Origin of the sequence: Polynucleobacter sp. MG-27-Goln-C1 (assembly GCF_018881905.1) — a bacterium.
Lineage (GTDB): Bacteria > Pseudomonadota > Gammaproteobacteria > Burkholderiales > Burkholderiaceae > Polynucleobacter.
Genome location: NZ_JACVPM010000001.1, coordinates 509,753 through 625,095 on the forward strand (window position 1 = coordinate 509,753; position 115,343 = coordinate 625,095).

Consider the following 115,343-nt stretch of genomic DNA (forward strand, 5'->3'; position numbering starts at 1 on the left):
CGCTTGGGCAAACATAATCAATTCAACATCACTAGGATTACGCTCCAAGCGAATGAAATTCTCAACGAGATAAAGCACCTCATCTTCTGACAAAGCGAGACCGAGCTCTTGATTTGCTTTATCTAGAGCAGCCCTACCCTCAGTTAATACTGGGATACGAACAAATGGGCGATCAGGCAGAGATTGATACAAAGCACTAGCTTCATTGATATCTGAGATAACAGCCTCGGTCATGCGATCATGCAAAGCTGCCAATACCAGCTGCTCTTGTTCTGTGCTGAGTGCTTTTTTGCTCTGCCACGCATACTGAACACCACGCTCAATACGTAAAACTTGAAGTCCACATTGACGCGCAATATCTGTTGCTTTACTAGCCCATGGGGAAACTGTGCCAAATCGGGGAATAGCAATCGCAGACTGTTTATCAACGCCTTTGCTAAACAAGGAGGCACCACCCTTTATTTGCGACACAAAAGGTTGGCCATAAGTCAGAAGACTCTCGAGCACCTCTTTGTCTTTGGCGTTGAGTTCTGACTCAGACCAAACAAAATGAAGGTATTGAGCCTCTATGGACTCAAGTTGAATTCCTTGGGCTGCGAGCGAAGCTAAAAGTCGCTGTTGGCGGAAGGCTGAAAGGGCATTTGCCCCGGGCAAGCAACAGAATGATGACATGCCAAGATTATAAGGTTTTGCTTAAGCCAGGCGCCCACCTTGAAGGCTCAATTGGCGTCCGCACCGAGCAGCTAAGGCTGGATCGTGGGTCACCAGAACCAGGGTAGAGGAATTCTCCCGATTTAGCTCAAAAAGGAGCTCAATCACCCTATTTCCGCTAGCTTCGTCTAGGCTCCCGGTGGGTTCATCGGCAAACAGAATGGCGGGCTTATTAATAAATGCTCGAGCTAGAGCAACTCGTTGCTGCTCGCCACCAGAAAGCGTTTTCGGAAAATGATTTGCCCTGAGACTTAGCCCAACCTTTTCGAGCCATAAATGAGCTGCCAACTTAGCTTCAGTCTGGCCTTCGCCCGCCATCTCTAGTGGAAGCATGACATTTTCTAGGGCCGTTAGGTGTGGCAATAACTGAAATGATTGAAATACAAAGCCAACAAACTGACCGCGTAAGCGTGCCCTGCCATCTTCATCTAACAGATTGAGGCTTTGCCCCATTAAATCAATTTGACCTGTGCTTGGCAGATCCAAGCCAGCCAAGAGGCTTAACAAGGTACTTTTTCCTGAGCCGGAAGCGCCAATAATCGCCACACTTTCACCCTGCTCAATTTGAAAACTCAAGTCGTGCAAAATAGCCAGGTCACCATCAGCCGTATTTACCAGCTTGCCAACATGTTCGGCAACAATGGAATTAGACTGTTTGTTCATGTGAAAATTTTCTAGAGTGGAAGAATGCGGATTCAGCTTATAACTGTGAATAAATACATTACAGGGCTATTTTGCCTCGTATTGAGCATTTCTTCCTGGGCTCAAGTAAAGCCAGTGATCCTAATACTGGGTGATAGCCTTTCCGCTGAATACGGCCTGCCGCGTGGCACGGGCTGGGCCACCCTTCTCCAAGAGCGATTAGCCAAAGATCAGAGTCCTTGGAGCGTATTTAACGCTAGCATTAGCGGAGAAACTAGCTCGGGCGGTATAAGTCGCCTGCCGAATCTCTTGGATCAAAAAAAACCAGGAATAGTACTTATCGAGCTGGGTGCAAATGATGCCTTACGCGGCTTGCCAGTAAATCAAACTGAAGCCAATCTACGCAAGATGATCCAGATGAGTAAAAAATCAGGCGCAAGGGTTTTGCTGTGCGGGATACAGATTCCTTCGAACTATGGCCAATCCTACACCCTGCAATTTAAAAATCTCTATCCATTGCTTGCAACTCAAGAACACGTCGAATTACTGCCATTTTTCTTGGAAGGCGTTGCCACCAAACCAGAATTGTTCCAGGCGGATCGCCTACATCCCAATGTGGCGGCACAAAGCATTATCTTTAAAAACGTATGGGGCTCAATGGCCCCATACAGTAGCTTACTTAAAAAACTACCTTAGCTTTAACTGCCCGCACTACCTGCGCTTGCTTGCTTAAGCGGGTTAATGACTTTAACGCCAGCACTATTACGCCAGTAGCCCATAAAGCCAGCAAATTCGGATTGCGCAGCTAGTGCTTGAATCTGTTGGGCCTGAGCCTTATGCACCTTGGCATCGACCGCTGGCGGCTGACGAACTTGATCAATACGATAAATCGTAGTGCCAACACCTGGATTAGCAACTGAAACTACAGCTGGTAAGTTATTTGCATTGACGGACATAACTTCATCCATAGATGGGCCAACCAAGCTACCGGGCTTATTGCGTGAGATCCAGCTAGGACTTGCGAAACCAGTCGCATTCTTTGGATCTTTTTCAAGGGCAGCTAATTTCTCGCTTGCGGCAGCAATAGCTAATTTCTCTGCGGCACGTTGACTAACTTGACGCTTCACTTCTGAGGCAACCTCGCTATACGGCAAAATCTGTGCTGGGTGCAAAGTCACTACTCGAGCAGATACAAATACGCCCGGAGCTGTTTGAACAGCTTCGGTATTACGCTTGTTCTTGAGGGCCTCATCACCATAAAGAGACTGAATCACCTTAGGGTTGGCTAGGGGATGATCTTTGGATACACCTGGTGCTCCACCGCGAGTGACACCCTTCTGGGATTGAATGCTGAGTTTTAATTTATCAGCAGCAGGCTTCAAGCTATCAGACTGGTCGTAAGTCATATTCGCAAACTGATCTGCCTTTTCATTAAAGGCTTTGGAATCTTCTTTTGGTTCCGCCTTGAGAACAATGTACTCAACATCAATGTATTCAGGGCGCTCAAATAATTTGGCATTAGCTTGATAAAAAGCCTGCAGCTCTTCTGCACTTGGATTTACTTTAGATAAATAATCTTTAGCGTTGAACTGCAAAGTCTGAACTTGTCTTTCGGTCTCATACAAAGATGAAACGATTTCAGATAACTTAGGGCTAGCCAGTTCTGTACGGGCTACCGAGTTCACTAACTGTTGAATTTTTAAGTCAAAGCTTTGGCCAGAATAGAACTGCTCTTCATTCATGCCGTTGCTTGCTAATAACTGCTTAAAGCGAACATCATCAAAGGTGCCATCTTGACGATATAGGGCACGAATCTGAGGAATCTTTTGCAGACTATTCACAAGCTCTTGCTTGCCGACTTGCAAACGCAGATCACTCACTGCAAATCCTAAAATACGTTGTTGTAATAGCTCATTCAAAATGGCCTGACGAAACGGCAGACTTTGAGCAATTTGCATATTTCCCCCGACACGCTCAGCCTGACGCTTAGCAGCCGCGTCCACTTCTTGCGCAGTAATTGGTTTGCCATTTACCTTAACGATGTCTGTTTCTTTATCCATGAAGCTGGAATAGCTAGAAATACCAAACATAGCAAATGAAGGAACGATGAATAGCATCAGCACAAGCTGAAGAATCTTTTGGTGCTTACGTACGGTATCAAACATGAATTAATCGCTAGGAAGTGAAGTCAATAATGCGAGTGTACTAGGCAGAAGGTCTAGAGGAACTAGAAAGCCTATTAGGGGAAAAGCAAATGCGATTTGGGAAACTGGTGGGCGCTGACGGGATCGAACCGCCGACATTCTGCGTGTAAGGCAGACGCTCTACCATCTGAGCTAAGCGCCCCAAATTAATACAGACGAGATTGTAACCTAGTGCGGGAATAAAAGAGAGATTCTTCATCAAAGTGGGCATAAATAAACTGTTCAATATGACTCAAAATCCCTCAAATATCCCCTGGACATCAATGCTTTAAGGCTTCTCCAGAAGAAATCTTTTCATTGGCTTTGCTCGCTTCAGCAGCCTTTTTAGCAAGCTCTTCTGGAGTTGGATCAGGCAAGGCAACTGGTTTTCTCTCTAAAGCCAATTCCAGAACTTTATCAATCCAGCGGACTGGAACGATTTCAATTGCATTCTTGACGTTATCCGGAATATCAATCAAATCCTTGACGTTTTCTTCTGGAATTAAGGCCAACTTGATACCGCCGCGGTGAGCTGCCAACAGCTTCTCTTTTAGGCCGCCAATTGGCAATACTTCGCCACGCAATGTGATCTCACCAGTCATTGCTACATCAGAGCGAATCGGAATACCCGTAAATACAGATACCAGAGCTGTCGTAATAGCAATACCAGCCGATGGGCCATCTTTTGGTGTCGCGCCATCTGGGAAGTGAATATGAATATCCTTCTTCTCAAAAGCTTCATCTGCAATACCTAAAGCTCTCGCTCTGGAACGGACCACAGTCTTAGCTGCCTCTACAGATTCCTTCATCACATCACCAATAGAACCAGTGCGAGTGATAACGCCCTTACCTGGCATCACTGCCGCTTCGATAGTCAAGAGATCACCGCCAACTTCGGTCCAAGCCAAACCAGTTACCTGGCCGACTTGATTCTCTTTTGCGGCAAGACCAAAGTCATACATCTTTACAGACAGGAACTTCTCTAGATTGTCAGCATTAACAGTGACTGGTGCAGCCTCTTTCTTAAGGAGTAACAACTTCACTACCTTACGGCAGATCTTGCTGATTTCACGCTCTAAAGAACGAACACCAGCTTCACGTGTGTAGTAGCGAATCATGCTGCGAACAGCGGATTCCTCAATCTTCAACTCATCCTTTTTAAGGCCATTATTTTTAATCTGTTTAGGGATTAAATAATTCATGGCAATGCTGGTCTTCTCATCTTCCGTGTAACCGGCGAGACGAATGATTTCCAAACGATCCAATAAAGGGCCGGGGATATTCAAAGAGTTAGATGTGGCAACAAACATCACATCGGAGAGATCGAAGTCAACCTCAACATAGTGATCTTGGAATGTGTGATTTTGCTCTGGATCTAAAACCTCAAGCAAAGCACTTGCAGGATCGCCACGGAAATCCATACCCATCTTGTCTACCTCGTCCAAGAGGAATAAAGGATTGCGTACACCTACCTTGGTCAAGCTAGATAGAATCTTACCTGGCATAGACCCAATGTAGGTACGACGATGACCACGAATTTCAGACTCATCACGCACACCACCCAATGCCATACGAACAAACTTACGATTTGTTGCACGTGCAATGGATTGACCAAGGGAAGTTTTGCCAACACCAGGAGGACCAACTAAACAAAGGATCGGAGCCTTGACTCGCTCAACACGTTGTTGAACTGCGAGATACTCCAAGATACGTTCTTTCACCTTATCGAGACCGTAATGATCTTCGTCCAATACTTTTTCAGCATTAGTTAAATCATTATTGATCTTGGTTTTTTTCTTCCAAGGAAGAGTCACCAAGGTGTCGATAAAATTACGAATCACGGTTGCTTCGGCAGACATTGGCGACATGAGTTTGAGTTTCTTCAACTCAGACTCAGCCTTCTTCAAAGCTTCCTTAGGCATGCGAGCAGCTTTAATTTTCTTCTCAAGTTCCTCGAGATCAGCGCCCTCTTCACCCTCACCTAATTCTTTTTGAATGGCTTTAACTTGTTCGTTTAAGTAGTACTCGCGCTGACTCTTTTCCATCTGACGTTTTACACGTCCACGAATACGCTTCTCAACTTGCAAAATATCTATTTCACTTTCGAGATCAGCTAAGAGACTTTCTAAACGTTGAACTACGTCAGTCATCTCCAACAAACGTTGCTTCTGCTCGAGCTTGACAGGGAGATGTGCACAAATCGTATCCGCCAAACGGCTTGGATCATCGATGCCGCCCAGTGAAGACAGAATCTCTTGAGGAACTTTTTTGTTCAGCTTTACGTATTGATCAAACTGGGCCATGATGGCGCGACGTAATGCTTCGGTTTCATGAGCATCTAATGCCGACATTGAGGTTGGCGTAGCTTCACAGCAGAAATAGCCTTGGCTATCTTCAACTTGGCTCACTTCTGCACGTTGCACGCCCTCAACCAACACTTTTACGGTACCGTCTGGCAACTTGAGCATTTGCAGAATGTTGGCGATACAACCGACTTCATAGAGATCCTCTACGCCAGGCTCGTCCTTTGCGGCAGTCTTTTGAGCCACTAAAAGCACATTTTTGCCAGTTTCCATGGCCGCTTCTAGCGCTTTGATTGATTTTGGACGACCCACAAACAAGGGGATGACCATGTGTGGAAACACCACGACGTCTCTCAACGGGAGAAGTGGCAGTTGAATAGGTTCAGAGGGTAGTAATAAGTGGCCAGGCATGGGGCAATTCCTCCAAAATAGTCATTCCGTAAAATTCTCTAAAAATGCCGTACCACTAGATACGGTCATTATTTAGGAATAGGATACTACCTATATGGGTGCCACCAAGTGAAAAACAAGGGGTAAATATGCAAAAAGTGAGCAAAAACCCTGTGAAAACAGCAAAAAAGACTAGAAATTAGGCTTTTTTGCTCATTTCTGTAGATTCGTCACCCTGCTTGTAGACCAAAATGGGCTTTCCACCCTCAGCGATGGTATTTTCATCGATGACCACCTTTTGAACATTCTTCAAAGATGGCAGGTCATACATTACGTCCATGAGGGATCCCTCAAGAATAGAGCGCAGGCCACGTGCACCGGTTTTGCGTGCAATAGCCTTCTTGGCGATAGCTGAGAGTGCCGCTGGGCGAACTTCAAGCTCAGAGCCTTCCATCGTTAATAACGCCTGATACTGCTTAACCAAGGCATTCTTAGGTTCAGTCAAGATCTGAATTAAGGCAGTTTCATCCAACTGCGCCAAAGTGGCTACAACCGGCAAGCGGCCAATCAACTCGGGAATAAGGCCAAACTTAATTAAATCTTCTGGCTCCACTTCGATTAAGAGGTCGCTAACACCGCGATCATCTTTACCTGGAACCGTGGCATTAAATCCAATGCCAGTCTTCGCAGTGCGCTGTTGAATGACCTTCTCAAGACCATCAAATGCGCCGCCGCAAATAAATAGAATGTTAGTCGTATCAACTTGCAAGAAATCTTGGTTCGGATGCTTGCGTCCACCTTGAGGAGGCACAGAAGCCATTGTGCCCTCAACCAGCTTTAACAAGGCTTGCTGAACGCCCTCGCCTGATACGTCACGAGTAATGGAAGGGTTATCTGACTTACGGGAAATCTTATCGATCTCATCGATGTACACAATACCGCGTTGTGCTTTTTCTACGTTGTAGTCACAAGCTTGCAATAACTTTTGAATGATATTTTCTACGTCTTCACCAACATAACCCGCTTCAGTCAATGTCGTTGCATCAGCCATGACAAAAGGTACATCGAGCATGCGCGCTAAGGTTTGAGCCAGCAAAGTTTTACCTGAGCCAGTTGGGCCGATCAGCAAAATGTTGCTCTTTGCTAATTCAACACCATCAACCATTGCTTTCGCGGGAATCTTGGATTCCTTTTTATCAGTTGCTTCGACAGGCTTGCCGTCTTTATCAAGCTTCTCTTTTTTTGGTTTCGGCAAATACTGTAAACGCTTGTAGTGGTTGTAAACCGCTACAGCCAAAGTCTTCTTCGCATGATCTTGACCAATTACATACTGGTCTAAATTCTCACGGATCTGGTGTGGCGTTGGTAATGCATCATCGCCCTCAGCTTTGGGAAGCTTAGCGAGTTCTTCTTGAATAACATCGGTACACAAGTCAATGCACTCATCGCAAATAAATACAGAAGGTCCGGCAATCAGTTTCTTTACTTCATGCTGACTCTTGCCGCAGAAAGAGCAATACAGAACTTTATCTGCGCTATTGGTAGTGTTTTTATCGCTCAAGGTAGATATCTAAAATGAATACGTATTAAGGGCGCTTATCGATCACTTTATCGATCAAGCCATACTCTTGAGCCTGATCAGCAGACATGAAGTTATCGCGATCAGTATCTTTAGCAATCGTTTCAATTGATTGACCAGTGCGATCAGCCAAAATCTTGTTCAAGCGTTCACGCAAATAGAGAATCTCACGGGCTTGGATTTCAATATCAGAGGCTTGGCCACGTGCGCCACCTAATGGCTGATGAATCATCACGCGGGAGTTAGGTAATGCATAACGCTTACCTTTTTCGCCAGCGCATAACAGGAATGCACCCATACTCGCAGCCATACCCATGCACAAAGTGCTGACGTGTGGCTTGATGAATTGCATGGTGTCGTAGATTGCTAAACCAGCAGAAACGGAACCGCCAGGAGAGTTGATGTACAGAGAAATTTCTTTATCTGGATTTTCACTCTCGAGGAATAGCAACTGGGCAATCACTAAGTTTGCAGTTTGATCATTTACTTCGCCAACCAAGAAAACTACACGTTCTCTGAGTAAGCGAGAGTAAATGTCATAGGCTCTCTCACCTCGACCAGAGGTTTCAATCACCATTGGAACTAAACCCAAACCTTTGGGTTCTAAATTCTCAGACTGGAAATGATTCTGGTTCATGTGATCAGGCCTTTATTAATGAATACTTAGTTGAGCTTGCTGAGTTCTTCGAAGGTAACTGCTTTATCGATCACTTTAGCTTGCGAAGTGAAATACTTAATCACGTTGTCCTCTAGCACCAAGTTCTCGATATCTTTGAGGCGGCTTGGATTGCTGTAGAACCAACGCACTACTTCTTTAGGATCTTCGTAAGTAGCTGCTTGCTCATCAATCTCAGCTTTAATTTGCTCTGCAGTTGCGGCCAAGTTTTGCTGCTTAACCAAGTCGCTCAGAATCAAACCAAGGCGAACACGCTTGAGCGCTTGCTCGGCAAACATTTCAGCAGGGATCGGTGCATCTTTAGCATTAGGAATACCACGCTGCATCAAGTCTTGGCGTGCAGACTCAACTAAACGCTCTTGTTCTTGGGCAACCAAAGATTTTGGTGCATCAAGTTCACAAAGGCTGTTGAGCTTATCCATTACTTCGCCTTTTAACAGGGCAGTAATGCGACGTTTTGTTTCACGATCCAAATTTTCTTTTACTTCTTCCCGCATCTTCGCAACGCCACCTTCAGTGACGCCCAAAGACAATGCAAAAGCATCATCAACTGCTGGCAGGTGCGCCCAATTAACTGACTTAACAGTGATGGTGAAATCAGCAGTCTTACCAGCAACATCTTTACCGTGGTAGTCCGCTGGGAAGCTTAATGGGAAAGTCTTGCTATCACCTGCTTTGAGGCCCAATGTTGCAGCTTCAAATTCTGGGAGCATACGACCTTCACCAAGAACGTATTCAAAGTTCTCGGCTTTACCACCAGCAAATTCAACACCATCGATCTTGCCAACGAAGTCGATTACAACCTGGTCGCCAGCTTGAGCGGCTGTGTTTGCACCGCCATCACCATGAGCACCAGCTACGCCGCGTGGATGGTAATGAACTTGCTGCTTGCGCAGTACATCTAATGCGCGATCAATTTCTGCATCAGAAATGTCAGTTGTGTACTTAGTCACTTCTGCTTTGCTGAAGTCGCCAATCTTTACTTCTGGCAATACTTCAAAGTAAGCATCAAACACAATTTTGTCTGCGTCTAATTCAGATTTTGGGTCAAGGCGTGGTTGACCGGCTAATAGAATTTTTTCTTTTTGCGCTAAGTCATAGAACAGCTCAGAAGCTTTATCGAACTGGAGCTCGAAATCCACTTGCATGCCGTATTGCTTTTCAACCATGCTCTTAGGCACTTTGCCTGGACGGAAGCCTGGGACTTTCATGGTCTTACCCAATTTAACCAAACGGTCTTCTCTTGCCTTAGCCAAATCGGCACGAGCGAACTCTAAGGTCACTTTGCGGTCTAACTGACCTAAATTTTCTATCTGCACAGCCATTCTCGTCTCTTAATTGAAAATCGGATATGTGAAGCCCAAGCCAAGTAGCTATCTTGTGGTGCGAGGAGGGGGACTCGAACCCCCACACCATTGCTGGCGTCAGGACCTAAACCTGGTGCGTCTACCAATTTCGCCATCCTCGCGCGAATTCCGCAAACACTACCGAGCTGAAGCTTCACTCTAAAGACCGTAATTCTACAATGCTTAGCGGTTTTGGAGGATATTTAGGCCTTATAGAGCAAAGCCACCGCGTGGACTGCAATGCCCTCACCTCTCCCCAAGTGCCCAAGGGATTCATTGGTTTTAGCCTTCAGGTTGACATGGCTTGGCGTGACAGCCAAATCTGCAGCGATATTGCGGACCATATCAGGCAAAAAGGTAGCTAATTTGGGCTTTTGGCAAATAATCGTCGCATCGACGTTACCCACGTGAAAGCCAGCAGCCTGAACCTTTTGAAGAGCGGCTCTGAGCAAAATTCGGCTATCCATATCCTTAAACCGGGGATCAGTGTCTGGAAATAGCTGGCCAATGTCATTTAAACCAGCAGCGCCTAGCAATGCATCGGTTAATGCATGCAGTAAAGCATCCGCATCGGAATGTCCTAATAGACCTTTGTCGCTGGGGACATGAACGCCGCCTAATATCAACTTACGATCCGCAACTAGGGCGTGAACGTCGTAACCTTGACCAATACGAAACTGGGGAATTTGAGGAGCGCTTGAAGTCATTGAGTTGTCGTTATCTGTTCTGATGGCTTATTTACTAGTGGCCTGCAAGATAGTTTGCATCAAATCCCAATCTGCTGGATGGGTTACTTTGAAGTTGCGAGTAGCACCCTCTATTAATAATGGGCTAGAGCCTGCAAGCTCCATTGCACTTGCTTCATCGGTAATATCGGCCTCTAGTCGAATGCCCTCTTCAATTGCATCATGCAGGCGCTTTAGACCAAACATCTGGGGTGTTTGGGCTTGCCAAAGATAATCACGAGAAATCGTCTTCATCACTCTATTAGGATTGCCAGCAATTGCCGAGTTGGCATCAGACATTTTTAAGGTATCCGCTAAGGGCATGGCCAAGAGACCGCCCTCACCTGCTTGAGTGACAACACGAATCAATTTTTGAATCAGCTCGGAAGAAATTCCAGGTCGAGCAGCGTCATGAACTAGAACCCAATCAGTCTCCGGAATACCTGCCTTGAGCATGGCTGCTAGGGTATTTCTGACGGTTTCTTGACGAGTTGGGCCGCCGCTTGGAAGAAATTGAATCGAGACAGACTTGCTGGAAAGTGAACTCAAGATCGGGTTGTCAATAAATCCAGGACTAACACCAACCCAAACTGAAGCAATCTCTGGGGTCTGGGCAAAGGCCTCTAATGCATAGGCCAGCATTGGTTTGCCGGCCAATTCCTGAAACTGCTTTGGTAAACCGCCGCCAAGTCTAGATCCCGTTCCAGCCGTAGGTAACAAGGCGTGACATTGAGGTGAAGATTGATTTGCTGGGTGCATACCTGATTCTATAATGAGCGGAGATGTCTGATGCATTAAAACTAGCACCCCCCATACCCGCACCCCGGGCTGGGCAGCGCTTTACCTTTTCAGGGCTAGTTGGCTCATCAGATGCCGCATTAATAGCCCAATCCGCATTGCGGTACCGATCTGAATTCTCAGTCATGGTTATTTTCTGCGCTCAGGCGCAGGAAGCCCAGCGTCTTCTTGAAGAGATTCCGGCTTTTGCCCCACAGCTCAAAACACGCCTACTGCCCGATTGGGAAATTCTGCCGTATGACCATTTCTCACCTCATCAGGATTTGGTCTCGGAACGCTTGGCGACGCTCTATGAATTACTCAACGGCAGTTGTGACATTGTCTTGGTTCCTATCACCACGGCTCTACAACGACTCGGTCCACCAAACTTTTTGTCTGGTCACACCTTCTTTTTTAGACAAGGTGACAAACTCAATGAGGCTGCGCTAAAACTTCAGCTGCAACAAGCTGGTTACGATCCCGTCAGCGCAGTAATGCGTCCAGGTGAATACAGTATTCGTGGTGGACTAATTGATTTATTTCCAATGGGCTCCAGCCTGCCATATCGCTTGGACCTCTTTGGTGATGAAATTGAGCAAATTCGCGCTTTTGATCCTGATACCCAGCGCAGTCTCTATCCAGTTAAAGAAGTTCGCCTATTACCGGGCCATGAGTTTCCATTTGACGATGCTTCACGTACCGCCTTTCGCGGCAGATGGCGCGAAGTATTTGAAGGGGATCCAACGCGTTGCTCAATTTATAAAGATGCCAACCTCGGGATTCCGAGTGCGGGTATTGAATCCTATCTACCCCTCTTCTTTGAAGAGTCATCGACAGTCTTTGATTACTTCCCTCGCTCAGGTGATCCAGTATGGATAGTCAGTATCGGTGATGTTGAAGAATCTATTAAGGGCTTTTGGAAAGATACGCTTTCTAGATATGAATTCTTAAAGCATGATCTTGATCGCCCTATTCTTCCGCCGGCAGAGTTATTCCTAGATGTCGATCAATTCTTTACAGCAGCTAAACCTAATGCGCGTTTGGCAATGGATAAAGAGGCAGATAAAGAATCAAAAGCCGCTCCACAATTTTTAGCTGTTCCTGATTTAGCGGTGCATCGTCGCGATGCCGATCCGATGAATCGTTTGCGCGCTTTGATTTCTCAAGAAAAGGTGCGCGTACTCATTTGTAGTGATAGCAATGGGCGTAAAGAATCCATTCGCCAACTCTTTGAAGAGAGTAATTCAGTTGCCGGACAGAATGGCAAACCTCTCTATCCCTTAAAGCCAGAAGGCTTTGAAGGTATTGCTGACTTTATTAAGAGTGATGCCCTATTTGGCTTGGTCACAGCGCAACTCTTTAATGGATTTACTTGGCCCGCTGAAAACCTCATCGTTGTTACCGAGGCTGAGCTCTTCACTACCACCGCACGTCAACGACGCAAGGGTAAAGAAACTGAGAGCGCCGATCCAGATATGCTCTTTAAGGATTTATCTGAGCTCAAGATCGGCGATCCCGTTGTTCACTCAGATCATGGCATTGGTCGCTATCAAGGTTTGGTGCTACTCAATTTGGCACCACCCAAAGAAGAGCCCATTTTCGAAGAGTTCCTGCACTTGGTTTATGCCAAGGATGCAACTCTTTACGTACCAGTGCAACAACTTCAAATGGTGACCCGCTATGCAGGATCGGATCCTGACTCAGCACCGCTGCATCAATTAGGTTCTGGCCAGTGGGATAAAGCAAGACGTAAAGCTGCACAACAAATTCGGGATACCGCTGCTGAACTGCTCAGTCTATATGCAGCCAGAGCCATTCGCAAAGGCCATGCTTTTGAATTCTCGGCACATGATTACGCAGCCTTTGCCGAAAGCTTTGGCTTTGAAGAAACACCTGATCAAGCAAATGCGATTGCCGCAGTTATTGGTGATATGACCAGCGGTACACCGATGGATCGACTGGTATGTGGTGATGTGGGCTTCGGTAAGACCGAGGTGGCACTCCGCGCCAGCTTTGTTGCGGTGATGGGTGGCAAACAAGTTGCTATCTTGGCGCCAACTACCCTACTCGCAGAACAGCATGTCGCAACCTGGAAAGATCGTTTTGCCGATTGGCCTGTGCGCATTGTTGAGCTCTCGCGCTTTAAAACTACCAAAGAAATTAATGCGGCACTAGAGGCAATCGCTAAAGGTGAAGCTGACATCATCATTGGCACACATAAGCTTCTTTCAAAAGAAACTCAGTTTGCTAATTTAGGCTTGGTTATCGTCGATGAGGAGCATCGCTTTGGTGTTCGCCAAAAAGATGCGCTCAAAGCATTGCGTGCTGAAGTAGATATTCTGACCCTGACTGCTACACCAATTCCAAGAACTCTTGGTATGGCAATGGAAGGCTTGCGTGAGTTCTCGATTATTGCAACAGCACCTCAGAAGCGTTTGGCTATCAAAACATTTGTGAGGCGTGAAGGTGATGGCGTTATTCGTGAGGCCGTGCTTCGGGAGATTAAGCGTGGCGGACAGGTTTACTTCCTGCATAACGAAGTTGAAACTATTCAAAACCGTAAGCATGCCTTGCAAGAGCTTATTCCAGAGGCCCGCATCAGCGTTGCGCACGGTCAAATGCATGAACGTGAACTTGAATCAGTCATGCGTGAATTTGTGACTCAACGCACCAACATTTTGTTATGCACCACTATTATTGAAACAGGTATTGACGTTCCAACTGCTAACACCATCATCATGCATCGCGCAGACAAGTTTGGATTAGCGCAGTTGCATCAATTGCGCGGTCGTGTTGGGCGCTCTCATCACCAAGCCTATGCCTATTTGCTAGTGCCGGACCCTGAGGCGCTCAGTAAGCAAGCGCAACTGCGTTTAAATGCGATTCAAGCTATGGAGGAACTAGGATCTGGTTTCTATTTAGCAATGCATGATTTAGAAATCCGCGGCGCGGGTGAGGTTCTGGGTGATAAACAATCCGGTGAAATTCATGAAATTGGATTTCAGCTGTATACCGAGATGCTCAATCGCGCAGTGAAATCATTACGTAGCGGTAAAGAGCCGGATCTACTATCACCCCTGCAGGCGACTACCGATGTCAATCTTGGTGTACCCGCCCTCTTCCCAAATGACTATTGCCCCGATGTTCATGAACGACTCTCCATGTACAAACGCTTCGCTGGTACAAATGATTTCTCTGAACTCATGGGATTACGAGAAGAATTGGTAGATCGCTATGGCGATTTGCCCGACCAAGCTAAATCACTCTATGAGACCCATCGATTACGCTTAGAAATGGCTGGCTTTGGAATCAAGAAGATTGATGCTAGCCCAGCATCCATTCAAATTCAGTTCATACCCAATCCTCCGATTGACCCGATGAAGATCATTCAATTGATTCAGTCATCTAAATACATACAACTCAATGGGCAAGATAAGTTAAAAATTCTCCCCCAAAAAGAGAAAGATTTTGAGAAACTAGAGCAACGTCTAGACCATATCCGGAAAATTCTCAGAAGTCTCAATGAATCTGCCATGCTCAACACTGTTCAAGCAAAATAATTACCGATCGTTAATCGCCCATGTCTAATCACCTTACTCTTGTAGCGCTTGCTAACTCCCCAATCACTTCGCAATTAAATGCTGCATTGATTGCACATGCGAAAGTCTTGGGTATTGAGATTACAAACAGCAGCAAAGAACAAGATCATTTGAAATATTTCACTACCCACTGGACTTGCTCCCAAGCCCTGCTGCCGGAAGCAAGGGTTGCCATGCGTGATATTGCTGCTGCACACGATGCAGATTTAGCTTTTCTTTCACCAGGGTTTAATCCAAGCGATGTGAAGGTCCTGGCAATGGATATGGACTCGACCCTGATCAATATCGAGTGCATTGATGAGATTGCAGACTTCACAGGCAAGAAAGCTGCCGTTTCAGAAATCACTGAGGCCACTATGCGTGGTGAAATTAAAGACTTTAAAGAAAGCTTGCGCAGACGTGTAGCCCTCCTAGAAGGTGTATCTGCTGATGTATTGGATTCGGTCTACCGTGAACGTTTGCGACCTAACCCTGGTGCCGCTGAATTACTAGCCGGGGCAAACGCTAAGGGCTTGTTCACCCTGCTAGTTTCTGGGGGCTTTACTTTCTTTACCCATAAGCTCCAGCAAGAGCTCGGCTTCAAGCAAACCCAAGCCAATACTTTAGAAATCATTGACGGCAAGCTAACCGGAAAAGTCATTGGCGATATCGTTGATGGCGCAGCGAAGAATGCATATCTAGAGCAAGCCTGCGCATTAATGAATTGCAAAAAAGGCAACTCCATCACCATGGGTGATGGATCAAACGACCTGCCAATGATGCATGGCTCCGGAATCAGTATTGCCTATAAAGCAAAACCGATCGTCAAAGAAAAAGCCGACGCGGCTTTTGACCGAGTCGGCTTGGATGCTGCTTTACTGCTCATTGCCTAACGTACTTAGATTAGGCTATAGCAGCAAATGAGCGCTGATTACAGGCGCTCAAAAATAGTTGCGATACCTTGACCACCACCAATACACATTGTTACCAAAGCATATTTGCCTTGAACACGGTGCAGTTCATGAATAGCCTTAGTAGCAATCGCGGCACCAGAGCAGCCGATTGGATGACCCAATGCAATCGCGCCACCATTGACGTTTGTCTTGGCTGGATCTAAACCCAAACCTTTAGTCACCGCCAAAGCTTGTGCAGCAAACGCTTCATTGGATTCAATCACATCAATTTGATCTAATTTCAGGCCAGCACGCTCCAGAGCAATCTTAGTTGCCGGGATTGGGCCTTCACCCATGATGTGGTTAGGTACACCAGCAACAGCGTAAGAAACCAAGCGAGCGATTGGCTTATGACCGGCCTTCTTGGCCGCTTCAGCTTCAGCCAATACAAAGAATGCTGCGCCATCATTAATACCCGATGCATTACCAGCAGTAACGCTACCGCCCTCTTTTTTGAAGACTGCTTTCATCTTCGCCAAAGTTTCCATAGTGGTTTCTGGCTTGCAATGTTCGTCAGTATCAAACACAACATCACCCTTACGAGTTTTGATAGTGATTGGAACGATTTGAGATTTAAAGCGACCCTCTTTGATTGCATGCGCTGCACGACGATGTGATTCCACTGCGAGAGCATCTTGCTCTTCACGTGTCAGCTTCCATTTTTCAACGAGGTTCTCTGCAGTAACCCCCATATGACCAACACCAAATGGATCCGTCAATACAGAAACCATCAAGTCGATCATTTTGGTATCACCCATACGTGCACCGCTGCGCATTGCTGGTGAACCGTACATACCGCGTGACATCACTTCTACACCACCACCGATGCCGTAATCGCAGTCACCCAACATAATTTGCTGGGCAGTAGTGACAATCGCTTGCAAGCCTGAGCTGCATAAACGGTTTAAAGCCATCGCAACCGATTCCATTGGCAGACCAGCTTGGATAGAAGCTACACGAGCCACATAGGCGTAACGGTTATCTGTAGGAATAGTATTTCCAACAGTAATGTAATTAATTAATGCTGGATCTACGCCAGAGCGAGCAACCGCTTCTTTCATCACAATGCCGCCGAGCTCAGATGGCTCTAGGCTACTGAGTGATCCATTGAAAGTACCAATTGCTGAACGTACAGCACTTAAAACGACGACATCACGACTCATAACAATCCCCTTTACGGTACCTAATTAGGCAAAAGAATGACCACAACAACAGGCCAAAACACTATTTTTATTCCAATAGTCAAGTTTCGGCTATTAGGTCATGCCCTTGGGAGCTAATCACCGTTACTTTGATGATTTCGCCAGCACGATAGCGCTTAGAAGGCTTGCTGGGAGGCAAAACCCTCACCAAACCATCAATTTCAGGGGCATCACCGATAGTTCGGCCAATTCCACCCGATTCGTCCACACGGTCAATAATGACCTGAAGACGTTTACCGATTTTCTTAGCAAGCCGTTTAGTCGAAATTTCTTCAGCCTTGGCCATAAAGCGGGCTCGGCGATCTTCACGTAAGGCTTCCGGAACTGGGTTATCCAAGGCATTGGCAGTTGCACCATCAACCGGTGAATAAGCAAAACAGCCAGCGCGATCTATTTGAGCCTCATCAAGGAAGTTCAAAAGATACTCAAACTCTTCTTCGGTTTCGCCTGGAAAGCCTGCAATAAAAGTACTGCGGATTACTAAGTCCGGACAAGCAGCACGCCATGCTTGAATTCGCTCGATATTCTTTTCTCCACTCGCAGGACGTTTCATGCGCTTGAGCACATCCGGATGTGCGTGTTGCAAAGGAATATCTAGATAAGGAAGTACGCCATAGCCATGATCAGAAAACTCAGCCATTAAGGGCAGAACATCATCAACATGTGGATAGGGATAAACGTAATGCAGGCGAACCCATGCTTGGTGCTCTCTCGCGATTTGATTTAAAGCATTTACCAAATCAAACATGCGCGTCTTGACCGGTTTGCCATCCCAAAAGCCGGTGCGATATTGAATATCAACACCGTAGGCACTCGTGTCCTGAGAAACAACCAATAATTCTTTTACGCCGGACTCAAATAATTTTTTTGCCTCTAGCAGCACTTCGCCAATGGGGCGTGAAACAAGGTCGCCACGCATGCTTGGAATAATGCAGAAGGTACAACGGTGATTACAGCCTTCAGAGATCTTGAGATAAGCGTAATGCTTTGGCGTGAGCTTGACGCCAATCGGCGGCAGTAAATCGGTAAAGGGATCATGCGGTTTTGGCAGATGCAGATGAATCGCCTGCATCACCTCTTGAGTGGCATGTGGGCCTGTTACCGCAAGGACTTTAGGGTGGATACTCTGAATGAGATCACTACCATCAGCATTTTTACGGGCACCGAGACAGCCCGTAACAATCACCTTGCCATTCTGGGACAAGGCTTCACCAATTGCGGCAAGACTCTCCTCTACAGCAGAGTCAATGAAGCCACAGGTATTCACAACTACGAGATCGGCACCAGAATAATCCTTGGCAGTCTCATATCCCTCAGCGCTTAATTGGGTGAGGATGAGTTCAGAATCCACCAGAGCCTTGGGGCAGCCCAAGGAAACAAAACCAACTTTACCTGCCACAACTATTCTTTTTCTGTTGGGTTAGGTTGACCTGGAAATGGGAAGCTACTAAATATCGTTGGGGAATTTTGCATTTGCTCTTGCATCTTCACAAATAGATCTTTGCTTTGCTCCATGTAGTTACCCATCAAACCCTGCATCATTGGGTTTTGCAGATTCATCATCTTAGCCCATGCTTCAGGAGTGCTGCCTGCACCCAAGCCCTGTGTTTGATCACCCAACTTATTGTGGATATCCACAAAAGATTGCATGGTCTTTTCAAGATAGCTACCCATCAAACCTTGCATGGAGTTTCCATAGAAGCGAATGATTTGAGAGAGCATTTGAGTGGAAAATACCGGCGCTCCGCCAGCCTCTTCTTCCAAAATAATTTGTAGCAAGATATTGCGTGTTAAGTCATCTTCAGTTTTTGCATCCACAACGCTAAAAGCATCGCCAGCCATCACTAAATTTTTGATATCAGCCAGCGTGACATAAGTGCTGGTTTGGGTGTCGTATAAACGACGATTGGGATACTTCTTAATCAAGCGGCTATCGCCTGCTTTTTTGGAACGTGTGGCCATGTAATTTTTTCCTAACTCTCGGCACTGCAATGCAACATCGGCATAGTTTATCCCTAGTTTGACCTGAAGGTAAATATGCCGATGAGCAGACCACTAAAACTGCATTTTTAAGGTGTTTAGCCTGTATGCAGACCGCCATTCAAGGAGAAATCAGCGCCAGTGGCATAGCCACCATCATCAGAGGCAATCCAGCAGCAAATGGAAGCAATCTCTTCAGGGGTACCCAAACGCTTGACTGGAACACCAGCAACAATCTTCTCCAGTACATCTTCGCGAATAGCCTTCACCATATCTGTACCGATATACCCAGGAGAGACGGTATTTACAGTCACACCCTTAGATGCCAGCTCTTGCGATAAGGCCATCGTAAATCCGTGCAACCCTGCTTTAGCTGTGGAGTAGTTGGATTGACCAAACTGGCCCTTCTGGCCGTTTACAGAGGAAATGTTGATGATGCGACCCCAGCCGTTATCAGCCATGCCATCAACCACTTGCTTGGTCACATTAAATAAAGAGTTGAGGTTGGTATCGATCACAGCCTTCCACTGATCAGGAGTCATTTTGCGGAAGACGCTATCTTTAGTAATACCGGCGTTATTCACCAAAACATCGACACGCCCTACTTCCGCTTTAACTTTATCGAATGCAGCAACAGTACTATCCCAGTCGGAAACGTTACCTTCAGAAGCGATGAAGTCATAACCTAAAGCTTTTTGTTCGCCAATCCAGCGATCCTTACGCGGGGAGTTTGGGCCGCAACCAGCAATAACCTTAAAGCCATCTTTGGCGAGGCGTTGACAAATAGCAGTACCAATGCCACCCATACCACCAGTTACATATGCAATCTTTTGAGACATGTAATTCCCCTTATGAAAAATATTATTGAGCAGCTGTTGATACTTTTTCTTTCACGTACTTACCAGGTGCCGCTTCTAGTTTTTTATACCGTGCATTACCAAACGTTTTGCTAGCTTTAATTTTCTTGCCGCCAAACTGTTCCAACCATTGAGCATAGTTAGGCCACCAACTACCCTTGATATCTTTTGCTGCAGCCAACCACTCATCCGCAGTCTTCGCCAATTTATTATTTTCAAAATAATGACGCTTATTTTTTGCCGGTGGATTGATCACTCCAGCAATATGTCCTGATGCACCTAAAACAAATCGATTCTTACCCTTCAAAATATGCGTAGATTCATAAGCGGATTTCCAAGGCACGATGTGATCATCATGTGATGCATAAATATAGGCTGGCACGGTAATCTTGCCTAGGTCAACCTTTTCACCACAAACAGTAAGCTTGCCTGGTTTAATCAGTTCGTTTTGTAGGTAGGTATGGCGTAGATACCAGCAGTACATTGGGCCAGGCAGATTAGTGGAGTCGCCGTTCCAATAGAGCAAATCAAATGGCGGCGGCGAATTGCCTTTTAAGTAATTCTCAACAACATAGTTCCACACCAGATCGTTTGGACGTAAGAATGAGAATGTATTGCCTAGATCTAGACCTGACATCATCCCGAAATGACCACCCTCACCGCCAATGGTGCTCTCCCGCAACTTCACCATGCCTTCATCAATAAAGACATCCAGAATTCCAGTATCGGTAAAGTCTAATAGCGTGGTGAGTAAGGTTAAGCTAGCAACATAATCTTTTTTGCGCGCCGCTAATACAGCTAAAGCCGTAGAAGTTAAAGTTCCCCCAACACAGAAGCCGAGCACATTAATCTGATCTGTCGCTCCAATTTCCCTGGTCACCTCAATTGCTTTAATGACACCTTCGCCAACGTAATCATCCCAAGTTACTTTAGACATTGAGACGTCAGGATTCTTCCAGGAGACTAGGAAAACTGTGTGGCCCTGCTCAACCATGTAACGCACTACAGAATTGTCCGGCTGTAAATCCAAAATGTAGTACTTGTTAATACAAGGAGGCACCATCAAATACGGCCGCTCATAGACGGTATCAGTCAGTGGTTTGTACTGAATTAACTCAAAGAGCTCATTACGGAATACTACTTGACCTTCAGTAGTTGCAATATTTTTACCAACTTCAAAAGCACTTTCATCAGTCAGTGAAACTTTGCCTTTTTTCAAATCTCCCAGCAAGTTCACTATTCCATTTTGAATAGACTGGCCTTGTGAGCTGATAATATTTTCAAGAACCTCGGGATTAGTGGCAATAAAGTTAGATGGGGATAAAGCATCAATCATTTGCTCAGTGGTGAACAAAATTTTGACTTTAGTTTTTTCATCTGCATCAACCGCTTTCGCAAGGGCAAGCAAATGCTTGGAGTTCAACAAGTAAGTTGCGGCAATCATCTTGCTCCAAGATGAATGCCAAGCTTTGCCGGAGAAACGACGATCCTTTACTTCAATAGATTCTGGATTGGTTGCAAGATGCGCGAATTCAGCGAAGTATTCTTTTTGAATTTCTGCTAAACGCTCTGGTGGAATTAACGCCATGTGGTGTGGAGCCAATGATGGCGCAACACCTGTATTCATACCTGCAAACATAATGATCTCGTAAAGTTATTGAGACCATTCTCCATCTATCAGGCTGGAAGGGTTATACGCACTAACCCTAGCCCTAGGGCTAAGCTAGTAATAACCCCGAGTTTATGTTTCGGCAGATATCCAAATGAAAGAAGCAAAACGTCCAGTTTCTTTGTCTCTACGGTAAGAAAAGAATCTCTCCGAATCATTGAAGGTGCAAAAGTCACCGCCATCAATTTGCTCAATACCCAATGACCGCAAGCGATCTTGAGCCAAGAGATACAAGTTTGCCAAATACTTTCCAGAACTCTCAGCAATTGGCTTGAGAGCCTTCGACAAAATAGTTGAGCCTTGTCCAGCAAAAGCCTGCAGCACATCCTCGCCCACCTCAAATGCTGTTGGACCAATAGCGGGCCCCATCCACACAACAATATCTTTTGGACTGAGCCCTGGTGATAAGGCAAGCATTTCTTGAAGAGTATTTTCAAGAACGCCACCACTCAGACCACGCCAGCCAGCATGTGCCGCCCCAATAACATCTCCACCCTTGCTTGCAAACAATACTGGCATGCAATCCGCAGTCAGAATAGCTAGTACCTCATTTGCAATATTGGTAACCGCAGCATCTGCTTCAAATGGTTTGCTGGATGGGGCTTTCCTGGAGGCTGGTGTGCTTACTGTCACACCATGAATCTGTTTAAGCCAAAGTGGCTCAGTAGGCAAATGTGATCTCACGATGCTGCGGTTGTGCAGAACATCTACCGAATCATCGCCTGCATTCAGTCCAAGGTTGAGAGTATTAAATGGAGACTTGCTGACTCCGCCATGCCGAGTGGTGGAAAGAGACTTGATTTGCTGTGGCGCAGCCCAGCTTGGTTCAATCCAGTTAATTGCGTTGGTCATTTTTGATGGACGCCATTAATGCCTCTTCTTTGGGTAAATCTGCTTCACTCATCCCCACCAGTGGCAATAGCTCAATTAAATCTTGCGGAGGCAACCTAAACCAGGTCATGACTTCATGCGTTGCTGGGTGCTGAAGGCTAAGAGCGTAAGCATGTAAAGCTTGGCGACTAAAAGGCAATGATTTGGCAGCGCCAGGGGTACGTTTGCGATAAACGGGATCCCCTAAAAGTGGAAAACCCAAAGATTCCAGGTGAACCCGAATTTGATGGGTACGGCCCGTCTCTAGACGGCACTCCAGTAAGGCGGCAGGACTTTCAGCAAAAGACCCCTTAGCCAGACGTCGAAAGAGCGTTGCTGCAGGCTTACCCTGGGGTGAGCCAGCTGCCATTTTGAGGCGGTCACGCTGATCACGACCAACGCTTGCCAATACCTTGCCCTGAGATGGGGCATCCCCCCAAACCCAAGCAAGGTAGCGCCGCCCTACCGTTCTCTCCTGTAACTGCCTTACTAGAGAGGTTTGGGCTATATCCGTGCGGGCCACCACCATTAATCCAGAGGTATCTTTATCCAAGCGGTGAACAATTCCGGCCCTAGGTAGCTGCTTGAGCTCAGGAAAGCGATGTAACAGTCCATTTAACAAGGTACCCGTCCAATTTCCGGCCGCAGGATGAACCACAAGCCCAGCCGGCTTATTAATGACGATGACCGTGTCATCCTCATAAACGACATCCAGGGGGATATCTTCGGGTGCAAAGGCAAATTGTTCCGGCATTTCTTGTGGAAAGACCTTAATACTCTCGCTCCCACGCAGTAAATGACGGACTTTGGTGACTTTGCCGTCAACCGTAACCGCCCCAGCCTCAACCCAGGCCTTCAGCCGATTGCGGGAATAATCTGGCAAAGCGCCACCAAGGAACTTATCCAAACGCTCTCCGTTAACCTCAGGAGGAACTTCTAGGGCAATGAAATCCTCATCATCGATATAATCAATGGGATTCGAATCGGGAGTATGCGGCAATGCCACGCTTAAAGAGCCTTTTAGTTATGTCGGACGTTATTACAGACGCCAGTTTAAGGCTTGCTGCCACTGTTGGGTCATCTTCCAGAAAATCCCTTATTTCTTTATTTATTGGAGCTAGCGCAGCCTGCCTAGTTCTCAGTGGGTGTGCAGGTAGTGACGGCTCAAAGGATGATTCAGATCTTTGGTCTGAAACTAAGCTTTACTCTGAAGCTACCGACAAATTAAATGATGCTGACTACGCTAAGTGCGGAAAGTATTTTGAGAAGCTTGAAGGTCGATTCCCATTTGGCCCTTATTCACAACAAGCCCAAATTAATGCGGCGTATTGTTACTGGAAAGGTCAGGAACAAGCCCAAGCTTTAGTTGCTATTGATCGCTTCATCAAACTTCATCAAGGAAGTCCAAATTTAGATTACGGCTACTACCTCAAGGGCTTGATTAGTTTTAATGATGACTTGGGTTGGCTCGGCAAATTTACCGGACAAGATTTAAGTGAGCGAGATCCAAAAGCGGCTAAAGAAGCTTTTGAGTCTTTCAAAGTAGTCGTTGAGCGTTTCCCTGATAGTAAATATGCGCCCGACTCTTTGGATCGTATGCGTTACATCGTGAACTCTTTAGCAGAGGCCGACGTTATCGTCGCTCGCTTTTACTTTCAACGTGGCGCCTATCTAGCTTCAGCAAATAGAGCTCAACTAGTTATTCGTGATTACGACCGCGCACCTGCTGTTGAAGAGGCGCTCTACCTTCTTACGAAATCTTATGAGAAGCTAGGTATGACCGACTTAAGTAATGATTCGCTGCGCGTTTTCAAACTCAATTTCCCTGATAGCCAAATGATGATTACCGGCCAACGCGTTCAAAAAGAGCGTCGTTGGTGGCAGATCTGGAATAAGTAATAATTAAATAAGGTGGATGCAATCAAGTAGCGCAGAGCGTTACTTGATTACTACGGGCACCCTTTGTGCCAAGGCGCAAATCAGCTCATAGCCAATAGTTCCGCTCATCTGAGCCACATCATCGACCGGCACTTCCTGACCCCATAACTCAACAACACTGCCGATCTTGGCATTAGGTGCTTCACGCAAATCAATTGTCAGCATATCCATTGACACTCGCCCAACAATCGGACAAATCACGCCGTCACCTTGGGCATCAGCAGCATCAACCCAAACTGGCGTGCCATCTTCCGCATGACGGGGATAGCCATCAGCATAGCCGCAAGCAATCACACCGATACGCATATCTTCTGGCGCTTGGTAGCGACCACCATAGCCAACGTGATCGCCCTTCTTTAATTCCTGAATATCGATGATTTCACTACGCAACTGCATCACTGCTTGAAGTTCAGAGCGAACAATATCAGCATGCACTCCAGTAGGCGAAACGCCATACAACATAATTCCCGGGCGAACCCAATCACCTAGTGCATTGCGATGCCAGAGTATTGCCGCTGAATTCGCCAGAGAAGTTGGAGACTCTAGGCCCTCAGTCGCCTGCGTAAAACATTCCATTTGCTCACCTACCGAAGGTGCTTGATCGACTTGGTCGGCATTAGCAAAATGGGTCATGTGATGAAGGTGATAACCAGCAGCATGTAGACGATGAAAAGCTGTCCGGTACTGCTCCGGTCTAAAACCGAGGCGATTCATACCGGAATTGAGTTTCAAAAAGAGGTTGATTGGGTGACTTGAATGATTGACGAAGGACTCCAGCCATGCGACTTGCTTCTCGCTGTGGACTACCAAATCACATTTGAGCCTGCTTGCTACTTCTAGCTCTTGTTGACTAAAAAGACCCTCTAAAAGCAGGATACGGCCTTCCCATCCATGATCCCTGAGCCATTGTGCATCCGCAATATCCAGGAGGGCAAACCCATCGGTAGACTCAAGCCCTTTAAACGCAGCCTCAAGGCTATGCCCATAGGCTTTGGCCTTTACAACTGACCAAATTTTGGATTCCGGGGCGAGTTCACGAATCCGGCCTAAATTATGACGAAAGGCATCAGTGTGTATAGTTGCCAGGATTGGCCTATTTATCAAGCGATTAGCCGACGAGCTCATATCCACCCCTCCTTTCATGTTTTAATTACATTAATGACTAGATTGTACGAATGAACCGTAGTTTTTACATCATTATGGCGGCGCAATTTTTTTCGTCGCTTGCTGATAACGCATTGCTGATCGCAGCAATCGCCCTCTTGGTCCAGCTTAACGCTCCGGCCTGGATGACTCCTTTACTCAAATTATTCTTCGTTCTCTCTTATGTATTGCTGGCAGCCTTTGTGGGGGCCTTTGCTGACTCCCGCCCTAAGGGCAATGTCATGTTCATTACCAATACGATTAAGTTTGTTGGTTGCGTGGTGATGCTCTTTGGCAGCCACCCTTTACTAGCTTATGCCATTGTTGGTCTTGGGGCTGCTGCCTACTCACCAGCTAAATACGGCATTCTGACTGAGTTACTTCCCCCAGAGAAGCTAGTGGCAGCCAATGGATGGATTGAGGGCCTCACTGTTGGCTCGATCATTATGGGTACGGTGCTTGGGGGTGTCCTTATTAGCAAGTCTGTTTCCCAAACCCTTTTGGGGTTTGACATGCCTATTCTTGAGACCAGCATCGATACTGCAGCAGAATCAGCCATCATGATCATCATGGTGATTTACGTGTTGGCTGCCCTGATCAATTTACGCATTCCGGACACTGGGGCGCGCTACGAGTCTCAGAAAACCAATCCAATCGAGTTGGTAAAGGATTTTGCTGTTTGCTTTAAAACACTCTGGGATGATCGTCTTGGACAGATCTCCCTGGCAGTGACAACTCTATTTTGGGGTGCCGGCGCTACCCTCCAATTTATTGTGATTAAGTGGGCTCAAGTTGCACTGCATATGAGCTTGTCACAGGGAGCTATTCTCCAGGCAATCTCGGCATTTGGTGTCGCAGGTGGGGCTGTGTGGGCAGCTTGGCGCGTTCCACTTCGTAGCTCCCTCAAAGTTCTTCCTTACGGCATTGCCATGGGTCTTGTGGTCTGCGTCATGGCAATCTACAACTCAGATATGTTGCCCAACACAACACTCTGGACTATCGGCAAGTTTGAAATCTCCTTGAACCTATTACCAGCCTATTTCTTATTAATATTGGTTGGATGGCTTGCTGGTTACTTTGTAGTGCCAATGAACGCACTACTTCAACATCGCGGACATGTACTGATGTCTGCTGGTCACTCTATTGCCGTACAAAACTTTAATGAAAATATTTCAGTATTGATGATGCTCTTAATCTACTCTGGATTAATTTGGCTAGATGCGCCGATTCAGGCGGTAATTATTGGCTTTGGTGTCGCTGTAAGCGCAATCATGTGGCTAGTCATTAGACGTCATGCTGCCAATCAAGCTGAATACGACTCAATGCATTTGATTGGTGAGCATAAGCACTAAGCGCAATGCTTAGATATTTTGCAATACCGATTTAGCAAGCAAGAGATCCTGCCAAAATAGCGCCTTATCCTTTGGCCTAGCGATCAATTGATTTAACTCAAAAGTAGCAATCAGTGGCAGATCCTCTGCACCATCAGCATTAATAGCTAAAACGGTTTCGCGAAGTTCTGGTAGTGCGTCACGCTCACCCGATAATTTTTGAGCCGCTGGACCACCAAAAGCTAAGGCAACTATGGGTGTTCCATCTTGCGGCAACAATTCCGGATTGAGCTTGTCGGCTGGATTTTTCCAAGACCATTCTTGTGGGGTTAAGCCAAGAACGCGAATGATGTTCTGAAAAAGTACTTCGGCATCACCCTGAGGCTTATTGCCAAAAAACCACCATATTCCAGAAGAAATTCGTTCACGTGTTTCCGGGGCAACGGGAGCTGCGGTTGCGATTGGATCAGCCTGCTGGGTAGTCACTTCTGCAGCCACCATCACATGGGCTTGTTCTGGAGCCGCGTCTCGTGAAGTCCACTCAGTAATACCCATTTCTTTTAGAAAGGCAGAATTTGTACTCATATTCATGCCTCAAGCTTAATCGATTTAGCCAAAACCAGAGCATCTTCACGCAATCCGCTTGCTGCATCAACCGGGTAATAGTTTTTGCGCAAACCAATTTGCTTATATCCTAGGCTTTGATAGAGCTTTAAAGCCGCCTCATTGCTTGGGCGAACCTCAAGAATAATCCGGGGCATTTTTTGCTGCGCAGCTACACCCTCGATTGCATTCATCATTTTTATGCCAATACCTAAACGACGCAACTTTGGAGAGACGGTGATATTCAAAAGGTGCAACTCATCTACGGCTGGAAATAAAATGCAATAGGCCCAGAGAACTTCCGGATCTAAGTAGCTGCCCTTTACCGCATCTTCCAATTGGGGTCTGACACAGTAAGCCCAATGCCCAGCGGCAAGTGAATCTGAGAAATTGCCTTTTGTCCAAGGATGAATATGCGAAACAGATTCAATCGCCAGTACAGAATCTAAATCTGCCACGGTCATCGGTAGAAATGAGAGCTCCGATATACCTTCGGCACTAGAGTGCAAAGAATGAGTGTTATCAACCATGTTGTTGACTGCGTTCCGCAGAGGTTAATGCCACCTTGTTACGGATATAGAGAGGCTCTAGTAGATGCACGTCTTGTTGAAGACCTTTACCCCACATTTCCTGAGCACAAGCCAAAACGCCTAGAGCATTCACCCCAATGGCTGAATCAAGCTGGCTAGTGGCAAAGGGTTTTGAAGCATTCGCAAAAACACGATCCCCAAACTCAGTAAGTGCGCTACCAGCAATGAACTCGATATTCACAAGCTCTATTCCCTCTGGTGGCGTCAGGTGTATTTCTCCCTGACGCTGGGGCAATTGATTGGCCATAATCTTGTAGCTAGCCCAATAAACCTCTTCCATGCGGGCATCAACTGCAATGACAAATGATTGAGCCCCTGAAGAAATAAACGCAGGCGTCTGAATGAGTTGAATAGCAATTGCATCTAGACTCGCTACAGGTAAAACTGGCAGCCTTGCCGCTATGGCTAGACCCTGAACAGCAGCTACACCTAAGCGCACTCCAGTGAAGGCTCCGGGACCATTACCAATCGCAATCGCGTCTAGAGAAGAAAGTTCAATCGAAGCTTCGGATAACAACTCTTCAACCCAAGGCAATAAGAGTTGGCTAGCGCCAGCCGACACTTTTTGGTGGCGAACTAAAGGCGCGGCATCAGGTAAAGATAAAGCCACCGAACACCAAGCTGAGGAGGTGTCGATGGCCAATATACGGGTCAATTTGGACTCTCTAGATTCTATGAACTCAGACCCGCAATGATATCTGGTGGAGCCTGAACTAGCTCAATCAATACGCCTTCGCCACAAAACGGAAACTCTTCACTGCCTTTAGGGTGAACAAAGGTAATGTCATACCCCGCAGCACCCTTACGAATGCCGCCTGGAGCAAAGCGCAGGCCCTGCGCTGACAACCATTCAACAGCCTTTGGTAGGTCGTCAACCCATAAGCCAATATGATTTAAAGGTGTTTGGTGAACAGCAGGCTTCTTTTCAATATCGAAAGGTTGCATGAGATCAACTTCAATCTCATGGGCCCCTTTGCCGATGGCACAAATATCTTCATCAACGTTTTCACGCTCAGAGACAAAAGTACTCTTGTATTCAAAGCCCAATAACTCAACCCAAAGCTTACGGAGGCGGTCTTTATTCTCGCCACCGATAGCAATTTGCTGAATTCCCAAAATCTTGAATGGTTTAGTCATAGCTAGCCTTATTCGAAGCGAATGATCAATTGATCGACCGCTAAGCTTTCGCCAACATTGGCGCAGATTTCAGCAACGACGCCATCTTGTGCAGCAACGAGTGTGTTTTCCATTTTCATTGCTTCAATGGCGGCCAATTTCTGACCAGCAGTAACTGCTTCACCAACCTTGACGGAAATATTGGTCAACAGACCAGGCATTGGAGACATTACTAGCTTAGAAGTATCTGGCGGAACCTTAACCAACATACGACGTTGAAGTTCAGCACCTAGGGGGCTTAAGACCATACATTCGTAATGCGCACCATCTAAGACGAGTGCGTATTTAACGCCCTTACGCTCAACTTGAGCAGTGATCTTATGTGTGCCATTAATGGTTGCACGCAAGCAAAGCTCGCCTGGACGCCAATTGCTAACGATGTTGTAACGGCTAACATCACCCTGCTCTTCAATATAGACAGAGTAGACACCATCTTTCAGATCAACGCGAACAGGAATCTCTTTAATCTCTTCGCTTGAACCTACTCTTGAGCCAGTAACCACTACAAACTTCTTCGCAATGGTCATTTCATGGCCAGCCAATTGACCATCAATCATCTTGATGTGCTCGAGGTAGCGATAGCGCATAAATGCCGCTAAAGCTGCTAAACGCTTAGGATCAGCCGGCTGAACAGAATCCTTTTTGAAACCATCTGGATACTCTTCAGCAATAAAGCCGGTCGTGAAGTCTCCTGAGACAAATCGTGGATGCTGCAAAAGCGCAGCCTGGAAAGGAATATTCGAATGAATGCCACGAATGACAAAATCATTCAGTGCAGAGCGCATCTTCTCAATTGCTTCAGTGCGATCCTTGCCATGAACGATCAGCTTCGCAATCATCGAGTCGTAGTACATCGGGATCTCGCCGCCCTCGTACACTCCAGTGTCTACCCGCACACCATCCAACTCTTCTGGTGGACGATATTTCACCAATCGGCCAGTAGATGGCAAGAAGTTACGGAATGGGTCATCCGCATTAATACGGCACTCCATTGACCAACCATCAAGCTTAATATCTTCTTGTTTAAATGCCAGCTTTTCACCAGCAGCTACACGAATCATCTGCTCAACTAAATCTAAGCCGGTAATACCTTCGGTTACTGGATGCTCAACTTGTAAGCGGGTATTCATTTCGAGGAAGTAGAAAGACTTGTCTTTACCAACCACAAACTCGACTGTACCGGCGGATTGATAGTTCACAGCCTTTGCCAACGCAACGGCCTGCTCACCCATTGCCTTACGGGTTGCCGGATCAATAAATGGTGATGGAGCTTCCTCAATCACCTTTTGATGGCGACGCTGAATCGAGCAATCACGCTCGCCCAAATACACCACATTGCCATGTGCATCGCCCAGAACCTGAATCTCAATATGGCGTGGGCCTTCGACAAACTTTTCAATGAAGATACGGTCATCGCCGAAGCTATTCATTGCCTCTGTTTTACAGGCAGCAAAGCCTTCGGCAGCCTCTTTATCATTAAATGCAACACGCAAGCCCTTACCACCACCGCCTGCTGATGCCTTGATCATCACCGGGTAACCAATTCCTTGGGCAATCTTGACTGCTTCTTCAGTTGTATCAATCGCTTCGTTGTAGCCAGGGATGGTATTAACCTTAGCCTCAAGAGCCAGCTTTTTCGAGGCGATCTTGTCGCCCATCGCTGCAATCGACTGATGCTTGGGTCCAATAAATACAATACCTTCTTCTTCGCAGCGCTTAGCAAACTGTTCGTTTTCAGAAAGAAAGCCGTAACCTGGATGAACTGCTTCAGCACCAGTATCTTTACAAGCCTGAATGATGCGATCCATTACCAAGTAGGATTCGCGTGATGGAGCTGGTCCAATGCAAACCGCTTCATCAGCCATCTGTACATGACGCGCTTCTTTATCGGCTTCAGAGTAGACGGCAACCGTCTTAATGCCCATCTTTTTAGCGGTTTTCATTACACGGCAAGCAATCTCACCGCGGTTTGCAATCAAAATTTTCTTAAACATTTTCGTAGTCATGATTTATCGGCGCCTTAGAGGGGAATGTTGCCGTGTTTACGTGGTGGGTTTGTGAGCTCTTTATCTTTCAGCATTGCCAAAGAACGTGAGATACGCTTACGTGTCTCATGCGGCAAGATCACATCATCAATATAGCCACGTCGACCTGCTACAAAAGGATTTGCAAACTTGGCTTTGTACTCAGCTTCACGTGCGGCAATTTTTGCTGGATCCGATTTTTCTTCACGGAAGATAATTTCCACAGCACCTTTAGGGCCCATCACTGCAATCTCAGCTGATGGCCAGGCAAAGTTAACGTCGCCACGTAAATGCTTAGAGGCCATCACGTCATACGCACCACCGTAGGCTTTGCGAGTAATAAGGGTTACCTTAGGAACGGTGCAATCCGCATAAGCGTAAAGCAGTTTCGCACCATGCTTAATGATGCCGCCATACTCTTGTGATGTACCCGGCATAAATCCAGGCACATCAACTAAGGTCACAACGGGAATATTGAAGGCATCGCAGAAGCGTACAAAACGAGCGGCTTTAATAGATGCCTTGATATCTAAACATCCTGCCAAAACTAAAGGCTGGTTTGCAACGATACCAATCGAGCGACCTTCCATGCGCGCAAAACCGATCAAGATGTTCTTCGCGTAATCAGGCTGGAGTTCAAAAAACTCGCCATCATCAACAATCTTCTCAATCAACTCTTTCATATCGTAAGGCTGGTTTGGATTGCTAGGCACCAATGTATCGAGCGAGAAATCAGGCTCTTCAGTACGCTGCGCCCCATTGATCATGGGTGGCTTTTCACGATTGGATAAAGGCAGATAATTGAAGAAACGACGGAGCATCATGATGGCATCAACGTCATTGTCAAAAGCCAAATCACAAACACCTGAGATGGTGGAGTGAGTTACCGCACCACCCAACTCCTCTGCAGTAACATCCTCATGCGTTACGGTCTTTACTACTTCCGGACCAGTCACGAACATATAAGAACTATCCTTCACCATGAAGATGAAGTCAGTAAGGGCTGGTGAATATACAGCGCCACCAGCTGATGGACCCATGATTAAAGAGATTTGCGGAATAACGCCCGAGGCAGTCACATTGCGCTGGAAAATCTCAGCATAGCCGCCCAATGAAGCAACACCCTCTTGAATACGTGCGCCACCAGAGTCATTTAAGCCAATCACCGGAGCGCCTACTTTGAGGGCCTGATCCATGATCTTGCAAATCTTCTCCGCATGCGCTTCTGAAAGAGAGCCGCCTAAGACGGTAAAGTCCTGTGAGAATACGAATACCAAGCGGCCATTAATCATGCCGTAACCAGTTACAACACCATCACCCGGAACAGTCTGATCAGCCATGCCGAAATCATGACAGCGATGCTCAACGAACATATCCCACTCTTCAAAGGTTCCAGCATCAAGCAAGAGCTCGATACGCTCTCGTGCAGTAAGTTTGCCTTTGGAATGTTGAGCAGCAATACGCTTTTGTCCGCCACCTAATCTGGCAAGTTCACGCTTTGCTTCAAGCTGTTGAATGATGTCCTTCATAACTACTCCTTAGAAAAATTCGTGTCCCATTGCTTCGAGCAAACGTCTCGCAGCAACAGAAGCGGCCATGGTTCCTTGATTTACCTCAGCACTCAGACCCGGTAAAAGTGTTTGTACTGCTGGATGATTCTGAAAGGCATTTTTAAGGCCCGCATCGATGCGATCCCACATCCATGCTCCAGACTGCTGTTTGCGGCGGGATTGCAATTTGCCGTTAGCGTTTTGTAGTTTCTGAAAATGCAGAATTTTTTCCCACAACTCAGGTACGCCATTACCCTCTAGAGCGCTCAGCGTCATGACGGTAGGATGCCAATACTCCTGATCGTGTGAAGCATGATCGGGGTTGCCCTGGAAACCCAAAAGGCGCAGAGAGCTAGTAATAAATAATTGCGCGCGCATGGCAGCGTCTGGATCGATATCAACCTTATTGATCATAATCAGATCGGCAATCTCCATGACACCTTTTTTAATCGCCTGCAGGTCGTCGCCAGCATTGGGTAATTGCAATAGCAAAAACATGTCTGTCATACCGGCAACTGCAATTTCACTTTGGCCTACGCCTACAGTTTCAACAATCACAACGTCAAATCCCGCTGCTTCAGCAACCAACATTGCTTCACGCGTTTTCTCAGCTACGCCGCCTAATGTGCAAGATGATGGGCTCGGACGAATAAAGGCCTTATCTAATACCGATAACCTCTCCATGCGGGTCTTATCGCCCAATATGGAACCGCCAGATAAGCTAGAAGAAGGGTCAATGGCCAGAACGGCAACGCGATGCCCCTTCTCAATCAGATACAAACCGAGAGTCTCTATCAAAGTGGATTTGCCAACTCCAGGTACACCAGAGATTCCCAGACGAAATGACTTGCCGGTCTTTGGCAATAAGGTATTAAGCACCTCATCTGCACGCTTGCGATGATCCATGCGAGTAGATTCAAGCAAGGTGATGATCTTGGCCAAGGCCCGACGCTGCGCCGATGAAGGCGCACCGGTGAGATCATTCACCAAAGCTTGGTCAACTGCGTTTAGCATGCTGATGTCTTCGATCTGTAAATTACTCTGGCTTTGCAGACTTACGAATCTGCTCAAGCACATCCTTAGCTGACGCTGGAATTGGAGTGCCTGGGCCATAAATGCCCTTCACGCCAGCCTCATATAGGAAGTCGTAATCTTGTCTTGGGATCACGCCACCAACGAAAACAATAATGTCGTCAGCGCCCTGCTTTTTCAACTCAGCAATAATAGCCGGGACCAAAGTCTTATGTCCTGCAGCCAAAGTAGAAATTCCTAAAGCGTGCACGTCATTTTCAATTGCTTGACGAGCACACTCTTCCGGAGTTTGGAACAGCGGTCCAATATCCACATCAAAGCCCAAGTCTGCGAAGGCAGTTGCAACTACTTTTGCACCGCGATCATGACCGTCTTGGCCAAGCTTCGCAATCATCACACGTGGGCGACGGCCAAAGTCTTTTGCGAAATCAGCAATCTCTACCTTCAATTTTTCCCAGCCTTCTGCTGAGTCGTAAGCAGCTGCATACACACCGGTCACCTTTTGAGTATCGGCGCGATGGCGCCCGTAAACTTTTTCTAATGCATCAGAAACTTCACCAACCGTAGCGCGCAAACGAATGGCTTGAACAGCCAGCTCTAATAGGTTGCCTGTATTTTCTTCTGCAGCTTTAGTTAATACCTCCAAAGCAGCCTCAACTTTTTTGGAGTCGCGCTTCGCCTTGATATCTTTTAATCGTGCAACTTGGCTCTCACGAACCTTATCGTTATCAATCATCAAGACATCAACTAAGTCTTCTTTGCCGAGCTTGTATTTATTAACGCCGACGATGACATCAGAGCCAGAGTCAATCTTGGCTTGTTTCTCAGCGGCTGCAGCTTCAATCTTCAGCTTAGCCCAACCGCTTTCCACAGCTTTGGTCATTCCACCCATGGCATCAACTTCTTGAATAATTTCCCAAGCCTTATCCGCCATCTCTTGGGTGAGGTTCTCCATCATGTAAGAACCGGCCCATGGATCAATCACGCTAGTGATATGTGTTTCTTCTTGAAGAATTAACTGGGTGTTACGGGCGATACGGCTAGAGAATTCGGATGGCAAAGCAATCGCTTCATCAAATGAATTCGTATGCAAGGATTGTGTGCCGCCAAATACTGCAGCCATGGCTTCAACCGTTGTACGAACAACGTTGTTGTACGGATCTTGTTCAGTTAAAGACCAGCCAGATGTTTGGCAATGTGTACGTAACATCAGTGACTTTGGATTCTTTGGCTCAAAGGATTTCATGATGCGCCACCACAAGAGGCGTGCAGCACGCAACTTGGCAACTTCTAAATAGAAGTTCATACCAATAGCGAAGAAAAATGAAAGGCGGCCAGCAAAGCCATCAACATCCAAGCCTTTGGCCAAGGCAGTTTTTACATACTCTTTACCGTCAGCTAATGTGAATGCTAATTCGAGAACTTGATTCGCGCCAGCCTCTTGCATGTGATAACCCGAAATCGAGATCGAGTTAAATTTCGGCATGTGCTTAGCGGTGTATTCAATAATGTCACCGATGATGCGCATGGAAGGCTCTGGTGGGTAGATGTAAGTGTTACGCACCATGAACTCTTTCAGAATGTCATTCTGAATCGTGCCTGATAGCAACTCTTGCTTAACGCCTTGCTCTTCACCGGCAACAATGTAACCAGCCAGTACCGGCAATACAGCACCGTTCATCGTCATAGAAACAGAAACTTTGTCCAACGGAATGCCATCAAACAAAATCTTCATATCCTCTACAGAATCAATTGCTACACCAGCTTTACCAACGTCGCCAGTCACGCGCGGATGATCAGAGTCATAGCCGCGATGGGTAGCCAAATCAAAAGCAACAGAAACACCTTGCCCACCTGCGTCTAGCGCCTTGCGGTAAAACGCATTAGATTCTTCTGCAGTTGAGAAACCAGCGTATTGACGAATAGTCCATGGGCGTACTGAGTACATCGTTGCCTGTGGCCCACGAACAAATGGTTCAAATCCCGGTAATGAATGTGTGTATTGGAGACCTTCAGTATCTTCGGCGGTATACAAAGCCTTTAAATGAATACCATCAGGCGTTTGCCAACCTAATTTATCGACATCACCATTCGGCGCTGACTTCTGGGCTGATTTTTTCCAAGCATCTAAATTGCTATCCGGCACATTTGGCCAGGTATTGGATGAATTCGATGCTGACTTTTTTTCACTCGTACTCATAAAGCACTCCCGGTTGGCTTTATTGCATTGTTACTAAATTTGTAGGGCTATTTTGCTTGACTTTTTTAAATTTGTCTAGATACTGTATACATAATTATGAATACAAAACTAATTAATAGGCCCCTATACGAAGACGTAGCTGAGCGACTACGCGAGCAGATCTTTTCCCATGAACTAGCGCCTGGGAGCTGGCTTGACGAGCAAAGCTTGGCAATCGCCTTTGGCATCTCACGAACACCAATGCGAGAAGCCATCAAGGTGTTGGCCTCTGAGGGCCTGGTGACTACGAAGATGAATAAAGGCGCCTATGTCACCGAAGTTGATCGCCGGGATCTAGAGCAAATCTTTACCGTCCTCTCTCTACTAGAAGGTCAAGCTGCAAAAGAGACAGCAATTAAGGCAACTGAAGCACAGCTAACCCAGCTCGATAACCTACATCACCGCCTAGAAAAAGCTGCAGCAGACCGTGATACGGACCAGTTCTTTGAGATTAACGTCAAATTTCATGATCTGATCCAGGAAATCGCTGGCAATAAGTGGATGAATGGCGTGATTGAGGACCTTCGTAAGGTCCTAAAGCTCCAAAGACGAGATTCTTTGACTAGAAGTGGACGTTTATTAAGTTCACTCGTAGAGCATCGCGAGATTCTTCAGGCAATTCTCAAAAGAGATCCTTTGGCTGCAGATCTAGCTATGCGCAAACACCTCACTAGAGGGCTTGAGGCAACAAAATAAAGGGCCTAGGAAAACCCGAAAGCCCATAAAGAACAAAGGCTTAGGTAATTAACCTAAGCCTTTTTGCTTATACGACAAGAATATCTAGATTACTTCTTAACTACGAAATTTCCTGGCAATGAAGCGATATAAGCTGCAATGTCGTGCATATCTGCATCGGAGAAAGTCTGAACTTGGGAACCCATAATGGCGTTATTACGACCGTACTGAGCATTACCATTGCCTACTTTGTACGCTTTTAATGCGTAGTAGAGGTAATCAGAATACTGGCCAGCCAACTTAGGGTAAGCCTGCAAAATCGGTGCATTGAGTCCAGCACCATGGCAAGAGGCGCAATTAGCCTTCTCTACAAGAGCTTGACCTTTTTCAGCGCTAGCAGCTTGAGCCAGGCCAATACTGGATAACAAAATGGCGGTAATTAGTGCGAATTTCATAAACGTGCCTCTAAATATCACTTCAATGGGTTATTTGGTGAGCTGGCAGTTTGCGCAGCATAGTATTCGCCAAGATCGGCCATGTCCTGATCAGACAAGCTGGCAGCAATTGAACGCATCGTTGGATGCTTTCTTTCGCCCTTCTTATAAGCAGACAAGGCACTTGCGATGTAAGCAGCATTTTGGCCGCCTAGCATTGGAACCTTGTACACCAAAGGATAGTCAGCGCGGTAGTCAGGAATGGAGTGGCAACCAATACAGAGCCAAACCTTGCCTTGTCCAGCCTGGGCAGAACCTTTGACATCTTGAGCTTGAGCAGCAAAACCAGCAAAAGCCAAGCCAGCGCAGAGGGCTAATTGGGAAAGAATGAGGTGTTTTTTCATAGAAATCATCATTAACAAGTTTGATTTAAATCAATTTGGAGAGAGTATAGCGGAGACAGGAGAAGATTCACTATTCCAGAGCTTGAAATCAGTAAAAACACTGAAAATATCACCCCCATTACCTATACTAGAACGCTATTTGAAGACAAATTGATTGCCCTAGAAATGACTAAGACCAAATCCCGCTTTGATGGCTCCCAAAGCTATGTAGCTACTGATGACCTGAAATTAGCGGTAAATGCCGCAATTCAACTACAGCGCCCTCTTTTAATAAAGGGTGAACCAGGCACAGGCAAGACCATGCTGGCTGAGGAAGTTGCCGCAGCATTGAATATGCCCCTGATGCAATGGCACATCAAATCAACCACCAAGGCACAGCAAGGACTCTATGAATACGATGCGGTTAGCCGACTGAGAGACTCCCAGCTTGGCGATGAAAAAGTAAATGACATACGCAACTACATAGTTAAGGGCGTCCTTTGGCAAGCATTTGAAGCAGATGAACCGGTTGTACTTTTAATTGATGAGATTGATAAAGCGGACATCGAATTTCCAAACGATCTTTTACGAGAAATTGATCGTATGGAGTTCTATGTATACGAAACAAGAGAGCTTATTAAGGCTAAGCACCGCCCTCTTGTCATCATTACCTCAAATAATGAAAAAGAATTACCGGATGCATTTTTGCGTCGCTGCTTTTTTCATTACATCTCATTTCCAGATGCTGGAACCATGCAAAGCATTGTGGATGTCCATCACCCCAACATCAAACAAGAATTGCTTGATGCGGCTCTTAAGTCCTTCTATCAAATTCGATCTTTGCCCGGCCTCAAGAAGAAGCCCTCTACCTCTGAATTAATTGATTGGTTAAAGCTATTGCTAGCAGAAGATATTCCAGCTGAGGCGCTTTATAGCAACGAAGACAAGATTGCGATTCCACCACTACATGGCGCACTTCTTAAAAACGAACAGGACATTCACTTGTTTGAACGCCTTGTCATGATGAACCGCAATCACCGCTAATCTCAAGCACTTCCACACTCAAATAGCTGAATCATGTTGATTCAATTTTTTCTCCAGCTCAAAGAGGCCAAGGTGCCTGTTTCTGTTCGAGAATTTTTAACGCTATTGGAAGCCTTAAAGGAAGGCGTGATTGAGCCATCGATTGATGAGTTTTATCAATTAGCGCGCATGACATTGGTAAAGGATGAGCAACACTTTGATCGATTTGATCAAGTCTTTGGCTCTTACTTCAATGGCGTAGAGCAAATCATGGCCTTAGCCCCTGACATTCCACTGGACTGGCTTGAGAAAAAATTACAACGCGTATTAACTGAAGAAGAAAAAGCGGCACTCAAAAAGTTAGGCGGTCCCGAGGCATTGCAAAAACGTCTTCAAGAACTCATGAAGGAACAAAAGGAATGGCACGGTGGCGGCAATAAATGGATTGGCGCCGGTGGATCATCGCCTTTTGGTCACAGCGGCTATCACCCAGAGGGCATTCGGATTGGCGGTGAAAGTGCTGGCAATCGAACGGCCATTAAAGTCTGGGAAGCGCGAGAGTTTAAAGATTACGACAGCGATCTCAGCCTAGGGACACGCAATATCAAAATGGCATTGCGTCGCTTGCGCCGATTTGCTAGAGAAGGCTCCAATCTAGAGTTAGATCTCGATAAGACCATTCACTCCACTGCTGCAAATGCAGGGATGCTTGATATCCAAATGCGTCCTGAGCGTCACAATCAAGTCAAAGTCTTATTGTTAATGGATGTCGGTGGATCGATGGATGACCACATCCAGCGGATTTCTGAATTGTTTACTGCTGTCAAAACTGAGTTCAAGCACTTGGAGTATTACTACTTTCATAACTGCGTATATGAACACCTGTGGCAAAGCAATCGACGCAGACGGGACCAGGTAACAGCTACTCAGGACATCATTAATAAGTATGGCCCCGACTACAAACTCATTTTCATAGGAGATGCCACGATGTCTCCTTATGAAATTCTGAGCCCTAACGGATCAGTGGAATACAACAACCGCGAAACTGGGGCCGCCTGGATCAATCGCCTGATTGATCACTTCCCTCATTTTGCTTGGCTCAATCCAGAGCCGGAATCCATCTGGGAGTACCGGCAATCCATCGATATCATGAAGGGTTTGATGAAAGACCGCATGTATCCCGTGACCTTGAATGGCCTTGAAAATGCCATGCGTCAACTGTCAAAGTAATCCAGTAAGATTTACCTTAACCACCTGCATCTATTTTTTTAAATTCTTAGTAAAAACCTATGACAAACCATATAAGCGATCGCCTTAAAACTCTTGGTATTGACCTACCTCCGCCTGGACCCCCTGCTGCTGCTTATGTCATGGCAGCCACTTCTGGCAACACTGTTTTCCTATCTGGCCACATTGCCAAAAAAGATGGCAAGCCTTGGGTTGGAAAGCTTGGTCAAGACATGGATACAGAGACCGGCAAAGCTGCAGCTAAGTCAATTGCGATTGATTTGATTTCCACCTTACAAAATCACTTGGGCTCTCTAGACAAAGTGAAACGTATTGTGAAAGTCATGGGTCTAGTCAATTCCACCTCTGAGTTTACTGAGCAACATTTGGTTGTGAATGGCTGCTCAGAACTGCTTTTTGAAGTATTTGGCGATGCTGGCAAACACGCACGTAGCGCATTTGGTGTCGCGCAAATCCCTTTGGGTGCTTGCGTTGAAATCGAGTTGATTGCCGAGATTTAAAAAACTAAGTTAGGCTTAATTTGTGTTGTTGGATGTCTTCCGGTGTGTCGACATCCATTACAAATGCCTTATTACTAGTTAGCAGATTCCTCACTTGGTCGGTATGAGTATCCATATATTCCCGACAAACCATCCCAGGATTTGCAAGGACCTCTGATATCGCTTTTCGTGAAAAGAGCACAGGATTACCGCGTCTACCTTCCACCATTGGGAGAATGATTTCCACGCCGCTCTCTCGCTTGAGGAATGCATCAAGCAGCTCTTGAACTTCTCTCACACCTATCTTAGGCTGATCTGAGAGTGCGACCAGTAAGACATCAAATTCTCCCTTAAGGGATTCGATCCCCAGACGAACTGATGAAGCGTGACCTTTTTCTGGAGCAGGATTTTGAATGACTTCAATTGGATGAGCCAAGGAGGCATTCAACTTTGCGATCTCGGACTCAATCGCTCCCGCATGAAAGCCAGTCACTACGATGTATTCAGTTGGGGCAAATCCTTGAATGGCGCTTGAAAATAGCTCCAACAGGGTCTGACCGTCCTTGCGAAGCAGGGCTTTGGGATGCGTACCTAGACGACTACCCTCTCCCGCTGCTAGCAAGAGCACGGCAAGGCGTAAAGGTGAGGCTTGAGGAGACGGGCTAGAACTTGTCATTAAGGTGATAATAATTACATTGCTAGAAGAAAATAATAAATACAAAAAATTAAATATAAGAAATTAAAGCTAAGAAATGAACAGCACTGATTTAAGCGTACTTAAAGCCGCCGTTGACTGGCTCAAGGCTGGCCACCCTGTTGCCATCGCTACAGTAGTTCAAACCTGGGGTTCCGCCCCACGGCCTATCGGCTCTTGGTTGGCTATTCGAGGTGATGGACAGGTTACTGGATCAGTGTCTGGTGGGTGCGTCGAAGATGACCTGATTCGTCGGGTTCAAACTGAAATCTTGACCAGAGACTTGCCAGAGATGGTGGTCTATGGCGTTAGTCAGCAAGAGGCCGCGCGCTTTGGTTTGCCTTGTGGCGGAACACTACGCCTGCTCGTTGAACCAAAACCAGAATTGGCGATTCTGGAAGCCATTCTGGCCTCCATCTCCAATCACCAAATTACCTCCCGCACAGTTGATCTTGCGAGCGGTAAATCTACGCTTGAATCCGGTAACCGTAATGAGGCATTTATTTGCGATGAGCAATTAATGAAAACCACTTATGGTCCTCGTTGGCGCATGGTCATCATTGGTGCGGGGCAACTATCGCTCTATACGGCAGACTTTGCCCTGGCATCTGACTTTGAAGTCATTGTCATTGATCCTCGTGAAGAGTATGCAGAAGGCATCAATCGCGAGCATATTCAGTTTATCAAGGGCATGCCAGATGATGTATTGCTAGAAATTGGCGTTGATTCTCATACCGCGGTAGTTGCTTTAACGCATGATCCCAAGCTCGATGACATGGCCTTGATGGAGGCATTAAAGTCACCCGCTTTTTATGTTGGCGCACTGGGCAGCAGAATCAATACCCAGAAACGCAAAGCCCGCTTATTAGAATTTGATGTGACACAAGAACAGGTAGAGCGTCTCCACGGTCCTGTTGGTCTCTTTATCGGCGCTTTGACGCCACCTGAAATTGCTGTATCCATTTTGGCTGAAGTGATTGCCGTGAAGTACGGCGTACCAATTCCTAAAAAGGTTTAAACGTAGACAAAAAACCCGATCAGTTAATGACCGGGTTTTTTGAACTTCTACCAAGCTAGGCTTGCTACTTAGTTTGCCTTGAGCTTTCCATCTTTTAGTCTTGGCTCTACGAAATGGCCCTTACGCGCACGATTACCTGCAAACGATTTTAGGGTTTTCGCATCCAGACTTAACTCGGTTGGCTTACCAGCACGTCCAGCACCAGAATACGTAGCGCCATCAGGACCGACTGCAATTGCAGATGCCAACTTCTCTTTGTCATCCAATCCCATCAGAATGACGCCTTTACCACCAGTAGGTAAACGCTTAAGCTCATCCAGTAGGAATACTAATAACTTAGAACTTTCAGATAGGCAGGCCACCTGCTTCATGCCGGCGGTTACTTTGGCTGCTCCAAGCGGTGCATCACCACCTGGGAACTTGCTATCGATGCCAACGAAAGATTTACCAGCCTTGTTACGGGTAGTCATATCTGCAACGTTTGCAAGGAAGCCGTTACCTGATCTTGTAGAAATGAGTACTAAATCATCCGGCTGGCCAGCATAGTAAGCCACCATTTGTGATCCAGCAGCTAAGTTCACAAAGCTGGTCAATGGCGAACCATCACCACGGGCACCAGGCAACTCGCTAACCGGAACGGTATAGACGCGGCCATCACTACCAAAACCTTGCATCACATCGACTGTTCGGCACTCAAATGTTCCATAGAGAGCATCGCCCGCTTTAAAGCCAAACTGGGTTGCATCGTGCTCATGGCCTTGGCGTACGCGCACCCAACCTTTTTGAGACACGATGACTGTTACTGGCTCATCCAATACTTTAGTTTCAGCAACAGCGCGCTTATCTTCCTGAATTAAGGTGCGACGATCATCGCCAAAATCCTTCATATCGGATTCAATTTCTTTGATGATGCGCTTACGGAGAACGGTATCGCTCTGCAACAAACCTTCAAGATCGTCACGCTCAGATTTGAGCTCTTTCAACTCTTGTTCAATCTTGATGCCCTCAAGGCGAGCCAACTGACGCAAACGGATATCCAAGATATCTTCCGCTTGGCGATCACTGAGTTTGAATTCTTTAATGAGGTCAGCCTTAGGCTCATCGCTATTGCGAATGATCTTAATGACCTTATCAATATTGAGAAGAACGATTAAGCGCCCTTCCAAAATATGCATGCGGTCATTCACCTTACCTAAGCGGTGCTGAGTACGACGAGTAACAGTGCCAACCCGGAAAGAGATCCACTCTGAAATAATCTCTTTGAGACCCTTTTGACGTGGACGACCATCGGTACCAATCATCACCAAGTTCATTGGCGCATTAGACTCTAGTGATGTGTGAGCGAGTAATAAGTTCGCAAACTCATTGACATCAATATTCTTGCTCTTGGGCTCAAATACCAAGCGCACGGCAGCATCTTTGCTGGACTCATCACGAACACCATCCAGCACATTCAAGATAGTGGATTTGAGATTGCTCTGCTCTGGGGTTAGGGTCTTCTTACCAACCTTGACCTTCGGATTAGTAATTTCTTCAATCTCTTGCAGTACGCGTTGTGATGAAGTCGATGGCGGCAACTCATTGACCACAATCTGCCACTGACCACGAGCCAATTCTTCGACAGACCAACGGGCACGCACTTTGAGACTGCCGCGACCTGCTTCATAAATCTGCGCAATCTCTGCTGGGGAAGAAATAATTTGACCGCCGCCTGGATAGTCAGGGCCCGGCATGATCTCTAACAACTCTGAAGTACTCATTTTTGGAGACTTCATTAAAGCAATTGCTGCACTAGCTACTTCACGTAGATTATGCGAAGGAATCTCAGTCGCCATACCTACGGCAATACCAGATGCCCCATTCAGGAGAACAAATGGCAAGCGTGCTGGTAACAGCTTAGGCTCCTGGAAAGATCCATCGTAGTTGGGCGCAAAATCAACCGTACCTTCATCAATCTCGCTCAATAAGAGACCGGCAATTTTGGTTAAACGCGCTTCGGTGTAACGCATTGCCGCTGCGCCGTCACCATCACGTGAGCCAAAGTTACCTTGACCATCGATCAATGGGTAACGCAATGAAAAGCTCTGGGCAAGACGCACTAATGCGTCATAAGCAGATTGGTCACCGTGCGGATGAAACTTACCTAATACATCACCTACAACACGAGCGCTCTTCACCGGCTTAGCATCAGCGCGTAAGCCCATCTCGCTCATCGAGAACAGAATACGGCGCTGCACCGGCTTTTGACCATCCGATACATCCGGTAAAGCACGACCCTTAACAACGCTAATTGCGTAATCAAGATAAGCGCGCTCTGCGTAGACTGCCAGCGTTAGGCTGTCTTTGTCATCTTCATTGAGTTCAACAATTTTAGGATCGTGTGGATCCTTAGGGCCACCCGCTTGAGCAGCAATGGGCTCATCTACTTCAACAATATTCATTTCAATGGGCTCACCTGCAAACAAGTCTGCTTGATCATCTGAACCAGTACCGCCCGGAGTTTTTTTAATCGCCATTAGATATCCGCCTCTACTTCGTTACCGCGCTCTTCTAGCCAATCACGACGCGCCCCGGATTCGGATTTACCCATCAACATATCCATTGTTTTAATCGTTTCATCTTCAGTCCAGGCACCCAAAGTCACCGGTAATAGGCGACGTGTGTCTGGATTCAAAGTGGTATCCCACAATTGCTCCGCGCTCATCTCGCCCAAGCCTTTAAAGCGAGAAATTTGCCAAGCAGTTTCTTTAACGCCATCCTTGCGCAATTTATCTTCAATTGCTTGAAGCTCATTTGCATCAAGCGCGTAGATCTTTTGCGCTGGCTTTTTGCCACGTGCTGGCGCATCCACCCTAAACAATGGTGGTCTTGAAATATGAATGTGACCTAATTCAATTAACTTAGGGAAATGCTTGTAGAACAAAGTTAGTAGCAATACCTGAATATGCGCACCATCGACGTCTGCATCTGACAAGATGCACACTTTGCCGTAACGCAAGTTCGACAAGTCAGGCGTATCGTTAGCGCCATGCGGATCAACACCAATCGCAACTGCAATGTCATGCACTTCGTTATTCGCAAACAAGCGATCGCGCTCTGCTTCCCAGGTATTGAGAACCTTACCGCGCAAAGGCAGAATGGCCTGATATTCCTTATTGCGACCCATCTTGGCTGAGCCGCCCGCTGAATCACCCTCAACAAGGAAAATTTCATTCAGACCAATATCTTCGCTCTCGCAATCAGTGAGCTTTCCAGGAAGGACTGCCACACCAGAAGATTTTTTCTTCTCGACCTTTTGGCCTGCGCGTGTTCTTGCTTGCGCCTGTTTAATAACTAGGTCAGCTAATTTACGACCGTAATCCACATGCTCGTTAAGCCAAAGCTCAAGAGCAGATTTTGCGTAACCAGAAACCAAACGCACTGCATCTCTGGAATTCAAGCGCTCTTTAATTTGACCTTGGAACTGGGGATCTAAAACCTTGGCAGACAAAATGAAGGAGGCGCGTGCAAACACGTCCTCGGGCATGAGCTTCACACCTTTAGGTTGAAGAGCATGCATCTCGATAAAACCTTTAACGGCATTAAAGAGGCCTTCTCGTAATCCGCTCTCGTGCGTTCCGCCCGCCGGAGTCGGAATCAAATTCACATAACTCTCACGCACTGGTGGGCCGTCTTCAGTCCAGGTGACAACCCATGCAGCGCCCTCGCCTTCAGCAAAGGAATCATCATCACCATTACCAGTGGCGTATTGCTCACCCTCAAACGGAGGAATTACTTCTGCACCATGGCCCGCTTGAGCCATCGCTTCATTTAAATAGCCGCGCAATCCTTGCGCATATTGCCAAGTTTGACTCTCGCCAGACTTCTCTTGAATCAGGGTTACCTTTACGCCAGGCAACAAGACTGCTTTGGAGCGTAACAAACGAATGAGCTCAGGCATCGGGATGCCAGGACTATCAAAATACTTGCCATCAGGCCATGCGCGGACACGTGTCCCGTGCGCTTTATCTTCTTTACCAGCAGCACTAGTTTTGAGCTTTTCGATGACCTTGCCATCAGCAAAAGTCAAAGTAGATACTTGGCCTTCACGCCATACAGTGACTTCAAGGCGCTTAGATAAAGCATTCGTTACCGAAACACCAACTCCGTGCAAACCACCGGAGAATGCATAAGCACCGCCAGTACCTTTTTCGAACTTACCGCCAGCATGGAGCTGAGTAAAGACGATTTCTACAACAGGCAACTTCTCGGTGGGATGTATTCCAACCGGAATTCCACGACCATCATCTTCCACGCTCACACTGCTATCGGTATGCAATGTCACGATGATTTGCTTACCAAATCCACCTAAAGCTTCATCGGAAGCGTTATCGAGCACCTCTTGAATGATGTGCAAAGGGTTATCAGTGCGGGTGTACATTCCCGGCCGCTGACGGACGGGCTCTAGTCCTTTTAGGACCTGAATCGATGATTCGCTGTATTCGGAAGTTTTACGGGTAGCCATGCGGGCAAATTGTAGTCATGTGTAAAGCAAAACCCGAATTTTCCTGAATTACCCCTCTATTCATGCCAAAATTAGCAGATGGGAGCCTTAAGTCATATTCGCGTTTTAGACCTCAGCCGTGTTCTTGCCGGCCCGTGGTGCGCACAAAACCTCGCCGATCTCGGCGCAGATGTCATTAAAGTGGAGCGCCCAGGCGTTGGGGACGATACCCGCCATTGGGGCCCTCCCTTTGTAAAGGATGCCAAGGGCCATGACACCGCAGAAACAGCCTATTTCATCTGTATTAATCGCAATAAACGCTCTATTACGGTCGATATCCACAAGCCTGAAGGCCAAGAAATCATTCGCCAGCTCGCTAAAGAGTCCGATGTAGTCATTGAAAACTATAAGGTTGGCGATTTAGCCAAGTACGGCCTCGATTATGAAAGCCTCAAAAAGGTTAAATCTGACCTGATTTACTGCTCTATTACCGGTTTTGGCCAAGATGGCCCCTATGCCCATCGTCCAGGTTACGACTTCATCATCCAAGGTATGGGTGGCTTTATGAGTGTTACTGGTGAGGCAGATGACTTTCCAGGAGCCAGTCCACAAAAGGCTGGCGTGGCAATAGCGGACATCTTTACCGGCATGTATGCCAGCACGGCCATCTTGGCCGCAGTAGTCCATCGCGATCAGACTGGTCAGGGTCAATACATTGATATGGCCCTTTTGGATACTCAAATTGCGGTCATGGCCAACGTCTCTAGCGCCTACTTATGCTCGGATAAAGTTCCCCGTCGCTGGGGTAACGCCTCGCCCATCATCGTCCCCTACCAAACCTTCCCAACTTCAGATGGCTGGATGATTGTGGCCGTCGGTAATGATGGGCAATTTGGACACTTTGTTACTGCCGGGGGTGAGGCACATTTGGCTGTAAACCCACGCTATATCAGCAATCCTTTGCGGGTAGAACACCGCAAGTCATTGATTCCATTACTAGAAGTGATGACTCGTCGCAAAACTAAGGCTGAGTGGATTAGCCTTTTAGAGGCAGCAAACGTACCCTGTGGCCCTATCAACAACTTCGAAGAAGTGTTTGATAACGAGCAAGTTAAGGCGCGCGGCGTCCAAATTGACGTTCCTCACCCTACTGCCGGCAATATGAAGCTTGTTGCTAGCCCGATGCGACTATCGGAGACTCCAGTTGAAGTCCGTATGGCTCCACCCACCCTGGGGCAGCACACGCATGAGATTTTGAAAGAACGCTTAAGCCTAGATCCCCAAGCTATAGCCTCCCTCCAAGAAAAAGGCATTATTTAACCCAATGACATCGAGTCAATCAAACCAAAAACTATCCCTTAAACAGGTACTGATTTTTGGCGGGCTGATGGTGACTTTCTCCATGGGGATTCGCCATGGTTTTGGTTTATTCAACCTTCCAATTACTTCGGCCAATGGCTGGGGACGTGAAACCTTCGCTCTCACTATTGCGCTACAGAATTTGATTTGGGGTGCAGTTCAACCGATCACCGGAGCATTGGCCGATCGTTATGGTGCCCTCAAAATTATGGTCGCTGGTGGCGCACTCTATGCGCTTGGTTTAGCCGGCATGGCAATCTCCACCGATGCCCTGAACTTTTCATTGGCAGGTGGATTGCTGATTGGTCTTGCACAGACTGCAACAACCTATAGCGTGGTCTATGGAATTTTAGGTCGCAACGTTGCCGCAGAAAAACGGGTGTGGGCAATGGGCATTGCTGCAGCTGCAGGATCGTTTGGACAGTTTCTTATGATTCCGGTTGAACAAGGACTACTTAGCAGCTTTGGTGCCAACGATGCGCTACTCATGTTGGCACTGATGGCCAGCTTGATGATTCCGATTGCGTTTATGTTGCGCGAACCCAATGTAAACAATCTCCAGCAAGCGAGCGATCAAACAATTAAACAGGCACTAAAGGAAGCCGTCGGCAATCCTAGTTTTAGATTACTTACCTTGGGTTACTTTGTGTGTGGATTTCAGGTGGTATTTATCGCGGTACATTTGGCACCTTACCTCAAGGATTTATCCAAGATTTATCCCGATGTTGGTGCACCAGCGGTAGCAACGACTGCACTGGCGTTGATTGGCTTATTCAATATCTTTGGCACCTATAGCGCCGGAATACTAGGCCAACGCTTCCCTAAGCGTTACCTACTGTCAGGGATCTATATCCTCAGATCTATTGCCATTATGGCTTTTGTTTGGCTACCACTAAGCCCAACTTCTACCTACATCTTTGCAGCCATCATGGGCTTCCTATGGCTATCCACCATCCCTTTAACCAATGCGATCGTGGCGCAGATCTTCGGCGTTAAATACCTCACCATGCTTTCTGGCCTGGTGTTCTTCTCGCATCAATTGGGCAGCTTCTGTGGCGCTTATTTTGGTGGCTATTTATTTGATCGCACCGGCTCCTATTTGATTGTTTGGAATATCGCAATTGCATTAGGTGTGTTTGCATTCTTGGTCAACCTGCCTGTTAAAGAGCGTGCGATTCATCGCGCTGCGCTCGCTTAAGACAATATGCAAGCAAAACACCGTATATCGCAATGGCTCTTGTATCCACTTGCAATCATTATTTTGGGCGCGATTTTTTTCTCCTACTTTGCACCTGACATGATGGTTGCCATCACCAATTCTGTATGGGCGATGTGTGGCTGGTAATCAGTGGATAATGTTTCACGCCCTAACATCTTTTTAAAAATTAGTTTTTTATTTTTTGATTCTTGCCGTAGCACAATGGATAGTGCACATGCCTCCTAAGCGTGGGATACAGGTTCGATTCCTGTCGGCGGGACCACTCCCAAATAAAAACTTATCCACAGGTTTTGTGGATAAATACCCAAAAGTTTTCGTAAGTCGCAGATTTGTATAGAGTGACCTAGCTTGCTTAAATTATGAGCATCCGTCTCCGACAAAAATATAAGTAAAGATCTGTTGACAATTGAAATTCATTTATAGATTTTTAGATTACTTTTTTAGTATTTTTAATTTCTCTTACACTTAGAGCATGTATAAGCTCACCACCAGCACCATTGCCGCCCTTGAGGAAATGCTCCAAAACACGGCGAGATCTGCCCCACAGGATTTTTTACCTATCCATTTTCTGGGTGGTGCATCGTCTGGGCAGGTCATTGGGCACCTGAATCCGGATTTCATCCCCTATTTACAAGAATCCTTGGGCAAAAATCCAATCTCCCATATAGATATGGCCCACGATCGCCTGACTATTCGCCATGCAAGGCCTTTGACGCTCTCCGAGAGTCTGGCGAAATTGGCCGATCGGATGCAGCAAGGTGGCTTTATTCCGGGCTGGAGACACGAGGATTTCGCTTGGATTGACCAAAATGGGCATGAATACTTCCGTTTAGAGCGCTCTGCCTTCCGTACATTTGGCTTTCAGAGCATGGCAACCCACATTAATGGCTATACCAAGGCCGGCAATCTCTGGCTTGGACGCCGGAGTGAAACCAAGGCTACCGACCCAGGTCGGCTAGATAACTTGGCTGCCGGTGGCATTGGAGCTGATGAAACCCCCTGGGTTAACGCCCGCCGAGAATTATGGGAAGAAGCCGGCGTTCCACCGCAGATTTCTGACCAAATTGAGCCAGTGGGCCGTATTCATATGCGCCGCCCCATTCCAGGGCGCGGTTTTCATGATGAGCAGCTCTATATCTATGACTTAGAGCTAGCAGACAACTTTGTACCGACCAACCAAGATGGTGAAGTCAGTGGTTTTATCGAAATCTCGATTTCAGAGGCTGCAGCCCGCATTCTTGCCGATGAATTCACTAGCGATGCCGCTTTTGTGACGGCGGATTTCATATTGCGTAATACCAAAGCAGGCTAGATTTCCCCGCCCTAGACTGAAGCACTCTTCACTACTTGATTTTGGTCACCCAACTTGGCGTGAATTCGTGGTTAAATTAGCTCTAAGGATGAAACAGGGGTGCCCTGATAGTGATTTTTACTGTGAGGCGCTGAGAAAGACCCTATAACCCGATCCAGGTAATGCTGGCGTGGGGAGTTTTCCATCAGACCGTCACCCGGTTTCGTCCATCTAATTACAGTCAGGAGATGGACATGAGCGATACCAAAAATAAATCTAAACAAGAAATTCCTAGCCTTAAAAGCTTGGAGCGAGACTTTGGCCAAAAATTTGCCTATCCCGCTTCGACCAAAACCTATCTAGAAGGTTCGCGTCCAGATATCAAAGCGCCTATCCGAATGATTGAGCAACTATCAACTCGCGTAGGTGAAGAGATGGTTCCCAATCCACCTGTTCCTGTTTATGACACATCAGGTCCTTATAGCGATCCCGATATCGTGATCAACCTTGAAAAAGGTTTGCCTTTATTGCGTAAGAACTGGATTGAGGAACGTGGCGATACAGTGCAATTGGCTGGACCGAGCTCTGAGTACGGAGTTGCTCGCTCACAAGATGCGGCCACCCAGAATCTGCGTTTTGCCCACATTAATCCTCCACGCGTTGCACGCGCTGGCCAAAACGTGAGCCAAATGTATTACGCCCGTAAAGGCATCGTGACTCCTGAAATGGAATACGTTGCATTGCGTGAGTCCATGGGCCTTGAGCAATTACGCAAGAATCCTGAATACAAACAACTCCTCAAGCAGCATCCTGGTAAGAGCTACGGTGCAAACTTGCCTGACATCGTCACTGGTGAATTTGTACGTTCAGAAATTGCTGCTGGGCGCGCGATCATTCCCGCGAACATCAATCACCCAGAACTAGAGCCAATGATTATTGGTCGTAACTTCCGCGTGAAGATTAACGGCAACCTCGGTAACTCTGCCGTGACCTCTTCTATTAATGAAGAAGTAGAGAAAATGGTTTGGTCCATTCGTTGGGGTGCAGACACCATCATGGATCTGTCTACCGGCAAACATATTCATGAAACCCGTGAGTGGATTATTCGAAATTCACCAGTTCCAATTGGTACTGTACCAATCTACCAGGCGCTTGATAAGACCGGTGGTATTGCAGAAGACCTCACTTGGGAAATGTTCCGCGATACATTAGTAGAGCAAGCTGAGCAAGGTGTGGATTACTTCACTATTCATGCTGGTGTATTGCTGCGCTATGTTCCATTAACGGCTGACCGCATTACCGGTATTGTTTCTCGCGGTGGCTCGATTATGGCGAAGTGGTGTTTAGCTCACCATAAAGAAAACTTCCTCTATACGAAGTTTGATGAGATCTGCGAGATCATGAAAGCCTATGACGTGTCATTTAGTTTAGGCGATGGTTTACGTCCTGGCTGTATCGCTGACTCCAATGATGCTGCACAGTTTGGCGAACTTCATACCCTGGGCGAGTTGACTGCCAAAGCATGGAAGCATGACGTTCAAGTCATGATTGAAGGTCCTGGTCACGTTCCAATGCAGCGCATTGAAGAAAACATGACTGAGGAATTAAAGCACTGCTTAGAAGCGCCCTTCTATACCCTTGGGCCATTGATTACCGATATCGCTCCTGGATATGATCACATCACCAGCGGTATTGGTGCTGCGCAAATTGGTTGGTACGGAACAGCGATGCTTTGCTATGTCACACCAAAAGAGCATTTGGGCTTGCCGGACAAAGAAGATGTCCGTACCGGCATCATCACATACAAGATTGCAGCCCATGGTGCAGACTTAGCTAAAGGCTTACCGGGCGCTCAAGTTCGCGATAACGCTTTATCCAAGGCGCGTTTTGAGTTCCGCTGGGAAGATCAATTTAATCTTGGCTTAGATCCTGAGCGTGCACGTGAATATCACGATGCAACCTTACCTGCTGAAGGCGCCAAGATTGCCCATTTCTGCTCAATGTGTGGACCGAAGTTCTGCTCCATGAAGATCACTCAAGAAGTACGTGATTACGCTGCGACTTTGGATGCTGACGGTAATCCGAAAGCAAAAGTGATTCCGATTACTGCAGAAGCTTCAGCCGATCCACAAAAAGGCATGGAAGAGATGTCAGCAGAGTTTCGTAAGCGCGGTAGCGAGATTTATCAGTAAGTGACTAAGGCATTCTCAAACGGCAAATATGCCATCGTTGGCGCCGGCCTTATGGGTCGGTTGCTGGCGGTTGCGCTTGCTAAACGCGGTGCTCAAGTTGAGCTGTTTGAGAAAGGCGGTTCAGATGCCGCTAATGCGGCTGCCCGAATTGCTGCTGCAATGCTTGCGCCTCTAGCGGAGTCTGCCATTACGGAAGATAACGTTGTGCGGATGGGTGTTCATAGCCTACCGCGTTGGAAACAACTCATCGATGAACTAGCTAAGCCGGTTTACTTTCAGCAAGATGGCACTTTGATCTTATGGCATCGCCAAGATGCCAGTGATGCAGAACGTTTTGCCTCCCATCTTGAAAGAAATTGTGATCGCAATCAGGCACTTTCTAAACCGATTCATTTAGATACTCAATCTCTCGCAGAAATTGAGCCGGGTGTTGCTGATCGTTTTACCCAAGGCCTCTATCTTCCCAATGAAGGTCAACTGGATAACCGCCAATTACTGGAAGCTTTATTAGTTGAACTCACCTTAATGAAGGTGCCTTGTCATTGGAATCAAGCCATTGATCCTGAGCAGCTCCGTAACAGTGAGCATGGTTTTGATTGGGTGATTGATTGTCGTGGCCTGGGTGCGAAGGATTCGTGGAAACAGATTGGTGACGATTCCAAAGATTTGCGTGGCGTGCGTGGTGAAGTTATTCGCTTGCATGCACCAGAGGTCAAACTGCGTCGCCCTACTCGCTTAATTCATCCACGCTATCCAATTTATATCGCTCCAAAAGAAGATGACGTCTATGTTGTTGGCGCTACAGAGATCGAATCCGAGGATTTATCTCCTATGAGTGTGCGCTCCGCCATGGAATTACTCAGCGCGGTTTATACCGTGCATAGTGGTTTTGCGGAAGCACGTATTTTGGAGATGGCTACACAGTGTCGCCCGACACTTAAGGACAACTTGCCTGAGATTGCTGTTGATCAGAAATCCAACCAGGCTGATCTCATGATGGTCAATGGACTCTATCGCCATGGCTTCATGATCTCTCCAGCTATTCTGGATTGCGCATTAGAAGTGTTGAGCTCAGGATCTAGTGCTACCGCAATTGAATTGGGATTAGAAGTCACGGGTTCGACCCATCAGGAGCTAAGCGCATGCGCATAATGGTCAACCAAGTTGCTCAAGAGGTTCCGGATAACAGCACGATTGATGATGTTCTATTGCTTATCAATGCAAAACCGCCTTTTGCTGTTGCCATCAATTATGAATTCGTTCCCAAGACCAGGCACGCGGAAGAAGTTTTGCGTGAAGGCGATGAAATGGAAGTCATTGCACCAGTTACTGGCGGCTAATTCTTCTACGAATGAAAAAATCAAGACATAAGTAATCTATTCATATGACTGCCCCTTTGCCATATCCTTTAAATACTGCAGATCCGCTGGTTCTGTATGGCGAGACTTTTGCTAGCCGTTTATTGCTAGGGACTTCGCGTTACCCGTCTCCACAAGTTTTAGAGAATGCCGTTAAGCAATCTAATCCCGGAATGATTACCGTCAGCTTGCGTAGGCAAGGCACTTCAACTGCAGAGGCGCACTCTGGATTTTGGGATCTTCTCAAAAAAATGGCTGTACCTGTATTACCGAATACCGCAGGCTGTCACAGTCCTAAAGAAGTCATTGCAACCGCGCAAATGGCGCGTGAGGTTTTTGAAACTAGCTGGATTAAGTTGGAGCTAATCGGGGATGACTACACTTTGCAACCCGATACTTTGCGTTTAGTTTCCACAGCAGAAACTTTAATTAAAGATGGTTTTAAGGTTCTACCTTATTGCACAGAAGATCTTATCTTGTGCCAACGCTTAGTTGATGTGGGATGCCAAGCAGTAATGCCTTGGGCTGCACCGATTGGAACAGGCCAAGGCCCTTTAAATCCCTATGCATTAAAACTCTTGCGTGATCGTTTGAAGGTTCCACTTTTGGTAGATGCCGGTTTAGGCCTGCCATCACATGCATGTAGCGTAATGGAATGGGGTTTTGATGGCGTCTTACTAAATACTGCTGTTGCACTAGCTGATGACCCAGTGGCAATGGCTAAAGCATTTGCAATGTCTGTAGATGCCGGTCGCACTGCCTACCTTTCTGGCGCTATGAAAGCCCAGCAATCCGCACAAGCTAGTACGCCATTAGTTGGCACGCCTTTTTGGCATCAAAGTTAAATAAGGTACTAATGAGCTTAGTTCGCGATCTTGCAGACCAAATTGTTGCAGCTCATAGCAAATCGGATTTGTGCCTGCCTATTCCAGCATTCAGTCTAGAATCGCCACCGCCATTAATTGATAACGAACATGCTGCTGATCATTACGAACTCGCCGGCATAGTTGCTGCAATCCAAATGGGCTTTATTGAACGTGATGCCAAAACCTTAGGTAAGGCCTGGTCACGCATGGTGCACCAAGATGGCGGATTTAATCCCTTTAAGTGGCCATCTAGACCGGAGCATTTTGACTTGCTTCCCTGGACCCGCAATATGAATCCCAATGCTTTTGCGGAGTGTCCAAAGCGCCTAGGTTTATATGCGGTGATGCCTGATGCTGATTGGGTGAAGCGCATGGTGGAAGCCGAAGTGCCAACCGTACAACTGCGCCTCAAATCCGAGGATAAAAAACTTATTCGCAAACAGATTAAGCAAGCTGTTGATGCAGTCCAAGGCAGCAAGACCTTGCTCTTTATTAATGATTATTGGCAAGATGCGATTGAGGCTAGCGCCTACGGAATCCACTTGGGACAAGAAGATTTAGAGACTGCAGATTTGGATGCCATACGATCTGCAGGGCTTCGACTTGGCTTAAGCACCCATGGTTATGCGGAGATGGTTTATGCCGATCGTTTCTGCCCAAGTTATATTGCTATGGGCGCAGTCTTTCCAACGAATTTGAAGAAGATGGAAACTGCTCCACAGGGTTTAGGACGTTTATATAAGTACGCTCAATTAATGAACCACTACCCATTAGTAGCGATTGGTGGTATTGATGAAAGCAGTATTCATGCGGTGGCACAAAGTGGTGTGGGTTCAGTTGCTGTTGTCAGAGCTATTAATGGTGCCAGTGATCCTAAAGCAGCTGTAAAGCGTCTTCAAGAGCTGATGAAGACCTAAGTCATAAGACTTAATGCATCAAACTTAATACTTACCCTCTTCTTCCGGTAGTGCAGTTCGATAGAAATCATGCATATGCCACAAGGGTCCAGGACCCTCACCAATACTCAAGAAACGTCCTGCCTCAAGCCCTGCCTCAACATAAGAGATTGCCTTAGCAACTGCATGAGAAAGATCGTGACCATCTGCTAAATAGGTTGCAATGGCGGATGCTAATGAGCAACCAGTGCCATGGGTATTGGCTGTATTGACGCGGTAATGCTTGAACTCTTTTGATTGAATTACTTCAAGACCATCTTCCATGGTTCGCCACATCAGAAAATCAGTCAATTGAGTATGGGTGGTATCGAGATGACCGCCCTTAATCAAGACTGCCTGGGGACCCATGTCGAGCAACTCTTCTGCAGCGAGCTTGAAATCCTCGGGGCCGGTTAATTCTCGGCCCAGGAGCAAGGACGCCTCCTCCAGATTGGGGGTTACTAAAGTCGCCATCGGAAACAACTCTTTAATAATGGCTTGGGCAGTGTCATCGCCACCAAGACTGGCTCCTGAAGTAGCCCTCAATACAGGGTCAAGAACAATTCTTTTGGCTCCATGGCGCTTCAAAGCCGATGCCACGGTACGGACGATTTCTGGGCTGGCTAACATGCCAATTTTGACAATATCTACGCCAATATCCATAAATACTGCATCGATCTGAGCCTCGACCACATCAAGGTCGATATCCTGAATACGGCTAACCCCCAAAGTGTTCTGGGCAGTGATGGCAGTGATGACCGACATCCCATATCCACCCAGGGCTGTAATGACTTTGAGGTCAGCCTGAATGCCCGCGCCGCCGCCACTATCGGACCCGGCGATGGTCAATACTTTAGGGATCTGTACAGAACTTGGAGTAGATGATTTCATCTTGCTATAATATCGGCTTATTCCTCGATAGCTCAGTTGGTAGAGCGCCGGACTGTTAATCCGTAGGTCCCTGGTTCGAGCCCAGGTCGAGGAGCCAGATATAAGAAAACCACCTTTTGGGTGGTTTTTTCTTTTGTAATCCGAGTGAAGTAATTGAGCTTAAATCAGCCCCTTCTTTCTTAAATTAGCTAAGCGGTTATTTAAGGTCTTGATAGTGAGGAGATTAAGCTTGTCTCCCTCAGCCCAATTACTGCCTTTCCACTCAATGCCTTCTGATGTGACATTGGCAAACGGCTCTTTACCTTCTTTTGCATAGCCTTCTAAAATAGCAATGAGTGCAGGACGATCATCGGATCCACCGGCATCTTTAATGGCATCTAAGATTGGCTTAGTAATCGTATCGCCATAGGTAATCTTGGAATCTGGATGCTTGGCAGCTGAGGGCTCTTCAAAGATGTACTCATGCGGCCACTCAAAAACGTTTCTAGCTGAATTCTTGACCGACTCCGGACTTACGGCACCGCTTGCAGGATTTTTTGGATCAGTCGGTAAATTGAGTTCCGCAATCCAGGCCTCAAATTCTGCAATGCGGGCATAGCGCTTTTCCTCGCTATCGCGCTTTTGTTCTTCCTGCGAAAGCAACAATGTGACCCAGGCCCATGCGATGTCTTTAGGTATAGCAAACTCTTGCGCCAAAATACCGCTCGCTTTTTTTAGGATTGGCTTGGATGTGAGTTTTGTCATTGCGTTCTTTCTGATTCTTTAATAAGTGCCTTCAATTTCGGGTGGACAGCTCAGGGGGAAGGCTCCCGGTCATTATTGCAATGCTCGCCACAGACCCCGTAGGATACTCTTGATTTAGCCGAATTTAGTATTGAAGGATCAATCGATGGGTTACAACCCATTTATAAGGGCAAATCTCGATATAAAAAAGCCCTTAGAAAAAATCTAGGGGCTTTTTCAATGCCACAACGATATTGCGTAGATTGAAGAATTACTTCTCAGGCTTAAATGGGCTGTCCAAGAACTCTTGTACACCAGCAAACATCAGCATGCGATTCTTTTCCATAATGATGGTGTGAGTGCCCTCACTAATCTGCAACATGATTTTGTATGGTGCATTTTCTAATTTGGTGAAATATTCATAGAGCATATAGCTTGGTAAATCAGCATCCCACTCTGCATGAACCAGCATTACAGGCACACGAATATCTTTAGGCTCATACACTGGCTTTCCAGCCGTCCAGTACTCACGAGCGTCTTGAACTGTTCCGTTGGGAGCGCGTAATTTCTTAGGGCTCTGATTTTTGCCCCATGGGTCAGTCTCAAAGGTAGCCTCAGCCCATTTCTCAAACCAACCCTCTGGGATTAGGGTGGCCTTTGCATTCTCGGGCACACCAGTTAACCAGCGATTTTTTGCATCAGTAATCGACGCTACGCGATATGCGCCAAGCTGACCACCCTTATCGGTTAATGGCGCCCCGCCCTGACGCAGCCATTGAGGAGCATATAGAACGAGCTTATTGACCTTGTCATTATTCTCGGTGGTGTATTTACCCATAATGGTAGTACCCCAAGACCAGCCAAGTAAATTCATCTTGTTGATGTTTCGCTTTTTTAGAATGTAATCAACGGCACTCGATACATCCCTTACGGCAACATCGGTTCTCACAAGCGGTGGGTTCTGATCAGCGGGCTGATCCATCTCAGGTGGTCGCGTTGATTTTCCATAGCCACGCAGATCAACTAGCCACACATCGTAACCTCTGGCCGCCATGTATTCCATCCATGAAGTTCCACCCAAAGACAAATCAAAGGCAGTTTCTGCTGGATACGTTGAGCCATGAACATAAAGCAATGTTTTATCGGCAGTAAATTTCTTCATGCCGGCTAGATGCTTATTGCGCACGTAGAGTGAAATTCCCGGGGTGTCACTTTGCACCATGTACTCATTCATTTGAATCTTTCCTGCCGCAAAAGCGGTATCAAGAAAAATACAAGAAATGAGGGTCACAGCCAGATGTAATGTTCTTTTCATTTCGTCTCCTATGAGCTTAAGCCCTTTTATGTGTTTTAAAGATCAATATAACATTTCAAAAGAAGTCAAAATGCGAAAAAAGAGGTCTTTTCGGGTGTTTGCACCCTACTTTTCCTCCAGAATCCCCCGTACATAAATTGGCTAAGCACTTTAAAATGAAGCCTATGACCAAAATTCCAGAACTTCTAGCCCCTGCCGGCAGCCTCTCTATGCTGCGCACTGCCTTTGACTTTGGCGCTGATGCCATTTATGCGGGGCAGCCACGTTACTCCCTCCGAGTACGTAACAACGACTTCGGAAAAATGGAGACGCTCAAAGAAGGTATTGATACCGCCCATGCTTTAGGTAAAAAGTTCTATCTAGTGTCTAACCTACTGCCTCATGGCGGTAAGACGCGTACCTACATTAAAGATATGGATCCCGTGGTTGCATTAAAGCCTGATGCCATGATCATGTCAGACCCAGGCCTCATCATGATGGCCAGAGAAGCTTGGCCAGATATGCCAATTCATTTATCGGTTCAGGCTAATACCGTCAATGGTGCCTCTGCTAAGTTCTGGCGCTCTGTTGGCATTAGTCGAGTTATCTTGTCACGCGAACTTTCTTTTGATGAAATCGAAGAAGTTCGTCAAGACTGTCCAGAAATGGAATTAGAAGTATTTGTTCATGGCGCTTTGTGCATTGCCTACTCTGGTCGCTGCTTACTATCTGGCTATATGTCACATCGTGACTCCAATCAAGGCGCTTGCACCAATGCTTGCCGCTGGGATTACAAGGTCAAGCCAGGCCAGCAAAATACCAGCGGTGATGTAGTTCTTCTCCAGGAGGCGCGTCGTCCAGATGATTTGATGCCAATGGAAGAAGATGAGCACGGCACTTACATCATGAACTCCAAGGATTTACGCGCTATTGAGCATATTGAGCGCTTGACGAAGATGGGCGTGGATTCATTCAAGATTGAGGGGCGCACCAAGTCACCCTATTACGTTTCGCGTACCTGCCAGTCCTATCGCACTGCGATTGATGATGCAGTAGCCGGACGTCCGATGAATATGTCACTTATTGGCAATCTAGAAGGTCTTGCAAATCGCGGCTATACAGATGGCTTTTATGAGCGTCATCACGATAAAGAGTATCAACTCTATATGCGTGGTCACTCCCTATCAGGCAGAAGTCTTTATGTTGGTGAAACTATGGAGTTTGATGAGGCAACTGGTCGCGTCAAAGTGGATGTCAAGAACCGTTTCTCCCTTGGAGATAAATTAGAAATCATTGAGCCCGAGGGCAATCAAGATATGGTGCTCGAAGCCATGTGGAACCTCAAAGGTGAGCCTATCGATGTGGCGCCTGGATCAGGGCACTTTGTCTGGATTCAGTTACCACTGAAGAGCAAACATGCATTTATTGCACGCTACACTCAAGAACCTGCCCCTGTTGAAGCTGGTGGCTCTTGCAGTAACTGCTAATCGAATAACTCTGAAAGTTTTTATGACTGCAACATCCCTCCACTCAGCCCCTGAAAAAAGTTTAAAAGAAAAAGCTCGGGAAGAATTTATAAAGGCATTTGAGCTAACCATTTACTTCGGCGTATGGTTTTGCGCTCTTGCCTTTTTAGCAGCAACCTCTCTGGATGAGAGACCGATTCCTTTATCTATATTTGGATTTGCTTTATTTAAAGGGGCTATTTGTGCGAAGTTCATGTTGGTAGCCCAGGCATTTTTTCCAATTACGGTTGATAAAAAAAATGGGATTGTGAACTCCCTGATCATTGAGTCCTTAGTCTATTTAGCAGTGGTCATAGGTCTAAATTACCTAGAGGCTGGAGTAAGTGGACTGATTCATGGAAAAGAATTCTTAAGCTCCATGATGAATTTTGGGAAATCAGATCCATTGCGTATAGTTGCAATGTCAATCGTGTACTGGTTAATTGTGTGGCCATACCTGTTATTTGTTGGTATGGGCTTAATGCTTGGTAGCCATGCCACCATACAAATTTTGTTCGGCGAAAAATCAAAAACAACTAAATAAATCCAGTAAGACTGCCTTGATGATGAAGTCATCCTCTATTCGTCAAGGCAGGAGTTTTGGGGTATTTGCTTTTCTAGCGCTTACCTTAAGCACTTTATTTCCCGCCCTTTCTTGTGCACAAGAAATCGAAGCGCGCACATACTCCAATGCGCCAGTCGGAATCAACTTCATTAGCGCAGGAGTTGCGCAAGCAAAAGCCGGCAATTACACGCTGACAAGTGAAGTTGTTGGCCTTACCCATATCTTTGATGCGTTTGGGCAATCCGGAAAACTCACTCTAGTTCTGCCATACGGCCAATTGAGTGGTTCTAGCAACGCTGGCGGTCGAACAGTCAATGCGAGCACCGAAGGCCTATCTGACCCCCTCATCAAAGCTGCGGTGAACCTATATGGCGCACCAGCATTAACACTGGATCAATTTAAGAATTATCAGCAAGATCTGATTGTTGGCGTCAGTCTTGCGGCATCAGTTCCATGGGGCAAGTACGACGACAACCAGCTGATTAATGTTGGCGCAAATCGTTGGTTTATCCAGCCCGGCCTTGGCATCTCCAAAGCGCTGGGCCCGTGGAGATTTGAATTGGCTGGCGCGGGTATTTTCTACACCAGCAATACCAACTTTATGAACGGTAATTCGCTAACCCAAAACCCCGTCTACTCGACCCAGACTCACGCTATTTATTACTTTCAGAATACAGCTTGGATCTCGGTCGATGCCACCTACTTCACTGGTGGCCAAGCGTACGTTAATGGCAATGCCATTAGTGGCAGTCAAGAGAACTGGCGCTTTGGCACAACGATGTCATATCCAGTAAATAAACATAACTCCGTACGACTATCAGCAAGTACCGGCGCCTACTCTAGAACGAATAATGGCTATGACTTGTATGGTATTTCTTGGCAATACCGCTTTGGTGGCGGTTTGTAGCGTTTATAAATCGCGTAGATGGCGGCGCAGAATTTTGCCAACATTAGACTTGGGCATTTCATCAATAAAAGCAATTTTTCTGGGGCGCTTGTAACTCGTCATTTGCTCTTTGCAATACTGAATAACCTGAGCTTCAGTTAAATCAGACTGCTCTTTGACTATATAAGCCTTCACAATCTCACCAAGCTTGCGGTGCGGAAATCCAATGACAGCGCACTCCCTCACACCTGGCATTAATGAAATCACTTCCTCGATTTCATTAGGAAATACTTTGAAGCCAGCAACCACAATCATGTCTTTTTTGCGATCCACAATCTGCACATAACCCTCAGGGCTCATGATGCCAATATCACCAGACTTGAAATAACCTTCAGACGTAATAAATTGCTCGGTCTCTTCCGGTCTATTCCAATAACCCGCCATCACTTGCGGCCCCTTGATGCAGATCTCTCCAGGCGTACCAAATGGAAGCTCTACACCCTCATCATCCAGTATCAATACATCGGTACTGGGCACTGGCATACCAATAGATCCAGTAAATTCTTTTACAAAAGGAGTATTGACACAGACTACCGGCGAAGTCTCCGAAAGACCGTAGCCCTGAGCAATAGCTACGCCTGTAAGCTTGTACCAAAGATCAGCAGTCTTCTTGAGTACTGCCATGCCACCACCAATCGTTACCAATAGGTTGGGCAATTTCACATTCTTAAATTCAGGACGGTGGATCAGCGCGTGGAAAAGCGTATTCACACCCGGGAAAATATTAATTTCAGGATGCTTTATTAAGAGCTTGATAAAAGCAGTAATGTCTCTGGGGTTTGCAACCAGCAATAACTTTCCACCCTTGCGTATTCCAAGAAGTCCACATGCAGTCAGCGCAAAAATATGGGTCATTGGTAAAGCGCATAAAAACACTAGCTGTTGATCATGTCGCTTAATTAAGGCGGGCTCAAGCCAAGCCTCAATTTGAATCAGGTTAGCTAATATATTTCGGTGCAATAAAACAGCACCTTTAGAAATGCCAGTTGTACCACCTGTGTATTGCAAAAATGCAATATCTTCCAAGGCAATATTTGGCCTAGTAAATCCATGTCCAGAGCCGATCTTGAGGGCTTGATTAAATTTAACGCAAGGAAAATTCCAATGCGGGATGAGCTTCTTGATGTGGCGAGCAATCAAATTCACAATGACGCCCTTGGGGCCCAAACTCTCACCTAAGCTACTCACAATCACTTTTTTCACAAGCCCTTGATTGGCGATATCTTGGTATACATGTGCAAAGTTTTCTAGCATCACTAGGATGGATGCGCCGCTGTCTTGCAATTGATGTTCGAGTTCCCGGGCGGTATAAAGTGGATTAATATTCACTACGACAAAGCCAGCGCGCAAGGTGCCCAGCATTGCAATCAAGTATTGCGGAACATTTGGGAACATGATGCCGATACGAGCGCCTGCTTCAAGGCCTAAAGTTTGCAAGTAAGCGGCAAAGTCCTTAGACAGAATATCAAGCTGGCGGTAGCTAATAGAGTGCCCCATGGACTCGATTGCAACCCTATCAGGGTAGGTCTGAAAAGATTCCTCAATTAACTCAACAACGGATGAGTAATCCGCCAAATCAATCTCATGAGGAACACCCTCGAGATAGTTTTTTAGCCAAGGTTTACGCTTATTCATTTGCATGACTAGATTGGTAGGCTATCTTTAAGTACTCATGAGCTCTTTGAGCTTTTCTAGATAGAGCTCTTGACCATGATTAACACGATGCGTCCATTCATTACCAGAGTCCGCATTAGCATCGTCGGTTACGTACTTAAACGACTGCCAGGGAATATTAAATTGATAGGCTATATTTGCAATTGCAAATAGCTCCATATCGACCACATCCACTCCTTGAGAAATAAGCCAAGGATCATGGGCGGTTACAAAACTATCGCCAGTGCCGCACGTATGCTCGCCACCCAAGGATAAGTAATAAGAAGGCTTGGGGCAAAACGGAGTCTGGCCTCTTGGCGCTAGCGGGACCGTCATCATGTCGCGTTGTATCACCTTGCCGATTTCTAATAAGCCATGCAATGTCGAGTTGATTTTGCCAACCGTTCCAAAGTTGACTATCTTCTTTGGCTGAAATTCATGAATAGCCCGAATACTTGCAGCAGTTGCATTAATTTTTCCCACTCCTGAATACACAATCTCGACACCAGCCGGCAATACGCTTTTATCAAGCTCGGACTCTAGTGCGGTAATAATGAGTAATTGTGTTTTCATATCAGTCAAAAATGAATTTATTAGATTATCTACCCGGAGTACCGGACTTTCCTAAGCCAGGGATCCTATTCAGGGATATCTCCCCGCTTTTGGCCAATCCAGCTGCATTTAAGGGGGCCATCTTGCAACTAGAAGCGCTGGCCCAGCAGTTCGACTACAGCCATATTCTAGGCATAGAGTCACGTGGCTTTATCTTTGGTGCTGCCCTTGCTCACCAAGCCCATAAGGGGCTCGCCTTAGCCAGAAAACCCAATAAGCTACCCTTGGCTAGCCATCGAGAATCCTACGGCCTGGAATACGGCTCTGATTCTCTGGAGATCCAACAATCCACCCTGCCAGCTGGGGCACGAGTTTTGATCCTAGATGATGTTTTAGCCACCGGCGGAACCATCATTGCGGCCAGTCAGTTACTTAAAAAAGCAGGTTTTCAGGTAGCAGGTGCTTTAACTTTTTTAGAGATCGCCGGTTTAAATGGTGGTGAGCTTCTGACTCAAAAAGGTATTACTAATAAAACGGTATTGATAGCCTAGAGACTAGAGTTACACCAGCTTCTTGGCGGTTTTGAGTAATTTGACAGCGCCCCAACCTACAGCTAGCGCCTTGCTAGCAAGCTTGGGCTTGTAATGAGCCAATACAGCAAATGCACTAGTCCACAGCACCGGAGTGCCTTTCACAAAATTAAAGGCATCTATGCCCTTATCAGCCCAAGATAAGGGCTTTTCTATTGGTTCAAAATGCAGGGCAAAATCAGCGCGCTCTTGGGCTGCGCGCTCCTGAAGCACTTGCTGCCGAGCTAGAAGCTCTGAAATCTTTCGACTCATCGCTTAGCAAGCTCCTGGCGATCTTTCGATAACTCAGTAATCGTTGCCTCAAATAATTTAGGCATAGTCTTCAGTGAGCGCAAGACTACCAGCGCCAGAATAATTCCGACGGATAAGAATCCACCAGTGAGCAGACTTAATGCAAAGATGCGATCAGTCTCCCAGCTAAAAATAACAATGAGCAAGGCCAGCATCACCAAACCAAAAAACAAGAAAAATAAGGTAAAGATGATCATGACCAATAGGCTGATGAACTTAGCTCGTGCAATCTGAACATCTGTAGAAATCAACTCTAGACGAGTTTGGGCAATTGATGCACCCGTAGAGACGAGATTCTTAAGGGAAGATAAAAGATTTTCCTGTGACATGGATACCTAGCGACGACGAATAAAAAGGCCAATCAAAAGACCAAGACCAGCAGCAACGCCGACCGCCTCCCAAGGATTGCGATGAACGAACTCATCGGCACCTTCGGCAACAACTTTAGCCTTTTCAGTCAAAGTACCTTCTACAGAAGAAAGACTTTCTTTAGCATTATTGAGGGTATCCAAAGCCTTTGAGCGGATAGCACTAAGGGGGCCTTCCTCATTGCTTGCTGTTGCTTTAATGAGATCTTCAGCATCTGCCATGAGCGCCTTGAAGTCGCCAATTAAATTCTCAGAGTTGATCTGAGCTTCTTCATGGATAGTTGATTTTTTGGCAGTCATTACCACTCCTAGTTGATAGCACTTAAAGGAATTTACAGATCTATTCTAAGCAATTCCACTGAGGAATCACAGTATTAATACTGTCATTCCAGCATTACCTTCTTTGAAGTGCTTAAGATAGGCTTTGAGGCCAGGCCTTCTTCGTAAAAGCGCATGGTAAGCCTCGCTACCAAAGGCGGTTTGTTCGCCAAAATGGTATTCATCGACCCGGTCTGAAAAATAGTTATTTTCGAGGGCATCATGTACTGCCCACTTAATTCTTCCACCCTCACCGCTTGCGCCATAGCCATGGATCAAGATCATTGCCTTAATGCCCACTTCTGATGCGCGGCGTAAAGCAACGGTTAAGCGATCCAAAGCCTCTTCAGCACTTGGACTATCGAACTTCAAATTCAATACCATCGTATCGCTATGCGGGATAGGAAGTTCTTCACTTCCACATTGACGACATTCTCCAAGCATCCCTCTGGGGTTGCCACACTCTGGACATTCAAATGAATGGGTCATCACACACCTCTATTAATGACTGGGAAAACCCATTCACCCCATTCACACAGCATTAAGAGCAGTACTTTGCTTCCAAAGCTGATGTTGTAATCACTTGATCGTCAACCATACGGTTTAAGGTCATCTGCGCCGCATCTTTATTTTCCTGAACTTTGAGATTTAAGTTAATCAGGCCGGCTACATCCTTACGAATCGATGTATTGCCATAGCGCAAACTTTTTAATGTTGAAACTGCTTCAGCTGAGATCTTGCACTGCTGGCTCACTAATTCAGAAGAATCAGATGAGGTATTTGCATATGCAAATGCAGCTACGGAGATTGAGGCAACAGCCAATAGAGTTTTTTTCATCTTATTTCCTTAATTTGTGACCACATGTTGGACAACAACCTGAATCTTTTGCTTTTGTTTTTCTTAAGGCGGCGTAGACGCTAGATTCTGAAATTTCCATCTTCCTAGCGGCTTGAGCTGCGGTCATTCCCTTCCCTATCCAATCTAAAGCTTGATGTGTTTTTGGTATCGCTCTTCTCATTTACCCTCCTTTGCCACTACTATACTACAGAAGTTGTGAAGTTGTGAAGTTTATTTAATTATTTTTTTAAAGCCTCAAAGGCTTGTGAAATAGACCATCGACGGTGATAAAGTGGCAGTACAACTACAAATAAATGCCGGGAGACATATGAAACCAGCCCTAGATCTATTGCAGGCATACGAACAAATCCAAAAGAAGCAGCTCAAGGTTGATGACTATTTAGCCCAATGTGTAGCTCGGGCAGATAAACTAGAGCCTGTGCTGAAGGCGTTTACAGTAAGAGCGCCATTAGAAGAACTTCAGAAACAGTCAGGGTCCGGTCCCTTAATGGGTATCCCTGTGGCCGTAAAAGACATCATTGCCACAAAAGACTTTGTAACGGCTAATGGCTCGCCTATATATAAAGACTTCACCCCTAGTGAAGATGCTGAAATAGTCAAAAAAATTCGTGCATTAGGTGGAGTTATCTTTGGCAAAAGCGTCACTACTGAATTTGCTTGGCGTAACGCTGGACCAACAACGAACCCTTGGAATAGCACCCATACTCCAGGAGGATCTTCCAGTGGTTCTGCTGCGGCGGTAGCCAGCGGGATTGTCCCCCTAGGCTTAGGATCGCAAACTGCTGGATCGATTATTAGGCCGGCAGCATTTTGTGGCGTGGTTGGTTATAAGGCCAGCTTTGGATCCGTACCAAGAAAAGGTGTTCATCCAGTCGCCGACTCTCTAGACCACATTGGATTTTTTACCAGGTCAGTTGCTGACGCTAAATATGCATTTAATTTGCTTCGGAACACCACCGCCGATGAAGCAGATGCTATTGTTATTCACGAACTCTTAGCTAAACCTTTGAGCGAAGCTCTAAGCAATCCTAAACCTCGAATTGGCGTTCTAAAAACACCCTTTGATGACTTATTGAGCCAAGAGCAGATTAAGACTGTGCAATATGCCGCAAGCTTATTGGAGAAATCAGGCGCGCATATCGAAGAAATCACACTCCCCCAAATGTTCTGGGATGCAATAGAGGCTTTGGCCGTTTTAATGGCCTATGAAGCCGCGGTAATTCATGAGGGACATTTGAAGAAATTTCCGGAGCTAGTGGGAGCCGATATAAAGGAGCTTGTAGCAAAAGGTAACGCCTTACCTGAAGAGGATTACATTGCAGCAAGAAATCTTCAAAAGACATTGCGGCTTTCTATAGATGAATACTTTCAACGCTTTGATGTCATTTTGAGTTCGCCCGCAACAGGAGAGGCGCCTAAAGGACTTGGTTTTACTGGAAATCCAATCTTCTGCTCTTTATGGAGTTTTATAGGAAATCCAGCAATTGCACTTCCACTCGGCAAATCAAGTAATGGACTTCCACTTGGTATTCAACTCGTTGGCAATTACATGGAAGATGAAAAGCTACTCAACATGGCTCAATTTGCTGAGGAATGCTTCAAAGCCGAAAGTTAGAAATAAAAAAGCCCCGGTTAAGGGGCTTAGTTATTTGTCGTAGCGGCTCAAGCAGTTAAATCACAAGGATTTTGGCGGAGACGAGAGGATTCGAACCTCCGATCAGAGTTTTAGCCCCGATGCTCCCTTAGCAGGGGAGTGCCTTCGACCAGCTCGGCCACGTCTCCCTGCTTGATGCCTTTACAACGACCCACAGTTTAACGGATTCCGTCGACTGCAGGTTTTTACAGCGGTTTTGAAGCGTTTACAGCGTATTTTTACTTCTGATCGAGCTCAAAAGCCTTATGGAGAGCACGAACAGCCAGCTCCATGTATTTCTCATCAATCACAACAGAAATCTTAATTTCACTAGTAGAGATCATCAAAATATTGATGCCCTCTTCCGATAATGTGCGGAACATTTTGCTAGCAACGCCAACGTGGGAACGCATACCAACGCCAACCACGGACACTTTAGAAACCTTTGGATCACCAGTGATTTCTTTAGCTTCGATATGGGCTTGAACATTGTTCTTGAGCAAGTCCAAGGCCTTTTGATAATCGGCGCGTGGAACTGTAAAAGTGAAGTCTGTCTTACCTTCAAACGATTGGTTCTGAATAATGATATCCACATCAATATTGGCATCCGCAATGGGGCCCAAAATTTGATAAGCGATACCTGGGCGATCAGGAACGCCCAGAACGGTAATTTTTGCTTCATCACGCGCAAAGGCGATGCCGGAAATAACTGCGGCTTCCATAGTGCTGTCCTCTTCAAATGTAATCAAGGTGCCCGACTTCATCTCTTGATCAAGGGGCATCAACGGATCTGTCAGTGATGACAGAACACGGGTTTTAACTTTGTACTTACCTGCAAACTCAACCGAACGAATCTGTAATACCTTTGAACCCAAACTTGCCATCTCTAGCATTTCTTCAAAAGTAATTTTGTCTAAGCGACGTGCATCTTCGCAAACGCGGGGGTCAGTTGTATAGACACCATCGACGTCGGTATAGATCAAGCACTCATCTGCCTTCAGGGCTGCAGCCATTGCAACAGCCGATGTATCAGAGCCGCCGCGACCTAGAGTGGTGATGTTGCCGTTAGGGTCTACGCCTTGGAAACCAGTCACCACTACAGCACGACCTGCATTGAGATCCGCAAGAATTTTCTTGTCATCAATACTCTTGATGCGTGCTTTAGTAAAAGAAGAATCCGTGTGAACTGTGACTTGCCAACCAGCATAGCTAACTGCATCTACACCTTCGCGTAGCAAGGCCAAGGCCAATAAGCCAGAACTCACTTGCTCGCCTGTTGAGGCGATTTGATCCAGTTCGCGTGGATTTGCATTGGGATTGATATCTTTTGCCAAACCAAGCAAGCGATTGGTTTCGCCAGACATAGCTGAAGGCACCACTACTACCTGGTGACCTGCACGCATCCACTTGGCAACGCGTTTAGCGACATTCTGAATGCGCTCCACCGAGCCCATTGAGGTGCCACCATACTTATGAACGATAAGAGCCATAAAAACCGTTGTATTGTCTATTTACAGGGAATGTAATTCCCTAGGGTCTAAAAGGGGCTTATTTTACAGGGTTTTATGGCTACTCAAGCCATGCAGGCAGGACTCGCCTGCCAGTAGACACTAAATGCGGGTAACTCACCCCCACCCCTGCTACAGCCACAAGCTGATCGTTGATATAAAGCAGTGGCGCCTGCCGCTCCCAAGGCGGCGTATCAGACTCCTGGAAAAGGTTCTTGAGCGTCTTACGCGGGGCATTGGGCTTGATTTGAATCTTTTCCGCCCCCTGACGCAGTCTTTCCTCAACGCGGCCTTCTGCTTGGGCTTGAGTAACCCAATCCGCAGGGAGCCCAAGCGACTTACCTCTTGCGGGAACATCCTGAAACACCCACTGCCCGACTTTGGGCTTGGCTACTTGCAAAGTACTACGCCACAAATAAATGCTCACCTCATCATGCTGCCACTCTAAGCTTGAACCTGATTTGACGGCGTTCAGATCCTTCCACCAAGATTCAAGTCGTTCTTGAGAAGGCATGGCTAGATCATTTAACTTGAGCCAATAGCGCAGCAAATTATTGGCAGCCGGTCTATCAGCATTTGAGAATGCCAAAAGCGGTTTTAGCTTCAGGCTCTTACCCTCTAGAATTCCTTTTCCATCTTGCCTGGCCAAACGATCTAGCAGAACTTGCGATTGGGCTAGCAAATCAGCACTGCGAGCCAAGTTAGCAATTGCACCAGGCTGAATTTTTTCTAGCCTTGGAATAATTTCTTTACGAATAGCGTTACGACGATAGCGCGTATTTTGATTGCTCGGATCTTCAACCCACTTCAGTTTATGTTCTTTGGCGTAGGCTTCTAGATCGGCCTTACTTTGATTTAAGAGCGGACGCCAGAGAGTAATGGTGTTGGCATCTTTTGCGCTGACATCTTTTGTATTGGCACGATTGAATGGCATTCCAGAGAGACCCGCTAAACCAGACCCTCGCAAGAGTTGCAAGAGCACAGTTTCCGCCTGATCATTTTGGTGATGCGCCAGCAGTAGATCTTGAATGCCATGCTCAATACATAAGTCAGTTAAAGCGTCATAGCGCTCTGCCCTTGCCCTAGCTTCGATATTGCCTTGAGATTGATCTGCAAAATGCAATAGACGGAAGTCAAAATGCACCCGATATTTTTTGGCTAGCTTCTCGCAAAACTCTAACCACTGGTCAGCCGGCTTTTGCAAACCATGGTGAATATGAAAAACCCAAACCTCGGTTGGCTCTTTAGCTGAATTTGCTTGAACCGCTTTGCAAACAGTATCAAGCAACACAACCGAATCAAGCCCACCACTTAAGGCGAGTCCAATACGTTTGGTTGCTTTGGGTTTTGCCTTAAGGCTTGGCTTCGATTTCCTTGAACTTACCATAGCTCATTAAGCGTTCATGACGACGCTCAAGAAGCGCATCTACTTTCATACCATCGAAGGTCTTGAGTGACTCAACCAAAGCTTTCCGCATGCTGTTCATCATGGTCTCGTAATCACGATGTGCACCGCCAGTTGGTTCAGCGACGATCTTATCGATCAAGCCAAGCGCCTTTAAACGTTGCGCAGTCAAACCCAATTGTTCTGCAGCTTCCGGTGCTTTGTCAGCCGTCTTCCAAAGAATAGATGCGCAGCCTTCTGGTGAAATCACAGAGTAGGTTGAGTTTTGTAACATCAACACCACATCGCCCATGGCAATGGCTAGTGCACCACCAGAACCACCCTCACCAATAATGGTGGCGATGATTGGAACTTCTAATTCAGCCTGAACATAGAGATTGTGACCAATCGCTTCAGACTGATTACGCTCTTCTGCATCGATGCCGGGGAATGCACCTGGAGTATCAACAAAAGTAAACACTGGTAATTTAAATTTTTCGGCCAAGCGCATAACGCGCTTTGCTTTACGGTAACCCTCTGGGCGACTCATACCAAAGTTTCTTAAAGCACGCTCTTTGGTATCTCGACCCTTTTGATGGCCAATAACCATACAAGGCTGATTCTCAAAACGGGCTAAGCCAGTAATGATGGATTGATCATCCGCAAAATTACGATCACCATGAAGCTCATGAAAATCCGTAAACAATGCGCTCACGTAATCCAGGGTGTAAGGACGTTGTGGATGACGCGCTACTTGTGAAACTTGCCAAGGGCTTAAGTTGGCATAAATGTCTTTAGTCAGCTGCTGACTTTTTTCGGTAAGCGTTTTGATCTCATCAGAGATATCTACTGATGATTCATCTTGCACAAATTGCAGCTCTTCAATCTTTGACTCTAGTTCAGCGATTGACTGCTCAAAATCCAGGAAAGTCGTTTTCATAGCTTGATTTTAATATTCAACGGGAGCGGGGTCGAGACTTCTCCACATATACCAGGTAGCTACAGTGCGCCAAGGGGCCCAATTTGCAGCAACTTCACGCGCCTCATGCCTACTGACAGGCTCTCCGCTGAAGTAATTGAGGGAAATAGCCTTAATCAGACCCGCATCGTCCAAAGGGAGAATATTGGGCCTCACCATATTGAAAATGAGGAACATTTCGGCTGTCCAGCGCCCAATTCCCCGAATATCACACAATTCTTTAATGATGGCCTCATCTTCCATGCCTTTCCACTGATTGGCATGTAAACGACCAGAATCGAAATGTTCAGCTAGGTCGCGAATGTATTCCACCTTACGGCCCGATAGGCCGGCTGCGCGTAATTCTTCAATACTTAAGGCAAGGATATTTTTAGGGGTAACTTTATTTTTAGAAGCCAATAAAACACGATTCCAAACAGACTGGGCTGCAGCTACGGAAATTTGTTGACCAACAATTGCCCTTGCGAGGGTAGTAAATACATCACCACGCGTTCTCAAAAAAACTGAGTCATATTTAGGAATCAATTTTTTTAGAATGCGGTCATGCTTCATTAACTCAGCACAAGCTTGCTCCCAATAATCGGGGGCAACTTCTTCAGTGATGACCTGTTCTACAGCTTTACTCAAAATAAATAATCTTCAATTAACTCTTTAATTAACTTCTGCGCCATTCAGTCAGGCCGCCGGGTTTATCTTCTAATACTACGCCCTGCTCTAATAATGTTTTACGAATTAAATCTGCTTTAGCAAAATCTTTGGCTTGCTTTGCAGCAACTCGTGCTGCAATCTGCTCTTCAATCGCAGCGGCAGATAAACCAGTATCGCCGCCTCGAGATCCCTCTTGCAAAAATACTGTTGGGTCACGCTGCAAGAAATTGAGTGTTCCCGCCAGCCCTTTGAGAGTATTTGCTAATTGCGCCTTCTCATCGCCCTGGGTACGATTAACCTCACTCGCCAAATCAAAGAGTGCCGCAATAGCCTCAGGCGTATTGAAATCATCATTCATGGCATCGGCAAAGCGCTTAGCCCATGGTGAATGGGGATCTACAGCCTTATCGCTCAAAGAGATATGAGCCAAGGCCGTATATAGACGAACTAAGCCAGAGCGAGCTTCCTCGAGTTGCGCATCACTATAGTTAATAGGGCTGCGATAGTGTGCGCGCAACATAAAGAAACGCAGAACCTCGGGATCAAAGTTTTTAAGCACATCACGGATTAAGAAAAAATTGCCCAATGATTTGGACATCTTTTCTTCATTGACCCGAATATGTCCGTTATGCATCCAATAATTTACAAACGGTTGATCACTGGCTTTGTGATCTTGGCCATATAGAGCCCCTTCACTCTGAGCAATCTCATTCTCGTGATGCGGAAATTGCAAATCAGCGCCGCCACCATGAATATCAAAATGCTCACCTAGCAAATCACATGACATAGCAGAGCATTCGATATGCCATCCAGGGCGACCTTCACCCCAAGGAGATTTCCAACGCGTATCGGCAGGCTCCTCTGCTTTTGCACTTTTCCATAAAACAAAATCCAATGGATCACGTTTGCCACCGCCAACGGCGACCCGCTCGCCTGCATTCAGTTCATCCAAAGATTTACCGGAAAGGCGACCATATTCTGGAAACAAGCGAACAGCGAAATTCACATCACCATCTTCGCCTTGATAGGCCAATTCTTTTTCAATTAAACGGCCAATAATTCCCTGCATTTGCCCTATGTAATCCGTTGCGCGGGGCTCATGATCAGGGTGCGTTAAACCCAACTCATCTGAGTCAGCATGCATTGCATCGATAAAACGCTGCGTCAGAGCGGAAATAGGCTCACCATTCTCAACCGCCCGATTGATGATCTTGTCGTCAATATCGGTGATATTGCGGACGTAAACAACCTCATAGCCACTGGCTCGTAACCAGCGCACCACCATATCAAACACAATCATCACCCTGGCGTGGCCAATATGACAAAAGTCATAGACCGTCATTCCACAGACATACATCTTCACCTTGCCCGGTTCGATGGGTTTAAAGGCCTGTTTAGAACGACTAAGAGTGTTATAGATTTGCAGCATAGAGGCTATAAAGGTGGGCAAGTAGCGCCAATTTGTTAGACTGAGCGCTGAGTATATCGAATGAGCCAGTTTTTCACCCCACCCCCTATGCCAGCTAACCTTTTTTCACTACGTCCAGCCCATTTGGGTGGCTTGAGCACTTTTTTTACCTTTTTACTACTTGCGGGCTGCAGCACGCCTGGGCAACAGCTTGCAGATGCCGAAATCAAGGCCCTGAATAGTGCTTCTACGAGTGCTCAAGGCACTCAAGCGCCCTATCTTGGCTCTTATGGTCCCAATGACCCTCCAAGACTTGCTGGCAATGACGCTGGGTACGATCAATTTAACGCGGAGCTCTCAGACTCTGTGGCAGTTCCATTTCTGTCCTTTTTGATTATTGAACCGGATCCAGTCACCAAAAATGGCGTCCCGTCAGATATCGAAAAGCTTATTAAGGCCAAGAAATATCCTGAAGCAATCGATCAGATTAATAAACAACTCAAGAAAACTCCAGGCAACGTGCAGCTCCGATACATAAAAGCACGCATGCAAATTGAAATGCGCCAGTGGGAAGCCGCCAAGAAGACTTTGGTAGAAATAACCCAGCAATTTCCAGAGCTGCCTGAGCCCTATAACAACTTAGCCGCATTAGCGGCAAATCAAGGCAATTGGATTGAAGCAAGAGACTATCTAGAGCTCGCCTTGAAATTGCGCCCGAGCTATACAGTTGCCTCGGCCAACTTAGGTGAAGTCTATATTCGTCTTGCTGCACAGGCCTACGACAATGCGGCGAAAGATGCTGTTCTGAATCAACGCCAGTACACCAATCGTGCAAAAGCATTAATGGAAATACTGAAACCTCCAAAAAAGAATACTGCTCCAGCAATGAAGCCCGCTCCCCTGGAAAAAAATACTCCAGAAGCAAGTAATTCAAAATAATTTTTTACTTTTTTACCTACTAACTCACTAGAAAGTTAATTCATCATGACTAAAGTTCTACTCAAAACAAATAAGGGTGACATCACCCTCTCATTGGATGCTGTAAAGGCACCAAAGACCGTTGCCAATTTTTTACAGTACGTGAAAAGCGGCCACTACGATGGCACTATCTTTCACCGCGTGATCGATAACTTCATGATTCAGGGCGGTGGCATGACTGCTGGCCTTAAAGAAAAATCTTCCGGCGCCAAAATTGAGAACGAAGCAAACAACGGCCTCAAGAACGAACGTGGCACAGTAGCGATGGCTCGCACTAGCGATCCACACTCCGCAACTGCCCAATTTTTCATTAACGTGAATGACAATGACTTCTTAAACCACACCGCTCCGAATGCTCAAGGCTGGGGTTATGCTGTTTTTGGCAAAGTCACTGACGGTCTTGATGTGGTCGATGCAATTCGTAAAGTGAAAACTGGTAATACTGGCTTTCACCAAGACGTTCCTGCAGAAGATGTCGTGATTGAAAAGGCAAGCGTTCTCGAGGAATGATTCCGCAATACGCGAGCGCGCTGCTCATTTCGGATTTGCATCTCACGCCGTCAATGCCCTTGACGGCGCAACGCTTCTTTGATTTTTGCGAAAAAGATGCTCCTAAGGTAGAGGCAGTATTTATCTTAGGAGATTTATTTGAGTACTGGGTTGGAGATGATGCAGCCCTGCACTCCCCATTCCAGCAAGAAGTGAAGCATGCGCTCGCAACACTCTCCACCAAAGTAAAAACTTATTACCTTCACGGTAATCGAGACTTTTTGATTGGAAAGCATTTCTTAAGCAAGACAGGTATGACTCTGTTAACCGATCCGAGCAAAATCAATATTGCCGGCTCGGACTATGTTCTCTGCCATGGTGACTCGCTGTGTACGGCAGATATTGGCTATCAAGTTTTTCGAGGATGGGTTCGTAAAACCTGGATCCAAAAATTATTCCTAAGATTGCCCTTAGCTTGGCGTCGCACAATTGCAAACCACCTGCGAAGTAATAGTGGCGTTCAGTACCAACGCGCCATGAAATATTCTGCTGATGGCGCACAAGCAAAAACAAATGTCACCTTAGCAGCCTGTGCTGCCGTCCTGAGAGATCAAGCTGGCAATCAATTGATTCATGGACATACCCATCTGCCCAAGCACCATCAAGAGCACCTACAAGATCAAGAATGGCAACGCTGGGTCTTATCAGACTGGGATTTAGATCACCCTGAAAGCGGACGACCGCGCGCAAGTGCGCTGCTCATTAATCAAGATGGCGTTCGTTACGCCGATCTCATTAAAAATTAATATCGCCGCCTAATTAACAGGTGGAATATTTAGACAGACACTGCACCATCTGAGCAAAGATGCGTGGGTTTGCACACATTACTTCACCGCTTTGCAAGAAGCCTTCTTCACCGCGGTAATTACCAATTAAACCACCAGCCTCAGTAATCAATAAAGCACCTGCGGCCATATCCCATGGCTTGAGATCGCTCTCAAAAAATCCATCGTAACGACCAGCTGCAACATACGCTAAATCAAGTGATGCAGCGCCAGGGCGACGAAGACCAGCACATTGACGCGACATGTCACCAAAGATTTTTAAATACTTTTCTAAGTCTTGATCTTCGCGATATGGGAAACCAGTGCCAAGCAAGGAATTAGCCAAACGATCTTGAGTGGCAACGCGCAAACGCCGGCGATCTAAATATGCACCTGCACCGCGAGTAGCAGTAAAGAGTTCATCACGAGTTGGGTCATAGACCACCGCCTGCTGAGTTACACCATTCACAGCCAAGGCAATTGAAACCGCATATTGCGGAAAACCATGAATGAAGTTCGTTGTGCCATCCAATGGATCAATGATCCATACATTTTCAGCATCTGCATTTTGGGCACCAGTCTCTTCAGCCAAAAAGCCGTGAGTTGGGTAAGCCTCGCTGAGCGTTTCAATAATCGCCGCTTCAGCCTGTCTGTCCACCTCGGTTACAAAGTCATTATGTTGTTTGCGGTCAACCTGGAGTCGCTCTAAATTCAGAGAAGCTCTATTAATCACGGTTCCGGCACGACGGGCAGCCTTAACGGCCACATTTAACATGGGATGCATAGTATTGATGGACAAATTAAATAAGAACAAGCTCACCAGATTGCAAACTGCATGACAATAAGGAGCTAACACGATGATTCTAAACGATTGCCCCCTTGAACTCCCAAGCCCCTAAAGAAATCTTTTCAATATGAATACCGCTCAGGCACAGTTATTACGCTGGGTTCTAGTTGAGACCAGCCACCCCGGAAATGTGGGCTCGGCTGCCCGCGCACTCAAAACCATGGGGTTTAGTGATCTGCGCCTGATTTCACCGAAGATTCCGGGGGTTGCGCAAACACCCGAGGCTATTGCTTTAGCAAGCGGTGCCGGGGATATTCTGGAATCTAGCCAGGAATCCCCCTCCCTCGAGTCCGCCGTTCAAGACTGCGCCCTAGTCCTAGGCTTAACTAGTCGTGATCGTGAATTCGGGCCACCAGCCATGAATTGGCAAGACGCCCGCCCCTTGATTCAGGCTGCTATCGCCGGCAATCAGCGGGTTGCACTCTTGTTTGGCCCTGAACGGACCGGCCTAGATAATCATCACCTGTCGCTTTGCACTCATCGGGTGTGGCTTGATGCAAACCCACTCTACCCCTCGTTAAACCTCGCTCAGGCCATGATGGTCTGCGCGTTCACCCTCAGAGAATCCTTAAACGAGGATGCCGTTCTTGGCCCAACAGGCTCGAATGTAGAGCAGGTAGATTATGCGGATCCAGCAGCTGTAGCAGCCATGCTGGAGCACTGGCGTGAAGGGCTCGAGGCCATTGGCTATCTTGACCCCGCCAATCCCAAGAAGCTCATGCCTCGTTTGCAAGCCCTCTTTGCCAGAACTCGCCTCCAAAAAGAAGAAATCGATCTTCTGCGTGGGATTGCCAAGCAGATGCTCTTGAGAAAATAAATTCAGCCTTTACCCGTTAAAATCGCATTATGTTTAATTCGCTTTTCGACCAAGTCGACTCCATCATTGTTCGTGACCCTGCTGCCAGAAATCGCTTAGAGGTCATTACCTGCTATCCAGGGTTGCATGCCGTATGGATTCATCGAGCATCCCATGGTCTTTGGAACTTAGGTCTGAAGTGGATCGCACGACTGCTGTCGATGCTAGCTCGCTTTATTACCGGTATTGAAATTCATCCTGGCGCAAAGATCGGTCGTCGGGTATTTCTAGATCATGGTCTAGGCATCGTTATTGGTGAGACTACAGAAATTGGTGATGATTGCACCATTTATCAAGGCGTCACTCTGGGTGGAACTTCGTTATACAAAGGTGTGAAGCGTCACCCTACTCTAGGTAAAGGTGTTGTTATCAGCGCAGGCGCTAAAGTGCTCGGAGGCTTTGCCGTAGGCGATGGTGCACGTGTTGGATCCAATGCCGTAGTACTCAAAGAAATTCCTGCTGGAGCAACTGCAGTAGGGATTCCAGCGCGCATCTTGCACCCAGATTTACCGCAGGCAAGTACGCCAGACAGCAAGACTAAAGAATACTTCTCTGCTTATGGTGTAACACCAAATGTAGATGACCCAGTGTCTATGGCATTGAAAGGCTTGATTGATGCCACGCTTGAGCAAGAGGCCAAAATTGTCCTACTGGAAAAGGCTTTAGCAAAATTGAGTAATACACCAGCATCGGATTCCGGCGAATCAAGCGATACCAAGCGTGACCTGGGCGCCTTAAAAGAATGGCTTAAAGAATAGCCTAGTTCTAATGTAGGGTTGGTGATGAGCTGCCAGGATTAGAAATATCTCCTGTAAATTCATCATCACCATCATCGGAATCAGCAGGCATTCCAAATGCAAATGCTTCGCCACCCTCGGGATGACGATTCTCAATCTCTTCATCAGTAGCAGCGCGAATGTCTTCTACCTGAACCCAGAATCGGAGTGCCATACCAGCAAGTGGATGATTCCCATCTAAAACGACTTGGCTGTCAGCAACATCGGTAACGGTATAAATGAGAGGTTCATCATCTACATCAGCAGCATCGCCCTCATCTTCAGCGTCAGGAACGCCCTCGAACTGCATGCCCACTTCCAAAGGCTCAGGAAAGCGTGCGCGTGGCTCAATCTTTAATAACTCGGGATCGTACTCACCAAAGGCCTCACTTGGCTCCAGCTGAATACTGGCTTCATAGCCTACATCCTGACCATCCAATAAGGTTTCAATCTTGGGAAAAGTACCCTCATATCCGCCATGCAGGTATACCATCGGAGAATCTGGTTCCTCGATAATATTGTTTTGCGCATCGGTTAATTTGTAGCGCAGGGATACAACGGTATTTTTTTCGATCTTCATGCGTAATTCATTCAACATTGTGTTTTAAACAGCTTTTTACTTATATGACTGCATTTTACTTGAGCAAGCCCTACGATCCGCCACAGGCACCCCAAAACCTTCCACTAGATCGCCCATGGGCTCTTCTGGGGGGCAATAGCCCTCAGCAGTTCATGAAATCCTATTGGCATAAGAAGCCGCTTTTAGTCCGCGGTGCTATCCCTGCCTTTGAAATTGCCAAGCGCATGGGCGAGCCACTGGAGAGTGCAATATCTGCTGAAGACTTATTCAAAATATCAAGCAATGATGCGGTTGAATCGAGATTAATCAAAGCAAAGCCTTGGGCCTTTACAGATGGACCATTTAAAAAGAAATCGATCCCTTCGCTTGACACACCAGACTGGACCCTCCTACTTCAGGGAATGGAAGCACGCCACCCTGCCGCAGCAAAAATTCTTTCTTGGTTTCGGTTTATTCCAGATGCACGCTTAGATGATTTAATGATTAGCATTGCTGGTCCTGGTGGTGGCGTTGGCCCACACTTCGATTCCTATGACGTCTTTTTAATTCAGATGTCGGGACGGAGGCGTTGGCGCATTTCAGAGCAAAAGGATTTAAGCCTGAACCCAGATCTTCCATTAAAGATTTTGAAACGCTTTCAAGTAGAACAAGATTGGGTTTTAGAGCCAGGCGATATGCTTTATCTGCCACCACACATTGCCCATGATGGTATTGCCTTAGATGCAGGCTGCCAAACCTGGTCGGTTGGATTTAGAGCACAAAGCTACAAAGAAATATTGCAGGAGGGTTTATGGCGTTTAGCAGAATCCCTTGAAGATATTCCAGAGCTTGAAAAGCGCTTTGCCGACCCCAAGCAAACGGCAACTTCGCAGGCTGAGCAACTACCTGAAGAGCTCATTAAACAAGTAACGCAAAAATTAAACAGCTTAAAGTTGGACCGCATAGAGAGCTTCCTCCCCGGAATTGCAGCCTATCTCAGCGAACCAAAGCCCCAGGCTTTTTTTGATGGAAACGCGCATTATCTTTCGTCCGAAGAATTTGGGGTTGAGCTTGCCAAGCAAGCTGTGAAGCCGCACCCTCAAACAAGGCTCCTGACCTTAGGCGCAACGGTATATTGCAACGGCGAAGATGTGACTACAGGGCAAGCTAGCGCGATAAAAAAGGCCTGGCGCGCACTTGCTGCCAAGAAGGAATTTAAGGGCTCTATAGGCAAAATTGAGGCAAATAACAGCCTTTTTGAAGCATTTTTGGCTGGGTGGTTGGTTTTTTAATTCCGGATTGGGACATGGCTATAATGTTTGCTGGAAAGTACCTAAGGGGTAACCCTGTACATTCTAAGTATTAATAACCGGTTATTAATGATAATTTTTTAAGAGGAAATTACAAATGAAGAAGTCACTCGCACTCGTAGCAATGTTGGCAATCGCTTTGGCCGCTTGCGGTAAAAAAGAAGAAGCAAAACCTGTAGAAGCTGCTCCCGCTGCTCCTGCTGCTGCTGCTCCTGCTGCTGATGCTCCTGCTGCTGCTCCAGCTGCACCAGCTGCTGACGCTAAGAAGTAATATTCTTCTTGAAGAAAAAAAGCCGCTGAAAAGCGGCTTTTTTATTGTCTATTGTTTTTAAAACTAATCGACTATCGAGACATCTGCTCCGTAAGTAGAGTGAGAAGCTGTAATCCAGCCGCAGTATTTTCTGGCTTACCGTCAGCATCTTGAACATAAATACTTGAAGAATTATCCCCGGTGGATTTAATCACTACAAGATACTTCTTAGCCTTCAAACTAGAGTCATCCTTGCTGCTAAATAAATTGGAGAAGAATCCTTTGGTGTCACCCAAGTCTTTAGGATTAACGTAACGAACATAGTAAACACCGTTAACACGATTACGATCTTCAACAGTAAAGTTGGAGCGATCCAAGGCAAGACCTGTGTCGCGCCATGCTCGATCAAAGCCTGCAGCCATTTCAATATGGGCACTATTAACACCCTCTTGAACCAGCTTCGCTTTCGGCGTCTTAGGGCCTAGTGGTGCCGCTACTTGGGCTTTAGCCATTTCTTGCGTCATACCTAAGCGCTCCATCAAGCGAGCAAGGAATGCTGCTTCAAGCTCAGGATCATTCGGCCGCGCAGTCCAGATGGTGGAAATACAGTTACCAGTAGCATCTGTTGTACATTTTTCAATGGCTCCCCGTTGTGTAATGTAAACCTCAGTTTCACCAGGCTTACTTACCTCAAGACGAGTCCTGTACCTATCGCGCTCTCCAGTGTCGTAGATTGAATCTAAGGCACCACCAACGAGGTTGCGAATAAAGTCCTGAGAAATCTTGGCGCGATTCTCGGCCCAATCAGTTTCCATGATGCCAGTTGACGGTGAGTCGATAACTAACAAGAAGCCGTTTTCCTGCCAAAAATCTTTAATTTGCGGATAGAGTTCTGGAGCTGGCTTTTCTACCACCAACCAACGGCGCTCACCATCGCGAGCGATACGCATACCTGGAATACCAGTCATCACATTTTTGCGGGTTTGCACAGACTTCTTAACTGCAGCGTTGTATTCGGACATAGTGGCAGAGCCATCCTGAACGATATAGCGGCGATCAGCCTGAGCAGTGATGAGGTCTGGTGGGTAGGACAAATTCGGACCACGTACTGCACCAGCAGACTTGTAATCTACAGTGTCGTTAGTTGCGACAGATTTACAGCCAAGCAAAGAAGCGCTTGCTAAGGAAATCATCAGTAGAGTTGCGCAATGTTGGCGCAGGATTTGCATCAAATTCATCATAGTAAGCCAGCCTGTTTCATTGCAGTCTTCAAAGGTTCGCGCAAAGCAACACTCAAAGGGGTTAAAGGTAAACGAATTCCAGCTGTGACTTTGCCCATTTCATGCAGAGCCCATTTCACAGGAATTGGATTTGCCTCAGTAAACATGGCTTTATGAACAGCCAGTAGTTGATATTGAATCGTACGTGTCTTCACTACATCATCAGACATCGCGGCCTGACATAGTTCATGCATCAAACGTGGAGCGATATTTGCAGTTACAGAAATATTGCCTTTACCACCCATGAGCATGAGCATTGCAGCACTAAGATCATCACCTGAGAAGACAGAGAAATCTTGATGGCCAGCGCGCTTGAGATCAGCCAACAACAGAGTGCCACGCTCAATGCTGCCGGTAGCATCTTTAATACCAATAATGCCGGGGACACCCGCTAGGCGCACAGTAGTTTCGCCAGCCAGATCCGCAACCGTTCTACCTGGAACGTTGTACAGAATCACAGGTAAGTCAACTGATTCAGCAATTTTCTTGAAGTGGGCATACATGCCCTCTTGGGTTGGCTTGTTGTAATAAGGAACAACCTGGAGGCTTGCATCGGCACCAACGGATTTAGCAAACTGAGTTAACTCAATTGCTTCTGTGGTTGAATTTCCACCTGTGCCAGCAATCACTGGAATGCGTCCAGCTATGTGATCGACAGTCGTCTTAATAAGCTCGCAATGTTCTTCAACAGACACCGTAGGGGATTCACCGCTCGTACCAACAATGACGATGCCATCTGAACCCTCGGTAACATGCCAATCTAATAATGAACGTAGGGCAGGAAAATCTAGACTTCCATCCTCGAACATTGGCGTCACAATGGCAGGCATACTGCCTGCGATAGGCTTTTTAATAGCTTTGGATTGTGTTGTATTAGTCACTGAATGTGTCTGAATTATCTGAATGTTAACCACCAAATTGTAACGGAATGCACCCTTTTAAATGGCCTTTTACGGCACAAATCCGCTGAACCATGGCTGGTTTAGGTTGGTCGAGGTAAATATCCTCGTAGGCAATCACTTTCAGGCCTGATCGCTCTGCTAAAGCAAGTAATTCGCCTGGTTTTAGTAAGAAATTGGGGTTGGAAGGCTTACCAAATTGGGCATTCCCATCCGCAAAGGTTTCATAAATAAAGACGCCGTCCTCGCAGAGCATCTTGGGTAATTCATCCAAAAATGGGCGGTAAAGGTAATTTGTGACCACAATTCCCGAAAATTGCTTTCCTAGCAAGGGCCAATCAGAGCCCTCAAGATCGAGCTCTTGAGTTTGAATGTGGACATTTTTCAGGGGCTCTAGGGCAGAAATATCTCGGTCGACAGCCAAAACAGTGTGTCCTAGCGACGCCAATAAAGCGGAATGCCTGCCAGAGCCAGAAGCTAAATCCAGAACTATTCCCCCTGCTGGAATGACTGAAGCAAAACGCCTCACCCAGGGAGAAGCTTCTGCAATCGCATCATGCATTGATTTCAAAAAGTGGCCTTAGTCGTACGCTAAGCCCATAGACTCTCGGACCTCACGCATAGTTTCTTGAGCAACCTTACGCGCCTTATCGCTACCATCTGCAATGATGGACCGCAATAAGCTGGGATCATCTAGGTACTTTTGGGCTCGCTCAAACATTGGCTGCTGCTCTGCAAGAATGGCATCAATTACAGGCTGCTTGCACTCTAAGCAGCCGATACCTGCAGACTGGCATTCTTTTTGAACCCAAGTCTTAGTATCTTCATTCGAATACACGGTATGTAACTGCCATACAGGACAGCGTGCAGGATCGCCAGGATCGGTTCTGCGTACTCGCGCAGGATCGGTAGGCATTGTTCTGATCTTCTTGATGACATCCTCAGGATTTTCACGAATGCCAATCATGTTCCCATAAGACTTAGACATTTTCTGCCCATCAATACCAGGCATACGTGATGCAGTTGTCAGTAAGGCTTGTGGCTCAGGCAGAATAATTTTGCGGGCACCCTCTAAGAAACCAAACAGTCTTTCACGGTCAGCCATCGAGAGACTTTGCGCCTCTTGCAGCAAAGCCTTAGCTTGCTCTAAAGCCTCATCATCGCCCCGCTCCTGAAATGCAACACGCAATTCAGCGTACATCTTCGCGCGCTTACTACCTAATTTTTTAACCGCCTCTAATGCCTTCTCTTCAAAGCCAGGCTCACGACCATAAAGATAGTTAAAGCGGCGTGCCACTTCACGCGTCATCTCTACGTGAGGAACTTGGTCTTCACCTACCGGTACAAATTGTGCGCGATACATCAAAATATCGGCAGCCTGTAGCAAGGGATAGCCCAAGAAACCATAGGTCTGTAAATCTTTTTCTTTGAGTTTTTCGATTTGATCTTTATACGTTGGCACACGCTCCAACCAACCCAAAGGTGTACCCATAGACAGCAATAAAAATAGCTCTGCATGCTCGGGCACTTTGCTCTGAATGAATAAAGTAGCTTGGTTTGGATCAACACCACAAGCCAACCAGTCAATCACCATATCCCATACAGACTGCTCAATCACATCCGGGGTTTCATAGTGGGTAGTTAAGGCATGCCAGTCTGCTACAAAAAAGTAGCATGGATACTCAGACTGCAAGCGAACCCAATTCTTTAAAACACCATGGTAATGGCCGAGGTGCAAGCTACCTGTTGGTCGCATGCCAGAGAGAACGCGTTCTGCAAACATCTTGATCTTTATTCTTTAAGGGTAATTAAAACTAGTTAAGCAAATAGGAGAAATCAGTTAGTGAAATAACGACCATACCGGGGTTAAGTGGTCTGGCAAATGAGGCAATGTGCCCAGATCAATATAACTCTCTTCGGGATCATGGAAATCAGAGCCTCGAGAAGCCAAAAATCCATAATGCTGCGCAATCTTGCCATAGGTTTGATATTGATTCGGACTATGGCTTCCAGTAATCACCTCAATGGCCATGCCGCCGATCTCTTTGAAGTGCTTGTAGAGTTCATCCATCTGCATAGCGCTGAGCTTATAACGTCCTGGATGTGCAATTACAGCGACGCCACCGGCTGCCTTGATCCAAGCAACAGCATCATCTAGTGTCGCCCAGAGATGCGGTACATAGCCCGGCTTGTCCTCGACCAAGTAATTCTTGAATACTTGATTGGTATCGCGGCAGACGCCCTGTTCAACTAAAAATCGTGCGAAGTGTGTTCGAGAAATCAGCTCATGATTACCAGCGAAATGCAATGCGCCTTCGTATGCGCCGGGGATACCAGCTTTTAATAATTGCTCTGCCATCTGCTTAGCGCGATTACCCCGACCTTCGCGAGTGAGTCGTAAGCCTTCTAGAATTCCTAAATGTGCAGCATCAATGCCTAAGCCAACAATATGAATAGTCTGCCCCATCCAGGTTACTGAAATCTCAACTCCAGGAAGATAGTCCATACCAAGTGAATTTGCAGCAGCTTGAGCTCTCTCCTGGCCACCCAATTCATCGTGATCAGTTAAAGCCCACAAACGGACACCATTTGCATAGGCGCGCTCAGCCAACTGCTCAGGCGTTAAGGTTCCATCGGAAACAACGGAATGGCAGTGTAAATCTGCGTTTAGGCTGGAATTACTGGTCATGACCCTATTTTAGGTCAAGCTGGTATCAATTACCCGGCGAGGTGCATCTAGGTAGTCGCGGGATTGCATCTCAATCAAGCGAGAAACCGTTCTAGAGAACTCGCTGGTAATTTGACCCTCAGTATATAAATCTACCGCAGGAACCTCTGCAGAGATGATTAATTTGATTTTATGGTCATATAGGACGTCAATCAGCCAAATAAAGCGACGGGCTTCATTGGTCATTCTGGGGGGCATATAAGGCACGCCGGACAAAATCACTGTATGGAACTGATTAGCAATCTCCAAATAGTCATTTTGAGACCTTGGGCCGCAGCATAGCGTTTGGAAATCAAACCAAACAATACCTTCAGCCATGTGAAGAGGTCTTAGCTCTCGAGATTCAATCCGTAATACTGGGCGAACAGTTTCTTTTTGGTTGCCAATTAGAGACTGAAACATTTGCATCAAGACTGAATGAGACGCGGCATTCACTGGTGTGAGGTAAGCCTCAACTTGAGCCATCTGAACTCGCCGATAGTCATTCCCTGCATCGACGTTCATCACATCGAGCTGCTGTTCTAACAACTTAATGGCTGGCAATAAGCGATCACGATGCAAGCCGTTAGGATAAAGCTGACTCGGCTGATAATTTGAAGTCATAATAAACTGCACGCGATCCTCAAAAAGCGCGCTCAGCAAGCGATACAAAATCATGGCATCTGCGATGTCATTGATATGAAACTCATCAAAGCAGATCAAACGATATCGCTTAGCAATTCTTTTAGAAAGCTCATCTAATGGATCCGCCATGCCTGAAAGCTCATGAAGTTCGCGATGCACCTCGCGCATGAACTCATGAAAATGAATGCGGATCTTTTTTTCTAGGGGGGATGCTGCATAGAAGCAATCCATTAAGAAGGATTTGCCACGACCTACTCCACCCCAAAGATACACACCACGGGGTAATTTCGGTTTAAAGAATTTCTTTTTTAAGCCACTGCTACGGATTTCTTTATAAGCAATCCACTCATCTTCACAGCGCTGCAAGCGCTCAATAGCAGCAAGCTGCGCGGGATCACTTTGATACCCGCGCGCCTTTAACTCTTGATGGTAATACTCTAATGCTTTCAATTACATGTTTAATGCACGTTTATCCGTCGCTAATGCTGCTTCGCGAACCACTTCCGACAGGCTTGGATGTGGGTGACAGATACGGGCAATATCTTCAGCTGCCGCTTTAAATTCCATTGCTACGGCTGCTTCAGCAATTAAGTCAGAAGCATTAGGTCCAATAATATGAACACCAAGGATTTCATCGGTTTTTTCATCGGCCAAAACTTTTACAAAACCATCAGCACGATCCATGCCTAATGCACGACCGTTAGCGGCAAATGGGAACTGACCAGCTTTGTAAGCAATGCCAGCCTGTTTGAGCTGCTCTTCGGTTTTACCAACCCAAGCAATTTCTGGATCGGTATAGATAACCCAAGGGATGCAGTTGTAATCAATGTGCGGCTTTTGACCGGCGATAGTTTCAGCAACCAATACGCCTTCATCTTCAGCTTTATGCGCCAACATAGGTCCACGAACAACATCACCCACGGCATAGACACCAGGAGCTGATGTTGCACAAGTGTGATCATCAATTGGAATAAAGCCACGCTCATCCACTTTGAGACCAATCTTATCGAGGCCTAATTTTTCTGTATTGGGAACGCGACCAACAGAAACGATCAAGCGATCGCACTCTAATTTCTGAGCCTTGCCTTCGCTATCGGTGTAGTTAACAACAACACCTTTCTTATCAGCTTTAACTTCACCAATCTTGACGCCCATATTGATTTTGAGGCCTTGCTTAGTAAAAATCTTGTGCGCTTCTTTTGCAATACCCTGATCGCAAGCACCCAAGAAAGTTGGGAGCGCTTCAAGAATAGTTACATCAGAGCCAACACGGCGCCAAACAGAACCCAATTCCAAGCCGATTACACCTGCACCAATAACGCCCAACTTCTTCGGAATGGAATCAAACTTCAGGCCACCTTCGTTATCGCTAATCAACTCATTATCGACAGGAATGCCTGGCAAATGACGCGCCTTAGATCCAGTAGCAATGATCACATTTTTAGCAGTCACCACTTCTTTGTCTTTACCGTCGATCTTGACTTGATAGCCATCGGCACCCTTACCTTCAAAAGAAGCATGTCCTTTTAGAAGGGTAATTTTATTTTTACGGAACAAGAACTGAATACCAGCTGTCATCTTCGTCACAATCGCATCCTTACGAGCGATCATCTTGCCGGAGTCGAGCTTTACTGATCCTACGGTGATTCCATGGTCAGCAACGTGATGACTAATCTTCTCAAACTCTTCAGAAGAGGCAAGCAACGCTTTGGAAGGAATACAGCCGACGTTCAAGCAGGTTCCACCTAAGCGAATCTCGCCTTTTGGATCGTCATAAGCATTCGATTCAGCGCAAGCAACTTTAAATCCTAATTGGGCTGCACGGATTGCGGCGATGTAGCCACCAGGGCCACCACCGATAACTAATACGTCAAAAGATTGGCTCATGTTCTTCTCTCTTACAAATCAAGGAGAAGACGTGAAGGATCTTCCAGCGCATCCTTCATGGCTACCAAACCAAGCACAGCCTCGCGTCCATCAATGATGCGATGGTCATATGACAAAGCTAAGTAGTTAATTGGACGAATTACGATTTGACCATTCTCAACCACTGCACGCTCTTTAGTTGCATGAATACCTAAGATTGCAGACTGTGGAGGATTAATAATTGGAGTAGAAAGCATCGAACCAAATACGCCACCATTAGAGATAGAGAATGTACCACCAGTTAAATCTTCTAATGACAATTTACCTTCGCGCGCCTTAACACCAAACTCGGCAATCTTCTTCTCGATATCAGCCAAATTCATTTGGTCAACATCACGCAAAATTGGAACTACCAAACCGCGTGGTGAGCTCACTGCAATACCGATATCAAAGTAACCGTGGTACACAATATCGTTGCCATCAACTGATGCATTCAGCAATGGGAATTTCTTGAGAGCATGAGTAGCAGCCTTCACGAAGAAAGACATGAAGCCTAATTTCACGCCATGAACTTTCTCAAACTGGTCTTTGTACTTGTTACGCATAGCGATTACTGGAGCCATGTTGACTTCATTGAAGGTAGTCAAGATGGCATTGTTTGCTTGAGACTCAAGCAAACGCTCAGCAATACGAGCACGTAAGCGGCTCATTGGTACGCGCTCTTCTGGGCGATCACCCATTGGAATTGGTGCACTTGGCAAAGCAGCAGAAGTCGATCCACCGGCAGAAGCGTTTAATGCATCACCCTTAGTAATGCGACCATCACGTCCGGAGCCAGCAACTTGACCAGCATCGATATTTTTCTCTGCGAGGATTTTTGCTGCGGAAGGTGCAGCAGCTGGGGCTGGAGCTGCCGCAGGTGCTGGAGCAGCGGCGGCTGCAGGAGCGGAAGTGGCAACAGCGGCGCTATCAATCTTTGCGATCAATTGCTCAGCCACTACAGTACCGCCGTCAGCAACTATGATCTCTGTCAGGACGCCAGCAGATGGCGCTGGAACTTCCAACACCACTTTGTCAGTTTCAATTTCAATCAAGATCTCATCTTGACCGACAGCATCGCCGACTTTCTTTTTCCATTGCAACAAAGTAGCTTCTGCTACTGACTCGGAGAGTTGGGGAACTTTAACTTCAAAAATAGCCATGATTAATCCTATTTAGTGTTTGTATATTGAGTGACGTCTACGATTACTTCGTAATGACATAACCCTTTAGTTTTGCGAATGCTGCAGTAAGGAGAGACTTCTGTTGTTCTTGATGGAGGTGAGCATATCCACAAGCAGGTGAAGCTGATGCAGGACGGCCTGCATATGCCAACTTCGTACCTTCTGACATGTTCTCCAGAATATTGTGCTGGACAAAGAACCAAGCGCCTTGGTTTTGTGGCTCATCTTGACACCACACAACCTCTTGCAGATTCGGATACTTCTTCAACTCAGCGCTCAATGCTTTATGCGGGAACGGATATAACTGCTCCAAGCGAATAATGGCAACGTCATCTATTTTCTTCTCGGTACGTGCTTTAGCTAAGTCATAATAGACCTTGCCTGAACACATCACCAAACGCGTTACCTTCTTGCCATCAATAGACTCATCGCGCTCAGGCAGGATGGTTTGGAAACCACCCTTTGTGAATTCAGTTAATGGTGAAGCAGCTTCTTTATTACGTAGCAATGATTTTGGCGTCATCAAGATCAGCGGTTTGCGGAACTGACGAATCATTTGACGGCGCAATACGTGGAAAATCTGTGCTGCAGTCGTTGGCTGAATGACCTGCATATTGGTATCAGCACATAACTGCATAAAGCGCTCTAAACGTGCAGATGAATGCTCCGGACCTTGGCCTTCATAACCGTGAGGCAACATCATGACTAAGCCGTTTGCACGACCCCACTTCACTTCGCCCGAAGCGATAAATTGGTCAATCACCACTTGAGCACCGTTTGCGAAGTCACCGAACTGTGCTTCCCAGATTGTTAAGGTGTTTGGTTCAGCAGCGGCATAACCGTATTCAAAACCAAGCACAGCCTCTTCAGACAGGATGGAGTCAATGACCAGGAATGGAGCTTGATCTTTTGCAATATGTCGCAGGGGAATGTATACCCCTTCATCCCATTTCTCGCGGCTTTGATTATGAAGAACTGCATGACGGTGGGTAAAGGTACCGCGTCCGCTATCCTCACCGGACAACCTAACTGGATATCCACTGGCAACAAGAGAGGCGAAAGCCATATGCTCCCCCATACCCCAATCAATATTAGTTTCGCCACGACCCATAGCTGCGCGATCTTTTAATACCTTCTCGACCAGTGGGTGAACCTGGAAACCCTCGCGAACTGTAGAAACTCTCTCTGCCAAGCGCTTCCATTCAGTTAATGGAATAGCGGTATCGGCCTCATCAGTCCATTTCTTATTTAAGAATGGAGACCAATCCACTGCGAATTTGCCTTTGAAGTTGCTCAATACCGGATCAGAAGTTTGCTTACCTTCATCCATCGCAGCACGGTATTCCTTGACCATCAAATCACCAGTGCCTGCAGGCAATACACCTTGAGCCTCTAACTTATCGGCATAGTGCTTACGTGTGCCAGGATGAGCGGCAATGATTTTGTACATCAAAGGCTGTGTCATTGCTGGAGAGTCTTGCTCGTTATGACCGAGTTTTCGGAAACAAACAATATCTATCGCAACGTCTTTATGGAACTGGCTGCGGAACTCTACTGCCAGCTTCGTCGCCAACACCACTGCCTCAGGATCATCACCGTTGACGTGCAATACCGGTGCATCAATCACCTTCATGATGTCGGTGCAATACAAGCTTGAACGTAAATCGCGTGGATCAGATGTGGTGAAACCAATTTGGTTGTTAATCACAATGTGAATCGTGCCACCAGTGGAATAGCCGCGAACTTCAGCCATCGCCAGAGTCTCTTGCATTACGCCTTGACCTGCAATTGCCGCATCACCGTGAACCAATACTGGCAATACCTGCTCACCCAATACATCTCCGCGACGCTCCATACGGGCACGTGCAGAGCCCTCTACAACTGGGTTCACGATTTCTAGATGTGATGGGTTAAATGCCAATGACAAATGAACTGGACCGGCTGGAGTAGAAATGTCACTCGAGAAACCTTGGTGATACTTCACGTCACCAGCAGGAAGCGTTTCTGGACCCTTGTGCTCAAACTCAGCAAATAAATCGGTAGGCATCTTGCCTAAAGTATTTACAAGCACGTTTAAACGACCACGGTGGGCCATGCCGATTACGATTTCTTGAACACCTTTGGCGCCCGCCTCACGGATCAACTCATCCATACAGGCGATGAAGCTTTCACCACCCTCAAGAGAGAAACGTTTTTGACCAACATATTTAGCCTGGAGGTAGCGCTCTAAACCCTCTGCAGCTGTGACACGATCGAGGATATGGCGCTTTTGATCCACATTGAAATGTGGGGTTGAGCGGATGGACTCTAATTTCTCTTGCCACCACTTTTTAATTTTTTGATCAGCGATAAACATGTACTCAGCACCGAGAGTGCCGCAGTAGGTTTCACGCAATGCTTGCAATAAATCACGCAAGGTCATTTCGTTCTTGCCGAAGAAAGTATTACTGGTATTGAAGACGATATCCATATCGCCGTCAGTAAAGCCATAAAAAGCAGGATCTAATTCAGGAATATCCGGACGCTCTGTGCGCTTCAATGGATCAATATCTGCCCAGCGATTACCGACGTTACGATACGCCGCTATCAATTGTTGAACAGCTACACGCTTGCGGCCCATGGCAGAGTCAGCAGAATCAGACACTGTGCGGATGGGACCTTGCTTCGCGCGCTCAGCAAAGGAAGCAACAATAGGTCCATGGGCAATATCAGTTCTAGATGAACCATCGACCGCTGGAATTTGCTTCACATTATCAAAATAGTCTCGCCAGTGATCAGCTACGGAAGCTGGATCGTGCAAGTAGGATTCGTAGAGTTCCTCTACGTAGGGTGCGTTACCGCCGAAGAGATAGGAATTATCTCTTTGATCCTGCATCATGATGCTCACCTTTCATCGGGTTTCCCGAATAAAAACTGTGGTTAAAACCATTCGCTCTACGGCTAAACCGCTTTGCGAATTGATCTGTGCGAATTCTGTTACAACGATGCTAATTTAACACGATTACCCATTGATTCATAAAGGGCTTTCCCTGATCTTGAGGGTTTAAGGGGTATTTACCCTTTTGGACCCCGAATAAGAATTTTCCTACTCAGATTTAAACCGCTCCTGACAGATTCCCTCAGATTTGATTCGTATTCTCTAAATCTTCAAATGAATTAATGAGATTAAGGATATATGAAAGTAATTACCCCAGAATTGGAATATCTAAGCACTCGTCAAAGCGCAAAAGTATTACAAGTATCACTTGGTACCGTCCAGAAAATGGTTGAATTAGGTGAATTAATCGCCTGGAAGACCCGCGGAGGTCACCGTCGCATTCTGGCAAGCTCCTTAGATCAGCAACTTGCCCGTCGTAAAAGAGCCATGAGGCAGAAAACCACTCAAAACTGTATTGCCATGGGCATATTCAGAAGAATTGAAAATAGCCATGAACTCATTGAATCCATTCAATCCTGGCAATTAAAGGTAGATATGGAGGTATCCGTTGACAGCCTGGAGGGGCTGATGAAGGCAGTTTCAATATCCCCCGACTTGATATTTCTCGACGCCTTAATTCCCCCCGTTGAGCAGGTTCATTTAATCCATTATCTGAGTAAAAACAAGGACACACAGCGCATTCCTATCCTAGTGGATGAGGGATTTGTACGTCTACATCCCGGGGTAATGGGCCTGGCGGATGAAAATACCGTTGGCGTGAGGTCCCAATACCCAGAAGCCCTCCAAGAAGAGCTTGAAAATGGCTTAATTGACCAAAATCCCCTCATTATTGGCTATCCAGCCACTAATCCAGAGCTTGAGACTGCGTTAGGAGATAAAAACCGCCATGAACTGTTGGAGCCTCTATTCATCCAGGCCCTCAATAGAAAGTGTGCCTAGAGACTTGGGGCTGCCAACCTAAAGTTAAAGGCCGCTCAATTTGCACTGAGCGGCCTTTTTAAAACAATAAATCTATTTAAATCAATAGATTAGATCAGGAAATTACTGCGATCTCTTCCTTCGATCCATTTTGGAGCCTTACCGCGACCAGTCCAAGTATCACCAGTGGATGGATTACGGTACTTAGGAGCAACCTTACCACTAGAGCTACGCGCACCAGCCTTACGACTAAATAAGTCTGATGCCGTTAAATCGTATTGTTCAATGATGAGTTTGGCTTTAGCAATGCCATCAGCCTTTTCACGCAAAACCGCCTCTTTAATCTGCTTATCCAGCAATTCGCGTTGGGCTAAAAGCTCTTTATAAGAAGACATGTATTAATTTCTCCGAATATTAATTTTATGGAATAACCAAGGATTGGCTATTCTTGAATGGTCATTATATACAAATATTAATAAATCGGAATATATATTCAATACAGCTAATAACCCCTTAGAAATAAGCTAATTAGGGTATTTATAGCGAATAATTAACATAATCATTATAAATACTATATTTATAATAGATAAATATGCCCTACCTTCGCAGCATAAATGTACCGCTGGATTTAGCAGTAACCTCACCAGCCTCATTTAAAACTACTGCTTCACAGTAATTAATGGTTTTCCCTGACTTTAAAACGCTTCCCTCAACTACGATTTTGCCGACGCTGGGACGCAAGAAGCTCACACTCATATCAATTGTCATGGCGCCAAGGGGCTGATCAATCGTGCTGCGAGCTGCTGCCCCCATTGCAAAATCCAACAGAGTCATGACTACTCCACCGTGTGCAATATGAAAGCTATTCTCAAACTCCGGCTTAATGACCAAACTAATGCGTGATTTTCCGCCTTCGGCATACTCAGGAACAACTCCCAAGTGAGCCAAGAAAGGAATGGTTAAGCCAAAGTAAGTTGTATCGTTTGAGCTGGATGACATAGGAAATTTGAAATTGAATGGATGGTCGGGGCGAGAGGATTTGAACCTCCGACCACATGCACCCCATGCATGTACGCTACCAGGCTGCGCTACGCCCCGACGAGAAGCAAAATTGTATCAGTAACTATTTAGAGAGAATTTGCAGAACAGCCTGCAACTCATCACGCAAGCGAAGCTCACCACGAGCCTCATCAAGGCGATTTCTGGCACCACTAATGGTGAAGCCTTCTTCATACAAAAGCGCCCTAATCTTGCGGATTAAGACGACTTCATGATGTTGATAGTAACGACGATTACCTCGACGCTTTTGAGGGCTTAGCTGTGAAAATTCTTGTTCCCAATAACGGAGTACGTGGGAGCGAACGCCGCACAGGTCTGATACCTCGCCGATAGTGAAGTAACGCTTTGCGGGAATCGGGGGGAGCTGCGAACTGAGCAGCGCCGACCCAGTATCAAATACTGTTTTCTCGAGCATGTGACTCAACTACGTCTTTGAGCTTTTGACTTGCGTGAAATGTGACAACACGACGGGCTGCAATCGGGATCATTTCACCAGTCTTAGGGTTACGACCTGGACGCGCAGACTTATTGCGCAATTGGAAATTACCAAATCCAGAAATCTTTACCTCTACGCCAGTTTCTAAAGACTGTCCAATGCGATCAAAGAAGGCATCAATCATGTCTTTTGCTTCGCGCTTGTTCAGGCCAACTTGATCAAAGAGAGCTTCCGAGAGCTCATTCTTGGTAACGGTATCGTTGCTAACTAAATCATTCATGGCGGAAGTCTCTTTGTAATAGCTTTTGCTAATATTAAACCTAGCGCAGACGAGCTGCGCAATTTTTCTCAAGCGATGACAATAAAGCCGTCATAACCGCTTCAATTTGTGCATCCTGCAGGGTTTCCTGTGGATTCAATAAGGTAACGCGGAAAGCCAAGCTCTTCTCATCGTCACCCATACTACTAGAGCCGGCTTTTGGCTTGAACTCATCAAAGAGCTCAATCGCCTTTACAAAGTTCTGCTTTTTAGCGTTCATTGCATCGAGCAAAGCTTGCGCAGAAACAGCCTGCTTTACGACCACTGCTAGATCACGCTGTACAGCCGGGAATTTACTTAACTCTTCTGGTTGCGGAATACCAAGATTGCGAATGACCTCTAAATCCATTTCAAACAGCACTGGAGCCTGAGGCAATTCATATGCCTGCTGCAAGCCTGGGTGTAATTCGCCAATCCATCCAATATTTTGTTTACCGGTTGACGTTACTAGCTGAATCCGTGCGCTACGACCAGGATGCAACGCAGGGTGAACTGCAGCCTCAGTTGTGAAATGCAAGGGATCGAGCACACGCTCCAGATCCCCCTTCACATCAAAGAAATCCACTGCACGATCTACACTCGCCCATTGCTCAGGGACAAATGATCCATAAGCTAAACCGCCAACTTGCTGTGGCTGATGGAAACCAGCTACCTTGCCAGCTTCTTCTTGAACGCTCGCATCACGCTTAAATACACGACCAGTCTCAAATAAACGAACCCGGCCAGCGCCGCGATTTAGGTTTGACTTGAGATTGCCTAATAAACCACCCCATAGATTGCTACGCATCACGCCATACTGACTAGCAATTGGATTGAGTACGGCAATTAAATCTTTTTCAGTAGCGGCAGCTAAACGTTGCTCACTTTCAAGATCAGTAAATCCAAAATTCACTGCCTCTTGATACCCCTGTAGAGCTAAACGTTGGCGCAATAAATGCACTCCACGCTTTCCTTCAGCCTTAGCGCTCATCTTCAAAGAAGAAATAGGCGGCACATCAGGAATATTTTCGAAGCCGTACATGCGTGCGACTTCTTCGATTAAATCTTCTTCAATTTCAATATCAAAGCGATAGCTTGGCGGAGTCACGACAAACACATCACCCGCTTCTTGCTTGAATTCAAAGCCTAGACGTTTAAATACATCAGCAACAATTTCAGCAGATAGTGGAATGCCAATGACTTTCATGGCACGAGCCAAACGCATGCTCACTGGCTTACGCTCAGGAATAGCCAATACTTGATCATCAATTGAGCCAACTTGACCACCGCATACCTCAACAATCAGAGCCGTTAAATACTCTAAGCAGTTAGCGGTATTTTGTGGATCTACACCACGCTCAAAGCGATGTGCTGCATCCGTACTGAAATTAAAGCGACGAGCACGACCCTGAATTGCTGAAGGCTGCCAATAAGCCGCTTCAACATAAATATTTTTAGTGTCGTCAGTTACTGCGCAATGATTACCGCCCATGATCCCAGCCAAAGCTACTGGCCCGGCTTGATCAGCAACTACACCAGCCTCTTGAAGCTTGCCTGCAGAATCAGGACCTTGCAAGGTGACTGTTTGGCCATTTAATAGCTCTAGACTTTCGCCTGACTTTGCCCAACGAACAGATAAGTCACCATGTAACTTATCAATGTCAAACACATGAGTCGGCTGACCCATCTCCAACATAACGTAGTTAGACAAATCAACTAAAGGAGAAATACTTCGCTGACCGGCACGAGATAAACGTTCCACGATCCAATCTGGCGTTTTTGCTTTTGGGTTAACACCGCGAATCACGCGTCCAGCAAAACGACCACAAAGATCAGGGTTTTCAATGCTAACTTTTAGCTTGTCTTGTATGGAGACATCTACAGGGGTCCACTTAGATGCGCACAATGCGGCACCAGTAATGGCGGACACTTCACGCGCCATGCCTATCAAAGACAAACAATCTGCTTTGTTAGGTGTCAACTTAATTACAAAAATCTGATCATCCAGATTTAAATACTGACGAATATCTTCACCAACTGGCGCATCCGCAGGTAACTCCAAAATGCCTTCGTGATCATCACCCAAACCAAGCTCGCGACCGGAGCACAACATGCCTTGGCTTTCTACACCACGTAACTTACCTACTTTGATCATGAATGGTTTGCCACCCGCTTCAGCTGGCGGCAACTCTGCACCAACCATAGCGCAAGGAATTTTGATGCCAGCGCGCGCGTTTGGTGCACCACAAACAATTTGCAATTCTTGGCCAGTGCCAGCATCAACTTTACAAACACGTAAGCGGTCTGCATCAGGATGCTGCTCAGCCGAAAGAATTTGTGCGATGACAATCTTTGTAAATGCAGGCGCTACTGAATGCTGCTCTTCGACCTCAAGGCCGGCCATAGTCATTGCATGACCTAAAGCATTGCTATCCAATGAAGGATTTACATATTGGCGTAACCAAGATTCAGAAAATTGCATATGCGCTATCTACTATTAGAAGGTTGGCGGATTAAGCCGGAAATTGCGCTAAGAAACGGAGATCGTTCTCAAAGAAAAGACGTAAATCATCAACGCCATAACGCAACATCGTCAAGCGCTCTAAGCCAGAGCCAAAAGCAAAACCGGTATAGCGCTCTGGATCAATGCCCATATTGCGCAATACATTGGGATGCACCTGCCCTGCCCCTGAAATCTCTAACCAGCGACCGGCTAACTTGCCGCTACCGAAGGCCATATCAATTTCAGCTGAAGGCTCAGTGAATGGGAAATACGATGGACGGAAACGAACTTGCAATTCATTCGTCTCAAAAAAGGTTCTTAAGAAATCGGTGTACACACCCTTGAGATCAGCAAAGGAAACACTCTCAGCAATCCACAAGCCTTCAACCTGATGAAACATCGGCGAATGGGTTGCATCGCTATCAACACGATACGTTCTGCCTGGTGCAATCACTTTAATTGGTGGCATCACATCAGCATGGGCATATTTCTTTACATGCTCACTCGCATAACGAACCTGAATCGGGCTGGTATGGGTGCGCAATAATAAAGGCTTTCCATTGGAGTCTTTACCATCGATATAGAAGGTGTCTTGCATTGAACGTGCAGGATGATTCTCAGGACTATTTAAGGCGGTGAAATTAAACCAATCGGTTTCAATTTCAGGGCCATCTGCTACATCAAAACCAATAGAGCGGAAGATCACTTCAACGCGTTCCCAGGTACGCATCACAGGATGCAAACTACCTACAGCTTGGCCACGACCAGGCAAAGAAACGTCAATAGACTCTGCCGCAAGACGTTGCAGCAATACCGCATCAGCCAATGCTTGGCGACGCTCTTGTAATGCAGCTTCTACTTGGGTTTTGATTTGATTAATTTGGGCGCCAGCACTCTTGCGCTCATCAGGCGACATTCCACCAAGCGCTTTTAAACGCTCAGTGAGAACACCTGACTTACCGAGATACTTGGCTTTCGCGTCCTCTAGAGCTGCCGCATCGGCAGCTCCGAGGAAATCACGTTTAGCATCCTCGACAATGTGGTCGAGAGAAACCATTGCAGCTTAGTTATTAAATAAACTAAGAATTAAGCTGCAGCGCTTACTACGGATTTGATCCGAGTAACCAAAGCAGCGAAAGCCGCTTTGTCAGCAATGGCCATATCAGAAAGTACTTTGCGGTCGAGTTCGATCGCAGCTTTCTTCATACCATTCATGAATACGCTATAGGTCATGTCATGCTGACGAACTGCCGCGTTGATACGAGCAATCCACAATGCGCGGAATACACGTTTCTTATTGCGACGGTCACGATATGCATACTGACCAGCACGCATAACTGCTTGCTTAGCAATACGGAATACGTTTTTACGACGTCCACGATAGCCTGTTGCGGCATCGGTGATTTTCTTATGACGGGCTCTTGCTGTAACCCCACGTTTGACTCTTGGCATTTATTTCTCCTAATCTAGTCTGAGGTTAAGCGTATGGAAGCATGGAGCGAATTGACTTAACGTCTGCCTTCGCAACTTCGGTAGTACCACGTAGGTGACGCTTATTCTTTGTGGTCTTCTTGGTGAGGATGTGGCGTTTGAAAGCCTGACCTCGTTTGATCGTTCCGCCTGCGCGAACCGTGAAGCGCTTTTTAGCGCTACTCTTGCTCTTCATCTTGGGCATAAAGCACCCCTTCTTCTGCATGTGCAACATAGGTGGTAACCGACGGTTACGCTTCCTGTACCTAGAAGCACTTCTCACTACCAGCGCTTTTCAGCGCCTCCCTACATAAGAACCAGGTAGAACCTAGTTACTTAGCCTTACGAATGGGGGCCAATACCATCACCATCTGGCGGCCTTCCATCTTTGGAAACTGTTCTACTTGACCAAACTCAATCAGGTCTGACTTCAAACGCTCCAACATTCTGACTCCGATTTCTTGGTGGGCCATTTCACGACCCCGAAACCGCAGCGTAATCTTTGTCTTATCGCCATCTTCTAAAAAGCGGATTAGATTGCGTAGCTTCACACCATAGTCACCATCGTCTGTGCCGGGACGGAATTTAACTTCCTTCACCTGAATCACTTTTTGCTTGAGCTTAGCTTCATGCAAACGTTTGGCTTCTTGGTACTTGAATTTGCCGAAGTCCATGATACGGACTACAGGTGGCACAGCCGTCGGAGCAATTTCAACCAAATCGGTCTCTTTCTCTTCTGCCAAAGCCAGGGCTTCACTCAACTTAACTACACCGATGGGTTCTCCATCCAGTCCAATCAGACGCACTTCAGGAGCAGTAATCTCCCGGTTTATGCGCTGCGATTTATCAGTAGCGATCTTCTTAATTCCTTTAAAAAAACAATAAAAACCATTCCACCCCTAGCTAGGCTCGGGTCCGACTTTCTGGGAAATATCCTGCTGGAGTCGGGCAACGAAGGCATCAAGAGGCATTACGCCTAAATCCACTCCGCCACGGGCACGAACGGCCACCGAATTACTTTCTGCTTCTTTATCCCCTACAACTAACAAAAATGGGAGCTTCTGTAATGCGTGCTCGCGTATTTTATACGTAATTTTCTCATTCCGCAAATCCGATTCGACTCTAAACCCTTGTTTTTTCAGAGATTGCTGGACTTTTTGTGCGTATGCAGCGGAATTGTCGGAAATATTGAGGACTACAGCCTGTGTGGGGGCAAGCCAAACTGGCATGTTTCCGGCATGGTTTTCAATCAAAATGCCAATAAAACGCTCTAAAGAGCCCACAATTGCCCTGTGAAGCATCACTGGAGCCTTACGGGTGTTCTCTTCGGTGACATATTCCGCACCCAGACGAGCTGGCATCGAGAAATCGACCTGAATCGTGCCGCACTGCCAAGTACGTCCAATGGAGTCCTTGAGGTGGTATTCGATCTTGGGGCCGTAAAAAGCACCCTCGCCTGGCAATTCTTCCCATTCTTGGCCTGAAGCAGTCAAGGCGCCGCGCAAGGCAGCCTCGGCTTTATCCCAAATTGCATCATCGCCAACGCGCTTTGCTGGGCGTAAGGCTAACTTGACAGCTACCTCGGTAAATCCAAAATCTTTATAGACGTCGCGAACCGCTTTATCAAATGCTGCCACTTCTGACTGAATCTGATCTTCGGTACAGAAAATATGGCCATCATCCTGTGTGAAACCACGCACACGCATCAGACCATGCAATGCACCCGATGGTTCATTACGGTGACATTGACCGAACTCGCCGTAACGCAATGGCAACTCACGATAACTATGTAAGCCTGAGTTAAAAATCTGAACGTGTCCTGGGCAGTTCATCGGCTTTAATGCATAAGCACGATTCTCTGACTCGGTCGTAAACATATTTTCTTTGTAGTTATCCCAGTGACCAGACTTCTCCCACAATCCACGATCGAGAATTTGTGGAGCCTTCACTTCTTGATAACCTTCGCGCTGATAAACGCGACGCATGTATTGCTCAACTTCTTGCCAGATTGACCAGCCTTTTGGATGCCAGAAAATTAAACCAGGCGCTTCAGGTTGAAAGTGAAATAAGTCCAAGAACTTACCCAGGCGACGATGGTCGCGCTTCTCAGCCTCTTCAAGCATATGCAAATGCGCATCTTGATCTTCTTTTTTCAACCAAGCTGTGCCGTAGATACGCTGCAACATCTCATTCTTACTATCGCCACGCCAGTAAGCGCCAGCAACGCTCAGAAGCTTAAATACCTTGAGCTTGCCAGTCGACGGAACGTGTGGTCCACGACATAAGTCGGTGAACTTACCTTCGGCATACAAAGACACATCCTCGCCTTGCGGAATGCTAGAAATAATTTCTGCCTTGTAGTTTTCGCCTTGATCTTTAAAAAACTTCACCGCTTCATCACGAGGCATCACTGTACGAATTACTGGCTCATCTTTTTTAACCAGCTCAGCCATTTTCTTTTCAATCGCTACCAAGTCTTCTGGAGTGAATGCGCGATGAAAGGAGAAGTCGTAATAGAAACCGTTTTCGATGACTGGGCCGATGGTGACTTGCGCTTCTGGGAAGAGTTCTTTAACGGCATAGGCCAACAAGTGCGCTGTGGAGTGGCGGACAATCTCGAGAGCTTCAGGGCTTTTATCGGTAATGATGGCTAGTTGACTATCTTTGTCGATAACAAAGCTAGCATCAACCATCTTGCCGTCGACAATGCCACCGAGGGCGGCTTTGGCAAGACCGCTACCAATGCTTTGAGCAACATCGAGAACGCGAACGGGAGCATCAAACTCACGTTTAGATCCATCTGGCAGAGTAACTACAAGCATGACCACCCCATCTTATTAAGATTCAGTCGATTGACTGATGTACTACATAACATCCACCAAAAAGAAAGCGCGGCAGCTTTTCGGCAACCGCGCACTTTTGGGTCTTTATTCGTTGGTAGGCTCGATTGGACTCGAACCAACGACCCCCACCATGTCAAGGTGGTGCTCTAACCAGCTGAGCTACGAGCCTATATAGCCATAGAGTTTATCACCGGCGGCGCACTTGGGTCACCCCTTTGACCTCTTCGAGACTGTTTTGAACTAAACGCAAGGCTTCTGAGTCTTTAATTTCCACAGTCAACAGGATTTGAGCAAGGCCGCGCTTAGCAGATTTACGCAAGTCAATGACGTGAACGCCCTGCCTTGTCAGGATTTCAAATAACTCGCGCATGAGCTCAGGGCGATCTAGGCCAGTTACTGCTAAATCAGCCGGAAATACCCGTTTTGCGTCACCCGTAGGTAAAGCTTCTGCAGAAGCTGCATTCCAAGCAGTCTGAATAACGCGCTCTGGAGCTCGCTCCAAAAGACCTCTGAAAGTTTTACAGGATCGCCTGTGTATAGATACGCCACGTCCCTGAGTCACAAAACCGGCAATCGCATCCGGTGGCACCGGTCTACAGCATCGCGCCAACTGTGTCAGCAATGAATCTACCCCAACAACCAAAACATCGCCCGCTTGACCCTGCTTACGAGTGCTTTGCTTGAGAATAATTTCCGGAGCCGGAACGGTTGCCTTGGCCTCTGGCTTTTGCTCAGCCTTAACTTCAGAAGACTTGGCACCTGCCTCTTCATCATCCAAGGCATTAAACCAAGTGCGCACACGAGTGCGGGCACGCTGTGAGCGCAAGTAGTTGCGGTTAGGGCTTATCCAATCGCGGGATGGGCCGCCATGCTTTACCGCAATGATTTCAATTGTCTGGCCGTTCTGCAAAGGCGTATCCAAAGGCACCATCGCACCGTCTACTCGAGCGCCACGACAGCGATGACCCAGGTCAGTATGAACGGCATATGCAAAGTCGATGGGCGATGAACCCTTCTCTAATGAAATGACTTTACCCAGCGGAGTGAGAACATAAATATGGTCATCAATCTCATGGTGCTTCAGCTGCTCCCAAGCATCTTCTTTCCAGGAGATGAGCTGCCTTGCCCAAGCAATCTGACGCTCATAGGCTACTGCTGCACTATGGGTGCCAGTTTGATGATTCGGGTTTGGTGTGGCCGGAGCACTAGAAGCGGGTTTATTTTTTGGCGGAGTAGCAACACCAATATAAGCGCCCTCTTTATAACGCCAGTGTGCAGCCAAACCATACTCAGCTTGTTGATGCATTTCATTGGTGCGCACCTGAATTTCAAATGCAGTGCCGTGCTCGTCCATCACTACGGTATGCAAAGATTGATAGCCGTTGGGTTTAGGCCTAGCGATGTAATCATCGAACTCTCGTGGAACAGGCTGCCAAACGTTATGCACTATTCCTAAAATAGCGTAGCAAGATTTAACGTCCTCAACTAGAACTCTAAATGCTCTGACATCATAGAGATTGGCAAAGTCGAGTGACTTACCTTGCATCTTTTTCCAAATACTGTAGATGTGCTTTGGGCGACCCTGGACCTCACCTTGAATATGAGCGGCATTTAATTCTTCTTTGAGCTTTCTGACAATCTGCTCAATAAAAGATTCACGTTCAATACGCTTACCATCCAACATCTTAGCGATGTCGCGGTAGACCTCAGGAGAAAGAACTCGAAACGCCAAGTCCTCCATCTCCCATTTCATTTGCCAAATACCCAGACGATTCGCCAATGAGGCGTCAATATTCAGAATCTCTTGCGCCCAAGCTTTTGGCATCTCCAACTTTTCTTGAGCAACCCAACGCAGCGTTTGCAGGCGAGAAGCAAGATAGATGAGAACGACGCGTAAGTCATCGCCAAAGGCGAGCAACATCTTTCTAAGCATTTCCTCTTGCCCAGAAATGCTTAGACCACCATCATTGCGAACTAGCTTAGCTTGGGCCTGCCTGAGGCCACGGTATCCAATTAGGAGCTTGGCTGACTCATCACCTATGAGCTTAGTCAGCGCTTCTTTGCCATGGGTACGCGCAATATTAGTTGCGGCGGTTAGCGTAGCCTCATCAAGATGAAGCTGCTTAAGAATGCTGAGAACGCCAGCGGCATGATTTTCTGAGGGCTCACCATACCAGCCATCAACAATTTTAACGCTCTCAGATGCATTGCCAACATTGGACATGGGCGTCTAAGGTCCTTAACTAAAGAATTCTTTTGCTAGAGCAACTTGTTCTGACTTCACAAAAGCAGGTGCATGCCCTACCCCTGGAATTTCAATACTCCGAATATAAGGATTGACCCTACACATCTCCGCTACGGTTTTAGCGGAAAGCAAATCCGATTCACCACCACGCACAACCAGCATTGGAATATGGATTTGTTTGAAGGCGTGCCACATAGCCATCTCTCCTGCCTTTGCCATAATCGGATTTACCGAAGCAAACGGCACAGAAATATCCGGGTCATAGTGCATGGCCCAGAGACCATCCTTTTGAACTAGCATCGGCCCGTTATAAATTTCCCACTCATCGGGCGTATGACTACCAAACGAAGCGCAGATCTCATTTAAGCGTTGCAAGGCATCGGCACGATTAGTAAAAGTGAATGATTGACCGACGTAAGAACCTAAGCGCTTAATTGCCTCCGGTTCTATCCGTGGACCAACATCGTTAATTAACATGCGACGGATTGGATTCTTGGGCATCGAGGCATAAACCATACCAATCAAACCACCCATAGAGGTTCCAAACCAATCTACCTGTGCAACGCCAAGTTGATTAATCAAGCTTGCCATATCTGCTACGTATTGCGGCACGGCATACAACATTGGATTCTTGAGACGATCAGAATCGCCCCGACCGACCACGTCAGGACAGACGACGTAGTAATCATTGCTCATCGCCTCGGCTAGGGTTTTGAAATCACTACCTCTACGAGTTAAGCCATGAACACAAACTAATACCTTTGGATTATTTGGATTTCCCCAGGCGTGATAAGCCATACGATGCGGGCCATCAGGGCTGGTGCAAGCAACGAAGAAGGTATCACCATGATGAGTTACATTCGGCTTTTTAATATCCTCATTCAAATGCTCATCATGGGTATGCTCATCTGTCATACCGGCAATTTCAGGCTGCAGAGTGACATGATCAATACCATGTTTGTCCAATAGCATCGCATTGATGCGCGTCATGATATCTGGCCACTCATTCATCTGTTCGATTTCAATATGGCCAATCAAAGCTGGAAAGCTAGGCGTCATTTCCCAAACATGTAAATCATGAACAGCCAATACACCTGGAACTTTTTTAAGATCACTACCTACTTGTAGATAGTCAATATGTAGCGGTACACCCTCCATCAAGAAGTGGTAGGACTCGCGCAAGATGGAAACAGTAGACTTCAAAATCAACAGTGAAACCAGAATAGAAAGAATGGCATCAATTGGCATCCAGCCAGTTAGCTGAATCACGATACCAGCAATCAAGGCAGCTACAGAGCCCAATAGATCGCCCATTACATGAACCAATGCGGCACGCGTGTTGACACTCTTCTTATCGCGCGAAAGTACCCATGCCACGACAATATTCATTAGTAGGCCAATAGCAGCTACCACGGTCACCGTTAATCCATCAACCTTATGTGGATCATAAAATCGACTAACTGCCTCAACCATAATCCAAACTACTAAGGCCAACATTGCAATGCTATTTACAAAGGCGGCTAATGCTTCTGCGCGTCCAAAGCCAAAAGAATGTTTAGGTGATGGCGGACGACGAGAAATAATTTGGGCTAATAAGGCCAAGCCTAATGCGGCTGCATCCGTCACCATGTGACCTGCATCCGATATCAATGCTAATGAATTCGCAAAATACGCTGCCGCACCCTCTACCCCAGAAAAACCTAATGTCAGAACTAAGGCAATGAGAAGGAGGCTTTGATTAGAGACCTGTTTGGCATGGGAATGCTTAGCATCACCTTGCTTATGTGCATGAAGCGAATGATCTACAGCGCTCATAAAAGGCTCTTTAGAAATAGAAATGGGGTCATTGACCCCATTATTTCACTATCCGATGAAAAAGGTTAGAAACCTGATGTATCGACAGGGGCACCTGTTTTAGACACAACGTGTTCCTTAGATACGCCTGGAACCAACTCGACCAACTTCAAGCCCTTAGGAGTGATATCAAGGACGCAAAGGTCAGTGATGATGCGACTAATTACGCCTACCCCAGTCAATGGCAAAGTGCATTTCGGCAAGATCTTGATTTCTTCTGTGCCATCTTTCTTCTTAGCGACATGCTCCATTAGGACAACTACATGCTTCACGCCGGCAACCAAATCCATTGCGCCGCCCATACCTTTAACCATCTTGCCTGGAATCATCCAGTTCGCCAAGTCGCCATGCTCACTTACCTGCATCGCACCCAAAATCGCGATATTGATTTTTCCACCACGAATCATTCCAAATGAATCTGCAGAAGAAAAGATTGATGAGCCTGGCAAAGTAGTAATCGTTTGCTTACCAGCATTAATCAAATCAGCATCAATTGTTTCTTCAGTTGGGAATGGGCCGATACCCAATAAACCATTTTCAGATTGAAGCCATACTTCCATATCTTTTGGTACATAGTTTGCAACCAGGGTTGGCATGCCAATACCCAAGTTCACGTAGTAACCATCTTTTAGCTCTTTAGCAGCACGTGCCGCCATTTCTTCTCTATTCCAAGGCATATCGATCTTCCTAAATATTCTGTACGGTGTATAGGCTTAACTATTGGTAGTTAAGCCTTTGATAAGGTGCGCTGCTCAATACGCTTCTCAGGCTCAGTGTTGAGCACTAAACGATGCACATAGATACCTGGCGTATGAATCTGATCTGGATCTAACTCACCGTTCTCCACAATCTCTTCCACCTCAGCAACAGTAATCTTCCCCGCCATTGCAACAACCGGATTGAAGTTACGAGCCGTATAGCGATACACCAGATTGCCAGATTTATCGGCTTTCCATGCTTTCACTAGAGAAATGTCTGAAATGATTGAACGCTCCATGATGTAGCGCTCACCGTCGAATTCTTTTTCTTCCTTACCTTCAGCAACTAAAGTGCCCACACCTGTTTTGGTGTAGAAAGCCGGAATACCGCAACCGCCTGCACGCAACTTTTCTGCCAAGGTTCCTTGCGGAGTAAATTCCAACTCAAGCTCGCCAGCCAAAAACTGACGCTCAAACTCTTTGTTCTCACCCACATAAGATGCGACCATCTTCTTTACTTGCCTTGAGTTCAATAGCAAACCCAAGCCAAAGCCATCTACCCCAGCATTATTAGCAATCGCTGTAAGATTTTGCGCACCAAGATCCTTAACCGCTTGAATCAAGGCTTCAGGAATACCGCACAAACCAAAACCGCCAACGGCGAGCTTCTGGCCATCCTTCAAGATATCCCGTAAGGCATCTACAGCTGATGGGTAAGTCTTATTCATAAATTCGTCCTAATATTGCCAAAAAGGGTAAAAAAGCAATCATAACGCCTTAGCCTCTCAAGCCTATAAGCATTGGGCACCAACCTGGTTTTTCTGGCTTAGAACTAAACTATAGGTGTGATTTGGGGCTATTTAATTAGCAGAAATGCTTAAAACACCCCAAATACCTTAAGCACCCTATTTATAAGTACCGCCGGAGAAATCAAATGACTGCCCAGGAATTACTCGAACAGTTTGGCCCTAGAGAATCGATGGATTACGACCTAGTTATCGTAGGTGGCGGCCCGGCAGGCTTATCTGCAGCTATTAAAGCAAAACAGTTAGCTAACGAATCTGGCAAAGAGATTAGCGTTTGCGTTCTCGAAAAGGGATCTGAAATCGGTGCGCACATCCTTTCTGGCGCAGTCATGGATCCCAAGGCACTGACCGAACTCTTTCCTAACTGGAAGGAGCTGGGCGCACCTCTCGATACCGAAGTCAGCCAAGATCAGTTTTTGTTTCTGACTAAAGAGAGTTCATTCCAAGTTCCGAATTGGATGCTGCCCCACTGCTTTAAGAATGAAGGTAACTACATTGTTAGCTTAGCCAATGTGACTCGCTGGCTAGGTCAGCAAGCTGAGAATCTCGGTGTAGAAATTTTCCCGGGATTTCCAGCTGCAGAAATTCTGTACAACGAGCAAGGTGCAGTTTGTGGCGTTATTACTGGTGCAATGGGTCTGGATAAAGAAGGTCAACCCACTGATCAATTTCAACTCGGCATGGAATTGCGTGCCAAGTACACTCTGTTCGCCGAAGGTTCACGTGGCCACTTAGGCAAGCAACTCATTGCCAAGTTTGCGCTGGATAAAGATGCTGATCCACAAAGCTACGGCATTGGCATTAAAGAGTTATGGGAAGTCGAACCTTCTAAGAGTAAACCTGGGCTAGTGGTTCATACCGCTGGCTGGCCATTAGAGAGTGAGACCTATGGCGGCTCATTCTTGTATCACTTGGGTGACAATAAAGTTGCTGTTGGCTTAGTGGTGGGCCTTTCGTATAAGAACCCTTACCTCTCGCCGTTTGAAGAGTTCCAGCGCTATAAGTTGCATCCAAAGATTCGTGAGACTTTTGAAGGTGGAAAACGCCTGGCCTATGGCGCACGTGCATTGACAGCGGGTGGCTTAAATAGCCTACCTAAAACTGTTTTTCCGGGTGGCGCATTGATCGGTTGTGATGCAGGCTTCTTAAATGCATCCCGCATCAAAGGAAGTCATGCAGCCATTAAGACCGGCATGCTCGCTGCTGAAGCTGCTGTTGCCGCACTTGCTGAGAATCGCTCTGCTGATGTATTGGCTGCGTATGCAAGCGCGTTCAAAAATAGCTGGCTCCATACTGAGTTAAGTCAGGCTCGCAACTTTAAGCCGTGGATGTCAAAAGGTTTGTATTTAGGCACCCTCATGGTTGGCCTTGAACAAAAACTTTTGGGCGGCAATATGCCTTGGACAATTCATTTAAAGCATGCAGATCATGAGTGCCTTGAACCAGCGGCGCAGCATCAACCAATCGATTATCCAAAGCCCGATGGCAAGATTACGTTTGACCGCCTCTCATCCGTATTTATCTCCAATACGAATCATGCCGAGAATCAACCCATCCATCTCACCTTAAAAGATGCATCGGTACCAGTGAGCTTGAATCTCAAAACCTATGCAGGACCAGAGCAACGTTACTGCCCTGCTGGTGTGTATGAATATGTAGAAAAGGATGGTCAAGCGCATTTGCAAATTAATTCGCAAAACTGCGTGCACTGCAAGACTTGCGATATCAAGGACCCAAGTCAAAACATTGTTTGGATTACCCCTGAAGGTGGCGGTGGCCCTAACTATGGGTCAATGTAAAGATCGTTATTTTCAGCGCTTGTTATCTAGCCGTGTAGTGACGAGGACGCAGTTTCCCAATCGCCATACCCGCTAGACCACAGGCCAAGGCGGCCATTACGAACACATTGCGTGGCTGAGTTGCCTCCCAGAGCCAGCCCGCAACCAAACCACCTAGCGTTCCACCTAAGCCATAAGATACCGTTGCCATCAATGCCTGGCCTCGCGCCTGCAGTGGGCCAGTAAACCAGCGTTGAAGTAATTTGGTAGCTGCACTATGGTGAGCCCCAAAAGTACCAGCATGCATTAGCTGAGCCAGAATCAGTACCCAGGTCACCGGGAAGAATGCAATCAAGATAAAGCGGAACACACCAATACCAAAGGCAATCTGCAAAATGACTTCGGCATCAAGGCGACTTAACACTTTGCTTTGGAAATAGAAGAAGATCACCTCTGCCCCAACGCCTAAGGCCCAGAACAAACCGATCTGGAACTTGTCATAACCTAGGTCAGCTAAGTAAAGTGAATAGAACACATACAAAGCAGCATGCGCAAAGATCATAAAAAATCCGGAGAGCAAGAACCAGCGCACATCGGGATTAAATAAAACAATCAGGAGTTCGCCCTTGACCATCTTGCGACGCTCCATCTTGGGCTCATGCAAGCGAAAGGTAACTAATGCCAAGAAGGTCAGAATCACCGCGCCCACTATGGGATAGAGCTCAATACCTTTACGCTGAAATAATTCACCGGCAAATAAGACCATGGCTATAAAACCAATTGAGCCCCATAGACGCAAACGCCCATAGCGCTTATCAAATGAATTATCTTTAAATAAAGCATGCACTGTAGCCGACTCACCTAATGGCATCAAACTACTGAGGATAGTGTGCAGCACAAACATCCAAATGAAGAATGCAATGTAGCTTTGCAGAAAAAAGATGCATAAGAAAGTCACTGCCGCTAGGCAGGCGCAAAAGCGAATGATCCCGATACGATTAGACAGATAGTCAGATAACCACCCCCAAGAGAATGGGCCCACTATTCGCGTAATTTGCAGCATAGACATTAAGACTGCGATCTCAATAACGCTAAAGCCACGATCGAGAAAAAAGAGGCTGGCGTAGGGAGAAACTAAGCCAACGTAAGCAAAATATAAAAAGAAAAAGGACCCGAAGGCCCAACGCACTGAAGGTGTCATTTTCTTTTACTTAGCTTTATTTAATCGGTTGCTGAACCGGGACGTGCTGCCGGTATCGGCGGAACAGTATGTTTCACATCACCACATTGGGCACGATGACGCAAAGCGTGATCGATCAATACCAAAGCTAGCATCGCTTCAGCAATCGGCGTTGCCCGAATGCCAACACAAGGATCATGACGACCTTTGGTTTGCACAGTAATAGGCTTACCATCCAAATCAACTGATTGTTTTGGACTCAGAATGCTCGAGGTTGGTTTGATTGCAATCGATACACGCAAATCTTGGCCGCTACTGATGCCGCCCAAAGTGCCGCCACTATGGTTGCTAGCAAAACCATCTGGATGTAATTCATCACCATGCTCGCTACCGCGCTGCGCTACTGACTTAAAGCCTGCACCAATCTCTACACCCTTAACAGCATTGATACCCATCATGGCATGCGCAATATCAGCATCCAACTTATCAAATAAGGGTTCACCCAATCCAATCGGCACATTACGCGCCCGCACCTCAATCTTCGCCCCACAAGAATCCCCTGCCTTACGCAGTGAATCCATATAAGCCTCTAATTCAGGAACGATATCGGCATTGGCAGCAAAGAAAGGATTGCTCTCAATCAGGGCCGCATCTTTAAATGGGATTTCAATTTCACCGAGCTGACTCATGTAGCCATAAAACTCAGTGCCATATTGCTCTTTCAACCACTTCTTCGCAATTGCTGCTGCGGCCACTACAGGCGCAGTCAATCTTGCTGAAGAGCGTCCACCACCACGAGGATCTCGTAAACCATATTTGTAGTGGTATGCATAGTCCGCGTGGCCAGGCCTAAATGTTTGCAAGATATTGCCGTAATCTTGACTACGTTGATCGGTGTTCCGAATTAACAATCCAATTGGCGCACCGGTAGTTTTGCCTTCATAAACACCAGACAGGATCTCAACCTTGTCAGCTTCTTGACGTTGAGTCACATGACGCGAAGTTCCTGGTTTGCGACGATCTAAATCAATCTGCAAATCCGCTTCGGATAAAGACATTCCTGGAGGACAGCCATCAACAACAGCGCCGATCGCGGGACCATGGGATTCACCAAAAGTGGTGACAGTAAAGAGAAGGCCTAAAGTATTTCCTGACATATCGACATTATGTCATTTGTCAGGGCTATCAGGCTAGGCTGCTTAAGGGGCTGCCTTTTCGGCCTCTTCCGGCCAGTCGCGGATATAAGCCTTCAGCATGGTGTTCTCAAAGTCTTGAGCCTCAACTACCGATTTAGCCACGTCATAGAAAGAAATCACGCCCATCAGCATCTTTTGATCAATGACTGGCAGATAGCGGGCATGGTCAACCAACATCATGCGACGCACCTCATCAATCTCTGTTTCCATATTGCAGGTCAGCGGCTTGGCATTCATCACGCTCTTTACCTTGAGGTCATCTAATTTACCGTGGTGCTTCGCCAATGCTGAGATCACTTCTCGGAAGGTCAGAATACCCACGAGGTTTTCGTACTCCATAACGACCAGAGAACCAATATCGTGCTCGCTCATCACTAAGACGGCAGTTTGCAAAGCAGTGTCTGGCGCCACAGTAAAGAGTGTGCTGCCCTTTACGCGCAATATGTCACAAACTTTCATACGGTCTCCAGCAATGAGTTCTTATTTGATCAATATATTCTTAAGCCCTGAAGGAATCAAGGGTCAAGTGAGGGAATTCAGTAACGAATAACCCTAATCACCCCACTCCGAATGCTGGGAAGATTGGCAACCAGGACGGCTCCAGCTAAGGTAATCCACCAAGTCAGGTAAATCCAAATGAGCGCCAATGGGAAGATGGCAAAGGCACCATAGACCGTTTTGTAAAAGGCTACATTCGTTAAAAAGAGGCCGAAGCCAAATTTCATCAACTCAAAAGTCAGCGCCGCAAAGAATGCGCCGCTAAGAGCATCACGCCATTGAATTTGGGCATAAGGAAGAATTTTGTAGGCTACCGAAAAAACGGACATTGCCAACAGCACTGGCACTACTGTTGCGATAAAGCCCAAGCCGAAGCTCAGGGTCTCTGTCCAGCCTTCAGCAGCGCCAAATAAAAGACCACTCAAATAGGTCCCAACACCCAGAAGGATGGGGCCCAAAATAGTGGCCGCTGAGTAGATCGCAATTTTCTTCAGAATAGGTCGTCTCTGAGTGATGCGAAAGATCTGATTAAAGGCGCTCTCAATGACTGCCATTGTCATGATGGTCGTAATCACCAGTCCAAGCAAACCAATTAAGGTAAGACCTTTAGCCTGCGCTGAAAATTGATCTAAGTAATTAAAGACCTGCTGGTTAAGTCCACCAGGCATATAGGTATCGAGCAGCCATGCCTGAAAGGCATATTTAATCCTGACGACACTCGGTAGATAGCCAATCAGAATGGAGGCCACCGTCAACATCGGAACCAAGGAAAGCGTAGTAGTAAAGGCCAAACTAGCCGCCACCTGCTTGAGATTCTGGCCGCGATTGCGCTCCCATATCTCTTTTCCAAGAGAGAGCCATAATTGAGGATTACGAATGAGGCGCATCGCCCATATCATAAGAGATTAGAGAAGAATATGAGCCAATCCGACATTTTAGTTTTGTACTACTCACGCTACGGAGCCACGCGAGACCTGGCACGCCTGATTGCTGAAGGTATTGAAAGTGTTCCAGGAGCCAATGCCCGATTACGCACGGTCCCAGCCATCTCCACCGTTTGCGAATCCACTGAAGCTGCCGTCCCAGCTGATGGCGCCCCTTATGTTGAGTACTCAGATTTAAAAGAATGTATCGGTTTAGCGCTTGGATCCCCTACTCGCTTTGGCAATATGGCCGCCCCGATGAAATACTTTTGGGATGGCAGTTCCTCTGAGTGGATGAATGGCGCTCTTGTTGGCAAGCCTGCTTGCGTCTTTACCAGTACTGGCAGCCTGCATGGCGGACAAGAAAGCACCTTGCTCACCATGATGATTCCCCTGCTTCACCACGGGATGATGGTCATGGGTATTCCGTATAGCGAACCCGATCTGATGAGCACCTCAACCGGCGGCAGTCCTTACGGCGTCACCCACCTTGCCCATGCTGATGGCAGAGCGCCGATTAGTGCCGAAGAGCAACGGTTAGCCATTGCCCAAGGTAAACGCCTGGCACTGACCGCTCTCAAACTTATTTAAAGGTTACTTATGCTCAAAAGCTGGCTCTCCAAAAATCCATATCAGCTCATTGCTACTGCAGCTTTTGTTGACCTGTTCATTCTGTGCATAGCCTGGGAATGGTTTATCTCCCCCCTCAGACCTGGTGGCTCTTGGCTCATTCTGAAGGCCATCCCCCTCTTATTTGCCATCCCAGGTCTATGGAAAGGTAATGTCTACACCATGCAATGGGCCTCGATGCTGGTCTTGCTCTACATCACCGAGGGATTGGTCCGTATTTTGGAAACTGGGGCTAATTTCTGGATGGCTGTCCTAGAAACCACCATAGGCACTGTCGCCTTCATTTGCCTGCTGATGTACCTAAAACCCATCAAAGCACGCGCTAAAGCGGCAAAAAAAGAGCGGGCTGAGGCTGAAAAACAGTCGATTTGACTGATTTTTGCTAATTTCTTCAAAAATATTACTTATTCCTGTCATCTCAGCCACTTTTCCATGCGTTGTATGGTCATGGAGGTGGCAAATATGTCAACAAGACTCAAACGTTGGGCCCGTGCAATTCAACAGATCGACTTGTCCAAAAGGACGCCTGAAGTCGCGATTGGCTATTTAGATAGCAAATACCGCGATATCGCTTGGCGCTATATCCGCATTTTGGGCTTTGAGCGCACTATTAGCTTTATGGCCAGCAATAACTTCCATCCAGAATAGTTCACCGTATTAACAAAAAACCCCAGAAGAATGTCATTTTCTGGGGTTTTTTAATTTTCTGAGCTAGCAGACATTGGAAATCAATTGCTTTTTGCCTTCAAGGCCTCTTCCAATTGATTGATCTTATTTTGCATAGCCGCCATCTTGGCATTCAATGCACCAACATTTAAGAAGGTTTCGTCCGAGACCTGAGCTTTTAGGTTATTTCCCCAACCAAGCCAAGATGAGTCATAGACCTTCACTTTCTTGAAGCCTAGATTTTTTAAAACGGTTGCGGTTTCAGATGCACGTACCCCACTTTGGCAATAGACTACCGTCTCCTGATTTGGATCCAAGCTTGAATACAGCTTTTTCAAATCCGCTTGGCTTTTTAGTGTCATGCCAGAATTATCAGCAACCTGCTTCTTACTTAACTTAATAGAAGTAGCGGGATCCTGCCAATTTTCCTCAAAGGGAATATTGACCGCATTAGGAATATGACCACCTCGGATCGCGCGAACATCTTTCCCAGAAAACTCATCAGGGGTTCTAGCATCAATAATTTGAACAGATTTAGATTGCGCAAGTTTTAACATTTCCTCATTGCTAACTACTAACTGAGACTGGGGTACCAGCACTACAGATACTGCCGGTAAGGTTGCGCGATCTTTTTGCAAGGGCAAGCCAGCTGATTTCCAGGCATCGATACCGTCATGATAGATTTGAGCCTGCTTCCCGCCGAAATAATTAATCGTATAAAGGCCAAAGTAAGCATAAGGATTTCCGCGCGAGCCATACACCACGATGTCTTTATTAATATCTAGCCCTGCCTGATTAAAAATCGCCTGAATCTTGGCAGTGGCAATGTAATCCTCTTTATTTGCATCCCGCAGAGTATTGCCAGCATCACCGATATTGATGGCACCGGGAATGTGTCCTTCTAGATAACTCTTTTCATCTCGCACATCCCAAATGATTGCGCCTCGTGCCATAGCCGCTTGCACTTGGGCCGTTTGAATAATGGCATCATTTTGTTGGGCTAAAGCCAAAGAGCTGATGAGGAATAGGCTTAGAGAGAAAAGGTGTCTGATCAGG

General features: G+C 46.6%; 111 protein-coding genes, 7 tRNA genes and 1 riboswitch (2 of these 119 running past the window's edge). Of the genes, 38 read left to right on the forward strand and 80 right to left on the reverse strand.

The features are described from left to right. Positions 1-672, reverse strand: the start of a protein-coding gene (gene purL / locus ICN14_RS02625; protein WP_216224602.1) for a phosphoribosylformylglycinamidine synthase. It extends 3,363 nt beyond the left edge of the window; 672 of the gene's 4,035 nt are visible here — the first part of the coding sequence; its start codon is at positions 670-672; its stop codon lies beyond the left edge, outside the window. A gap of 21 nt (positions 673-693) precedes the next feature. Further along, on the reverse strand, positions 694-1,374 hold the full coding sequence (locus ICN14_RS02630) for an ABC transporter ATP-binding protein (protein ID WP_216224606.1): 681 nt from the start codon (positions 1,372-1,374) through the stop codon (positions 694-696). Positions 1,375-1,455: 81 nt separating this feature from the next. On the opposite strand from ICN14_RS02630, the gene ICN14_RS02635 reads away from it, so the two are divergent. Further along, the gene (locus ICN14_RS02635; RefSeq protein ID WP_255535931.1) at positions 1,456-2,049 is read left to right on the forward strand and encodes an arylesterase; all 594 of its coding nucleotides are present in this window, start codon (positions 1,456-1,458) and stop codon (positions 2,047-2,049) included. A 2-nt stretch (positions 2,050-2,051) separates the two neighbouring features. On the opposite strand, the gene ICN14_RS02640 is transcribed toward ICN14_RS02635, so the two are convergent. The 9 genes from ICN14_RS02640 to ispD all read right to left on the reverse strand — a co-directional run bounded on the left by ICN14_RS02640 (position 2,052) and on the right by ispD (position 11,314). After that, a complete protein-coding gene (locus ICN14_RS02640; RefSeq protein WP_216224610.1) occupies positions 2,052-3,518 on the reverse strand; it encodes a peptidylprolyl isomerase in 1,467 nt (488 codons plus the stop codon). A gap of 105 nt (positions 3,519-3,623) precedes the next feature. Continuing rightward, positions 3,624-3,699: transfer RNA gene (locus ICN14_RS02645), tRNA-Val, on the reverse strand. Positions 3,700-3,817: 118 nt separating this feature from the next. Next, complete coding sequence (gene lon, locus ICN14_RS02650; protein ID WP_216224612.1) at positions 3,818-6,250, reverse strand: endopeptidase La; 2,433 nt, start codon at positions 6,248-6,250, stop codon at positions 3,818-3,820. Positions 6,251-6,428: 178 nt separating this feature from the next. Then, positions 6,429-7,790 (reverse strand): ATP-dependent Clp protease ATP-binding subunit ClpX, encoded by a 1,362-nt coding sequence (clpX, locus tag ICN14_RS02655; protein ID WP_216224614.1) that lies wholly within the window; start codon positions 7,788-7,790, stop codon positions 6,429-6,431. Positions 7,791-7,815: 25 nt separating this feature from the next. Continuing rightward, entirely contained in the window at positions 7,816-8,445 is a 630-nt protein-coding gene (clpP, locus tag ICN14_RS02660; RefSeq protein ID WP_015421102.1) for an ATP-dependent Clp endopeptidase proteolytic subunit ClpP, read from the reverse strand. A gap of 26 nt (positions 8,446-8,471) precedes the next feature. Continuing rightward, the gene (gene tig, locus ICN14_RS02665; protein WP_216224616.1) at positions 8,472-9,809 is read right to left on the reverse strand and encodes a trigger factor; all 1,338 of its coding nucleotides are present in this window, start codon (positions 9,807-9,809) and stop codon (positions 8,472-8,474) included. 56 nt (positions 9,810-9,865) lie between these two features. Then, positions 9,866-9,952, reverse strand: a tRNA-Leu gene (locus tag ICN14_RS02670). 81 nt (positions 9,953-10,033) lie between these two features. After that, the gene (gene ispF / locus ICN14_RS02675; RefSeq protein ID WP_216224618.1) at positions 10,034-10,537 is read right to left on the reverse strand and encodes a 2-C-methyl-D-erythritol 2,4-cyclodiphosphate synthase; all 504 of its coding nucleotides are present in this window, start codon (positions 10,535-10,537) and stop codon (positions 10,034-10,036) included. 27 nt (positions 10,538-10,564) lie between these two features. Then, positions 10,565-11,314 (reverse strand): 2-C-methyl-D-erythritol 4-phosphate cytidylyltransferase, encoded by a 750-nt coding sequence (ispD, locus tag ICN14_RS02680; RefSeq protein ID WP_216224620.1) that lies wholly within the window; start codon positions 11,312-11,314, stop codon positions 10,565-10,567. Between the two features lie 23 nt (positions 11,315-11,337). On the opposite strand from ispD, the gene mfd reads away from it, so the two are divergent. Next, a complete protein-coding gene (gene mfd / locus ICN14_RS02685) occupies positions 11,338-14,892 on the forward strand; it encodes a transcription-repair coupling factor (RefSeq protein WP_216224622.1) in 3,555 nt (1,184 codons plus the stop codon). A gap of 20 nt (positions 14,893-14,912) precedes the next feature. Then, positions 14,913-15,803 (forward strand): phosphoserine phosphatase SerB, encoded by an 891-nt coding sequence (gene serB, locus ICN14_RS02690; RefSeq protein ID WP_216224624.1) that lies wholly within the window; start codon positions 14,913-14,915, stop codon positions 15,801-15,803. Positions 15,804-15,841: 38 nt separating this feature from the next. Here serB and ICN14_RS02695 read toward each other — a convergent pair whose 3' ends face one another. From ICN14_RS02695 to ICN14_RS02725, 7 genes are all read right to left on the reverse strand, one after another. Then, positions 15,842-17,026, reverse strand: coding sequence for an acetyl-CoA C-acyltransferase family protein (locus ICN14_RS02695; RefSeq protein ID WP_216224626.1), 1,185 nt, complete (start codon positions 17,024-17,026; stop codon positions 15,842-15,844). Positions 17,027-17,105: 79 nt separating this feature from the next. Beyond that, positions 17,106-18,464: a 30S ribosomal protein S12 methylthiotransferase RimO gene (gene rimO, locus ICN14_RS02700; RefSeq protein ID WP_216224629.1), complete on the reverse strand. Its 1,359-nt coding sequence runs from the start codon at positions 18,462-18,464 to the stop codon at positions 17,106-17,108. 2 nt (positions 18,465-18,466) lie between these two features. Beyond that, positions 18,467-19,027: a polyhydroxyalkanoate synthesis repressor PhaR gene (phaR, locus tag ICN14_RS02705; protein ID WP_216224630.1), complete on the reverse strand. Its 561-nt coding sequence runs from the start codon at positions 19,025-19,027 to the stop codon at positions 18,467-18,469. A 116-nt stretch (positions 19,028-19,143) separates the two neighbouring features. Continuing rightward, positions 19,144-19,884 carry a 3-ketoacyl-ACP reductase gene (locus ICN14_RS02710; RefSeq protein ID WP_215327086.1) on the reverse strand — a complete coding sequence of 247 codons (741 nt, stop codon included), beginning with the start codon at positions 19,882-19,884 and terminating at the stop codon, positions 19,144-19,146. Positions 19,885-19,906: 22 nt separating this feature from the next. After that, positions 19,907-21,541: a class I poly(R)-hydroxyalkanoic acid synthase gene (gene phaC / locus ICN14_RS02715; protein WP_216224631.1), complete on the reverse strand. Its 1,635-nt coding sequence runs from the start codon at positions 21,539-21,541 to the stop codon at positions 19,907-19,909. Positions 21,542-21,643: 102 nt separating this feature from the next. Then, positions 21,644-22,423, reverse strand: coding sequence for a peptidoglycan editing factor PgeF (gene pgeF, locus ICN14_RS02720; RefSeq protein WP_216224632.1), 780 nt, complete (start codon positions 22,421-22,423; stop codon positions 21,644-21,646). Continuing rightward, positions 22,407-23,447, reverse strand: a complete 1,041-nt coding sequence (locus ICN14_RS02725) for an RluA family pseudouridine synthase (protein ID WP_216224633.1) — start codon at positions 23,445-23,447, stop codon at positions 22,407-22,409. The genes pgeF and ICN14_RS02725 overlap by 17 nt, the downstream gene beginning before the upstream one ends. Before the next feature lie 20 nt (positions 23,448-23,467). Between ICN14_RS02725 and ICN14_RS02730 the strand changes: the two genes are divergently transcribed. Continuing rightward, positions 23,468-24,340, forward strand: a complete 873-nt coding sequence (locus ICN14_RS02730) for an outer membrane protein assembly factor BamD (protein ID WP_216224634.1) — start codon at positions 23,468-23,470, stop codon at positions 24,338-24,340. A 39-nt stretch (positions 24,341-24,379) separates the two neighbouring features. Here ICN14_RS02730 and alr read toward each other — a convergent pair whose 3' ends face one another. Next, complete coding sequence (alr, locus tag ICN14_RS02735) at positions 24,380-25,480, reverse strand: alanine racemase (RefSeq protein WP_216224997.1); 1,101 nt, start codon at positions 25,478-25,480, stop codon at positions 24,380-24,382. Positions 25,481-25,554: 74 nt separating this feature from the next. Here alr and lplT point away from each other — a divergent pair, with 74 nt between their 5' ends. Then, positions 25,555-26,874 carry a lysophospholipid transporter LplT gene (lplT, locus tag ICN14_RS02740; RefSeq protein ID WP_216224636.1) on the forward strand — a complete coding sequence of 440 codons (1,320 nt, stop codon included), beginning with the start codon at positions 25,555-25,557 and terminating at the stop codon, positions 26,872-26,874. 9 nt (positions 26,875-26,883) lie between these two features. On the opposite strand, the gene ICN14_RS02745 is transcribed toward lplT, so the two are convergent. The 8 genes from ICN14_RS02745 to scpA are packed head-to-tail and all read right to left on the reverse strand — an operon-like array spanning position 26,884 to position 36,028. Further along, positions 26,884-27,438 carry a hypothetical protein gene (locus ICN14_RS02745; RefSeq protein WP_216224638.1) on the reverse strand — a complete coding sequence of 185 codons (555 nt, stop codon included), beginning with the start codon at positions 27,436-27,438 and terminating at the stop codon, positions 26,884-26,886. 2 nt (positions 27,439-27,440) lie between these two features. After that, positions 27,441-27,986, reverse strand: a complete 546-nt coding sequence (gene rimI, locus ICN14_RS02750; RefSeq protein WP_216224639.1) for a ribosomal protein S18-alanine N-acetyltransferase — start codon at positions 27,984-27,986, stop codon at positions 27,441-27,443. After that, on the reverse strand, positions 27,979-28,701 hold the full coding sequence (tsaB, locus tag ICN14_RS02755) for a tRNA (adenosine(37)-N6)-threonylcarbamoyltransferase complex dimerization subunit type 1 TsaB (RefSeq protein ID WP_255535932.1): 723 nt from the start codon (positions 28,699-28,701) through the stop codon (positions 27,979-27,981). Before tsaB ends, rimI begins: the two co-directional genes overlap by 8 nt. Positions 28,702-28,718: 17 nt before the next feature. Further along, positions 28,719-29,183 (reverse strand): VOC family protein, encoded by a 465-nt coding sequence (locus ICN14_RS02760; protein ID WP_216224641.1) that lies wholly within the window; start codon positions 29,181-29,183, stop codon positions 28,719-28,721. Positions 29,184-29,191: 8 nt separating this feature from the next. Then, a complete protein-coding gene (gene accC, locus ICN14_RS02765) occupies positions 29,192-31,216 on the reverse strand; it encodes an acetyl-CoA carboxylase biotin carboxylase subunit (RefSeq protein ID WP_216225001.1) in 2,025 nt (674 codons plus the stop codon). Positions 31,217-31,242: 26 nt separating this feature from the next. Beyond that, positions 31,243-32,775 carry an acyl-CoA carboxylase subunit beta gene (locus ICN14_RS02770; protein ID WP_216224642.1) on the reverse strand — a complete coding sequence of 511 codons (1,533 nt, stop codon included), beginning with the start codon at positions 32,773-32,775 and terminating at the stop codon, positions 31,243-31,245. 9 nt (positions 32,776-32,784) lie between these two features. Then, positions 32,785-33,810 carry a methylmalonyl Co-A mutase-associated GTPase MeaB gene (gene meaB / locus ICN14_RS02775; RefSeq protein WP_216225002.1) on the reverse strand — a complete coding sequence of 342 codons (1,026 nt, stop codon included), beginning with the start codon at positions 33,808-33,810 and terminating at the stop codon, positions 32,785-32,787. 22 nt (positions 33,811-33,832) lie between these two features. Continuing rightward, positions 33,833-36,028, reverse strand: a complete 2,196-nt coding sequence (gene scpA, locus ICN14_RS02780; protein WP_216863203.1) for a methylmalonyl-CoA mutase — start codon at positions 36,026-36,028, stop codon at positions 33,833-33,835. A 96-nt stretch (positions 36,029-36,124) separates the two neighbouring features. Between scpA and ICN14_RS02785 the strand changes: the two genes are divergently transcribed. Then, the gene (locus tag ICN14_RS02785) at positions 36,125-36,763 is read left to right on the forward strand and encodes a GntR family transcriptional regulator (protein ID WP_216224644.1); all 639 of its coding nucleotides are present in this window, start codon (positions 36,125-36,127) and stop codon (positions 36,761-36,763) included. A gap of 89 nt (positions 36,764-36,852) precedes the next feature. Here ICN14_RS02785 and ICN14_RS02790 read toward each other — a convergent pair whose 3' ends face one another. After that, positions 36,853-37,197: a cytochrome c gene (locus tag ICN14_RS02790; RefSeq protein WP_216224646.1), complete on the reverse strand. Its 345-nt coding sequence runs from the start codon at positions 37,195-37,197 to the stop codon at positions 36,853-36,855. A 17-nt stretch (positions 37,198-37,214) separates the two neighbouring features. After that, positions 37,215-37,580 (reverse strand): cytochrome c, encoded by a 366-nt coding sequence (locus ICN14_RS02795; protein ID WP_216224647.1) that lies wholly within the window; start codon positions 37,578-37,580, stop codon positions 37,215-37,217. A 165-nt stretch (positions 37,581-37,745) separates the two neighbouring features. On the opposite strand from ICN14_RS02795, the gene ICN14_RS02800 reads away from it, so the two are divergent. Genes ICN14_RS02800 through ICN14_RS02810 form a run of 3 tightly spaced genes read left to right on the forward strand, consistent with a single transcriptional unit; the run spans position 37,746 to position 40,330 of the window. Beyond that, entirely contained in the window at positions 37,746-38,603 is an 858-nt protein-coding gene (locus tag ICN14_RS02800) for a MoxR family ATPase (RefSeq protein ID WP_216181514.1), read from the forward strand. Between the two features lie 33 nt (positions 38,604-38,636). After that, a complete protein-coding gene (locus ICN14_RS02805) occupies positions 38,637-39,812 on the forward strand; it encodes a VWA domain-containing protein (RefSeq protein ID WP_216224648.1) in 1,176 nt (391 codons plus the stop codon). 59 nt (positions 39,813-39,871) lie between these two features. Continuing rightward, positions 39,872-40,330: a RidA family protein gene (locus ICN14_RS02810; protein ID WP_216224649.1), complete on the forward strand. Its 459-nt coding sequence runs from the start codon at positions 39,872-39,874 to the stop codon at positions 40,328-40,330. Between the two features lie 4 nt (positions 40,331-40,334). Here the strand turns inward: ICN14_RS02810 and ICN14_RS02815 are convergent, their stop codons facing one another. Continuing rightward, the gene (locus tag ICN14_RS02815) at positions 40,335-40,985 is read right to left on the reverse strand and encodes an NTP transferase domain-containing protein (RefSeq protein ID WP_216224650.1); all 651 of its coding nucleotides are present in this window, start codon (positions 40,983-40,985) and stop codon (positions 40,335-40,337) included. 76 nt (positions 40,986-41,061) lie between these two features. Here ICN14_RS02815 and ICN14_RS02820 point away from each other — a divergent pair, with 76 nt between their 5' ends. After that, on the forward strand, positions 41,062-42,021 hold the full coding sequence (locus tag ICN14_RS02820) for an XdhC family protein (RefSeq protein ID WP_216224651.1): 960 nt from the start codon (positions 41,062-41,064) through the stop codon (positions 42,019-42,021). A gap of 68 nt (positions 42,022-42,089) precedes the next feature. On the opposite strand, the gene parC is transcribed toward ICN14_RS02820, so the two are convergent. Then, the gene (gene parC, locus ICN14_RS02825) at positions 42,090-44,462 is read right to left on the reverse strand and encodes a DNA topoisomerase IV subunit A (RefSeq protein WP_216863220.1); all 2,373 of its coding nucleotides are present in this window, start codon (positions 44,460-44,462) and stop codon (positions 42,090-42,092) included. Between the two features lie 74 nt (positions 44,463-44,536). Further along, a complete protein-coding gene (locus tag ICN14_RS02830) occupies positions 44,537-46,525 on the reverse strand; it encodes a DNA topoisomerase IV subunit B (protein ID WP_216224652.1) in 1,989 nt (662 codons plus the stop codon). 78 nt (positions 46,526-46,603) lie between these two features. Between ICN14_RS02830 and ICN14_RS02835 the strand changes: the two genes are divergently transcribed. The 10 genes from ICN14_RS02835 to ICN14_RS02880 all read left to right on the forward strand — a co-directional run bounded on the left by ICN14_RS02835 (position 46,604) and on the right by ICN14_RS02880 (position 55,706). Further along, entirely contained in the window at positions 46,604-47,824 is a 1,221-nt protein-coding gene (locus tag ICN14_RS02835; RefSeq protein ID WP_216224653.1) for a CaiB/BaiF CoA-transferase family protein, read from the forward strand. A 4-nt stretch (positions 47,825-47,828) separates the two neighbouring features. Further along, positions 47,829-49,061, forward strand: a complete 1,233-nt coding sequence (locus ICN14_RS02840) for an MFS transporter (RefSeq protein ID WP_216224654.1) — start codon at positions 47,829-47,831, stop codon at positions 49,059-49,061. A gap of 6 nt (positions 49,062-49,067) precedes the next feature. Next, positions 49,068-49,208, forward strand: a complete 141-nt coding sequence (locus tag ICN14_RS02845; protein ID WP_216224656.1) for a hypothetical protein — start codon at positions 49,068-49,070, stop codon at positions 49,206-49,208. Between the two features lie 61 nt (positions 49,209-49,269). Beyond that, positions 49,270-49,344: transfer RNA gene (locus ICN14_RS02850), tRNA-Arg, on the forward strand. 210 nt (positions 49,345-49,554) lie between these two features. Further along, positions 49,555-50,394, forward strand: a complete 840-nt coding sequence (locus tag ICN14_RS02855; protein ID WP_216224658.1) for an NUDIX hydrolase family protein — start codon at positions 49,555-49,557, stop codon at positions 50,392-50,394. Between the two features lie 85 nt (positions 50,395-50,479). Further along, positions 50,480-50,587: riboswitch (TPP riboswitch) on the forward strand. Positions 50,588-50,627: 40 nt separating this feature from the next. Continuing rightward, positions 50,628-52,565: a phosphomethylpyrimidine synthase ThiC gene (thiC, locus tag ICN14_RS02860; RefSeq protein WP_255535933.1), complete on the forward strand. Its 1,938-nt coding sequence runs from the start codon at positions 50,628-50,630 to the stop codon at positions 52,563-52,565. Further along, positions 52,566-53,717, forward strand: coding sequence for an FAD-dependent oxidoreductase (locus ICN14_RS02865; protein ID WP_370624797.1), 1,152 nt, complete (start codon positions 52,566-52,568; stop codon positions 53,715-53,717). After that, positions 53,708-53,905: a sulfur carrier protein ThiS gene (thiS, locus tag ICN14_RS02870; RefSeq protein ID WP_216224660.1), complete on the forward strand. Its 198-nt coding sequence runs from the start codon at positions 53,708-53,710 to the stop codon at positions 53,903-53,905. Before ICN14_RS02865 ends, thiS begins: the two co-directional genes overlap by 10 nt. 44 nt (positions 53,906-53,949) lie before the next feature. After that, on the forward strand, positions 53,950-54,768 hold the full coding sequence (locus ICN14_RS02875; protein WP_216224661.1) for a thiazole synthase: 819 nt from the start codon (positions 53,950-53,952) through the stop codon (positions 54,766-54,768). 11 nt (positions 54,769-54,779) lie between these two features. Continuing rightward, complete coding sequence (locus ICN14_RS02880) at positions 54,780-55,706, forward strand: thiamine phosphate synthase (RefSeq protein WP_216224662.1); 927 nt, start codon at positions 54,780-54,782, stop codon at positions 55,704-55,706. 24 nt (positions 55,707-55,730) lie between these two features. Here the strand turns inward: ICN14_RS02880 and thiD are convergent, their stop codons facing one another. After that, positions 55,731-56,615 carry a bifunctional hydroxymethylpyrimidine kinase/phosphomethylpyrimidine kinase gene (gene thiD, locus ICN14_RS02885; RefSeq protein ID WP_216224663.1) on the reverse strand — a complete coding sequence of 295 codons (885 nt, stop codon included), beginning with the start codon at positions 56,613-56,615 and terminating at the stop codon, positions 55,731-55,733. Between the two features lie 21 nt (positions 56,616-56,636). Between thiD and ICN14_RS02890 the strand changes: the two genes are divergently transcribed. Next, positions 56,637-56,712 (forward strand) — tRNA-Asn (locus ICN14_RS02890). A 62-nt stretch (positions 56,713-56,774) separates the two neighbouring features. Here the strand turns inward: ICN14_RS02890 and ICN14_RS02895 are convergent. After that, a complete protein-coding gene (locus ICN14_RS02895) occupies positions 56,775-57,359 on the reverse strand; it encodes a hypothetical protein (protein WP_216224664.1) in 585 nt (194 codons plus the stop codon). A 250-nt stretch (positions 57,360-57,609) separates the two neighbouring features. Then, a complete protein-coding gene (locus ICN14_RS02900) occupies positions 57,610-58,653 on the reverse strand; it encodes an alpha/beta hydrolase (RefSeq protein ID WP_216224665.1) in 1,044 nt (347 codons plus the stop codon). Between the two features lie 164 nt (positions 58,654-58,817). Between ICN14_RS02900 and ICN14_RS02905 the strand changes: the two genes are divergently transcribed. From ICN14_RS02905 to ICN14_RS02915, 3 genes are read left to right on the forward strand one after another with little or no spacing between them, the layout of a single operon-like run. Next, positions 58,818-60,119 (forward strand): U32 family peptidase, encoded by a 1,302-nt coding sequence (locus ICN14_RS02905; RefSeq protein WP_216224667.1) that lies wholly within the window; start codon positions 58,818-58,820, stop codon positions 60,117-60,119. Next, complete coding sequence (locus ICN14_RS02910; protein WP_370624798.1) at positions 60,097-60,681, forward strand: hypothetical protein; 585 nt, start codon at positions 60,097-60,099, stop codon at positions 60,679-60,681. The genes ICN14_RS02905 and ICN14_RS02910 overlap by 23 nt, the downstream gene beginning before the upstream one ends. A gap of 19 nt (positions 60,682-60,700) precedes the next feature. After that, the gene (locus tag ICN14_RS02915; protein WP_216224668.1) at positions 60,701-61,609 is read left to right on the forward strand and encodes a transporter; all 909 of its coding nucleotides are present in this window, start codon (positions 60,701-60,703) and stop codon (positions 61,607-61,609) included. Positions 61,610-61,612: 3 nt separating this feature from the next. On the opposite strand, the gene ICN14_RS02920 is transcribed toward ICN14_RS02915, so the two are convergent. Together ICN14_RS02920 and ICN14_RS02925 are read right to left on the reverse strand one after the other, a co-directional pair. Then, positions 61,613-63,283 (reverse strand): AMP-binding protein, encoded by a 1,671-nt coding sequence (locus ICN14_RS02920; RefSeq protein WP_370624799.1) that lies wholly within the window; start codon positions 63,281-63,283, stop codon positions 61,613-61,615. 27 nt (positions 63,284-63,310) lie between these two features. Then, positions 63,311-63,874: a 5'-methylthioadenosine nucleosidase gene (locus tag ICN14_RS02925; RefSeq protein ID WP_216224670.1), complete on the reverse strand. Its 564-nt coding sequence runs from the start codon at positions 63,872-63,874 to the stop codon at positions 63,311-63,313. Positions 63,875-63,885: 11 nt separating this feature from the next. On the opposite strand from ICN14_RS02925, the gene ICN14_RS02930 reads away from it, so the two are divergent. After that, positions 63,886-64,404, forward strand: a complete 519-nt coding sequence (locus ICN14_RS02930; protein WP_216224671.1) for an adenine phosphoribosyltransferase — start codon at positions 63,886-63,888, stop codon at positions 64,402-64,404. A gap of 9 nt (positions 64,405-64,413) precedes the next feature. Here the strand turns inward: ICN14_RS02930 and ICN14_RS02935 are convergent, their stop codons facing one another. From ICN14_RS02935 to ICN14_RS02955, 5 genes are all read right to left on the reverse strand, one after another. Then, on the reverse strand, positions 64,414-64,695 hold the full coding sequence (locus ICN14_RS02935; RefSeq protein WP_216224672.1) for a YqjK-like family protein: 282 nt from the start codon (positions 64,693-64,695) through the stop codon (positions 64,414-64,416). Then, entirely contained in the window at positions 64,692-65,063 is a 372-nt protein-coding gene (locus ICN14_RS02940; RefSeq protein WP_216224673.1) for a phage holin family protein, read from the reverse strand. The genes ICN14_RS02935 and ICN14_RS02940 overlap by 4 nt, the downstream gene beginning before the upstream one ends. A 6-nt stretch (positions 65,064-65,069) precedes the next feature. Beyond that, entirely contained in the window at positions 65,070-65,402 is a 333-nt protein-coding gene (locus ICN14_RS02945; protein WP_216224674.1) for a YqjD family protein, read from the reverse strand. Between the two features lie 66 nt (positions 65,403-65,468). After that, positions 65,469-65,909, reverse strand: a complete 441-nt coding sequence (locus ICN14_RS02950; protein ID WP_216224676.1) for a Smr/MutS family protein — start codon at positions 65,907-65,909, stop codon at positions 65,469-65,471. Between the two features lie 52 nt (positions 65,910-65,961). Next, complete coding sequence (locus ICN14_RS02955) at positions 65,962-66,258, reverse strand: hypothetical protein (protein WP_216224678.1); 297 nt, start codon at positions 66,256-66,258, stop codon at positions 65,962-65,964. A 328-nt stretch (positions 66,259-66,586) separates the two neighbouring features. Here ICN14_RS02955 and ICN14_RS02960 point away from each other — a divergent pair, with 328 nt between their 5' ends. Continuing rightward, positions 66,587-67,894 (forward strand): amidase, encoded by a 1,308-nt coding sequence (locus ICN14_RS02960; protein ID WP_216224679.1) that lies wholly within the window; start codon positions 66,587-66,589, stop codon positions 67,892-67,894. 72 nt (positions 67,895-67,966) lie between these two features. Here the strand turns inward: ICN14_RS02960 and ICN14_RS02965 are convergent. From ICN14_RS02965 to cysS, 6 genes are all read right to left on the reverse strand, one after another. Next, positions 67,967-68,061: transfer RNA gene (locus ICN14_RS02965), tRNA-Ser, on the reverse strand. Between the two features lie 90 nt (positions 68,062-68,151). Next, positions 68,152-69,402, reverse strand: coding sequence for an aspartate kinase (locus ICN14_RS02970; protein WP_216181578.1), 1,251 nt, complete (start codon positions 69,400-69,402; stop codon positions 68,152-68,154). A gap of 79 nt (positions 69,403-69,481) precedes the next feature. Next, positions 69,482-70,807, reverse strand: a complete 1,326-nt coding sequence (gene tilS, locus ICN14_RS02975; RefSeq protein ID WP_216224681.1) for a tRNA lysidine(34) synthetase TilS — start codon at positions 70,805-70,807, stop codon at positions 69,482-69,484. Next, positions 70,773-71,744 (reverse strand): acetyl-CoA carboxylase carboxyltransferase subunit alpha, encoded by a 972-nt coding sequence (locus tag ICN14_RS02980; protein ID WP_216224682.1) that lies wholly within the window; start codon positions 71,742-71,744, stop codon positions 70,773-70,775. Before ICN14_RS02980 ends, tilS begins: the two co-directional genes overlap by 35 nt. Before the next feature lie 9 nt (positions 71,745-71,753). Further along, on the reverse strand, positions 71,754-72,410 hold the full coding sequence (locus ICN14_RS02985; protein ID WP_216224683.1) for a DNA-3-methyladenine glycosylase: 657 nt from the start codon (positions 72,408-72,410) through the stop codon (positions 71,754-71,756). A 28-nt stretch (positions 72,411-72,438) separates the two neighbouring features. Beyond that, positions 72,439-73,860 carry a cysteine--tRNA ligase gene (gene cysS / locus ICN14_RS02990; RefSeq protein WP_216225010.1) on the reverse strand — a complete coding sequence of 474 codons (1,422 nt, stop codon included), beginning with the start codon at positions 73,858-73,860 and terminating at the stop codon, positions 72,439-72,441. A gap of 87 nt (positions 73,861-73,947) precedes the next feature. Here cysS and ICN14_RS02995 point away from each other — a divergent pair, with 87 nt between their 5' ends. From ICN14_RS02995 to ICN14_RS03005, 3 genes are read left to right on the forward strand one after another with little or no spacing between them, the layout of a single operon-like run. Next, positions 73,948-74,778, forward strand: coding sequence for a tetratricopeptide repeat protein (locus tag ICN14_RS02995; RefSeq protein ID WP_255535934.1), 831 nt, complete (start codon positions 73,948-73,950; stop codon positions 74,776-74,778). Positions 74,779-74,823: 45 nt separating this feature from the next. Then, on the forward strand, positions 74,824-75,327 hold the full coding sequence (locus tag ICN14_RS03000) for a peptidylprolyl isomerase (RefSeq protein WP_216224685.1): 504 nt from the start codon (positions 74,824-74,826) through the stop codon (positions 75,325-75,327). Next, on the forward strand, positions 75,324-76,112 hold the full coding sequence (locus ICN14_RS03005) for a UDP-2,3-diacylglucosamine diphosphatase (protein ID WP_216224686.1): 789 nt from the start codon (positions 75,324-75,326) through the stop codon (positions 76,110-76,112). Before ICN14_RS03000 ends, ICN14_RS03005 begins: the two co-directional genes overlap by 4 nt. Positions 76,113-76,125: 13 nt before the next feature. On the opposite strand, the gene ICN14_RS03010 is transcribed toward ICN14_RS03005, so the two are convergent. Next, positions 76,126-76,914: an inositol monophosphatase family protein gene (locus ICN14_RS03010; protein WP_216181614.1), complete on the reverse strand. Its 789-nt coding sequence runs from the start codon at positions 76,912-76,914 to the stop codon at positions 76,126-76,128. Between the two features lie 130 nt (positions 76,915-77,044). Between ICN14_RS03010 and ICN14_RS03015 the strand changes: the two genes are divergently transcribed. Further along, positions 77,045-77,794 (forward strand): RNA methyltransferase, encoded by a 750-nt coding sequence (locus ICN14_RS03015; RefSeq protein WP_216224687.1) that lies wholly within the window; start codon positions 77,045-77,047, stop codon positions 77,792-77,794. A 29-nt stretch (positions 77,795-77,823) separates the two neighbouring features. Further along, positions 77,824-78,591 carry a serine O-acetyltransferase gene (cysE, locus tag ICN14_RS03020; RefSeq protein ID WP_216224689.1) on the forward strand — a complete coding sequence of 256 codons (768 nt, stop codon included), beginning with the start codon at positions 77,824-77,826 and terminating at the stop codon, positions 78,589-78,591. A 7-nt stretch (positions 78,592-78,598) separates the two neighbouring features. Here the strand turns inward: cysE and ICN14_RS03025 are convergent, their stop codons facing one another. Further along, positions 78,599-79,189, reverse strand: a complete 591-nt coding sequence (locus tag ICN14_RS03025) for a peptidylprolyl isomerase (RefSeq protein ID WP_216224691.1) — start codon at positions 79,187-79,189, stop codon at positions 78,599-78,601. A gap of 44 nt (positions 79,190-79,233) precedes the next feature. Here ICN14_RS03025 and ICN14_RS03030 point away from each other — a divergent pair, with 44 nt between their 5' ends. Both ICN14_RS03030 and ICN14_RS03035 read left to right on the forward strand, forming a co-directional pair. Next, complete coding sequence (locus ICN14_RS03030) at positions 79,234-80,460, forward strand: cupin domain-containing protein (protein WP_216224693.1); 1,227 nt, start codon at positions 79,234-79,236, stop codon at positions 80,458-80,460. Between the two features lie 115 nt (positions 80,461-80,575). Further along, the gene (locus tag ICN14_RS03035) at positions 80,576-80,749 is read left to right on the forward strand and encodes a hypothetical protein (protein ID WP_216224695.1); all 174 of its coding nucleotides are present in this window, start codon (positions 80,576-80,578) and stop codon (positions 80,747-80,749) included. Positions 80,750-80,820: 71 nt separating this feature from the next. On the opposite strand, the gene bamC is transcribed toward ICN14_RS03035, so the two are convergent. From bamC to ICN14_RS03080, 9 genes are all read right to left on the reverse strand, one after another. Further along, positions 80,821-81,969: an outer membrane protein assembly factor BamC gene (gene bamC / locus ICN14_RS03040; protein WP_216224697.1), complete on the reverse strand. Its 1,149-nt coding sequence runs from the start codon at positions 81,967-81,969 to the stop codon at positions 80,821-80,823. Next, positions 81,966-82,838, reverse strand: a complete 873-nt coding sequence (gene dapA / locus ICN14_RS03045) for a 4-hydroxy-tetrahydrodipicolinate synthase (protein ID WP_216225011.1) — start codon at positions 82,836-82,838, stop codon at positions 81,966-81,968. The genes bamC and dapA overlap by 4 nt, the downstream gene beginning before the upstream one ends. Positions 82,839-82,914: 76 nt before the next feature. Next, positions 82,915-83,469 (reverse strand): bifunctional 2-polyprenyl-6-hydroxyphenol methylase/3-demethylubiquinol 3-O-methyltransferase UbiG, encoded by a 555-nt coding sequence (locus tag ICN14_RS03050; RefSeq protein WP_216225012.1) that lies wholly within the window; start codon positions 83,467-83,469, stop codon positions 82,915-82,917. A gap of 18 nt (positions 83,470-83,487) precedes the next feature. Then, positions 83,488-84,690 (reverse strand): tryptophan--tRNA ligase, encoded by a 1,203-nt coding sequence (locus tag ICN14_RS03055; RefSeq protein ID WP_216224699.1) that lies wholly within the window; start codon positions 84,688-84,690, stop codon positions 83,488-83,490. 57 nt (positions 84,691-84,747) lie between these two features. Beyond that, positions 84,748-85,596 carry a 3',5'-nucleoside bisphosphate phosphatase gene (locus tag ICN14_RS03060; protein WP_216224701.1) on the reverse strand — a complete coding sequence of 283 codons (849 nt, stop codon included), beginning with the start codon at positions 85,594-85,596 and terminating at the stop codon, positions 84,748-84,750. Positions 85,597-85,605: 9 nt separating this feature from the next. Then, complete coding sequence (gene zapE, locus ICN14_RS03065; RefSeq protein WP_216224703.1) at positions 85,606-86,709, reverse strand: cell division protein ZapE; 1,104 nt, start codon at positions 86,707-86,709, stop codon at positions 85,606-85,608. Beyond that, complete coding sequence (gene lpdA, locus ICN14_RS03070) at positions 86,710-88,146, reverse strand: dihydrolipoyl dehydrogenase (protein WP_216224706.1); 1,437 nt, start codon at positions 88,144-88,146, stop codon at positions 86,710-86,712. Positions 88,147-88,157: 11 nt separating this feature from the next. Continuing rightward, positions 88,158-89,327, reverse strand: a complete 1,170-nt coding sequence (gene odhB, locus ICN14_RS03075; protein WP_216224707.1) for a 2-oxoglutarate dehydrogenase complex dihydrolipoyllysine-residue succinyltransferase — start codon at positions 89,325-89,327, stop codon at positions 88,158-88,160. A 43-nt stretch (positions 89,328-89,370) separates the two neighbouring features. After that, the gene (locus tag ICN14_RS03080; RefSeq protein WP_216224709.1) at positions 89,371-92,226 is read right to left on the reverse strand and encodes a 2-oxoglutarate dehydrogenase E1 component; all 2,856 of its coding nucleotides are present in this window, start codon (positions 92,224-92,226) and stop codon (positions 89,371-89,373) included. A 297-nt stretch (positions 92,227-92,523) separates the two neighbouring features. On the opposite strand from ICN14_RS03080, the gene ICN14_RS03085 reads away from it, so the two are divergent. Beyond that, positions 92,524-93,225: an excisionase family DNA-binding protein gene (locus tag ICN14_RS03085; RefSeq protein ID WP_216224711.1), complete on the forward strand. Its 702-nt coding sequence runs from the start codon at positions 92,524-92,526 to the stop codon at positions 93,223-93,225. 89 nt (positions 93,226-93,314) lie between these two features. Here ICN14_RS03085 and ICN14_RS03090 read toward each other — a convergent pair whose 3' ends face one another. The 16 genes from ICN14_RS03090 to ICN14_RS03165 form a co-directional block, all read right to left on the reverse strand. Continuing rightward, complete coding sequence (locus tag ICN14_RS03090; protein ID WP_015421017.1) at positions 93,315-93,599, reverse strand: H-NS family nucleoid-associated regulatory protein; 285 nt, start codon at positions 93,597-93,599, stop codon at positions 93,315-93,317. A 202-nt stretch (positions 93,600-93,801) separates the two neighbouring features. Further along, the gene (locus tag ICN14_RS03095; RefSeq protein WP_216224713.1) at positions 93,802-94,203 is read right to left on the reverse strand and encodes a PaaI family thioesterase; all 402 of its coding nucleotides are present in this window, start codon (positions 94,201-94,203) and stop codon (positions 93,802-93,804) included. 22 nt (positions 94,204-94,225) lie between these two features. Next, positions 94,226-94,302: transfer RNA gene (locus ICN14_RS03100), tRNA-Pro, on the reverse strand. A gap of 25 nt (positions 94,303-94,327) precedes the next feature. Next, positions 94,328-94,678, reverse strand: coding sequence for a MerR family transcriptional regulator (locus ICN14_RS03105; RefSeq protein ID WP_114691335.1), 351 nt, complete (start codon positions 94,676-94,678; stop codon positions 94,328-94,330). Next, positions 94,656-94,979 carry an integration host factor subunit alpha gene (locus ICN14_RS03110; RefSeq protein WP_216224714.1) on the reverse strand — a complete coding sequence of 108 codons (324 nt, stop codon included), beginning with the start codon at positions 94,977-94,979 and terminating at the stop codon, positions 94,656-94,658. Before ICN14_RS03110 ends, ICN14_RS03105 begins: the two co-directional genes overlap by 23 nt. Before the next feature lie 40 nt (positions 94,980-95,019). Beyond that, positions 95,020-97,479, reverse strand: coding sequence for a phenylalanine--tRNA ligase subunit beta (pheT, locus tag ICN14_RS03115; RefSeq protein ID WP_216224716.1), 2,460 nt, complete (start codon positions 97,477-97,479; stop codon positions 95,020-95,022). A 31-nt stretch (positions 97,480-97,510) separates the two neighbouring features. After that, positions 97,511-98,557 (reverse strand): phenylalanine--tRNA ligase subunit alpha, encoded by a 1,047-nt coding sequence (pheS, locus tag ICN14_RS03120; RefSeq protein WP_216224718.1) that lies wholly within the window; start codon positions 98,555-98,557, stop codon positions 97,511-97,513. Positions 98,558-98,586: 29 nt separating this feature from the next. Beyond that, positions 98,587-98,952, reverse strand: a complete 366-nt coding sequence (gene rplT, locus ICN14_RS03125) for a 50S ribosomal protein L20 (protein ID WP_015421011.1) — start codon at positions 98,950-98,952, stop codon at positions 98,587-98,589. A 25-nt stretch (positions 98,953-98,977) separates the two neighbouring features. Continuing rightward, on the reverse strand, positions 98,978-99,175 hold the full coding sequence (gene rpmI, locus ICN14_RS03130) for a 50S ribosomal protein L35 (RefSeq protein WP_046330084.1): 198 nt from the start codon (positions 99,173-99,175) through the stop codon (positions 98,978-98,980). A gap of 127 nt (positions 99,176-99,302) precedes the next feature. Then, positions 99,303-99,827: a translation initiation factor IF-3 gene (gene infC, locus ICN14_RS03135; RefSeq protein WP_088527465.1), complete on the reverse strand. Its 525-nt coding sequence runs from the start codon at positions 99,825-99,827 to the stop codon at positions 99,303-99,305. Between the two features lie 42 nt (positions 99,828-99,869). Next, positions 99,870-101,792: a threonine--tRNA ligase gene (gene thrS / locus ICN14_RS03140; RefSeq protein WP_216224720.1), complete on the reverse strand. Its 1,923-nt coding sequence runs from the start codon at positions 101,790-101,792 to the stop codon at positions 99,870-99,872. Positions 101,793-101,905: 113 nt separating this feature from the next. Next, a tRNA-Val gene (locus ICN14_RS03145) sits at positions 101,906-101,982 on the reverse strand. 18 nt (positions 101,983-102,000) lie between these two features. Next, positions 102,001-104,037 carry a bifunctional (p)ppGpp synthetase/guanosine-3',5'-bis(diphosphate) 3'-pyrophosphohydrolase gene (locus tag ICN14_RS03150; RefSeq protein WP_216224722.1) on the reverse strand — a complete coding sequence of 679 codons (2,037 nt, stop codon included), beginning with the start codon at positions 104,035-104,037 and terminating at the stop codon, positions 102,001-102,003. Positions 104,038-104,052: 15 nt separating this feature from the next. Further along, entirely contained in the window at positions 104,053-105,873 is a 1,821-nt protein-coding gene (locus ICN14_RS10420) for an alpha/beta fold hydrolase (protein ID WP_216224724.1), read from the reverse strand. A gap of 65 nt (positions 105,874-105,938) precedes the next feature. Then, positions 105,939-106,589, reverse strand: coding sequence for a CoA transferase subunit B (locus ICN14_RS03160; protein WP_216224725.1), 651 nt, complete (start codon positions 106,587-106,589; stop codon positions 105,939-105,941). A 50-nt stretch (positions 106,590-106,639) separates the two neighbouring features. Continuing rightward, entirely contained in the window at positions 106,640-107,338 is a 699-nt protein-coding gene (locus ICN14_RS03165) for a CoA transferase subunit A (RefSeq protein ID WP_216224726.1), read from the reverse strand. A 206-nt stretch (positions 107,339-107,544) separates the two neighbouring features. On the opposite strand from ICN14_RS03165, the gene ICN14_RS03170 reads away from it, so the two are divergent. Continuing rightward, positions 107,545-109,215: an electron transfer flavoprotein-ubiquinone oxidoreductase gene (locus tag ICN14_RS03170; RefSeq protein WP_216224727.1), complete on the forward strand. Its 1,671-nt coding sequence runs from the start codon at positions 107,545-107,547 to the stop codon at positions 109,213-109,215. Positions 109,216-109,237: 22 nt separating this feature from the next. Here ICN14_RS03170 and ICN14_RS03175 read toward each other — a convergent pair whose 3' ends face one another. The 4 genes from ICN14_RS03175 to ICN14_RS03190 all read right to left on the reverse strand — a co-directional run bounded on the left by ICN14_RS03175 (position 109,238) and on the right by ICN14_RS03190 (position 112,967). Further along, positions 109,238-110,395, reverse strand: a complete 1,158-nt coding sequence (locus tag ICN14_RS03175) for an MFS transporter (RefSeq protein WP_216224728.1) — start codon at positions 110,393-110,395, stop codon at positions 109,238-109,240. 20 nt (positions 110,396-110,415) lie between these two features. Beyond that, a complete protein-coding gene (aroC, locus tag ICN14_RS03180) occupies positions 110,416-111,531 on the reverse strand; it encodes a chorismate synthase (RefSeq protein ID WP_216224729.1) in 1,116 nt (371 codons plus the stop codon). Positions 111,532-111,573: 42 nt separating this feature from the next. Then, a complete protein-coding gene (locus tag ICN14_RS03185) occupies positions 111,574-112,029 on the reverse strand; it encodes a CBS domain-containing protein (RefSeq protein ID WP_216224730.1) in 456 nt (151 codons plus the stop codon). 77 nt (positions 112,030-112,106) lie between these two features. Further along, positions 112,107-112,967, reverse strand: a complete 861-nt coding sequence (locus ICN14_RS03190) for a YihY family inner membrane protein (protein WP_255535935.1) — start codon at positions 112,965-112,967, stop codon at positions 112,107-112,109. 18 nt (positions 112,968-112,985) lie between these two features. On the opposite strand from ICN14_RS03190, the gene wrbA reads away from it, so the two are divergent. From wrbA to ICN14_RS03205, 3 genes are all read left to right on the forward strand, one after another. Beyond that, the gene (gene wrbA, locus ICN14_RS03195) at positions 112,986-113,582 is read left to right on the forward strand and encodes an NAD(P)H:quinone oxidoreductase (RefSeq protein WP_216224732.1); all 597 of its coding nucleotides are present in this window, start codon (positions 112,986-112,988) and stop codon (positions 113,580-113,582) included. A 9-nt stretch (positions 113,583-113,591) separates the two neighbouring features. After that, complete coding sequence (locus ICN14_RS03200; RefSeq protein ID WP_216224734.1) at positions 113,592-113,993, forward strand: DUF2069 domain-containing protein; 402 nt, start codon at positions 113,592-113,594, stop codon at positions 113,991-113,993. A gap of 90 nt (positions 113,994-114,083) precedes the next feature. Beyond that, positions 114,084-114,269, forward strand: coding sequence for a hypothetical protein (locus ICN14_RS03205; RefSeq protein WP_015420997.1), 186 nt, complete (start codon positions 114,084-114,086; stop codon positions 114,267-114,269). An 80-nt stretch (positions 114,270-114,349) separates the two neighbouring features. Here the strand turns inward: ICN14_RS03205 and ICN14_RS03210 are convergent, their stop codons facing one another. Further along, on the reverse strand, positions 114,350-115,343 hold the 3' portion of the coding sequence (locus tag ICN14_RS03210) for a sulfurtransferase (protein ID WP_216224735.1). 8 nt of this gene lie beyond the right edge of the window; the window shows 994 of its 1,002 coding nt (coding positions 9-1,002); its start codon lies off the right edge, out of view; its stop codon occupies positions 114,350-114,352.

Bases quoted from the DNA above. Each gene is read 5' to 3' on its own strand.
- ICN14_RS02630 (WP_216224606.1), bottom strand. From the start codon at position 1,374: ATGAACAAACAGTCTAATTCCATTGTTGCCGAACATGTTGGCAAGCTG.
- ICN14_RS02640 (WP_216224610.1), bottom strand. From the start codon at position 3,518: ATGTTTGATACCGTACGTAAGCACCAAAAGATTCTTCAGCTTGTGCTG.
- lon (WP_216224612.1), bottom strand. From the start codon at position 6,250: ATGCCTGGCCACTTATTACTACCCTCTGAACCTATTCAACTGCCACTT.
- clpP (WP_015421102.1), bottom strand. From the start codon at position 8,445: ATGAACCAGAATCATTTCCAGTCTGAGAATTTAGAACCCAAAGGTTTG.
- tig (WP_216224616.1), bottom strand. From the start codon at position 9,809: ATGGCTGTGCAGATAGAAAATTTAGGTCAGTTAGACCGCAAAGTGACC.
- ispF (WP_216224618.1), bottom strand. From the start codon at position 10,537: ATGACTTCAAGCGCTCCTCAAATTCCCCAGTTTCGTATTGGTCAAGGT.
- ispD (WP_216224620.1), bottom strand. From the start codon at position 11,314: ATGCACCCAGCAAATCAATCTTCACCTCAATGTCACGCCTTGTTACCT.
- mfd (WP_216224622.1), top strand. From the start codon at position 11,338: ATGTCTGATGCATTAAAACTAGCACCCCCCATACCCGCACCCCGGGCT.
- serB (WP_216224624.1), top strand. From the start codon at position 14,913: ATGTCTAATCACCTTACTCTTGTAGCGCTTGCTAACTCCCCAATCACT.
- ICN14_RS02695 (WP_216224626.1), bottom strand. From the start codon at position 17,026: ATGAGTCGTGATGTCGTCGTTTTAAGTGCTGTACGTTCAGCAATTGGT.
- phaR (WP_216224630.1), bottom strand. From the start codon at position 19,027: ATGGCCACACGTTCCAAAAAAGCAGGCGATAGCCGCTTGATTAAGAAG.
- ICN14_RS02710 (WP_215327086.1), bottom strand. From the start codon at position 19,884: ATGTCTCAAAAGATTGCATATGTAACTGGTGGTATGGGTGGCATTGGT.
- phaC (WP_216224631.1), bottom strand. From the start codon at position 21,541: ATGTTTGCAGGTATGAATACAGGTGTTGCGCCATCATTGGCTCCACAC.
- pgeF (WP_216224632.1), bottom strand. From the start codon at position 22,423: ATGACCAACGCAATTAACTGGATTGAACCAAGCTGGGCTGCGCCACAG.
- ICN14_RS02730 (WP_216224634.1), top strand. From the start codon at position 23,468: ATGTCGGACGTTATTACAGACGCCAGTTTAAGGCTTGCTGCCACTGTT.
- lplT (WP_216224636.1), top strand. From the start codon at position 25,555: ATGAACCGTAGTTTTTACATCATTATGGCGGCGCAATTTTTTTCGTCG.
- ICN14_RS02745 (WP_216224638.1), bottom strand. From the start codon at position 27,438: ATGAGTACAAATTCTGCCTTTCTAAAAGAAATGGGTATTACTGAGTGG.
- rimI (WP_216224639.1), bottom strand. From the start codon at position 27,986: ATGGTTGATAACACTCATTCTTTGCACTCTAGTGCCGAAGGTATATCG.
- ICN14_RS02760 (WP_216224641.1), bottom strand. From the start codon at position 29,183: ATGACTAAACCATTCAAGATTTTGGGAATTCAGCAAATTGCTATCGGT.
- accC (WP_216225001.1), bottom strand. From the start codon at position 31,216: ATGTTTAAGAAAATTTTGATTGCAAACCGCGGTGAGATTGCTTGCCGT.
- ICN14_RS02770 (WP_216224642.1), bottom strand. From the start codon at position 32,775: ATGAAGGACATCATTCAACAGCTTGAAGCAAAGCGTGAACTTGCCAGA.
- meaB (WP_216225002.1), bottom strand. From the start codon at position 33,810: ATGCTAAACGCAGTTGACCAAGCTTTGGTGAATGATCTCACCGGTGCG.
- scpA (WP_216863203.1), bottom strand. From the start codon at position 36,028: ATGAGTACGAGTGAAAAAAAGTCAGCATCGAATTCATCCAATACCTGG.
- ICN14_RS02785 (WP_216224644.1), top strand. From the start codon at position 36,125: ATGAATACAAAACTAATTAATAGGCCCCTATACGAAGACGTAGCTGAG.
- ICN14_RS02790 (WP_216224646.1), bottom strand. From the start codon at position 37,197: ATGAAATTCGCACTAATTACCGCCATTTTGTTATCCAGTATTGGCCTG.
- ICN14_RS02795 (WP_216224647.1), bottom strand. From the start codon at position 37,580: ATGAAAAAACACCTCATTCTTTCCCAATTAGCCCTCTGCGCTGGCTTG.
- ICN14_RS02800 (WP_216181514.1), top strand. From the start codon at position 37,746: ATGACTAAGACCAAATCCCGCTTTGATGGCTCCCAAAGCTATGTAGCT.
- ICN14_RS02805 (WP_216224648.1), top strand. From the start codon at position 38,637: ATGTTGATTCAATTTTTTCTCCAGCTCAAAGAGGCCAAGGTGCCTGTT.
- ICN14_RS02810 (WP_216224649.1), top strand. From the start codon at position 39,872: ATGACAAACCATATAAGCGATCGCCTTAAAACTCTTGGTATTGACCTA.
- ICN14_RS02815 (WP_216224650.1), bottom strand. From the start codon at position 40,985: ATGACAAGTTCTAGCCCGTCTCCTCAAGCCTCACCTTTACGCCTTGCC.
- ICN14_RS02820 (WP_216224651.1), top strand. From the start codon at position 41,062: ATGAACAGCACTGATTTAAGCGTACTTAAAGCCGCCGTTGACTGGCTC.
- parC (WP_216863220.1), bottom strand. From the start codon at position 44,462: ATGAATATTGTTGAAGTAGATGAGCCCATTGCTGCTCAAGCGGGTGGC.
- ICN14_RS02830 (WP_216224652.1), bottom strand. From the start codon at position 46,525: ATGGCTACCCGTAAAACTTCCGAATACAGCGAATCATCGATTCAGGTC.
- ICN14_RS02835 (WP_216224653.1), top strand. From the start codon at position 46,604: ATGGGAGCCTTAAGTCATATTCGCGTTTTAGACCTCAGCCGTGTTCTT.
- ICN14_RS02840 (WP_216224654.1), top strand. From the start codon at position 47,829: ATGACATCGAGTCAATCAAACCAAAAACTATCCCTTAAACAGGTACTG.
- ICN14_RS02845 (WP_216224656.1), top strand. From the start codon at position 49,068: ATGCAAGCAAAACACCGTATATCGCAATGGCTCTTGTATCCACTTGCA.
- ICN14_RS02855 (WP_216224658.1), top strand. From the start codon at position 49,555: ATGTATAAGCTCACCACCAGCACCATTGCCGCCCTTGAGGAAATGCTC.
- thiC (WP_255535933.1), top strand. From the start codon at position 50,628: ATGAGCGATACCAAAAATAAATCTAAACAAGAAATTCCTAGCCTTAAA.
- thiS (WP_216224660.1), top strand. From the start codon at position 53,708: ATGCGCATAATGGTCAACCAAGTTGCTCAAGAGGTTCCGGATAACAGC.
- ICN14_RS02875 (WP_216224661.1), top strand. From the start codon at position 53,950: ATGACTGCCCCTTTGCCATATCCTTTAAATACTGCAGATCCGCTGGTT.
- ICN14_RS02880 (WP_216224662.1), top strand. From the start codon at position 54,780: ATGAGCTTAGTTCGCGATCTTGCAGACCAAATTGTTGCAGCTCATAGC.
- thiD (WP_216224663.1), bottom strand. From the start codon at position 56,615: ATGAAATCATCTACTCCAAGTTCTGTACAGATCCCTAAAGTATTGACC.
- ICN14_RS02895 (WP_216224664.1), bottom strand. From the start codon at position 57,359: ATGACAAAACTCACATCCAAGCCAATCCTAAAAAAAGCGAGCGGTATT.
- ICN14_RS02900 (WP_216224665.1), bottom strand. From the start codon at position 58,653: ATGAAAAGAACATTACATCTGGCTGTGACCCTCATTTCTTGTATTTTT.
- ICN14_RS02905 (WP_216224667.1), top strand. From the start codon at position 58,818: ATGACCAAAATTCCAGAACTTCTAGCCCCTGCCGGCAGCCTCTCTATG.
- ICN14_RS02915 (WP_216224668.1), top strand. From the start codon at position 60,701: ATGATGAAGTCATCCTCTATTCGTCAAGGCAGGAGTTTTGGGGTATTT.
- ICN14_RS02920 (WP_370624799.1), bottom strand. From the start codon at position 63,283: ATGAATAAGCGTAAACCTTGGCTAAAAAACTATCTCGAGGGTGTTCCT.
- ICN14_RS02925 (WP_216224670.1), bottom strand. From the start codon at position 63,874: ATGAAAACACAATTACTCATTATTACCGCACTAGAGTCCGAGCTTGAT.
- ICN14_RS02930 (WP_216224671.1), top strand. From the start codon at position 63,886: ATGAATTTATTAGATTATCTACCCGGAGTACCGGACTTTCCTAAGCCA.
- ICN14_RS02935 (WP_216224672.1), bottom strand. From the start codon at position 64,695: ATGAGTCGAAAGATTTCAGAGCTTCTAGCTCGGCAGCAAGTGCTTCAG.
- ICN14_RS02940 (WP_216224673.1), bottom strand. From the start codon at position 65,063: ATGTCACAGGAAAATCTTTTATCTTCCCTTAAGAATCTCGTCTCTACG.
- ICN14_RS02945 (WP_216224674.1), bottom strand. From the start codon at position 65,402: ATGACTGCCAAAAAATCAACTATCCATGAAGAAGCTCAGATCAACTCT.
- ICN14_RS02950 (WP_216224676.1), bottom strand. From the start codon at position 65,909: ATGACCCATTCATTTGAATGTCCAGAGTGTGGCAACCCCAGAGGGATG.
- ICN14_RS02955 (WP_216224678.1), bottom strand. From the start codon at position 66,258: ATGAAAAAAACTCTATTGGCTGTTGCCTCAATCTCCGTAGCTGCATTT.
- ICN14_RS02960 (WP_216224679.1), top strand. From the start codon at position 66,587: ATGAAACCAGCCCTAGATCTATTGCAGGCATACGAACAAATCCAAAAG.
- ICN14_RS02970 (WP_216181578.1), bottom strand. From the start codon at position 69,402: ATGGCTCTTATCGTTCATAAGTATGGTGGCACCTCAATGGGCTCGGTG.
- tilS (WP_216224681.1), bottom strand. From the start codon at position 70,807: ATGGTAAGTTCAAGGAAATCGAAGCCAAGCCTTAAGGCAAAACCCAAA.
- ICN14_RS02980 (WP_216224682.1), bottom strand. From the start codon at position 71,744: ATGAAAACGACTTTCCTGGATTTTGAGCAGTCAATCGCTGAACTAGAG.
- cysS (WP_216225010.1), bottom strand. From the start codon at position 73,860: ATGCTGCAAATCTATAACACTCTTAGTCGTTCTAAACAGGCCTTTAAA.
- ICN14_RS02995 (WP_255535934.1), top strand. From the start codon at position 73,948: ATGCCAGCTAACCTTTTTTCACTACGTCCAGCCCATTTGGGTGGCTTG.
- ICN14_RS03000 (WP_216224685.1), top strand. From the start codon at position 74,824: ATGACTAAAGTTCTACTCAAAACAAATAAGGGTGACATCACCCTCTCA.
- ICN14_RS03005 (WP_216224686.1), top strand. From the start codon at position 75,324: ATGATTCCGCAATACGCGAGCGCGCTGCTCATTTCGGATTTGCATCTC.
- ICN14_RS03010 (WP_216181614.1), bottom strand. From the start codon at position 76,914: ATGCATCCCATGTTAAATGTGGCCGTTAAGGCTGCCCGTCGTGCCGGA.
- ICN14_RS03015 (WP_216224687.1), top strand. From the start codon at position 77,045: ATGAATACCGCTCAGGCACAGTTATTACGCTGGGTTCTAGTTGAGACC.
- cysE (WP_216224689.1), top strand. From the start codon at position 77,824: ATGTTTAATTCGCTTTTCGACCAAGTCGACTCCATCATTGTTCGTGAC.
- ICN14_RS03025 (WP_216224691.1), bottom strand. From the start codon at position 79,189: ATGAAGATCGAAAAAAATACCGTTGTATCCCTGCGCTACAAATTAACC.
- ICN14_RS03030 (WP_216224693.1), top strand. From the start codon at position 79,234: ATGACTGCATTTTACTTGAGCAAGCCCTACGATCCGCCACAGGCACCC.
- ICN14_RS03035 (WP_216224695.1), top strand. From the start codon at position 80,576: ATGAAGAAGTCACTCGCACTCGTAGCAATGTTGGCAATCGCTTTGGCC.
- bamC (WP_216224697.1), bottom strand. From the start codon at position 81,969: ATGATGAATTTGATGCAAATCCTGCGCCAACATTGCGCAACTCTACTG.
- dapA (WP_216225011.1), bottom strand. From the start codon at position 82,838: ATGCCTGCCATTGTGACGCCAATGTTCGAGGATGGAAGTCTAGATTTT.
- ICN14_RS03050 (WP_216225012.1), bottom strand. From the start codon at position 83,469: ATGCATGATGCGATTGCAGAAGCTTCTCCCTGGGTGAGGCGTTTTGCT.
- ICN14_RS03055 (WP_216224699.1), bottom strand. From the start codon at position 84,690: ATGTTTGCAGAACGCGTTCTCTCTGGCATGCGACCAACAGGTAGCTTG.
- ICN14_RS03060 (WP_216224701.1), bottom strand. From the start codon at position 85,596: ATGACCAGTAATTCCAGCCTAAACGCAGATTTACACTGCCATTCCGTT.
- lpdA (WP_216224706.1), bottom strand. From the start codon at position 88,146: ATGAGCCAATCTTTTGACGTATTAGTTATCGGTGGTGGCCCTGGTGGC.
- odhB (WP_216224707.1), bottom strand. From the start codon at position 89,327: ATGGCTATTTTTGAAGTTAAAGTTCCCCAACTCTCCGAGTCAGTAGCA.
- ICN14_RS03080 (WP_216224709.1), bottom strand. From the start codon at position 92,226: ATGATGCAGGATCAAAGAGATAATTCCTATCTCTTCGGCGGTAACGCA.
- ICN14_RS03085 (WP_216224711.1), top strand. From the start codon at position 92,524: ATGAAAGTAATTACCCCAGAATTGGAATATCTAAGCACTCGTCAAAGC.
- ICN14_RS03090 (WP_015421017.1), bottom strand. From the start codon at position 93,599: ATGTCTTCTTATAAAGAGCTTTTAGCCCAACGCGAATTGCTGGATAAG.
- ICN14_RS03095 (WP_216224713.1), bottom strand. From the start codon at position 94,203: ATGTCATCCAGCTCAAACGATACAACTTACTTTGGCTTAACCATTCCT.
- ICN14_RS03105 (WP_114691335.1), bottom strand. From the start codon at position 94,678: ATGCTCGAGAAAACAGTATTTGATACTGGGTCGGCGCTGCTCAGTTCG.
- ICN14_RS03110 (WP_216224714.1), bottom strand. From the start codon at position 94,979: ATGAATGATTTAGTTAGCAACGATACCGTTACCAAGAATGAGCTCTCG.
- pheT (WP_216224716.1), bottom strand. From the start codon at position 97,479: ATGCAATTTTCTGAATCTTGGTTACGCCAATATGTAAATCCTTCATTG.
- pheS (WP_216224718.1), bottom strand. From the start codon at position 98,557: ATGGTTTCTCTCGACCACATTGTCGAGGATGCTAAACGTGATTTCCTC.
- rplT (WP_015421011.1), bottom strand. From the start codon at position 98,952: ATGCCAAGAGTCAAACGTGGGGTTACAGCAAGAGCCCGTCATAAGAAA.
- rpmI (WP_046330084.1), bottom strand. From the start codon at position 99,175: ATGCCCAAGATGAAGAGCAAGAGTAGCGCTAAAAAGCGCTTCACGGTT.
- thrS (WP_216224720.1), bottom strand. From the start codon at position 101,792: ATGCTTGTAGTTACTCTGCCAGATGGATCTAAACGTGAGTTTGATGCT.
- ICN14_RS03150 (WP_216224722.1), bottom strand. From the start codon at position 104,037: ATGTCCAATGTTGGCAATGCATCTGAGAGCGTTAAAATTGTTGATGGC.
- ICN14_RS10420 (WP_216224724.1), bottom strand. From the start codon at position 105,873: ATGAGCGCTGTAGATCATTCGCTTCATGCACATAAGCAAGGTGATGCT.
- ICN14_RS03160 (WP_216224725.1), bottom strand. From the start codon at position 106,589: ATGCCTTGGAATAGAGAAGAAATGGCGGCACGTGCTGCTAAAGAGCTA.
- ICN14_RS03165 (WP_216224726.1), bottom strand. From the start codon at position 107,338: ATGAATAAGACTTACCCATCAGCTGTAGATGCCTTACGGGATATCTTG.
- ICN14_RS03170 (WP_216224727.1), top strand. From the start codon at position 107,545: ATGACTGCCCAGGAATTACTCGAACAGTTTGGCCCTAGAGAATCGATG.
- ICN14_RS03175 (WP_216224728.1), bottom strand. From the start codon at position 110,395: ATGACACCTTCAGTGCGTTGGGCCTTCGGGTCCTTTTTCTTTTTATAT.
- aroC (WP_216224729.1), bottom strand. From the start codon at position 111,531: ATGTCAGGAAATACTTTAGGCCTTCTCTTTACTGTCACCACTTTTGGT.
- ICN14_RS03185 (WP_216224730.1), bottom strand. From the start codon at position 112,029: ATGAAAGTTTGTGACATATTGCGCGTAAAGGGCAGCACACTCTTTACT.
- ICN14_RS03190 (WP_255535935.1), bottom strand. From the start codon at position 112,967: ATGATATGGGCGATGCGCCTCATTCGTAATCCTCAATTATGGCTCTCT.
- wrbA (WP_216224732.1), top strand. From the start codon at position 112,986: ATGAGCCAATCCGACATTTTAGTTTTGTACTACTCACGCTACGGAGCC.
- ICN14_RS03200 (WP_216224734.1), top strand. From the start codon at position 113,592: ATGCTCAAAAGCTGGCTCTCCAAAAATCCATATCAGCTCATTGCTACT.
- ICN14_RS03205 (WP_015420997.1), top strand. From the start codon at position 114,084: ATGTCAACAAGACTCAAACGTTGGGCCCGTGCAATTCAACAGATCGAC.